Genomic DNA, 115,343 nt, shown 5'->3' with positions numbered 1-115,343 from the left:
ACTCAACAAGTAAGATATTTAGACAAATTGGTTGATGAATTAGCCAAAGGGTGGAGTTTAGAAAAAATATGTAGACATGAATAAATTAAATCCTAAAGTCATCGAATAGATTCTTCTTATTTTGAAAACGATACCTGACATTTTATTACAACTATCTCAATACTCTTTTTAACATATGGAACAGATTATTGTTTTCATTACATAACTCAACAACAAAATAAAATTATCAATGCACTTATTTTAAGCTATTTGACTCAATAAAAACCCATTCCACACAACTCTTTGACAGATTGTAAAACTGTTAATAACAATCAGTATTTTACATACCTTCACTTCTTTTTGTATTGTTTTTATTTTTAAATTGCCAGCAATTAATGCTATGAAATTCGCGAACTACGATACGAAAACAAATGCTTTTACATACCTCTTCCCTATTGCATACAATCGCAAAAAAGAGGTAATAAGTAATCATCGTAATGTGTTTTTCTAAATTCAAATAAGTAGTTGACTTTTACAAAAAAAAAAAAAAAATGAACAAGATTTACCTTTTATTTTTCACTATTGCTTTCATCTTTTCAATTAACGGTAACGCTCAAATATCTTTTGTAGATGGATATTATATTGACAATACGAACACAAAAATCACTGGTTTGATAAAAAATTCAGATTGGAATAATAATCCAACCAAATTTGAATTCAAAGTATCAGAACAAGCCGAAAAGCAAACATTAACCATTGATTCTGTAAAAGAATTTGGAATCAATGATTTTTCAAAACACTTAAGATATGACGTTCTTATTGATAGATCTTACAACACGAATCTCGACTTATTATCTAGTAATAAGAATCCTGTATTCAAGAAAGAAAGGCTATTTTTAAAAGTATTGATTGAAGGTGATGCTACTTTATTGATGTACAAAGACAAAAGTCTTACGAGATACTTTTACGAAACTACCGACAAAAGCATCGAACAACTTATATACGTAGAATACAAAAAAGACAATAATAATATAGCATTCAACAAAGAGTTTAGACGTCAATTGTATAATAATTTGAGTTGTACCGATATTTCTATGGACAACTTAAAACATCTAGAATATAAACAGAATGAACTATTAAAAATATTTGTCAAGTACAACACCTGTAAAAACTCAGAATTTGTAAATTTTGAAGAAAAATCAAAGACAGATCTTTTTAATTTGAACATTAGACCCGGTATAAATAGCTCTTCTTTAGCTATAAGTAATGATTATGCTCGTTCGAAAAACATAGATTTCGGAAATAAAATGACGTTTCGAATGGGACTAGAACTCGAATTCATAATGAAGTTTAACAATAACAAATGGGCCATAATAGTAGAACCTACTTACCAATATTTTACAGGAGAAGGTTCAGGACTCTTGAGTTCTAGTGACACAGAAGTAAATTATAAGTCAATAGAACTACCAATTGGAATTAGACATTATATGTTTTTAAACGAAAAATCGAAATTTTTTGTAAACGGTTCTTTCATTTACGATATTCCCTTTAATTCAAATATTGGAACCCTAGATGTTAGTTCTAAGGTTAATTTAGCTTTGGGTGTAGGTTACAATTACAACAATAAATACAGTCTAGAATTTAGATATCATACGAAAAGAGACATTTTAAAGGATTACGCAACATGGATTTCTGATTATAAAACTATGTCTGTCATATTCGGATATACACTTTTCTAACAGCTTGAATCTTTTAAATAGTTTTATATTCATTACTGGAATTGATTCGTTCCAAGTACAAGGAATAGAATGCCTTTAACTCAATAAGTAAGATATTTAGACAAACTGGTTGATGAATTAGCCAAAGGGTGGAGTTTAGAAAAAATATTTATACTTGATTAAATTACACTATTGCAATTGGTATTTTAAAAACAGAACTTAGCACTATAATATTAGTAGCTCAAGTTTTGAATAATGAACAATACAATCAAGGAATTATATAAATTTTTATTGTATCCTATGACACCCTTTTGAACGTGTATACAAACTTATCTGATCAACAAAGAAAAAGCATTCACCCAAGCAAAATGCTCGCTCAATTTTATACCAATTTAGATTCTTGGTTTTCACATCACCTAATAACACACCGCGCTGTACATAGCGGCAATATTGCTATGTGGAAAAAAATGAACAATATCAAAGTTGAGGGTTTGTAATTAGAATAGCCCCCTCCTAGCCAATTCCTAAAATTTATATTTAAATTGCTGCAAAAAGAGTGCTATGAATTTAGACAAGCAAAAAATTCTGAACCCCAATAGTGATTACGAAAGGCATTCTGAACTGACGCGATTATTCGAAAAACAAATAGAATTAACACAAGAGGATTTAAATCTCTTAAACGCATGTAAAACTGAATCCTATGAAAGCATTGGAATCATTGGCTGTCTGTTAAAAGAGGACAGCAATATTAACAACGCACGCCTTCTAATCGCTAGTTTGCATCAGTACAATGACAATCTGGTAGATCGAGCAATTCAAATCTTAAACAGAACCGATACGGAGATCAAAACATTGATTGAACAATTATCTATACGATTTATTCAAGAAGCAGATGAACTTTCTGAATACGAAAACAAAGTATATTTTATTCTATTTGAATTATTGTCAGATCTTGAAGAAACTGAATAAATTGTGAGGTACGATAAACTAACTAGCATCAAATGATACTCTTTTTTTACAAAAAACTTCTCAGACAAACTCACCAATAAAATCTATCTTAATTTTATAACATTATGGAGGTAAAAACAATAGAATTATTCGGTAAGCCCTTGTTCAATTTGGTGACAATAACAGCACCCATAAAAATGGCTACACCTATGCCAGAAGACGAAGCGGCGTTTGTATATATTTTAAAAGGTGGATGTATTGATTATTCAGAAACCGATGAAATTCATCTTAGTGAGAAGCAAGCGTTACTCGCAAAGTGTGGTAATAGTTCATTTTGTACAACAGCTATTAACGGCATAACAGATTACCAAGCTATCGTAGTTAAATTTCACAAAGAAGTATTTGACAAGCTTTATTTTAATTCACACTCACCTCTTTCTAACAAAAATTCTCATGAATTACTTGTGAATTCTGCGATGATAGACAGCAATATTCTATTAGAACAGTATGCTTCTAGCCTAGTTTCCATATTTGACAACCAAGAATTGGTAAATGAAGAATTACTTGAATTAAAAGTTAAAGAGCTCATCTTATTACTCCTTAATTCAGACAATTCTTCAGAGGTATTGGGAATTATGACCAATCTCTACAAAAGAAAAACGTTTGCTTTTAAAGAGGTGATAAACGCACATATTTGTTCTTCGCTAGGTATTGAAGAATTGGCACAATTGACAAACCAAAGTTTATCGACTTTTAAAAAAACATTTAAAGAAATTTACAACGACACCCCAAACAACTATCTTATTGGGAAACGTATTGAAAAAGTTGCTCAACTGATAACCGTATCCAACGACTCACTAAGTAATATCGCTTATGATTGTGAATTTAAAACCTTAGCTCACATGTCTAGAGTTTTCAAGAACAAATATGGTGTCTCTCCTTCAGAATACAGATCAAACTTCTCAGACAAATAGAAAAACTTTACAGACGAATCCTTGCCACATTCAACACATAAATTTGCTTTAGATATAAAGTAAATTATGAAAATAAAGCGATCTATAATAATAATGCTATTTACATTATTAATTACTGCATTTAATTCAAAAGTTATGGCACAGAATAAAAAAAAATATTCAGAAATTAAAACAATTAGAACAAGCGAAACCATGAACATTTCTGCAGATTCTGTTTGGAACATCATCAAACATCCAGATATATCTATTTGGAGCACTTTACTCGACAGCACAGATTATTTTGGTCCTGAAATTTTTGAAGGTATTACATGGAGTAAAAGAGTGAGTTCTGTGAACTCAAAAGGCCATCATAAATCCCACGAAGATCTAATTGTATATACCCCAGAGAGTCGAATCATCAGATTTGCTTCAACTAAATTTCCTAAATTTATTATTTCAAATGAGACGCAATATGAAGTTATCGATACAGGACACAACAAATCTGTTGTGAAAATCACAACAGTAATGTATATGAAAAAATTTCAAGCTTTCTTTTTAAAGAAGCCTATGTTAAAGGCAATAAACAAAAACGCAAATGGGATTTTTTACGATGTAAAATATTATGCTGAAAAAGGTGAGCTATCTCCATCAAAAAAAAATAGAATACAACAACTCCAAAATGAGCAATTAAAACAAGAATCAAAATTTAAAATTGTAAAAGAAACATTGACAAGTGACATTGTTTATGTTTCTGCAGACTCACTTTGGGCTATTTGTAGAGAATTCGATAAAACAGCCGAATGGACTTCAACATTGAATCACTCCTATGGATCTGGTGAATCTCGTTTTGAAGGCGCAACCTGCTCTACCAGAACCTGTGAAACGAACATCAGTAAAGGGAATAAAGTAACGGAAGAGCTGATATTATTTAGTGATGAAAACAGAGAATTAGCTTATAATTTAACTGAAGGAACTCCTGGATTTATTTCATTAGCAAGCAACCATTGGAAAGTAGTAGAAATTAGTAAAAACCAATCAAGAATAGTAATGGACATAACTATGCACATGAAACCTATATCAGGTTTCTTTTTGAGTGGATTGATTACCCAACAAATGAAAAAACAAGTAAGAATTGTACAAAATGAATTAAAAATTTATGCTGAAACCGGTGAGGTCTCAGAAGCTAAAAAAAGACAATTAGAAAACCACAGACAAAATGAATAAAGCAACAGAAAACAAAAGTAAACTATTATCAATATCAAACAATTTAATGGTACCAGATGTAGATAAAACACTTAATTATTATAACAATCTTGGGTTTGAAACTGTTTATAAATCTACCAACAATGATATAGCCTATTGGGCTTATATTAAAAAAGATAATATCGAACTCTTCTTACAGAGTACGACTTCGCTTACCGAAGAATTTCCTGAATTAGAAAATCAAAAAAATGGAGCAGCCTTAACGCTATGGATAAGAGTTGAAAATATTGTACAATGGTACGAAGCAATAAAAAACAAAGCTGATGTTATTAGACCTCTTGCGGTTACTCCTTACAACGGTGCGAATGAATTTGTAATCCAAGACATTAACGGATTTATTTTACATTTTTCTGATTTCGATTTACAAAAAGAATTAAACACATAGAAAGTCACATAAAAACATACTAATTTCATCATGAAAACACTAAAAACACACCTTATTTTAAATGCAGCTTTTTCAGGGTTCAGTGGATTACTACTAATCTTTTTCTCAAAATACTTTTCTTCATTGTTCCTTATTGAAGATACTTTAGTTTTTACTATAACAGGCTTAGGTTTGGTGTTTTTTTCATTCTATGTATTTTTGATTGCTCTAAAATTTTTGAACAACAAGAAGTTAGTAAACAGCATATCATTATTAGATGTCTCGTGGGTCATTGCAAGTTTCTCTATTATTCTATTCCGTATGTTTCATATCTCTTTCATCGGAAACTTAATAATAGGTATTATTGCAATTTGGATTTCATATCTTGCATTTATGCAAATCAAACATAACAAGAAATGATAAGCATAAAAACCTACAATGATTACTACATTTAAAGAACTAGCGAATATTCCTAATGAAGTCCTATATCATGAACATGAAAACGGAATTAGTTCTCCTCGCTGTGTGTTGGGATATTTTGTTTTCTTTTTAGTAGGTTTGAAGTTCTAATAAAATAGACCTTTGCTAAATTATTCTCAAACAATAAACTTCAATGATGAAATCTCTTTTACAACCCCTTATTCTCTTAGTCTGTTTTCTAAATATTTCTATTTCAAAAGCAGAGGAATTAAAAAAAGAAACAACGCCAACAATTACTGTAGCACTAGATTTAACCAAAGTAAAAAACGATTTGGTTCCGGTTACCTTATACATCCAAAATCTAGATAGCAAATCTATAATATATAGACTTCCAAAAGTGGTTCAAGGCACCTATGCTATCAGTGATTTTGGAAGGTTCGTACATGAATTTAAAGCATACGATAAAAAAGGAAAAGAACTTGATGTTTCTAAAAAAGACATCAATTCATGGCAAATAAACAAAGCGAGTAAACTGTCAAAAATCACTTATTATATTCAAGACACTTTCGATTTAAAAGAAGGTGAGTTTAAAAATATACCTCAGTTCCCTGCAGGAACAAACATTGATCCTGACAATTACGTGTTAAACCTTCATGGTTTTATCGGATATTTCGAAAATTTAGAAAACAACAAATACAACATAAAAATTAGTGCCCCAGATAGTTATAAGTTCTCTACTGGTTTAAAAGTAGCATCTAGTTCTATTGATTACAAAAGTAAAACAACCATTACCAATTTCTCAGCATCAAGGTATTTCGAAGTAGTAGACAACCCAATCATGTATGGCCACATTGATATTGAAAAATTCACTATCCATGATATAGAAATTGTAATCAGCTCTTATTCACCGAACAAAAAATATACCGCTAAAGAAATAAGAAACGTAGTAGAAAACACTATGAAAGCTCAAATCAACTACTTGAAAGACTATGGTAGTACTACTTCGAGATACGACATCCAAATTTACTTTTTTGATGGAAAAGAAATAAATCCAGAGGACTACGGAGCTTTAGAGCACCATACATCAACCGTAATGGTTATGCCTGAAAACACTCCAAAAGACGAATTATTTGACGACTTAAAATACTTTATTTCTCATGAGTTTTTTCATACGATAACTCCACTTAGTATTCACTCAGAAGACATCCATAATTTCAATTACCACAATCCGAGTTTTTCTAAGCATTTGTGGCTGTACGAGGGTGTAACTGAATATTTTGCTAAACTATTTCAAGTAGACCAAGGACTCGTTACTGAAGAAAAATTTTACAGTATTCTATCAAAAAAAATAAAGCGTTCAAAAAAGTACGATGATACGATGAGTACTACTTTGATGAGTGAAAATATTCTTCATGAACCTTACAGTAAAAATTACCCAAACGTATATCAAAAAGGAGCACTTATTGGAATGTGTTTAGATATCTTAATTCGTAAAGAAAGTAAAGGCGAAAAAAGCTTATTAACTTTGATGAAAGCATTATCCGACACATACGGAAAAGAAACTCCTTTTAACGATGACGACCTTTTAGAAGAGATTACAAAATTGACCTATCCATCGATAGGAAATTTCTTTACAAATTATTTAGAAGGAAGCACACCTATCCCCTACCAAAACTATCTAGACATGGTTGGACTCGTTTTATTAGATGATAAGGTCATTGCAAATGAAAACGCCTCTGAACTCCAATTAGAAACTAGAAAACATTGGTTAAACAACAGCAAAAACATCGTAGTATTCGAGCACGTGAATGTTATCCCGATGACTGAAAACAAGGTTTTAAAAGACCAAAATGTAGTAGTTATTGACGGGAAAATTATTAGTATCAGTCCTAGCACCAATGCAATAGCATACAAGGCTACTACTAGTATTGACGGTACAGGAAAATACCTTATTCCTGGTTTATCAGAAATGCACTATCATTGGAGAGACACAAAAAGTCCAATCGAAAATGAATTCAAATTATTACTTGCCAATGGTATCACTACCGCAAGAAATATGGCTGAATACGGTGGTCAAGACCATGTAAGCATAAGAGAAAAAACAAAAAACGGAGGCATTTTAGGTCCAAATTACTTTACAACTGGTCCTTACTTAAGCTATGACGAATTAAAAACATTCGACGCTATAGAGCGTATTGTAAAAGAACATCAACAAAAAGAATATGACTTTTTAAAAATTGGTGACGGTGTCGACATTCCAAAAGAAAATTATTTAAAACTATTGGATGAAGCATTCAAACACAATGTAACTGTGATTGGTCATGGACAGCATAATCTTCCTTTAGAATACTCATTAAGAATGAAATCTATCGAACATGTAGAAGAATTTATTTACATTTTTCAAGAGGGCAATGTTTACGAAAATGTTGATAATTTTGAAAATTCTAAAATACTTATCCACGACAAAAAGTACTTGAACAATGCTGCAAAACAAATCAAAGAAAGCGGAATATACGTTGCCCCCACTTTGGTTATTTTCGAAATGATTCTGCAATACTTTGATGATCAAAAATTCGAAGCTTTACAAAAACATCCAGAATCAAATTATCTAACACGTGGTGAATATCAAAAATACCTTACTGAAAAGAACCATTATCGGGTACAACTAAAAGACATACAAATCGTAGGTATAGACTCAGATATATTTTTTCAGAACTTTTATGATTGGATGAAAAAATTCACAAAAATTTTAAATGAGCATGAGGTTCCTCTTCTAACAGGAAGTGATACTTTTGGAATGGTTGTACCTGGATTCTCTATACACAAAGAATTTGAATATTTACAAGATTCTGGCTTAACTCCTTATGAAATATTAAAAGCAAGTACAGTGAATGCCGCTAGGTATTTAAACACCATATCTATGGAAGGGACTATCACAACTGGTAAAAATGCAAATCTGGTTTTGTTAAATCACAACCCATTAAAAGATATAAAAAACACGAAAAGCATAGAAGGTGTGATGCTAAAAGGAACCTATTTTAACAGATCAGAATTGGATGTATTCTTAAAAGAAGTTGCCAACTTCAATGCTTTAGAAAGATAATTTGTATTCTTTTTTTAAATTCAATAAATCATTCTATTAATCCCCTAACAAAAAACAATCAGTTCAATTTACTTAAAATTCAAAACTGACTTTTCATTTTTCTTTAAAACATCACTAAATAACATATCGTCTTGATAATAAATTAATAACGTATTATTTTGTAAATTACTTTCAAAAATGAATAGGTATTTATTTTTAGATAACAACGACAGAAATAAAGTACCTCACGCTAATTATCAAAAAACATTGAATTATTATGAATCAAGAAAGTAAATGCCCTTTTCATGGAGCGAATTCACAGACAAAAAATGATGTGCTAGACTGGTGGCCAAAAACCTTAAACCTTGACATTTTACATCAACACGACAAAAAGACCTCTCCGTTTGATGAAGACTTTGATTACGCAACAGCATTTAAAAAACTTGATTTAGAGACCGTAAAAACTGATCTTAAAGACTTAATGACAGATAGTCAAGATTGGTGGCCTGCAGACTGGGGACATTACGGTGGTTTAATGATTCGTATGGCCTGGCATGCAGCGGGAACTTATAGAATAGCTGATGGACGAGGTGGTAGCAACACAGGTAATCAACGATTTGCTCCATTAAATAGTTGGCCAGACAATGCAAACCTTGACAAAGCAAGAAGATTGTTATGGCCTATCAAAAAAAAATACGGAAATGCACTTTCTTGGGCTGATTTAATCATATTGGCAGGAAACATGGCATATGAATCTATGGGATTCAAAACTTTCGGATTTGCAGGAGGTCGTGAGGATATTTGGCACCCAGAAAAAGACATTTACTGGGGTGACGAAAAAGAATGGTTAACAAAAGATCGTTATAGTAGTGAAGCTAGTGAATCTTTAGAAAACCCTTTGGCTGCAGTAGAAATGGGATTAATTTATGTAAACCCTGAAGGTGTTGATGGAAAACCCGATCCTTTGAAAACTGCTAAAGATGTGCGCACAACTTTTGCTAGAATGGCAATGAATGATGAAGAAACAGTTGCACTAACAGCAGGTGGACATACAGTCGGTAAAGCTCATGGAAATGGAGACGCCAGTAAACTGGGTTCAGATCCGGAAGGAGCTAACATCGAAGATCAAGGTTTAGGTTGGTTGAACCCTAGTGGAAAAGGAAATGCTGAAGATACTATAACCAGTGGCCTTGAAGGAGCTTGGACCTCTACTCCTTACAAATGGAACCACTCTTATTTTCATTTGTTACTTAAATATGATTGGGAACTAAGTAAAAGTCCAGCTGGAGCTTGGCAATGGGAACCAAAAGACATCGATCAACATGACATGCCGATTGACGCACACGATGCTAGTAAACGTCAAAACCCAATCATGACAGACGCAGATATGGCTATGAAAGTTGACCCAGAATACAGAAAAATCTCAGAAAAATTCCATAAAGATCCAGAATACTTTAAAGATGTATTTGCACGAGCTTGGTTTAAATTAACACATCGTGATTTAGGACCGAAAACTCGATATTTAGGAGCTGATGTTCCGAATGAAAATTTAATTTGGCAAGACCCAATCCCAACGGTAGATTATACATTAAGCGAATCAGAGATTAAAGAATTAAAAGAAAAAATTCTTTCCAGTGGTTTAACATCATCAGAACTAATCAATACGTCTTGGGATAGCGCTAGAACATTTAGAGGTTCTGATTATCGTGGTGGTGCAAATGGTGCAAGAATACGTTTAGCCCCTCAAAAAGATTGGGAAGGAAACGAACCAAAACGATTACAGAAAGTTCTAAACAAACTAGCTGAAATTCAAGCATCATTTAGCAAAAATATAAGTATTGCTGACTTGATAGTCTTAGGTGGTTCTGCAGCCATAGAGAAAACGGCACAAGCGATAGATCCTTCAATTACAGTACCGTTTACACCTGGAAGAGGTGATGCTTCTAAAGAAATGACAGATGCAGCTTCGTTTGATGTGCTTGAGCCTTTACACGATGGTTTTAGAAATTGGACCAAGAAAAAATATGCAGTTTCTGCAGAAGAAATGTTACTTGACAAAGCACAATTACTGAAATTATCTGCCGTAGAAATGACAGCATTAATTGGTGGTATGCGAGTTTTAGGAACAAATCATGGAAGTACATTACACGGAGTTTTCACAGACAATATAGGTACTTTAAGTAATGATTTTTTCGTAAACTTAACGGACATGAAGTACACATGGAAACCAATCGAAGAAAATCTTTACCATATAATTGATAGAGCTTCAGGTACAGTAAAATGGACAGCAACCAGAGCTGATATTATCTTTGGTTCGAATTCAGTACTTCGCGCATACAGTGAATTCTATGCACAGGATGACAACAAAACAAAATTTGCTAACGACTTCGTTAATGCTTGGGTAAAAGTAATGAATGCTGATCGTTTTGATGTCAACTAAAACAATTATAAAATTGAAATCAAAAAGCGTTGCGTGCTTTTTGCTTGGATTACTATTTAAGTAACCAAGCAAAATCACTACAACAAAACAATGATATACCAAAAAGTATACGACTTTTGAAATATTGTATAACAATGTAAGTACCAATGAGGTCTACCTTTGTATTACTAAATAATTCAAACAAATAGACGTCATGAAACACACACAATTTGGTAAAAAGGGATGGACTCCTGACAGAATAAAAAACTTAAAAGGAAAAGTGTTTGTGGTTACAGGTACTACAAGCGGAACCGGATATGAAGCTTCAAGAATACTGTTGTCAAAAGGAGCAAAAGTGGTAATGCTTAATAGAAACCTTAAAAAGGCAGAAAACACAATTGAATCTTTGAAAAACGTACTTGGAAATGCAATAGAGGTAGTCAATATAAAAATGGATTTAGCAGAACAAGAATCCGTAAAAAATGCAGCTAAGGAAATATTAAAAACAATCCCACAAATAGATGCGTTAATTTGCAATGCAGCTATAGCGCAAGTACCTAATCAAGTTTTAACTGTTGATGGTTGGGAAAGTCAAATGGGAACAAATTTCTTCGGTAATTTCACATTACAAGCTTTGTTATTTCCACTTATTGAGAAATCAAATGGAAGAATTGTTACCGTTGGAAGTCTTGGCTATGATATGGGAATTAAAACCATCAAATTTGATGATTTGAATTGGAACGAAGGTTATACTCCAAATAATGCCTATAGTCAAAGTAAGTTAGCACAAATCATGTCAATATACGAACTACAAGACAGACTAAAAGAAGCACACAACTCTAAAGTCAAAGCATATGCTTGTCATCCTGGATCATCACGAACAAATCTTATCAATTCAAGCGGTAGTTTTATGATGAAGTTCATCTTCAATTTAATGAAATTATCACCACTTACACAATCTGCAGAGAGAGGAGCTTACCCACAATTAATGTGTGCAACTGAACCTGAATTAGACGAAAAAGGTTTTTATGGCCCTACAGGTAGAAATAATTGGACAGGCCCTGTTGGTGCACATACATTAAAACCTCACGCAACAGACAAAACCATATCAAAAAAACTTTGGGAGCTATCGGAAAAAGAAACAGGTATTCAATGGAATTTTTAATATAGTAACCATGAAACACTTTAAATCCTTATCTTCTTATCTTGAATATCTCGAGCTTCCTGCTCCTGAGCATCCAATGTTAAGCATTTTTTCCTCGAAAGAAAATGGTTTTCTACCATGCCCTATTAAAAGCTCACCTCCTATTACTAATGACTGTTATTCGATTAGTTTAAAAAAAATAATCAAAGGAAATTTAAATTATGGTCGTACCCAATACGATTTTGCAAATGGTGCATTAATTTTTATTGCTCCAAGACAAACGCTACAATGGGACGAATCTGTTATTTACGATCAAAAAGGGTTTTCAATAAATTTTCATGAAGATTTTTTAAAAGGAACTGCATTAGATACTCAGATTAAAAAATACAGTTTCTTTTCCTATTCAGTAAATGAATCTTTACATTTATCTCCCAAAGAAGAACTACAATTAGAATCAATTGTTAAGAACATAGAAATTGAATACCTAAACAATCAAGATGGTTTTAGTAAAGAGATTATTATCTCTCATCTCGATACCTTATTAAAGTATGCAAATCGTTTCTACGAAAGACAGTTTTTAAATAGGAAAGAAATATCGACTATCCTTTTAGAAAAATTCAACAGAAATCTATCTGCATATTTTGATTCAAATCAATTGCAAGAAAATGGCATTCCTACTATTGAAAAAATTGCAAAAAAAATGGCTGTATCTCAAAGATATTTAAGTGATACGTTAAAAAAAGAAACTGGTAAAACGACTACCGAACATTTGCAACTACACATTATAAATAAAGCAAAAAGTTTTTTATTACATCCCGATAAAAGTATTGCTGATGTAGCCTATGATTTAGGCTTTGAATACCCGCCTTACTTTTCACGATTATTTAAAAAAGTTGAACATATAACTCCAACCGAATACAGAGAAAAATTCAAACAAAATTAAACATATGGAACTATTAAAACTCGCTACAGAATGGGCAAAATCTGAAGTCTTCTCAACACGTTTTTTTATTTTATTTGCCATTCTCTTTTTAATTGCAAGTAGCGGCTTCTGGCAATTAGGAAAAACAGATTTAGCAAAAGCTTATGTCCTACCTACTTTAGTAGCTGGGCTATTACTCATGACAATTGGGTTAGGTTTGTTTTACACTAACAAATCAAGGATTACACAATTTAAAAAAGCACACCAAACAAATGAAAATTCGTTTTATAAATCTGAAATAGAAAGAACAGAAAGTACTTTAAAAGAATATGCTGTTGTTTTCAAAGTAATTCCTATTCTAATTTGTTTAGCAGCCATAACACTGTTATTCACGGGAGCACCGATCTGGAGGGCAATTTGTATTACCACCATTGCCATGTTAACCATTATATTATTAGTTGACGGAACCGCCTACGCTAGAATTGAAACTTACCATAAAGAATTAAAAGTACTAAAATAAACGTACTAAAAACACTTCATATAATAAAGATATACTCCATATTCAGTAAAAAACAATATAACTATTCAATATTGCCTCCTTATTCCATTTATTCACAAAAAGATGGTAATATCGAGTCACATCAGATAATTTCAGTTAATTTTTGTCAGTTCTAAAGTTCTAATTTTAAAAAAAATTAGAGCACTCATGAAAATTACATCTTTAATTATCACTTTAACCTTTGCTGCTGCTTTTTTTTATGGCGAAGGAATACTAGCACAAAACGATAGACCTAACATCATTATTATGATGTCTGACGATCAGGGATATGGTGATATTGGTGCACATGGTAACCCTTATTTAAAAACACCAAACATTGAAAAAATTGGAAAGCTAGGTTTAGAAATGTCACATTTTGTAGCCTCACCCAATTGTTCAGCCTCTCGTGCTAGTTTAATGACAGGTAGGTATCCATATAGAACTGGTGTTACTGCTGTTACACAAGTCGACCATTTTATGAACAGTTCTGAAATTACGTTAGCAGAAATTTTAAGCAGCAACGGATACCAAACCGGGATATTTGGTAAATGGCATTTAGGCGATCATTTCCCTATGCGTCCAACAGATCAAGGTTTTCAAGAAGCGTTGGTTCACAAAGGAGGAGGAATAGGTCAAGCTGCAGGTCCGGCTGGGAATACATATTTTAATCCTGTTTTAGAACATAATAATGTTTCAAAAAAATACCAAGGGTATTGTGATGATATCTTTACAGATGCCACGATCAATTTTATAAACGAAAACAAAACGCAACCATTCTTTGCTTTTCTTTCTACAAATTTGCCTCATTTTCCGTTACAAGTTCCTGAGTTCAGAGCAGAACCTTACCGACAAATTGGCTTGCATGAAGACAATGCGCTTACCTATGGTATGATCGACAATATCGACGAAAATGTAGGAAGAGTCTTAAAAACTTTGAAAAAACTGAAACTTGATAAAAACACCATTGTTATTTTCTTATCAGACAATGGCCCAAGACATCGAAGAACTAAAAACGATGCGTACCCTGGGAGATGGGTTGCGAATTTACGAGGAACCAAAACAAGTGTATATGACTGTGGAATTCGCGTGCCGTTTTATGTAAGCTGGCCCAATAAAATTAAGAAGGGACAAACATCAAAAACTATGGGAGCTATTATTGATGTAATGCCAACACTATTGGATGCATGTCAAATTGAGACTCCAAAAGAAATTCAATTAGACGGTACATCTTTACTCCCTTTATGGGAAAACAAAGTAACTACACTTGATGACAGAATATTTTTTACACAAATGCACTATGGACCAACTCCCTTCAAATACATGCATTTTGCAGCTCGAAGTCAGAAGTACAAGTTAGTTAGTCCTCATAACTTCCCTCATGGTATTGTACATCAACCTACAGATTTTCAACTAAAAAACGTTTTAGAAAATTTAGAGTTATATGACTTAGAAAATGATCCAAGTGAACGAATTAACATCGCTGACAAACATCCGGATATCGTAGAAACGATGCTGGAAGCCTATGAAAATTGGTTCGATACAACCACAGAAGAAAGAGAAGCGAAAGGGATTCAACGCATTTGTATTGGTACAAATGCTCAGCCAAATGTAATTCTTTCTCGTTTTGATTGGGGTGGACCAAGAGTCATCTCACGATTTGACTATGGTGGTGCACATGTAATTGAAGACAACAAACTTGGTCATTGGCGTGTCACAACTGAAAAAGGGAACTACACCATTTCTTATGATTTACCTGAAATTACAAAAGATGGAATGGCTCATTTCAAATACAATGATATCCATTTAAAACAACCAGTAAAAGCAGGACAGAAGAAAATCACTTTTGAAAAAATAGCACTTCCAAAAAGCAGCGGGAACTTGCATGCCTATCTAAAAATAGAGAGATTAGCAGAAGGACCATTATTCGTAAACATTACCAAATTAAATTAATCTAACACCATTACCCATGAAAATTATAAGTTTTGAATTATTCAAAGTTCCACCTAGGTGGCTATTTCTTAAAATTGAAACAGATCAAGGAATTGTAGGTTGGGGAGAACCTATTGTAGAAGGGAAAACGGATACCACAGCAAAGGCTGTTGAAGAACTTATGGAGACGTTAATTGGTAAAGACCCCTTACCTATTGAAGACCATTGGAACACTTTATATCGAGGAGGTTTTTATCGTGGCGGTCCTGTATTTATGAGCGCTTTATCTGGTATTGACCAAGCTTTATGGGACATCAAAGGAAAATACTACAACGCTCCTATCTACGACCTATTGGGTGGTAAAACAAGAGATAAAATAAAAGTATATTCTTGGATCTATGGAGACAATGGAAAAGAGATGGGAGCAGCTGCGTTAAAAGCGAAACAAAGTGGATTTCAAACAGTGAAAATAATTGGAACAGACCAAGCTCAATTTATTGATTCCTACAAAAAAATCGACAAGGTATTAGAACGTGTCGCTGGTTTGCGAGACGCTGTTGGTTATGATTTAGATTTCGGTATTGACTTTCATGGAAGGTTACACAAGCCAATGGCTAAAATAATGGCCAAAGAATTAGAACAATACAAACCAATATTCATAGAAGAGCCTGTGACTCCAGAAAACAATGAAGCCTTGAGAGAAATAGCTAATGTCACTTCTATTCCATTGGCTACAGGAGAAAGAATGTTTAGCAGATGGCAGTTCAAAGAAATTCTTTCTAACGGAACTATCGATATTATTCAACCAGATTTATCACATGCAGGTGGTATTACCGAGTGTAAAAAAATTCTCTCAATGGCAGAAGCCTTTGATGTGGCAGCGGCACCGCATTGTCCCCTAGGACCAATAGCATTGGCATCTTGTTTTCAAATCGATACATCTTGTTACAATGCTTTCATTCAAGAACAAAGTTTAGGCATTCATTATGGTGGTGAAGATGATTTGTTAAAATACATCAAAGATAGATCTGTCTTTGAATACAAAGATGGCTATGCAGATATTCCCAAAGGACCTGGTTTGGGAATCGAAGTTGACGAAGATTATGTTCGTGAAATGGCTAAAACCGGACATAATTGGAGAAATGAAGTGTGGAGACATGAAGACGGAAGTATTGCAGAATGGTAAAATCAAATAAAATGACTGAAAATATCAAACCTACAAAAGCTAGGTATACAATCTTAGCAGCAGTTTTTATCAATGTGGTAATTAATTATATGGACAGAAGTAATATTTCTGTAGGTGCTTCATTTATTAGTGAAGAATTGGGACTTACCACAATTCAAGTGGGTTATCTCTTCTCGGCATTTGGACTTGCTTATGCCCTCTCTCAAATTCCAGGTGGGTATTTAGCTGACAAATTAAATATTCGATATTTCTATAGTTTCTGTCTGATAACTTGGTCCATAGCAACCGTATTACAAGGTTTCATCTATAGTTTCATTATACTCCTTGTACTTCGAATATTCATTGGATTGTTTGAAGCACCATCTTACCCATTAAACAACCGCATCATTACAAAATGGTTTCCAGATAATGAAAGAGCGGGTGCTATTGCCACATATACATCGGGGCAATTTATCGGTTTGGCATTTTTAACTCCTGCATTAATTTCTATTGAGCATTACTTGGGATGGCGCGCTTTATTTTACATTACTGGTGGAATTGGAATGGTTTGGGGAGTCATTTGGATGTTCTTTTATAGAGATCCATCAGATTCTACCAAAATCAATGAAGCAGAACTTTTATACATAAAAAATGGTGGTGCACTTGTTAATGATACAACATCAAATAAACAGAAAGATACAGTCAAATTTGAATGGAAAAATTTAAAAAAAGTGTTGACCAAAAGAAAGTTATGGGGTATCTACCTTGGTCAATTTGGTCTAGGTGCCACGCTCATGTTTTTTTTAACTTGGTTTCCTAAATATTTAATTGATTATAAGGGGATGAATTTTTTACAATCAGGTTTTACCGCTTCTGTACCCTTTATTTTTGCTTTTTTTGGAGTCTTATTTTCTGGATTTATATCAGATTATATGGCAAAAAAAAATGTATCAGTTGATATCGCTCGAAAGACTCCTGTTGTAGTAGGTTTGCTACTTTCAACTTGTATTGTTGGGGCAAATTATACCGACAATCCATTTTGGGTTACTTTCTTTATGTCAGTGGCCTTCTTTGGAAACGGTTTGGCTTCCATAACATGGGTATTTGTTTCATTGATTGCCCCTAAAGAATTAATCGGATTGACTGGAGGTACATTTAATTTCGTTGGAGGATTATCTGCCATGATTGTACCCACTGCAATAGGTTACTTAGTTAGCGACGGTAATTTTGAGCCTGCTTTAATTTTCATTAGTTCGCTCACACTTCTAGCTGCATTATCTTATATATTCTTGGTTGGTAAAGTTGAACGAATCAAATAATTGAATACTTTCGTTGTGATCTCTTTATTTTCTTTCTTGCAAAGAATCTTAAAAAATTGACATAATGAATTATAACAACAAAACATTTAAACTTAAAACGTCAACTACGAATGGTAGTCTTTCCACCAATACTATATTTAATTACAGTCAAAAAGATACCATTATCACATGTACTTATTCAAGCGAGACCATTAAACATGGACAACTACTAGGGCAAGTTGCTGAAGATGGAAGTATTGACATGAGGTATCATCAACTTACACATAATGGATTGTTTCAGGTAGGCAAATGCCGCAGTACGCCAGAAATTATGCCAAATGGAAAAATAAGACTATATGAACACTGGAATTGGATAGATGGTGACCAAAGTAGTGGAAATTCTATTTTAGAAGAAATTTAACTATTTGTAGATTCAGTTGTATATTGCAGATCTAGAACAACACTAAAATTAAAAGAATTTTGACAAAATCAGAAACTACAAACGTCCCTTTAATGAGTTGGGACATCTACAGTCAATTTTATTTTGATACTATTCAAAATTTGAAGATTCATAAAGATATTTCTTTTGTAAAGTCTTTTGCTAAAAAAGAGAAATGGAAAAATGACATAGACTTACTCTTTAAAAACAGCAAATTTGAAGCATTAGTTATTACTGATGTCGCACAAAAAATAGTTTGGGTCAATGATGGTTTCACCAAAATGACTGGTTATTCTAAAAAACATGCATTGGATAAAAAACCAAGTTTCTTGCAAGGTGAAGCTACATCAGATGCATCAAAAAAATCGTTTAGAAATAAGCTAAATAAGCTACAACCTTTCACTCAAATAATCACCAACTACAGAAAGGATAAAACCACATACAAATGCGAAGTGAAAATTATTCCAATGTACGCTGATGATGTGACTCACTTTTTAGCACTTGAACGAGAAATAGTTTAGTATATCTTAGGCGTCAATAAATACCTCCTTAAATTTCTTCTTTATAACCTATTAATTAAAATTCATTTACGTAGTTCTTTACATCAATTGATTGAATAGAAAAGTATTTAACATACTAAAAATAGTTTCTTGACGTTACTAAAACAACTATCACCTATTGAGATAATAGTTGATAAAATTTTTTACGTTGTTTTACCTTTAATAAAAAAAAAACTGCGTAACTTTAATGTTTATTATTTAATTTAAATAACGTATCCTACCCCGGTTATGAAAGAACAAAAACTTATAGATTGTTTTACGTTTTTTAATGAATTAGATTTATTAGAAATACGTTTAAAATATTTAAACCAACATGTTGATTACTTTGTGATTATTGAAGCTGACACAGGCTTCAATGGTGTCAAGAAAGATTTTATTCTACAAAAAGAACTAAATCGATTTAAAGATTTTAAAGATAAAATCATCTACGTTCCTTTACAAATGCCAATGTTCTCTAAAAGTAAAAAAGAAGCATTGAAACGTGAAAAATTTCAGCGAAATGCAATCTCTTTAGGTTTAGATAAAATAGCACTAGACCCAAAAGATATTGTCATGATCAGTGATATCGATGAGATTCCGAATAATTTATACACTGAAGAAATAAAAATAAATGCAGAACACCCTTGCTACAAACTTCCTTTTTTAAAAAAGACAAAAGCAATCTTTGACGTTCTTTTTAAAAATAATTGGAACAAATTTAAGCTACTTCAATATTGCTGTTTAGGCAACTACAAAATGCCCTTGAATTTAACCATGGATAATTTACTGTATTATTTAAATTACAAGGAAATAAATGGTAAATGGAATGGAACCATGGTACTCGAATATCGACTGCTAAAAAAATTCACACCCAATAAAGTTAGAGGGTTCAAAAATTTTGTTCCATATATGGCAGATGCTGGATGGCATTTTTCATACCTAGGAGGTATAAAAAATGCAAAAATAAAACTAAAAAATTATTCGAATCAGAAACACCATAAACCAGAAAAGGTAAATGATGTTATTAGCGGAGATACAGACTCAAAGTATGCAAAAATCAATATCAATTGCTTTCCAATAGATTTAAAAAACTATATATTTAACTATAAAGAACTTATGTTAAATTAATAAAGATTATATGAAAACAAAAAACATTGTCTATATAGCAAAAAGTATAGATGGCTATATCGCTGGACCGAATGGAGAATTAGATTGGTTACAAACTGTGCCAAACCCAACGAATGACGATATGGGATTTTACGAATTCATGGAGCCTATTGATGCTCTAATAATGGGTAGAAATACATATGAAATGGTAGCTAGTTTTGAGGGACCCTGGCCTTATAGCAAGCATGTTTTTGTATTGAGCAATTCACTTAAAAAAATACCTGAAAATTTATCGGATAAAGTTAGCCTTGTTAGTGGCACAATTACTGAAGTTTTGAAAAACATCCATAACAAAGGATTTTATAAACTTTATATTGATGGTGGCAAAACGATTCAAAGTTTTTTGAAACACGACTTAATTGATGAATTGATTATTTCTACCATTCCCATTGTTTTAGGAAAAGGAATTCCTTTGTTTGATATAGTTGAAAGCAAAATTCAATTTTCACATCATACAACGAAAGTCCTACTAGGTGAAATTGTACAAAGTCACTACATTAAAAAATAGATTAAAAACATTTTTCTTTTCATGAAAAAAAAGAAATCAAAGAATTAGTACAAATAAAACTTTTGATATAGAAAAAAAGCTCAAAAACACAAATGTATTATAAGTCAGATATTTACAACTAGTTTTTAAAACATATGTTATAGTTCTAAGAAGCTCATTCTAATAATTTTGGAGATACTAAAACTAACTAAAGTTTAACCAAAACCTTATTATTATGATCAAGATTAAAAAAACAACCATGCATTGGCTGTTTACAATTCTCACAACACTATTTTTAAATAATGGCTATGGCCAAACCATATCGGTGACTGGAGATAACCCCATGAAAAAATGGGACAAAATCACAGTGAACCTTACATTACCTTCCAATGTAAGTGAATCAAATTCAAGCTTTAGAAACAATCGTTTGGATGTTATTTTTACAGCTCCAAGCGGAACTAAAATTCGCGTTCCAGGTTTCTTTGCTGCTGATGGAGATGCGGCAAATTCAAATGCCAAATCTGGTAATCAATACAAAGCCTACCTAAGACCTAATGAAATTGGAAACTGGACGTATCAAGCATTATTTTATTCAGGAACAGATGTAGCATTAAAAGATGTAAACCAATTGCCTGCCCCTACATATGATTTAAGTGGTGCTGTTGGAAATGTAACAACTAGCAACGTAGGTTTACCTGATTTACGCTTTAAAGGTAGATTGATGTATCAAACTACTGGTACCAGCAACCAACGTCGTTATTTAAAGTGGGCAGAAACTGGAGAATATTTCTTAAAATTAGGACCTGACTCACCAGAAAACTTATTAAACTATGATGAGTTTGATCACGATGTAGTTAACAAAAAAACTTGCACATTGTGTACAGAACACTCGTTTAACCCACATGCCGGTAACTGGAGTCAAGGAGACCCAACTTGGGATGGCGGCAAAGGAAAAAATCTAATTGGTGCTGTAAATTACCTAAGAGACCAACAAATGAATTCAATGTCAATGTCTTTATATGGTGGTGATGATAAAAATGTATTTCCTTGGATCAATGATACTAGTAAATATCAATACGACGTTTCTAAATTAGCACAATGGGAAATAGTATTTGACCATGCTGAAAAAAATGGTTTAGCGTTACACTTTAAATTAGCAGAGGCTGAAAACTGGAGCAAACTAGATCTAAATCAAATAAAAATATATTATAGAGAGATGGTCGCTAGATTTGGTCATCACTTAGCAATTGAGTGGAATATTTCTGAAGAATTTGGAAGTAAAGATAACACTGATGCTTCTTTAGCCATTCCAAGAATCAACTGGCTAGCGAGTATCGATCCTTGGCAATCACATCGTGTATTCCATACATATCCAGGAAAACATGAATTATACTACAACTATCTGATTAACAACAATGCAAAAATTACAGGTGCTTCTATTCAAAGTTCAAGAGGTCAAAACTATGATGATGCTTATGACGGAAAATCTGGTTATTTAACTTGGATCAATGCATCAAAAAATGCTGGAAAACCATGGGTTGTAGCTAGTGATGAACAAAACTCTGGTGGTGAAGGTGTTTTTGTTAGTAGAGATTTGAGTAATAAATCTGTTAAAGCTGAAGCCAGAAAGAAAATTTTATGGAAAGGTCTGATAGCTGGAGGTGCTGGAGTTATGTGGTATGGAGGTGCTGAAGGCGATTTCCAAACCGAAAACTTTGATAGGTTCTCCACTTTATTCGACTGGACAAAAATTGCTATCCAACAATTTTTTGAAGGGAATGGAATAGAATACTGGAAAATGCAAAATAACGATGCCTTGGCTAGTGGAAACCTAAATAGATGTTTAGCTGAAAAAGGAAAAGTTTATGTGATCTACTTAGAAAATGGTGGTACTACAAATGTTGATTTAACAGGGCAATCTGGAACATTTGAAGTAAAGTGGTTCAACCCAAGAGCTGGTGGAAGCTTAACAAACGGTTCAGTAACCTCTGTTGCAGGAAACGGAGTACAAAGTATTGGAAATCCACCAAATAACACAACTTCTGATTGGGTAGCTTTAGTAAGACTACCTAGTAATATTCAGATTCCAGTTGCTGCATTTAGCATAACACCAGAAACTGCCGTATTAGACAAAGGAACATCTAAAACAATAGGTAGATTCTTTTCTCCTGCAAATGCAACAAACAAAAACATAACTTGGACTTCAAGTGATCCAACTGTTGCAACAGTTGATACAGAAGGTGTTGTCACAGCAATTAAAGTAGGCACAACAACAATTACAGCAACAACACAAGACGGTAATTTCACTGATACTTCCGAAATTACTGTTGTGTACTATCCTGTTACAGCTTTTAGCATTACAAATGCTACTGCAAAAGTAATTAAAGGAAAAACAACAACATTAGCTAATTCATTTACACCTGCAAACGCATCTAATAAAAAGATTACTTGGGTGTCTAGCGACCCAACTATCGCTACTGTGGATGTAAACGGACTTATTACAGCACTTAAAGAAGGAACAGTTACCATTACAGCGACCTCTCAAGACGGTAATTTTTCTGACACACTAACACTTACTGTAGATCCAGAACCAACTGCTACTATTGGAAACTGTTCATTTGAAGAACAAAATGGATTATTAGTTATTGAAGCAGAAAGTGCTGTAGATTACGACCAAGCTTTGTTTACATTAGAAACAGAAAATGTAAATGGTAAAGACTCAGAAGGTAACCCTGTAATTTCAGTTCCTACAGGCAATGGATATTTAAGATATACAGGACCTAATCATTTAGGTGCTCAAGTAGCAGAACATACTATTGGATATAAAATAAAAATCAACAACCCAGGTACGTATCAATTCTTATGGAGAAATATTAGAGACCCAAAAGCAGCAACCGGAGATGCTAATAATGATGCATGGTTAAATATCACAGGTGGCAATGTTAGGTTTTTTGGTAAAAAAGCGGGTGTAGAATACACTTTAACCAAACACACTAAACTATGGGTACAAAAATCTCAATTTGTATACGAATGCTATGGAGAAACAAACTCTGGAGGAAAGCACATAAACGGAATGAGTATTTGGGCTACTTTCCCTACTGCTGGTGAATACATTATTGAATATGGAGGTAGATCAAACGGACACAGTGTAGATAGGTTGGTACTATTTACTCCTAACCAAGCTGCAACTGCAAAAAACGTAAATACACCAGAATCTAATAAACTAGGAGAAGATTGCGAAACAGTATCACCTCCCCCTACTACTTGTTCTAATGTTACAATGAACGCCGTAGATTTCCCTCTAACTAAAGTAGGTGATTTTGTTCAAGCATATGTACATACACAAAAAAATGCATTAGCAATAAATGCTGCACAACATAAAGATGTATTTGCTGCAGTTAAACAAGCATTTACTGGAGAAGATGGTACATACGACATTACCATTACTACTTTGGCTGAATTAGATGGAGAATCTAGCTATGTATTAAAAGTTGGAGGAACTACTATTGGAACTTACCAAAACCCAGAAACCGATGTAGACTATACTCCTACTACAAAAACATGGGAAGGAATTGAAGTCAAAAAAGGTGATGAAATTCAAGTTGAATTCAATTCACATACAAATGGTAAAATTCCTGAAAATGGAGGTACTGCATTTTCTAGAGGTAGATGGACTAAAATTGAATTTACATGCGAAGAAGAAGATAACCCTCCTCCTCCATTACCAGAAGTAGCAACTTTTCACGAATTCCCTACCCAATTCGGAAATGAAAGTAACACGTATAGCTTTAAAGTAAAATATTCTTCAAATGAAGCTAGAGATTTACTGGTACATGTTAAGAGCCCAGGCAATGTAAATATTTCTAATGCTAAAATTGTAGTATCTCCAGGACAAGATCAAATTGCTACGGTTAATGTTACTGTTCCTGCTCAATTAGATCCTGCGGAGAAATATAAATTTGTTGTCTCTTTAAGGCCTATTGGTGGAGGATTTGCAACCAACTTAAGTATACAAATAAAATTCTCTGATATTATCGCTGGGTCACTTTCAGATGACAGGCCACTTAAAGCTATGGTTAAAACATATCCTAACCCTATTGGTAATGCAAACTTTAATATTGAAGTAGACTATCTGTCTAATAATTTAAGTTTCATAATTACAGATTTAAATGGTAGAATTATTCGTTCAGAGAAAATCACGAATACCTTAACTATTATTCCTTCTTCGATTTTCCCATCAAGAGGCGTATATATTTTAAAAATAAGTGACGGAGATGGTGGTACACTCATTAAAAAATTAATCAAATAACATCTCAAAACTCCTAATTTTTAATTAGGAGTTTTTTTTTGTTCAAAAATGTGATTATATTTTTATCTTTAGTCAAATTCAAAAATAAACTGAAATGCAAAAGAATTATCCAAAGTCATTTTCACATATCGGAATTACAGTGCCAGATATAAAAAAAGCTGTTGATTTTTACAAAGATACTATGGGCTGGTACGTAATTATGGAGCCATCATTAGTAAAAAAAGAGAAAGAGACCGCAATTGGTCAAATGTGTATTGATGTATTCGGTGACAACTGGGAAAGTTTTGAAATTGCACACCTAGCAACCTCTGATGGAATCGGAATAGAATTGTTCTGTTTTCCCCATGGAGTCAAAGAAGCACCTGAATTTAATCCTTTCAACACAGGTCTATTTCACTTTTGTGTACAAGATCCAGAAATTGAAATTTTAACTAAAAAAATAGTAAACGCTGGTGGTAAACAGCGTATGCCTATTAGAGAATACTATCCTGATGAAAAACCATTCAAAATGGTCTATGTTGAAGATCCGTTTGGCATCGTTTTCGAAATATACACACACAGCTACGAACTTACTTACTCTTCTGGAGCGTATCAAAAATAAAACCATACTATGAAAATCATTGTATTTATAATCGGAGTGTTACTGTCGATTTCTACGCAAGCGCAATCAATCCTTGGTCAATGGGAAACCTATGATGATAAAACCAATACCAAAAAAGCTATCATCGAAATATACAAACAAGAAGATGTCTATTTTGCCAAAATCGTCAAAAACTTTGTGAGAGCTGAAGATGCTGTTTGTGAAAAATGTGAAGGAACAAAACATAACCAACCTATAATAGGACTTGTAATCATAGAAAATTTAAAAAAAAATGCTGATGAATTTGACGGTGGTACAATTTTAGACCCAGAATCAGGAGATGTCTATAAATGTTACTTAAAACTTATCGAAGAAAACAAATTAAAAGTAAGAGGTTTTATAGGTTTCTCTTTGATTGGAAGAACACAGTATTGGTTGAGAAAAAAATAATTTTTTTTTAGGGTTTTAAAATAATTCTTCGCTGTTATAAATAGAAGGAATTATAAAAATCATAAATTTATTAGTTATGAATACACTAAAAATCACTATCGTATTACTATTTACTACGCTACTTATAAGTTGTAAATCTCAAACAGAAAGAGCCGATATAATTTTCACAAATGGGAAAGTATATACCGTTAACAATGAGCAACCATGGGCAGAAGCTGTGGCTATCAAAGGAAACAAAATTATCTTTGTTGGATCAGCTAGAGATGTTGAAAAACACATCGGTGAAGAAACAGAAATTAATGATTTAAGAGGTAAAACATTAATGCCTGGTTTTATCAGTGCACATGATCATTTAATTGCATCAGCATGGACTTCATCAGGAGTGCAAATTTACGAAGCAAAAAATCGAGCTGAAGTCTTAAAAATGATCAAAGAATATGCTGAAGCCAATCCTGATAGAAAAGTTATCCAAGGAATTGGTTGGGATAAAAACATGCTTGGAGGTTTACCCACAGCCAAAGAATTAGATGCTGCTGTACCTAATAGACCGGCATTTATCTTAGACAACACAATTCATGATGCCTGGTTAAATACTGCTGCATTGAAAGCTGCAAATATTACCAAAGACACTCCAGATACTGTTCCAGGTGTAACATATTGGGTACGAGATAAAGAAGGAAACCCAACAGGTATTGCCATAGAAATACAATGGTTTGAAGCTTATGGACAAATTGCTTGGGACCCAGAATTAATGATCAAAGAAAGTGCTGAGGAATTAATGAGTCTTGCTGCTAGTAATGGAACAACCTCTTTTTTATGCCCCGGAATTGTTACACCAAATATCAAAGATGTTCATGGAGGTATGGAAAGAGATTTCGAAACAGCAATGAATTTACTTAAAGAATGGGAAAACCAAGGAACCTTAAAACTAAGAACCGTTGCCTTACCTATGTACAAAAGCGCCGTTGGTGAGCCACAAAAATTTGTAGATTTTGGTGCTCGCATGAATAAAAAATTCAACTCTGATAAATTAATGGTGACGAGTTTAAAAATTCACCCAGAAGGAAATACGATTGCAGGTACTGCACCGCATTTCGAAAATTACCTGGGCACAAATGGCAATGGTTCATTTAACGTGCAACCAAATGAAACTATGGCTATTGTTACAAACGCTGCTAAAGTAGGACTAGATGTTATGATTCATACAGACGGAGATCGTTCTTCACACGCAGCCATTGAAGCAATTATAGCTGCAAAAAATATCAACCCTGATAACCGTAGTGCTTTGCATCATGCTATTTATGTGAGTCCAAAAGATCAGCAAAGAATCATTGACCATAAAATCCCTGTAAATTCTACTCCGAATTTCACAAACACTTTTGGAAATGGGAACAAAGACAACATCAGAATTCGTGGAGAAAAACAAGTAAACAGTTCTTTAGGGAGATACCCACATTTTGCCAGAAACGGAGTAAAAGTTAGTATTTCTGCTGATGTGCCTAGTACTCCACCAGCAATGCAAGGTCCTCTTTTTGTTGCTCAGTGTGCTGCTACATTAAAAGATGCATCAAATCCAAACGCAACAGCTTTTCCCGAAAACAGAACTCCTATGACTGTTGACCAAGCCATTAGAGCAATCACTATCGATGCAGCTTGGCAATTACGATTGGAAGATAAAGTAGGATCCATAGAAAAAGGAAAATTAGCCGATTTGGTAATTCTAGAAGAAAATCCGTTTGAGGTTGCTCCAAATCAATTAAAAAACATCAAAGTTTTAGCAACAATGATGGATGGTAATTACACCTATAAATTCAATAAAAAAATGGTGGAATCTATGTTTAAAAAAGTGGTAAACTATGCTGCACTACCCGGGGTATTAAAAGGTTGTAATCATGGAGACAACGATCATCAACACTAAAATTCCGAACAAAAATTAAAGTAAATTACACCCTAAACATTTATTGTTTGGGGTGTTTAATTTTATCATTTGTATAAACATTTTATATTTTTCTTTCTTCTTTACAAAGTGTATTTTTGCACCCATGGAAAACAGCAAACAAACAATTAAAAAACTTCATCGTGCCGTTGGAGAAGCCGTAGAACAATTTTCTATGCTTGAAGAAAATGATCGAGTAATGGTTTGTCTTTCTGGAGGAAAAGACAGTTACACGCTTTTAGACATGTTGATTCATTTTCAAAGAGTTGCCCCTATTTCTTTCGAAATAATTGCGGTAAATCTCGATCAAAAACAACCTGGTTTTCCTGAAGAAGTATTGCCCAATTATTTAGAGAAATTGGGGGTTCTATATAAAATAATTGAAAAGAACACTTACAAGGTTGTCATGGAAAAAACACCAGAAGGTAAAACCACTTGTAGCTTGTGTTCAAGACTTAGAAGAGGTACACTATACGAAGCGGCTAAAGACCTAAAATGCAATAAACTCGCTCTTGGTCATCATAGAAATGATATTTTGGAAACATTTCTACTTAATTTTTTCTTTTCTGGAAAGTTAGAAACCATGCCACCTAAATTCAAAAACGACGCTGGGGATTTAGTTGTTTTAAGACCTCTTGCTTTTTGCAAAGAAGAAGATATTGAAAAGTATTCTGAACATAGAAACTTCCCTATCATTCCTTGCAATTTATGTGGCTCTCAAGAAAACCTGCAAAGAAAAAAAGTAAAACAAATGATCGCTGATTGGGAGAATGATTTTCCCGATCGAAGTTCTATCATGATGAATGCTTTGCAAAATGTTTTTCCATCTCACTTGTTAGATAGAAAATTATATGATTTTGATGCACTAAAAAATTGATTCTGTATTTGATACTTTCAAAAAACAGAACTCAAAATAGTAGTTAAATCCAAAAACTCCTTGTCTCGAAAACGGTCAAGGAGTTTTTTATGAAATAATTTCGTGATTGTTCTGTATCTTTATTTTCAACTGTATAAATAATAGCACAGATGAAAAGTGAAAAAGAAAAAATGCTTCAAGGACTTCCTTACAAAGCGTTCGGTCCAGAATTACTAGAAGAAAGACAACTTGCCAAAGAAAAAGTTTTTGATTTTAATAATACAAGGCCAACAGACATAGAAACTAGAAATAAAATCATAAACTCATTGCTCGGAAAAACCAACGGTTCTTTTTTCATAGAACCACCTTTTCGCTGCGATTATGGTTATAATATAAGTATCGGTCAAAACTTTTATGCAAATTACAACTTGGTCATCTTAGACTGTACAAAAGTGAACATAGGAGATAACGTTTTGATGGGGCCTAATGTTAGCATTTCTACCGCTGGTCATCCGATACATTTTGAAAAAAGAAATGAAGAATGGGAATATGCTTTTCCGATTACAATTGAAAACAATGTTTGGTTAGGATCCAATGTGGTAATAAATCCTGGAGTTACGATTGGAGAAAATAGTGTGATTGGCTCTGGAAGTGTGGTAACAAAAAACATACCTTCAAATGTAATAGCTGTAGGTAATCCTTGTAAGGTAAAACGTGAAATTACAGAAGACGATAGATTGTATTATTACAAAAAAAATAAGTTCTAAACTGTCATTCAAATCAGTATATTCGTAAAAAATTGAAATCAACCATACCAAATGTCGAACAACACACAACCTACAGCTGCTAAAGATAGAATTGTATTTTTAGATGTATTACGAGGTTTTGCTTTAACTGGAATTCTATTTGCCAATATTTTAAGTTGGAGTGGGTACAAATTTATCCCTTTAGAAATTGCAGAAACCTACGGAAACACTGAAACTGAAGCTGCTATTTATTATTTTCTAAAGTTTTTTATTGACACAAAATTTTATACGATTTTTTCTATTTTATTTGGGATAGGTTTTTACATGCAGGTTACTAAAAATAAAAACAACCCGCACTTCCCTCCCATGTATTTTAGACGTATGGTTTTATTATTAGGTATTGGATGTATTCATGCTACTTTCTGGTCGGGTGATATTTTAACACTATATGCCATAGTTGGAGTTATCTTGTTATCAATGCGTAAAGTTTCTTCTAAAAAACTTCTCTCCTACGCTGCACTATTTTATTTTATACCGGTACTATTAGACATCGTTTACATGTATGCTTTTGCAACAGAACTACCAATCCTAACTAAAACAGCATTAAAAACATATCCAGATATGAGTCCGGCTGAAGTAGTAACTGGATTTCAATCTGAAAATATGCTCGTGGCTATAAAAACAAATCTCCATAATTTAGTATGGCGTTGGTACGATTTTATTCCTTCCGGCAGACCTTTCAAAATTTTGGGTTTGTTTTTCCTTGGTGCTCATCTGTATAACATTCAGTTCTTTACCAAGGATGCATTGAAAATAAAAAACACATTAATTTTTGCTGTTCTTGGTATAGCAATCACATATATATCCATGCATATTAAAGGTGGTTCTGCTGATTTTTCAAGAAATTGGAACGAAGTTTTTGGAAGATTTGTACATGAAATAGGTCAAATAAACTTAAGTCTGTTCTACATCAGTGCCTTAGCAATATTCGTTGACAAAGCACCGAATTTTATTCTCTTTACTTGGTTGAAAAACTATGGACGTATGTCATTAACTTCATACATAGGTCAAACGGTATTAGGAATTTTAATATTTTACCCTTTTGCTCATTTATTTCAATTGTTTGGATTGTTATCACTACAAAACATCTATTATATCGGAGCGGGAATTCTTGCTTTACAATTAGTTTATTGTAACTTGTGGTTTCGATATTATAAATTTGGACCTGTTGAATGGTTGTGGCGCTGCGCGACTTTAAAAAAATGGTTTCCTATCAGAAAAAATTAGCATTCATAAATTAATTAGCTCTTATGAAAAAAACATTTATTCTTTGCGTTCGTTTTGCTATCGTTTGCATTATTTTATTACAATCTGTAACTGCAATTTCTCAGTCTAAACCTGCTTCTAGCAGTAAAGACTCAATAACTGTAGTAAAACCTACTTTTATACCAACAATTGAAATTGTTGATAAAATTGAAGGAGAAAAAGAATACATAAAAAATATTTTAAAAGAACTTGACGATAAAGATCAAATTAAAGAAATAGATTCTTTGTTACCGATCTATACAAGTTTTATAAAAGATCAAAAAAAGAGTACTGAGAATTTTATTAAAGCCAATCCTAACAGGTTAAAAATTACAATTCTTAATAAAAAATGGAATGGTTATATTGATTATCTAGCTATTTTTCAAGAAAACGTAAACAAGTTTGCTAAAAAGAATATCGAATTAAAAGACGACATCACATTTAGAAAAGAAACTTGGGATTTAACTTATAAAAATGCAAAAGAACAAAAAATTCCTATTGAGGTATTAACTACAGTTAGGACTACGCTTAATGAAATAAAGAAAATTGAAAAAATTGTTCTTAAAGAGAAAAACAACCTTTTAAGTCTTGAAGCAAAAATCAGTAAACAAATTACAGCTTCAAAAGATGTGATTGTTCAGTTGCAAAATCTTAAAAATTCAGATGTTTATAACGTATTTTATTTAAGGCACCCACCAATGTGGAAGCTCTCTTTGATTCCTAATGAAGATCACCAAATTATCAAAGAAAACTCAGAGTCTATTACTAAGAATTTAAAAGACTTTGTAAACATCATCAATACTAGTGAAGAGCAGATTAACATCTTTAGTTTTCTAGTTTTACTAATTGTTTTACTGGTTATTTATATAAAAAGAGCTCTACAAAAAAGTAATATTTACGAAACTGGTTTTGAAATAACACGTGCCAGAGACAATCTAAAAGACTTTACACTCACCACCATTCTATTTCTAACAATTTCAACTGCTAAATACACTTTCATCAATACACCTAGGCTCTTTGATGACTTGTTAAATTCTATGATTTTGTTGGTAATTATCCCATTGGTTAAAGCGAATTTAAACCCTCATTATTATAAGGCTCTATATTTTATTGTGGTAATTTATATTGCCGATTTAAGTAAAACATACCTATGGTTAACTATTGGTCAGTATAAGTTTTATCTGCTTTTAATGAGCATATTCGTTATCGTTGCCACATTATCAGTAAAACCAGACAAAGAGACCTTACGAAAAATGAAAATAGGTTACTTCAGTAGAAACCTACAAAAAATTGCACCTACCCTATATGTATTAGGTGGAATTGCAATTATTTCGAATGTTTTGGGATACACAAATCTAACAGAAACAACATTAAAAATCTGTGTAGGTTCAGGTGTTATTACGATGCTATTTTACTACATACTTTTAATTATTAATAGCATCTCTGTAGTAATAATTCACAGACATTTTACACGTAAATTGGGCTATGATGTAAAGGTTAAAAAACAAGTACAAAGAAAAGCGACTAGAATCATTCGAGTAATAATGATACTATTTGGTACATCGATATTTTTAAAATTGATTGATGTATTAAGTCCAATCGTTGACTATTTTACAAGTGTATTCTCTGAACCGTATAAAATTGGTGAAATAACATTTACAATAGGCGCTATTTTAAGTTTTATCTTGATATTATCTGGTTCCTATGTAGCGACAAAATTAATTTCATTCACGTTTGGAGAAAGCGACAAACTTTTCAATGTCATCAAACTTCCAAAAGGAGTTCCCGCTGCAATTTCTTTAGTCGTACGTTACTTTATTTTTGGATTCGGTATCATGCTTTCTCTATCTGCACTTGGGGTTGATTTAAGCAAGTTTAACCTGATGGCGGGTGCACTAGGTTTGGGTATTGGTTTTGGTTTACAAACAGTTATTTCAAATTTTGTTTCAGGATTGATCTTAGTTTTCGAACGTCCTATTTTAACAGGGGATACTGTAGAAGTTGATAGTCTACTCGGTACTGTAAATAGAATAGGTGTAAGATCTTCAAGTATCACAACATTTGATGGCGCTGAGGTTATTGTACCAAACAACAACCTTATATCAAATAATTTAATAAACTGGACCCTATCCAACAGTATCAAAAGACTTGAGATCAACATTGGTTCTACCTATGAAGCAGATCCTAATTTAGTTATAAAGCTTTTAGGTGAGGCTGCGAAAGAAAGTGACAAAGTCCTTTTATCTCCTGCTCCTCTTCCATTATTGAATGATTTTGGGGAAAGTTCAATGAATTATAAATTGAGGTTCTGGGTGCATAACGAAAATGGCTTGAGTGCACGAAGTGATGTCTCAATTGCTATCTATAATAAGTTCAAAGAGAATGGTATCGAAATTCCTTATCCACACCAAGATGTGTATGTAAAGGATCTTCCGAAGAACAAAGACAAGGATTCATAACAAATCAAAGTATCAGGGAACTGAAGAATGAAAATCACTATTGTTTATAAAGAATTGATTCCTGCCAAACTTTATGGCGGAACACAGCGAGTTATTTGGGGACTTGGTAAAGAACTAACGAAATTAGGGCACGAAGTTGTATACCTAGTAAAAAAAGGCTCTTATTGTGACTTTGCACAAGTGAAAGCTATTGATGATTCAATTCCTATTGTTGATCAAGTTCCTTCTAATAGTGATGTTGTACATTTTCAATTTGAGCCAGAAGAATTGACTCGTTTGAAGATTCCCTATGTAATCACTATGCATGGCAATGTCAATCATCAAAACCCTTTTGATAAAAACACCATTTTCGTTTCAAAAAATCATGCTGAAAGGCATAATTCTGATTCATTTGTTCACAATGGTTTGGATTGGAATGAGTATAATTCTCCTAATTTTAGTAAAAACAGGAGTTATTTTCATTTCTTAGGAAATGCAGCTTGGAGGGTCAAAAACGTACAAGGTGCCATAGATGTTATAAAAAACTCCAAAACTGAACAACTAAAAGTTCTAGGGGGTGTTCGATTTAATTTTAATATGGGACTTAGACTTACGTTTTCTACAAAAGTTTCGTTTGCCGGAATGGTTGACGAACAAAAAAAAGCAAGTCTAATAAATCAATCCAAAGGTTTGATTTTTCCGATTAAGTGGCACGAACCATTTGGATTGGCCATTACCGAAAGTTTATATTATGGTTGTCCTGTATTTGCAACACCTTATGGTTCATTACCCGAATTGGTCAATGAGCAAGTAGGTTTCTTATCTAACAGTAAAGAAACATTAACCGATGCAGTTAAAAACTCCGATGCATATTCACCAAAAACTTGTCATGAATATGCAAAAGAACAATTCAACAGCAAGTTGATGACGATGCGATACCTAGAAAAATATGAACGGGTGATGTCAAAAGAAAAATTAAATTCAGAAAACCCAAAACTTGTAAAAATCCAAACCGATAAGTATTTAGCTTGGAAATAAAAACTCGACTTTCATTTCTGAAAGCCGAGCAATAACGCAACCCTACCCCTAAGATTACTTTATAAAAGCAATTTCCTTTTCATAGCAATAGAATCGAAACACTTACTAATTCTTTTGTAAAATTAACAAAGGTTATCAAGTAGAAATTACTAAGTCTATAAGTGTAGACTTATCATTCTTGAACGTACCAATTATCAATATAAGTGCATTTTGTGATTTTGGTATATTGACAAAAAAACTCGAGCAATATAATTTTGCTCGAGCTATACTAAAATCCTACCCCTAAGATTTAGTTACATTAATGATTTAATACTACAAATATATTTTACATCCATAAGGCCTAAAAAATTAAGTCGTGAAGCTATCATATTTAAGCATAAGTGTATCATTCCACATCATAAATGAATACGGATAATTTTGACTCCCTAAAACTAACCATGCAACAATATAGTTATTTATAGTTATTGTTTCATCCTTTCAATTGATTTAAACTTGTATAACTATATTTGTGGAGATCGTCTCCACATTGATTTAAAAACCTAAAACCTTAAAAAATGATTTCAGAAAAAGAAGTTGCCACTGGACCAACGAAAATTGGAGATTTAGAATTTTCTTTGCTAAACAAAAAAGTAGGAAACAAAGATTTGAGCCAAGGAGATGGTGTTTCAAAAGAACCGCTTGTTAATATTTATGCCGTTGAAGGTAAAATCAACACTTACATCGTAAATATATTAACTTACATCGGAGCTCAAAGAAATAAATTAACTGCTCAACAACTAGAAAACAGTTTGCCAATCAACAAACAAGTTGCATTGCGTTACAACCCTCCTATTGCAGAAATAAATACAGAAATCAAACAAGGTGTTACTTGTAGGGATTTTCAAATTATTTTTGATGGACCAGAAAATCAAACAGAATTCAACAAAGTACATATCCAATTTGAGTATAGTTTAATAGAAGGTACACAATCTGTTGAAGCTATTATTGTACGTGACAACGACCTTGACCCAAGGGTAAGTAGAGGAACTATTACTACACCCATTGATGGTAGAGGATAATAATTTATAGGAGAGAAATTGAGTAAACTAATTACAATTCTATTTCCTTTTTTACTTTTTACTCAGAACAGAAACTCTGAACAAAAAGTAGATGCTATTAACCAAAGGGCTCTTCATATTTGTGCACAAGCAGATAAAGAGCTCTTTTGTCGTTCGTATCACTTTTTCAAAAACAAACAGTACGACTCTTGTTATGTAAATGCAGGAAAAGCATTGTTAACAACTCAAAACACAAAAGAAAAAGATTTATTATTATATTTTTTAAGTGAATCAGCTCACATAAAAAAACTGCATAAAAAATCTTTACAAAGTATTCAAAATATCTCTGACGACCCCCTCTTTTCTAACATTAAAAACATACTTCTCGGTCACAGTTATTTATACCTAAAAAAATATGACACCGCTATTTACCACTACGAAAAATGGTTGAAAGATTCGAATAATGAAGCGGATACAGAAAAGCGTATTGTATTGCATAATTTAGGTATTATGTACAATGTATTGACACAAAACAAAAAAGCAGAGTATTATTTAAAACAAGAATTTGAACTGATCAAAGATCAAAATGATACTCTAGTTAAATTGAACTCTTTACAAGCGATGGCCAACTTGTATTATGAACTTTATAGAGACACTGAGGCTATCGCAAATTTCAAAGAAGCTTATAAACTTGCAAAGGCTTACTCAAGTTTCAAATGGAAACATGTTACTTCAGAAAACATGGCCATTGTTGAAAAAAACAGAAAAAATTACAAAGCCAGTGTTTCCTATTTCGAAGAAGCAAGAAACTGGAAAGATTCTATCTACAACCAAGACAGGATTTGGGAACTCACAGAAAAAGAAAAACAAATTGCAGTTGCTCAAAAAGAATTAGAAATCGCTGTAGAAAAAGAAAAAGTAAAACGTCAGAAAACCCTAAGAAACGCTTTAATTATTGGCATTTCGTTTTTATTTATTTTTATCATGGTTCTTTGGTTTTTCTACAAACAAAGAACTGCCCAAAACAAATTAATTACAGAACAAAAAGAAGCTTTAACTAGAGCAAATAAGACAAAAGACTATCTGTTTTCTGTTGTTTCTCACGACTTAAGAAGTCCAATTAACACCTTGAACAAGCTACACAAAAAGTTCTTAAAACAAATCAACTCTGAAAATTTCGCACAACTAAAGACTACCGCTAACAAAGCTTTGATGTTAACTGAGAGTACGTCAAAATTACTAAACAACGTTTTGCATTGGTCGTTAGAACAGAACAAGCAAATGGTCTTTACCATCTCTGAATACCCTTTACATAAACTAGTTGAATTGGTCGTATACGATTTCTTAAATATTGCGGAAGCTAAACAGATAAAAATAACAGAATCATTGCAACCTGAAAATGTTTCGGCTGACGTCGAGTCGTTAAAAATTATTATCCGAAACCTTATTGACAATGCGATAAAATATTCAAATGAAGGAACTCAAATTGATATTTCGTGTGGTACAACAAACGACAATCTAAAATACATTAGTATTCAGGATCAAGGAAAAGGAATGTCTCCTGAAGTACTTGCTCAAATCAGGGAATTAAACGATATTTCTATTGATCAAATAGACCGCGCTAATGGTGTTGGATTAGGAATGATTCTATGTCAAACCCTCATCAAAAAGAATAACGGAAAATTACTTATCGAAAGTAGTATTGATAAAGGCTCAAAATTTACTATTTTGCTGCCTTAAACCCCTATGACATGAAAAAGCTTAATTTATTATTATTGGAAGATGATATTGAAGAAGCAAATGATTTAGCTGATTTTCTAGAAGACAACCATTACAACGTAATGATCAGTCATAACTCTAGGCAAACTGAACGTTTATTAAAACGACATTCGTTTGATTTGGTAATCCTAGATATTATGATTGATGGAAAGCCAGAAGGCATTGAAACGGCCAACAGAATGAATGAATTAGGTTTCGACATACCTTTTCTATTTCTGTCTAGTATGCAAACGAAAATTCTATTCGATAAAGCCAAAACTACGAAGCCAATTACTTACTTGATAAAACCATATAACGAATTAGAATTGTTATTTACATTAGAATTGGCTATTGAAAAATATTATGATCAATCAAATTCAATAAGTATCGATGTTGAAAATGCGGTTATTTGTCCCACTTATATTTTCATCAAAAAGAAACGCAGTTTGATGAAAGTTGAAGTTTCTAAGATAAACTATATAGAAGTACAAGATAAATACTGTAACTTTTCTTTGATTGACGAAGACTTTTTGGTAAAAATATCTCTTAAAAAAGTAAAAGAACTTCTTGCAAATCCTGATTTTATTCAAGTACACAGAAACTATTTAGTAAATGCTAAAAAAATTAAAGAAATATTTTTAGAAGACTCCTTAATTATTCTTGAAACAGAAGAGAAAATACCTTTTAGCGAAAGACATAAAGCTACTTTTGTTAAAAACAACTATTTATTAAAGTAAGATATTTAATCAACGAGATGTAGTACATCTTTTAAGATACTCCATCTCGGTTCTTTTACCTGAGCTCCTTTTCCTTCAATCCAATGTTGAAACAACTGCTCAGTTGTTCCGTCTTTGACTTTCAATTCTAACCAAGTGTTGATAAACTGAATCCAAGCGGCATCGTGTTTTGGTAATGGATATGCACATGGTACTTTTATTCTAGTACCATCGGGTATCACAACATTAAATGATGGGTAGACAATAGTCCAAGCAGAACCCGCTTCAGCAGACAGTAAAAAAGCATCTAAATCTTTATAGCTATCCTTCACAAAGCCTCTTGGAGTTTTTCTGTTTTTCACAGTTGCATTGGGTAAATATTTTTTTAATTTTTCAGCAAAGTATGGGTTTGAACAGCCAATTGTCAAACTATCCATCTTTAACAAATTCTCTTTCGATTGAAATTCCGTTCTATTATGATCCTTTACCAAAAATGCAAACGTTACATCTAAATACGAATCACTCAATGCATAGGTTCCTATTTTATCTGTGGTAACCGCTAAACCAGACATTACGATATCTATATTTCCTTCTGAAACTAATGCATCTGCTTGTTTTCTGGTCAGTTTGTAGAATTCAGGTTTCACACCTAATTCTTCTGCCAACAAATGCCCCATTTCAATATCATATCCTAAAGTTTGTCCCTCATCATTTTTAAATGCAAATGGCAAACAGTCCGATAAAAATCCAATCCTCAATTTACCTCTCGACTTGATAGTTTGAATTTGATTTGAGCCATGCGCGTCATTTTCTACTTTTTGCATCAATTCTTCATAACTTCTTGCCCTAGATGTATTAATTGTAGAATCGCTTAACTGCATCTGAACAAAACTCTCATACTGATGACTTTCTCCTAATGAAAAAGACAAGTAAAATCTTGTTGCAACTAGCAATGCAATTGTCAAACCAACTCCAATTACAATACCTCTGGTTAATTTTGCCCAGTATATTTTCTTTTTTCCAACTGTCAATTGAATCGTAATTACTGTAATCGCAATCAAGTGAATTGCCCCCAAAACCACGCGAATTCTATCGGTATACACACTAGAAATAACAAATAATTGAAACATTTCTTGTGGTAATTTCAACAAATCAAGTAAAAATGGAATTCCTGTTACAGGTGCCACAAAACTACTCAACAAGGTAGCTCCTATAAAAGTAAGATTTTCAAAAACACCAAAAGGACTCCCTAAAAACCATGCGATAAATGGCACAAAAACAAAGATCACAAAGGTTCCTAAATTCGGAAACGGATATGCTAGAGGCATCATAATATCTGTCATTGCCCTTCTTTCTTCTGCCGTAGCTTCATCATCGTCCACCATTTCTTCTTTCATCAACCCTTTGATGTCATCGATTAATTGAGGTAATACCACGATAATTTTCCCCGTAGCAAAGATTGTTAACAAAGTACTTTTAGTAGCCGCAAAAAGCTTTTTTGGAGCAATATTTGTAAAACTTGATATCAACAAAGGAAGCCAATAAAAGCCTAACAAAAGTACCGCCACACTGTAAATAATTATATAGGCATGTAAACGTTGAATTTCTTCGAAAGTCATGGTACCTGCATTATATGCAGCAATGGCAAAAACTCCATAAGGAGTCATTTTAACTACCATTTTATTGATATGATTCAATCCTTCTCCCATTACATCTAAACCAGATAAGACACCTTCTTTATTCGGTATCTTGCTAATCCCTATTCCTAAAAATATGCTAAACAAAACCACTGCGGGTACAATGTTTTTAGACATCGACGAAAAAGGGTTTGAAGGAATGTATAAATCTAAAAAATCTAAAGGGGGGACTACTTCAACAATTGAAGGATTGAAATAGGAAGCAGCTGACCAACTAGGCAACGCCAAAGGCAAAGCGATTAAAAAAACAACACCTAAAGATAATAGCAAAAACAATACTTTTACCCCTTTAAACACCATCGTTTTTCCTTCATCTAAAGACATTCTACCAAGGTTTGCTATTATAGAAACCATGATGTATGGCAATACTGTCATCTGCAACAACCCTATAAAACCATCTCCGATGTACGAAAAAAACGAACAATACTCCCCAAAAAACAAACCAATTAAAACCCCAAAAAGTAATCCAATTATAATTTTTTTTGACAAGCTCATTCTCTACTCTTTTAATTAATACAATTTTAAGCAATATACGATTTCATACAACTATGTAAAACTGAAATTTAACTTTAAAACTATAAATCGCTTCAAGTATTTTTATAAATTAGGATAAAAATTAAAAAGAGCTATTTTATGAAAGCAACTATCAAAAATATTTCTGCATTAGAAATTTTAGATTCAAGAGGAAATCCAACAATAAGAGTTTATGTCGAACTAAGTGATGGTACCAAATCTGTGGCATCAGTTCCTTCGGGTGCTTCTACAGGTCAAAATGAAGCTGTAGAATTACGAGATGGCGAAGAACGTTATGGTGGTACTGGTGTTCAAAAAGCCGTTGACAATGTGAATACCGTTATTGCAAATACTTTAATTGGAAAAATTGCTTCTGAGCAAAAAAACATTGATTATACCATGATTGAATTAGATGGTACTGAAAACAAATCAAAACTTGGTGCCAATGCAATTTTAGGTGTATCAATGGCAGTAGCAAAAGCTGCTGCTAAATCTGCAAAACTACCTCTATATGAATATTTAGGAGGAACTAATGCCGTGAGAATCCCCGTACCATGTATGAATATTTTAAATGGTGGTGAACATGCTGACAACAGTGTCGATTTTCAAGAGTTTATGCTTGTACCCCATGGTGCTCCTAGTTTTAAAGAAGGTTTACGTTATGTTGCTGAAACTTTTCATACACTAAAAAAGATTTTAAAATCAAGAGGACTTGCAACTAGTGTTGGTGATGAAGGTGGATTTGCTCCAAACTGTAAAAGTAATGAAGCAGCAATTGAATTGATTGTCGAAGCAATAAAAACGGCCAACTTTACTCCTGGAAAAGATTTATCCATAGCCATCGATAGTGCTGCTAACTCAATTTCTAAAAATCTAGATAACAATTATGATTTGAGTTGGTCTGGAAAAGGCAAAATGACTTCTGATGAATTGATTGATCTTACAGAAACTTGGCTCGAAAAATACCCTATTATTTTATGGGAAGACCCATTGTCAGAAGGAGATTGGGAGGGCTTTGCTAAATTTACCAAACGATATGGTGATAAAATTGAAGTGGTTGGTGATGATATTTTTGTAACCAACACGAAATATCTTAAAAAAGGAATTGAGCAAAAAACTGCCAATTCAGCTTTGATAAAATTAAATCAAATAGGCACAGTAACCGAAACTATCGAAGCCGTAAGAATGTGTAGAGAGGCTGGATGGCGCTACTTTTTATCTCATAGATCAGGCGAAACTACAGATACCTTCTTAGCAGATTTTGCTGTTGCAATGGATGGTGGACATCTTAAAACAGGATCCGCATGTCGTGGAGAACGCATTGCAAAATACAATCGTTTACTTGAAATCGAACACGAATTGAAAGGAAAATCTGAGTACCGTTGGAAATAAGAATGTAACAATTTAAAAGACTTCTTATAGTCATTTCCGTATACTTGTTGGTTATTTCATGTAACGGCATCATTCATTTGAATAAGCAAAGCAAACCTAAGATTTACAATTATGAAGGTGCTCGAATTAATATATCAATAGCATTTTGTATTATTGAAACAGGGTACTCGAATAGTCCGGGGAAGCTTTTGTCTACAAAGAAGGAAAACTTTTCAAAAAAGAAAAATAACCTTTGGCTCAGTTTTGATTCAACATCCTAAGGGCAACTTTCTATTTGACACAGGTTTCGATGTTCATCTACAAAAACAATTCAAAGAAAATACCTCATTTTTAAACAGACAAACATTTAAATTTAAACAACTCGGTACTACAAAAAACATTTTAGAAGCCAACAATTATCCTATAGACTCAATAAAATTTATTATTCCATCTCATTTTCATTACGATCATGTTAGTGGTATTGAAGATTTCCCAAATGCCGACACCCTATTCCAAGAAACAAAGTAGATACTGATAGAAACAAAAACCAAAATAATATTGTAAAAATTTATTATCTCAAAAAACAAAAGCCAGAAATTAGTATCATTCCAGCCTACGATGCCAATATCCAAATGAACATGGCCCATTTTCCAAAACTTGAAAAATAGTAGCAATTTCAAATTCAAAAAAATTTAGATTTAATTTTGTTTGTGTATCTTTGACCAATCTTAGAAAACAATGCACCAAAAGTACCTAATATCCCTACTTTTATCAAAGCTAAACTCATTAGCAAGTAACATTGTTTCTTTAATTTCTATTAATTTTACGATTTTACGCCAACTTGTTTTTGTTGACACTATGCGTGTCAGAAAACGCGAATTCGCCTTCAAATAAAATAATATACTCGATGAATATCTTATTAAAATCTGCAAAAATATTTGACAAAAAAAGCACCTTCCACAAACAAATTAAGGACATCTTAATAGAAGAAGGAATTATCATTAAAATAGCAGATAATATTGAGTGCCCAAAAAACTGTAAGGTAATCAACATTGAAAACTTGCAAGTGTCAAATGGTTGGTTTGATTCTAGTGTTTCTTTTGGAGAACCAGGTTATGAAGAAAGAGAGAATCTTTCGAACGGACTAGATACAGCAGCTAAATCTGGATTTACTGCAGTAGCGGTAAACTCCAACACAAATCCTTATTTAGACACTAAATCGTCAATTGCTTATCTGAAAACATTGGCATCAAACAAAGCAACTTCTCTTTACCCTATTGCCAGTTTAACACAAAAATCTGCAGGGAAAGAAATTGCAGAATTATACGATATGAAGTCTGCGGGTGCAGTTGCCTTTGGTGACTACAACAAGCCTATTGACAACGATAACTTGATGAAAATTGCCTTGTTATATGCGCAAAATTTTGATGGACTTGTCTTGAGTTTTCCTTTGAATACAGAAATTGGTGGAGAAGGAATTGCTCATGAAGGGATCAACAGTACCTTATTGGGACTAAAAGGAATTCCTAGCCTTGCTGAGGAAATGCAAATAGCAAGAGATTTGTTTTTGCTTGAGTATACTGGTGGAAAATTACACATTCCAACAATCAGTACTGCAAACTCTGTTGAATTGATACGAGAAGCGAAAAAGAAAAATCTGGCTGTAACTTGTAGTGTTACAACCCATCATTTAACGCTCACAGATCAAGAATTGAAGAAATTTGACGGAAACACAAAAGTATTACCCCCGTTGAGAACAGATGATGATCGTCTTGCTCTGATAGAAGGAGTGAAAGATGGAACGATAGATTGTATCACTTCTGACCACAACCCAATTGATATTGAAAATAAGAAGGTTGAATTTAGCAATGCTGAATATGGAACGATTGGATTAGAAAATATGTTTGGTAGCTTAAAAACAATTTTAGATACCGAGACTATTATTGAGGCCTTGACAGAAAAACCAAAAGCGATATTTGGAATTGAAAATTCGAATATTACTGAAGGTGCAACCGCCAATCTAAGTTTTTTTACTGAAAAAGGAAAAACAATATTCTCTGAAGAAAACATTTTATCGACTTCTAAAAACTCTATATTCCTACAGAAAGAAGTCGCAGGTAAGTCTATTGGTGTTTATGCCAACAAACAACTTATTTTAAACAACTAAAGACACGCATTTCATCCATATGAGTACTTCATTACACTACGTAGAACGCCTTCCAAAAACTAGAAATGCGACACCACCATTACTTATCTTGATTCACGGATATGGAAGTAATGAAATGGATTTATTTTCATTTGCAGAAGAATTACCAGAAGACTTACATATCGTTAGTCTAAGAGCTCCATTAGAATTAGGTTATAACAGTTTTGCATGGTATAGCATCAATTTCGATGCAGACCAGAATAAATTTTCTGATTTGGAAGAAGCGAAAGAATCTTTAGGTAGTATCAGTGAGTTTATCGAAGATTTTACAAAAAACAATGCTGTAAACAACGAAAAAATTTTTGTGGTAGGTTTTAGTCAAGGGGCAATCTTAAGTTATGCCTTGTCTCAAAATTTAGAAAAAATCAATCATGTAGTTGCACTTAGTGGTTATTTAAATGAAGAACTTTTAAATAATAACACAAATACAAAAACCGATTATTTTGCATCTCATGGAACAGTAGATCAAGTAATCCCTGTAGAATGGGCTAGAAAAGCTCCTATTTATTTAAAAGAAAAAGGTATTGATATTATTTTTAAAGAATACCCTGTTGGACATGGGGTGCATCCTCAAAATTTTTATGATTTCAAAGCTTGGATCGAAGCTCGAATCCATTAATCAACTACCAAACCATCGAAAGCTAAATACACATTGTTAGGTAAATCTTTAGAAACTTCTTCGTGAAAACCTAAACGATGACTGATATGTGTCAAATAAGCTTTTTTAGGTTGTAGTTCTTCTATCAAGGCTAAGGACTCTTCTAAATTAAGGTGTGTTGGATGTGGATCTATACGCAAAGCACTAAGCACCAAAACATCCAAGTCACGTAACTTATCCAACTCCGAATCAGGTAACGTTTTTACATCGGTTAAATAGGCAACACCTCCTACTCTATAGCCAAAAATAGCCAAGCGCCCATGCATAACGTTGATAGGAATTATTTCTATATCATCAATTGTAAAAGGGCGATCATCAATTCTATTTTCTACAACTTTTGCTGCACCAGGATATCTATTTTCTTTAGCGAATATATAATCATATCTTTTTTCTAAAGCTGTCATCACTCGATCTTGTGCATAAATATGTACCGCACCTTGTTTGTAACAATAAGGGCGAATTTCATCTAAGCCCGCAATATGATCAGAATGTTCATGAGTAAAAAGTATTCCTTCAATTGCTTTTACTTCTGCACGCAGCATCTGGTATCTAAAATCCGGTCCGCAATCAATCAAGATATTTTTACCATCACAAGTAAGCAAAACCGATGAACGTAACCGTTTGTCTTTAGTGTCTTTAGACAAATTTACAGCTTCATCAGATAGCAACATAGGTACTCCTTGTGAAGTTCCTGTTCCTAAAAAAGTAATTTTTATTGGGTTGTTTGTCATAAAAACGGATAATTATCTGCTAAAATACAGCTACAAAAATAAGCATCTATTTCAGATTCCTAAGGCATATTTGTTATATTTGTTTTGTACTTATAAACCTAACATTTTACAATGGCTGTAACACTAAAAGGAGACAAAGAAATGAGCAACATCCCTACGATTAAAGGGAAAGCTTTACGAATCAATTTAAATCATAATATCTACGGTACTTTTTCTGAAATTGGTGCAGGACAAGAAACGGTAAGAAATTTCTTTAGAGCTGGTGGGTCTTCTGGAACTATTGCAAAGGCGATGAGTGCATATGACAAAGATTTTTCTGATGCTATTTATGGAATGGAAGACGACAGAAGATATGTCACTGAAACACGACTAAAGAAAATGTTGAATCACGAAATTCGTTTGATCGAAAATCGTTTGAGTAGAGAAAAACATCCTGATAAATTTTTCTTTAGTTATGCAAACACGGTTACAACCATTGATTTTGCGAAGCAATTTAAAGGACATGGTTGGGTTGGAATTCGTTTTCAACTTGATCCATTAGAAGATTACAACGAAATAATATTGCATCTAAGGTTTAAAGAAACCGATGCTACTTTACAGCAAGAAACACTTGGGAAACTTGGAGTAAACTTAATTTACGGAGCGTTCTATATGAATGATAACCCAAAAGATTTACTAGTTTCTTTGTACGACAACCTTCACAAAGACCAATTAGAGATTGACATGATCAATTTTTCTGGTCCAAGATTTATGTACGTCGACAATCGTTTGATGAGTTTGCAATTAGTAAAGAACGACATGACGAATGCCGTAATGTTTGATTCTAGCGGTGTCAATTTACTACCAGCAAGTGTATTATACAAAAAGAATATTTTAGCTTTGCGTGGTAGCTTTAGACCTGTAACCAAGGTAAACATGGACATCTACGAAAATTCTAAAAAACTATTTTTTAAAGAAAATAAAGTAGAAGAAGAAAACACTCAGATCATTTTTGAAATTACCTTAGCCAATTTACGATCTGAAGGAAAAATCAATGAAAGAGATTTCTTAGATCGTGCAGAATTACTCTGCTCATTAGGTCAAAATGTGATGATTTCTAATTTCCAAGAATACTATAAATTGGTTGAGTATTTTAGCGAGTTTACCAAATCTAGAATGGGATTGGCTTTGGGTGTAGAAAGTCTGATCAATATTTTTGATGAAAAATACTACCGTTCTCTGAGTGGTGGAATTCTTGAAGCTATTGGAAAAATGTACTTCAAAGATCTTAAAATTTATGCATATCCATTAAAGGATAGAAATACAGATAAAATCATTACGAGTGACAATTTAGTTGTACACCCTCGAATGACAGAATTATACAAGTTCTTTAAAAACAATGGTAAATTGATTGACATCAAAGATTACGATCCTGAAATATTATCTGTTTTTTCAAAAACAATTTTAGATATGATTGCCAAATCTAAAAAAGGATGGGAAGAAATGTTACCCGAGGGTATTTCTGAACTGATCAAACAAAATCGCCTTTTCGGATACTCTAGATCTCGTGCTGCTTTAAAAAAATAATTTCGTAAACTTACGCTCAATAACTTGAAAACTACTGAGTGCAAAACGAGATTGAATTTTTAAAGCAATTAAAGAATCCTGCTACAAAAGACATAGCGTTTAAAAAGCTTGTCAATCTGTATCAAGAAAGACTGTATTGGCACATTAGAAAAATTGCAACCTCACATGAAGACAGTAATGATATTTTACAGAACACTTTTATAAAAGTATACAAAGCTATTGGTAATTTTAAAGGAGAATCAAAACTCTTTTCCTGGATGTATCGCATTGCAACAAACGAGTCGCTTACATTTTTATCGAAACGATCCAAAGAAAAAAATGTTTCCATTGAAGAGTTCCAAATAGACAAACTACATACATTACAAGAAGATGTATTGTTTGATGGCGATCAAATTCAGTACTTATTACAAAAAGCACTCTTAACATTACCAGACAAACAACGTCTTGTTTTTAATATGAAGTATTTTGACAATTTGAAATACGACGAAATATCTGAAATATTAGACACTTCAGTAGGAGCACTAAAAGCTTCGTATTTTCATGCAGTTAAGAAAATAAAGGAATACTTAGAAAACAATTAAACCTTTTAATCATTAGAGGGTCTAACTATTATGGAAGAAAAAATAAAAATAGAAGAAAAAGAACTTAGAAAACTAGGGATATCGAATCCTGGTTACAAAGTTCCTGATAACTATTTCGACACGTTTTCAGATCAGTTATTTTCGAAAGTAGCTGAGACTGCTATTCCTTCAAACACTGGTTTTACGACTCCAGATAATTATTTCGAAAATTTAGAGAAACAAATTTTTGCGAGTACCATAAATAAAAAACGCAAACAAAAAATTAGAATTTTATATACGCTTTCAACCGTAGCAGCATCACTCCTATTGATTTTCAGTATATTTAACCATACTGATAAAGAGAATGTAACGTTTGATTCTATTACCATTAGCGATGTGCAGGTTTGGATGGAAAACGGCAACTTGTCGCTAGACAGCTACACAATTGCATCCATTGCAACTGATGAAGATTTAGAAGAACTCGAACATTTTAATGTTTCAAATGAAGAAATGGAAGATTACCTTGAAAGTTCTGGAAGCGATTTTCTATATCTTGAAAACTAAAACACATGAAAAAAACAAAACTATTATTTACTTTCATAGTACTGATCGGAACAGTATTTTGTTTCGCACAGAAAAAAGATGGACACCATTACGAAAAAATTAAAACATTAAAGATCAATTACATCTCAGACAAATTAAATTTAACTCCTGAGGAAGCTGAGAAATTTTGGCCAATTTTTAATGAATACGAAAAATTCAACCGAAATTTAAGGTCTTCTGGTATTAGAAGCGTAAAAGCAGAAATAGACAAATATGGTTCTATTGATGCATTACCAGAGGAAATAGCCCTTGAATTATCTCGAATATTTATTAAAATAAATGATAAATTAGCTACAAACAAGAGAAACACCTTTGAAAAACTAGAATCTATATTGAGTCCTAGACAGTTACTAGCACTGAATTTTGCGGAAATAGAATTCAATAAAGAAGTTTTAAGGACGCTCAAAAAAAAACATGGTAAATAGAGCTAAACAATTCATGGAATCAATTACACTACTTATTACAGGCGGAACGTTAGACAAAAAATACAACGAACGAAACGGTCAATTAGAATTTTCAAAATCCCACTGCAAAGAAATCATTGAAAATAACAGAGCTAGCTTAAAGATAAATTATAAAGAATTGATGCTGGTTGATAGTTTAGACATGACACCGGAACAAAGAACGGAAATTGTGGCATCTTGCATCAATGCTACCGATGATAAAATAGTAATCACTCACGGAACAGATACTATGGTAATAACAGCTTCCGAAATCGCGAAACAAAACCTTAGCAAAACAATAGTTCTCACAGGTGCTATGATACCCTTTTCGTTAAAAAAATCTGAAGCTGAATTCAATATTGGAACGGCACTGGCATTTGCTCAAACACTTTCAGTTGGAGTATATATTGCAATGAACGGACAATTTTTTAAATGGGATAATGTTCGAAAAAACCTCGAGCTAGGAAAATTCGAAACATTAGCAAACGCATAAATAGCAAAATACTTTACAGCAATTTTAACAAGCAAAACCTTATGCTTGTCGCTTTTTGCTTATTTTTGTCTAAAATATTTTTGAATTGAAACACCTAATTTCTCTCTACTGCTTACTGTTTGCTTTTTCTATGATGCATGCGCAAGAAAAGAAAATTCAGATTCTAAACGCTGAGCAGACCTATAAAAATCAAGTTAAATATCCTGGCGCAATCGTTTTAAACGGAAATGTAAAAGTTAGTCACAACGGAGCAACATTAGACTGTAGCAAAGCCTTATTTTATCAGAATAAAAATATTCTTCATGCTTATGGTGATGTTTTTGTAAATCAAGGCGATACAATTACCCAAAAAAGTGAATACACCAACTACAACGGTAACACACAGAAAATAATTTCTTGGGGAGATGTCGTGTTAAAAGACCCGAGCATGCGTCTAGAAACTGACACATTACACTTCGATAGGGTCACACAGCAACTCACCTACGATTGTCATGCTAAAATTACTGATGACAACAATGAATTGAATAGTAAAAACGGGATTTATTCTACAACTGAAAAAAAATTTACAGCCACAACAAATGTTGTTGTACACAACCCAGAAAACAAACTAGAATCAAATCATTTAGATTATTACACAGAAACTGGCCATACTTACTTCTACGGACCTTCTACCATCACTACCGAACAAAGCGTCGCAAAAGCGAAAAAAGGGTTTTATGACACAAACCTAGGAATTTCTAGACTCACCGAAGATGCCCAAATATTTTACGGAAACAGAATTATTGAAGGTGATAGTATTTATAGCGATAAAGAAAAAGGATTCGCATCAAGTACCGGAAATATTGTAATGACCGACACCATCAATGAAACCATAATTAAAGGGGGCTATGCTGAATTTTTTAGATTCAAAGACTCTGTTTTCGTTGTAAAAAAAGCCTTAGCAATATCAACTGCAGAAGTAGACTCTCTATTTATCCATGGTGACACGCTCTTGATCACTGGTAAATCTGAAGAAAGAATTATTCGTGCTTACCATCGCGTAAAATTCTTCAAGACAGATCTTAGAGGTAAATGCGATTCATTACATACCAACCAAAAAACTGGAATTACGAAGATGTTTAAGCACCCGGTAATTTGGTCAGGAGAAAATCAGATAACGGGCGATAGCATACATTTAAGTTCGAATCTTGAAACCAACAAACTAGATTCTTTATTTATCAAAAGAAATGCTTTTATCATCCAAAAAGACTCTGCTGGATTTAGTCAAATCAAGGGCAAAAACATGTATGGGAAATTCGTTGACAATCAACTCAGTTCATTACTCACAAAAGGGAACGGTGAAGTGATCAACTATGCACGTGACGAAGACGGTATTTTGATTGCCATTCTAAAGATGATTTGTAGCAATATTTTATTCAACCTAGAAGACAATAGTATTCAAACCATACAGTTTTTAATGAAACCTGAAGGAAAAACCTATCCTCCGCTGGATTTTCCTACAGAATTAAAATTCTTAAAAGGGTTTGTTTGGAGAGAACCTGAAAAGCCATTGACCAAAGAAGATATATTTATTGATGAACCTGTGATTTTAGAAAACAATTACAAGTAAATAGCATGAAAAAGGAGTTTTTAAAATATCAAGCACAAACGACCCCACATCCTCTAGCAATAGAAATAGAAAAAGCGGATGGTTGTTATGTGTATGATACCTCTGGAAAAAAATATTTAGATTTTATTGCAGGAGTCTCAGCGAACACCCTAGGTCACAATCATCCAAAAGTATCGAATGCAATAAAAAAACAAGTAGATGCCTACACACATGTAATGGTCTATGGAGAGTTCATACAAAAACCTTCTTTAGAATTATGCAAACTACTTGCCCAGCAGCTACCTGATTCATTAAGCACTGTGTATTTGACAAATTCAGGGACAGAAGCTACTGAAGGAGCCATGAAATTGGCAAAAAAAGTAACCGGAAGAAGCGAGTTTGTCGCTTGTAATAATGCTTATCACGGAAATACTCAAGGAGCCATGAGTTTATGTGGTGCTGAAGAACAAAACAGCGCATTTAGACCACTGCTACCTGGGGTAAAATTCATTGAATATAGTCACTTACCTGACTTACATAAAATAACGGAGAAAACAGCTGCTGTCGTTATGGAAACGATTCAAGGTGGTGCAGGTTGTATTGTTCCTGAAAACAACTATCTTTTCAAAGTTAAAGAACGATGTCAAAAAGTTGGAGCATTACTAATTCTCGATGAAATTCAATCTGGTATTGGTCGTACAGGAAACTTATTTGGCTTTCAAACGTATAATGTTATCCCTGATATCTTCATCACAGGGAAGGGATTAGGTGGAGGAATGCCGATAGGTGCTTTTGTCTCATCTCAAGAAAATATGACACAATTAAAAGACAATCCAAAACTAGGTCATATCACAACATTTGGAGGTCATCCTGTAGTAGCAGCTGCCGCTCTTTCAACACTTACCGAAGTGATTGACAGCAATTTAATGGCAGAAGTAAAAAGAAAAGAAAACATCCTAAAAGAAAAACTACAACATTCTGAAATAAAAGAAGTTAGAGGTACTGGATTAATGCTTTCCTTGATGCTGGAAAATCCAGAAAAAGCAAGTAAAGTAATCCTAGATTGTATGTCAAATGGATTGCTTTTATTTTGGTTACTTTATGAAGGTTGTGCGGTACGAATTACTCCCCCACTAACCATATCTGACGAGGAGATTATGGCAGGTTGTGACATCATTTTGAATAGCTTAAACAAACTTTAATTAAATGTTAAATACTAAAAATTAATATTCTTATTTGAATATTAATCGTAATATTGCAATGAATAAATACATTAATTATGGGATTGACGAAATCAGAAATTTTTACAGAAGAACAAAATAACATTGCTGCATTGGCAAAAGTTTTAGGTCACCCTGCAAGAATTGCAATACTGCAACATATTATAAAATCAAACAGTTGTATTTGCGGCGATCTAGTACAGGAAATAGGCTTAGCACAACCTACCATTTCTCAACATTTGAAAGAACTAAAAAATTCTGGAATTATTAAGGGAAATATAGAAGGTACAAGTGTTTGTTACTGTATTGATCAAGAAAACTGGTCTCACATCAGCGCTACGTTTGCATCATTCTTCGAATTTTCGTCAAGCGAATCAAACTGTTGTTAAATAATTAAAACATAAAAGTCATGAAATTATCAGAAATCAAAACGCACTTAGGCACCTTAGAACAAATTGCCTTTCAATTACCAAATGGTGAACTCGTACCAGAACACTTCCATGTTACAGAAGTAGGGAAAATATCAAAACACTTTATCGATTGTGGAGGAACGGTAAGAAAAGAAGAAGTTGTAAATTTTCAACTATGGGAAGCCGACGATTATAACCATAGACTACATCCTGAAAAACTTGTGTCTATCATAGAATTATCAGAAAGGCTTTTAGAAATTGGAGATTTAAATATTGAGGTAGAATATCAAGGAACTACTATTGGAAAATATGGACTTAATTTTGATGGAAAAAACTTCCTACTAACAAGTACCTTAACGGATTGCTTGGCAAAAGATAAATGTGGTATTCCTGAAGAGAAACCTAGAGTAAAATTATCAGAATTAATTCAAAACAATGCTAACAGCTGCGCACCAGGTTCTGGTTGCTGCTAAATAGAACTATCATGTTGAACAACTCACAATTCACAAAAATAACAGAGATTGTAGAAGGCTTAGATCCTTCTACAATTTCTTCTGAAAGAAAAGAAGTACTGCTACCTTTAATTGAATACATACAAGAGAAAGTAGCAAATAATCAAATCATTCGCTTGAACTTTATTTGTACTCATAATTCTAGAAGAAGTCATCTTTCACAAGTTTGGGCCCAAGCAATGGCTACTTATTTTAATATTGATCGTGTTTATTCGTATTCTGGTGGTACAGAAGCTACTGCTATGTTTCCTATGGCTGCAAAAACGTTGAGCAATCAAGGATTTCAGATTCAGAAACTATCCGATTCTAACAACCCTGTTTATGCAATTAAGCACGCAGAAAACGAAGCTCCGATTATTGGATTTTCTAAAACCTTTGATTCAGAATTCAATCCTCAATCAAATTTTGCCGCAATTCTCACTTGCTCAAGTGCAGATGAAGGATGCCCATTTATAGCTGGCGCAGAAAAAAGAATACCAATTACATTTGAAGACCCCAAAGCTTTTGACAACACACCACAACAAGCCGAAAAATATTTAGAAAGAAGCATACAAATTGCTACTGAATTGTTTTATGTTTTCAACGAAATAAAAAAATAACCATGTCACAGAAAAAAAAATTAAGTTTCCTAGACAGTAATCTTACCCTGTGGATATTTGCTGCTATGATACTAGGTGTTGGATTAGGCTATTTTATGCCATTTATTCCAGAATCCATCAATTCAATGAGTTCAGGAACAACAAATATCCCAATTGCTATTGGATTAATTTTAATGATGTACCCTCCTTTGGCGAAGGTAAATTACGCCTTATTACCGAAAGTGTTTAAAAACGTAAAAATTCTTTCAGTATCTATAGCATTGAACTGGATTATAGGTCCTGTTTTAATGTTTGTACTTGCAGTTGTATTCTTACATGATTATCCAGAATACATGGTAGGTCTTATTTTGATAGGATTGGCTAGATGTATTGCAATGGTATTGGTTTGGAACGACCTAGCTGAAGGTAGCTCTGAATACGGAGCTGGATTGGTCGCAATAAATAGTATATTTCAGGTATTCGCCTATAGCTTTTATGCATGGTTATTTATTACTGTACTACCACCCTACTTTGGTTTCGAAGGGGCAATCGTAGATATTTCAATAGCTACAATTGCAGAAAGCGTAGCGATTTATTTAGGGATTCCGTTTGTTTTAGGAATTTTGAGTAGAGTGATTCTTGTTCCTTTAAAAGGAGAAACTTGGTATACACAAAAATTCATTCCAACAATCTCACCTCTTACATTGATTTCTTTACTATTTACAATAATCGTAATGTTTAGTTTGAAAGGTGAAATGATTGTGACCATACCAATGGATGTTGTAATCATCGCAGTTCCTTTATTGATCTACTTTGTTTCGATGTTCCTAATAGGATTTTTTGCAACAAAGGCTATGGGAGCAGCATACGATAAAACTACATCTGTCGCCTTTACAGCTTCTGGAAACAATTTTGAATTGGCTATAGCCGTTGCAATTGCAGTTTTTGGCTTAAACTCAGGGCAAGCATTTGCTGGTGTCATTGGTCCTTTGGTAGAAGTACCAGCACTAATTTTATTGGTAAAAGTCTCTTTTTGGTTGAAGAAAAAGTATTTCGTAACCCCTCAAATTGAATAATTATTTATTTTTTCAAAAAAAAATAATAAAAACCCATTAATGCAACAATAAACACTACCTTTGCTACTTTAAAATATATTATAATGAAAAACGGTACAGTAAAGTTTTTTAATGAATCTAAAGGATTTGGATTCATTACAGACACAGATTCAAACGAAGAATTCTTCGTACACATCTCAGGATTAGTTGATGAGATTAGAGAAGGAGACTCAGTTGAGTTTGATTTAAAAGAAGGAAGAAAAGGTATGAATGCAGTAGACGTTAAAGTAATTTAATTAGCTACTCTATATTTTTAATGATTTCAAAAAGCTTGTCTAAACAGACAAGCTTTTTTTATGTCCATATCTAAAGTAATCAAAAAGAATTCAAAATAAATTTTACCTATATTCGTTATGAATAAATCTTACAAAATTCATTATGAAAAGAATTGGCCTATTTATTTTTCTTCTTTTTGTTTGCAGTACAAACGCATTCTCACAAGATTGGCAGCACAATTTTGAAAAAACCAAAACAATAGCAGCTGCTGAAAACAAATCTATAGTACTCGTCTTTAAAGGCTCTGATTGGTGTGCACCTTGCATGAAATTAGATCAAAAAATATTTTCTTCTGACGCATTTAAAAACGGCTATGCTAAACACTTTATCTTGTTGGAAGCCGATTTTCCAAGAAAGAAAAAAAACGCATTAGCTAAAGAACTCAAAGAACAAAACAACCTATTGGCAAGCACTTACAACCAAAATGGTCATTTTCCTTTAGTTGTAGTGCTCGACTCAAAAGGAAATGTTCTAGGAAAAACAGGTTACAATAAATTGAGTCCTCAAGCGTATCTCGATAGTTTAATTGCTTTTACAAAATAAAATGAAACAGTTTTTTTTATTTTGTATCATGGTTTCCTTTATTGGAAGTGCACAAAAAAACCATAAAAAGTCAATGACTTTGATGGGTTGTAGTTTTGATATAACTGTAGTGGCAAATTCAACAACAGACGCCGATTTAGCTATTGATTTAGCAGTTGAAGAAATTAAAAGAATAGAAAAAATGATTTCCTCATGGGATGCTTCATCTGAAACATCAAAAATCAATAAAAATGCGGGAATTCAGCCCGTTGTGGTATCCATAGAGCTGTACAATTTAATCAAAAGATCTCTTTCTCTATCAAAATTGACAGATGGTGCTTTTGATATTAGTTATGCTTCCATGGATAAAATTTGGAAATTTGATGGTTCAATGAAAAAAATGCCGACGAGCGAAGCTATCCTCAAATCGGTTGAAAAAGTAGGCTATAAAAATATTATTTTAAACCCGGCAATTCATAGTGTATTTTTAAAAAACAAAGGAATGAAGATTGGTTTTGGAGCTATCGGAAAAGGCTATGCGGCAGACAAAGCAAAAGATTTATTGCGTTCTAAAGGGATTTCTGGCGGAATTATCAATGCTTCTGGTGATTTAAACGCTTGGGGTACTCAAGCCAATGGAAAAGAGTGGTTAGTCGCCATTACAAACCCTTTGAATAAGAAAAAAGTGTTTTCATGGATGCCTGTAAAAAATGCTGCAGTTGTAACTTCAGGAAACTATGAAAACTATGTCGAATTTGACAACAAAAAATACACACATATTATTGATCCACGCTCTGGGTATCCTTGTTTTGGTATACAAAGCGTTACCATTTTCACTTCAAATGCCGAAATAGCAGATGCTTTATCTACCTCGGTATTTGTCATGGGAATTGATGTTGGTTTGCATTTTATCAACCAATTAAAAAAAGTTGAATGTGTTATCATAGATAGCGAAAACCAAATTCATAAATCTAATAACATTTCTTTTGATCAAGTAAAATAACCGTTATGAAACCTATAATTCTACTCACCTTTACCTTATTTGTTTTCAGTTCTTGTACTGTCGTGAAAGAATATGAAAAGATCAACCTAAATGACCCAGACATGGAGTTATCTTCAAAATCTATTGATAGATACGAAACCAATTTTCAAGTATATAGAGAAGGTGCATCAGGTGCAAATGGCGGTAAATCAGGAGGTGGTTGTGGATGTAATTAAGATGCTATGAGAAAAAACAAATTCACATACCTTTTCTGTTTTTTGATTTTTGGATTGGCAAATGCACAAACTGAAAATGCAGAAGATATACAATACAAAAAAAGAGTACTAGAAGCTACAGAAGTTTCATTTCTAGCAAGTTATTACTCACAAGACGGAGATAACGCTTCTGTAACCGGTGGTATCGGTACAGAAGAGCTCACCGACTTTGCACCTAGCATTGTAATTTCTATGCCTTTAAACGAAGACGATGTACTTACGGTAGATGTAGGTATCTCAACTTATACAAGTGCTTCTTCAAGTAACTTAGATCCGTTTGATGCATCAGGAGCCTCGGGAGGAGATGACGATGATGATGACGACGATGATGACACTATACTAGATCCAACAAGCGTAAGAGGTAGTCCTTGGGTCGCTTCCTCTGGACCATCAAGACAAGACACTTGGGTATCAGTATCGAGTGCATATAGTCATAGTTCGGATGACAGAAATACAATTACTGGCTTTCATGCCAGCTTTGCCACTGAATGGGATTATATCTCGTTTGGGTTTGGTGGCCAATTGACCAAATTATACAACAACAAAAATACAGAAGTCGGAATCAGTGCTCAGGTATATCTAGATACATGGCTGCCGGAATACCCAACCGAACTAGATAGTTACTTGGAAGCCGGTAAAGATTTAAATGGAGGCTTTTTCGCAGGACTTCCAATATACAACCAATCTGGCGTTGAAATAGCTAAAGATGGAGATCCAAATACAAATTGGGATACAAACTTTACTCGAATACAAAACAAAGCAAGAAATAGCTACTCTGCTTCTTTAAATTTTTCTCAAATCATCAGCAGAAATGCACAGTTTTCTATTACGATGGATATCGTACAGCAACAAGGATGGTTATCAAATCCAATGCAACGTGTATATTTTAAAGACAAAGCAAACTATTACGTCGGAAACAAAGACAATATTCTAAATTATACATCTAAGACAAATACTGATGTTTTTCAGTTGGCCGATGATATTGAAAAGTTACCTAGCACACGTTTCAAAATACCAATCGGTGCACGATTCAATTATTATATCAACGAAACATTTGTATTACGAACCTATTACCGATTTTACACAGACGACTGGGGTGTAAGTTCAAACACAGCACATATTGAAATTCCAATAAAAATATTCAGTAAGTTCACCCTATACCCTACGTATCGATATTACACACAAACTGCTGCTGACTATTTTGCTCCCTATGAAACACACCAATCCACGCAACTATATTACACTTCAGATTTTGATTTATCTCAATTCGTCGCAACGCAATACGGCCTTGGATTCAACTATACTGATGTATTCACAGAAGCAAAGATTTGGAGATTCGGTTTGAAAAGTCTCGATTTTAAATACAATTATTACGAAAGAAACACTGGACTACATGCAAACTTATTTTCTTTTGGATGCAAGTTTGTAATGGACTAAATCTATAAATTTATGCAAAAAATCAATTACCTATTATTCTTGTTATGCATGCCCTTATTGGGCTACTCTCAAACAGAATTAGCTTCGTTTTTTAGTGATCATATGGTCTTGCAACAGAATGAAAATGTTTCAATTTGGGGGACTGAAAATCCAAAGAAAAAAATCACTATCACTTCTAGTTGGGGAGAAACAGTATCAACCAAAACCGACAAAAATGGAGAATGGAACGTCAAATTAAAAACTCCTGCTGCTGGAGGACCGTATTCGATTGAAATTAACGGATCAGAGACCCTGCTTTTAAATGATGTGATGATTGGTGAAGTTTGGCTCTGCTCTGGACAATCAAACATGGAGATGCCTGTGAAGGGATTTAAAAACCAACCTGTTAATGGTAGTCAAGATGCCATACTTAATGGTAATAACAAGAACATTCGTGTTTTTAGCGTTGCGAGAAATCAAAGTTTAAAACCTATCAAAAACGTAGAAGGTAATTGGAAAGTAGCTAGCTCTAAAACCGTTGGTGATTTTAGTGCTACAGCCTATTTTTTCGGAAATCAAATTCAACAAACAATCAATGTACCCGTGGGATTAATTGTTACGTCATGGGGAGGCTCAAGAGCCGAAGCCTGGACAGATGAAGCTACATTAAAAGCATTCAAGTCAGCAAAAATCCCAACCGAAATTCCAGAAAAATCCATACAGCACACTCCTACACTACTCTACAATGCAATGCTGCACCCCATTGTCGGATACACCCTAAAAGGGGCTATATGGTACCAAGGAGAATCAAATAAAAACCAGGCATCAGAATACCAAGATTTAATTACTTCCATGGTTACCTCATGGAGAAAGCAATGGAATCAAGGAGATTTTCCTTTTTACTTTGTGCAAATCGCGCCTTATATCTATAATAAAAATGTGAATTCTGCTTTCTTGCGAGAAGCACAATTACACACCTTGAATAGCTTAAAAAATTCAGGAATGGCAGTTACATTAGACATTGGAAACAAAACCTACATACACCCTGCTGAAAAGAAAAAAGTCGGAGAAAGACTTGCGTATTGGGCCTTAGCCAAAGACTATAATGTACCTGGTATAGAATATTCAGGTCCTGTTTTTGACACCATGAACATCGATGGAGCAATTGCAACAATTACTTTTAAAAACACTCCAAACGGAATATCTTCTTTTGGAAAAGAAGTGACTGGATTTGAAGTCGCTGGAGATGATAAAATATTTCATCCTGCTAAAGCAACAATCATTCGTAAAGGATACACAAATGGAGCTGTAACAATAGAATCTGAAAAAGTCAAAAACCCTGTTGCTGTTCGTTATAATTTCAAGAATTTTGTTGAAGCTAGTATTTTTAGTACTGCAGAACTACCAGCTTCTTCGTTTAGAACTGATAACTGGAGTGAATAATAATTACAAGCAGTAAAATAAAAGCGTTTTTAGAGATCTTTTTCTAAAACGCTTTTTTTATTTTTGGTCTATGAAAAATTTTATCAACAACATACCAAAGGCAGAACTACACCTGCATATTGAAGGTACTTTTGAACCTGAATTAATGTTCGAAATTGCTAAAAGAAATCAAATTGAAATTCCTTTTTCTTCAATAGAAGAAATAAAAGCGGCTTATGAATTCGATTGCTTGCAAGATTTTTTAGATATTTATTATCAAGGTGCCAATGTATTGATAAAAGAAAAAGACTTTTACGACCTAACGTATAGTTATTTAGAAAAATGTGCTGTTCAAAATGTGCGTCATACAGAAATCATGTTTGACCCTCAGACGCATACCGATAGAGGTATTTCTTTTGAAACGGTGATCCTTGGAATTTCAAATGCCATGAAAGATGCCAAAGAAAACCTAAATGTATCGTCTTTACTTATTATGAGTTATCTCAGACATTTAAGTGAAGCGGCAGCATTTAAAACATTGGAAGCTTCTCTCCCATTCAAGCATTTGATCACGGCTGTTGGTTTGGATTCCTCTGAAAAAGGAAATCCGCCTTCAAAATTTAAAAATGTATTTAAAGCTTCTATTCAAGAAGGTTATATACCCTTAGCGCATGCAGGAGAAGAAGGAAATGCTGATTATGTATGGGAAGCAATCGATATACTTGGTATCAAAAGAATAGACCACGGAAACAACTCTTTGCAAGACCCAAAATTAGTGGAAGCAATCGTTTCACGTGATCTAGCTCTTACAGTATGTCCTTTGTCTAATACAGCCTTACAAGTAGTAGATGATTTAAAAAACCATCCTTTGAAAGAAATGATGGAATTAGGGTTAAAGGTAACCGTTAACTCAGATGACCCTGCGTATTTTGGAGGGCAAATCAATAAGAATTTCAGTGCTATTCAAAATGCATTAACACTCTCGAAAGAAGAAATCTACCAGCTTTGTAAAAACTCTTTTGAATATTCTTTACTTGACAAAGACTCAAAAGAAAAACATTTGACAGAATTGACCTCTTTTTACAATACTAATAGATAGTAAATATGATCCTAGACAAAATTTCTAACGCGACATTATACAACGGCTTACACCCAGATTTCGAAAAAGTGTTTCGTTTTATCAAAGAAAATGACTTAGCTACAATCGAACTCGGAAAGCATAGTATTGACGATGACCAAGTATTTGTTGTTGTGATGGAATACGACACTCAAACAACTGAAGAGTGCAAGGCTGAGACACATAAAAAATATATCGATATTCAATACATGATTGAGGGAGCAGAACATATTGGAGTAAAATTACTTCACGATGAAATTCCAACCACACCTTATAACCAAGAAGGTGACTTTATGTTTTATACCTTAGAAAATCTGCCTACTATACAGCTACACAAAGAGCATTTTGCAATATTTTATCCAGACGATATACACAAAACAATGATTCAAATAGAATCACCTAAAAGGTTAAGAAAAGCAGTTTTTAAAATCCGAAAATAGCAGTTCTTATCTTTGTTTTTTAAGAAAGGCAACTGTCTCATCAACTAGTTTTTCTCGCACATCTTGCAGTGATTTGCTGTATGAAAAAAACATAATCTGATCTTCACTAAAAACATCAAACTCTAAAACGGGTTCATGTGTGGCAACATCGAATATCTTTATTTTGGCTTCGAGCCGAATAAACTCTGATGAAGTTGAATTGTTATTTACAGACATATTATTTACAGACATATTATTTGGATCTCCTAAATTATTGTTAGTAACTGTCAGTCGTTGTTTCAATTGAAAATCATCTATACAAATCAAATAATCAGTTTTACATTCATCAAATAATGACTGGATCTTTAAATAACTTTTTTTAGAAGTCATGGTATTGATATGATTCCAGTCTGAAGAGAAATCTACAATCGCTTCAGAAAAAACTCCCGTTGCTCCAAGTTGATGTGCCATATCATCTGCCAAACGATGAGAAAACTCTAATTTATTTTGGAAATTTTTATGAAATGTCTTTTCATAACTTTGAATAAAAACCCTATCCAAACCTACAACAGTAGTTGATTTTTTTTGAATCTGTTTTAAACTTTGATGACTTGTTATATTATTAACATATTGCGGAGTAACACAAGACGTGATTACAAATAGGCATAACACCCAACTTAAAATGTATATTTTTTTCATAGCAACTAATAAATATTTAAGACCCTGAATACGTTACATAGTTTCTAGGCGTCTCATACAAGGTTACACGAACCTCTAAATCACTCTTTATGTGAGCTCTTAATATGTTCCAAATAACAATCGCAATATTTTCAGCTGTTGGATTCAAACTTTTGAACTCTTCAACTTCAATATTTAAATTTTTATGATCTAATTTTTCTTCGATTTCTGATGAAATCAATCTTCTTAGAATTTTCATATCCATTACAAACCCTGTTTCTGGATCTACTTCTCCCTTTACTGCAACAACAAGTTCGTAATTATGTCCGTGATAGTTAGGGTTGCTACATTTACCAAAAACACTTTTGTTCTTCTCATCATCCCACTTAGGATTGAACAACCTATGTGCGGCATTAAAGTGAGCCTTTCTGTGTACCGTTACTTTCATAAAACTTGAAAACTATTTATTCTTTTGGGCACGTGACAAAACAATGTTTCCTAAAAGTACATATCCTATGGAAAACAGAATTAAATAGCTAATCCAAAATTTTTTTCCAACTATCATTTCGGCAACAGGTATACCTTCTTTATTGAACAATACGTTTGCCAGCATACTAAATGTACTAAAGACAATCGCTATGAATAACTTGTATTTTATTTTTTTCATTTTATAAACTCGTAGAATTTCTCAAAAATTATTTTAAACCAAGCGGTATAAATTTCAGGCTTTGCTGCAATATCAGCTTTGATAGCTTCTGGCGTCATCCATTTATAAGATTCCACTTCTTCTTTGTTGATATAAGGCTCTCCATTGTAATGCCCTAACAAAACATGATCCAATTCATGTTCGGTTAAACCATTGTCAAAAGGAGCTTTGTAGATAAAAGAAAACGCTTCTTTCAACTCTGTTACAAAACCCATTTCTTCTTGCAAACGCCTCTTCCCTGCTTCTAAATTAGTCTCTCCATCACGTTGATGACTGCAACAAGTATTTGCCCATAACAACGGTGAATGGTATTTGTCTGCTGCACGTTGCTGCAACATAATCTCACCTTTATCATTTTGTACAAACACTGAAAACGCACGGTGCAACAATGCCTTTTCATGTGCTTCCATTTTCCCCATCAATCCTACTTTTTGGTCATTAGTATCGACCAATATCACTTGTTCTTCTATCATGTATTCTTTATCTCGTCAATCTAATCTTTTGATTGATTTTTATTTATTGTCAGTTACCAAACGAAAACCTTCGCCGTGAATATTAATAATCTCTACAGCAGCGTCTTCCTTCAAATATTTTCTAAGTTTTGCGATGTACACATCCATACTTCGAGAAGTAAAGTAATTGTCATCTCTCCATATTTTTGTCAATGCCAATTCACGAGGCATCAAATCATTTTTATACAATGCCAACATTTTTAGTAGTTTGTTTTCTTTAGGAGAAAGCTTAATAGGATCATTTCCATCAAAAGAAAGCTGTCTTAACTTCGAGTTAAAGAAGAATTTCCCTATCTCAAACTCAAACATCTCATCTTCAGCACTTTTATCAGTATCCTTACGCTGCAAAATTGCGTTGATCTTGTACAATAAAACTTCAGAATCGAACGGTTTATTTAAATAATCGTCTGCTCCTACTTGATATCCTTTTAAGATATCTTCTTTCATCGTTTTTGCAGTTAAGAAGATAATCGGAATTTCTTTATTCGTTTTTCGGATATCTTCTGCTAATGAAAAACCATCCTTCCTCGGCATCATTACATCCAAAATACACAAATCGTATTCGTTGTTTTTAAACTCAATAAGACCTTCTAAACCATCCTTTGCATGGGTTACATCGTAATTACTGATCGATAAATAATCTTTTAAAACAATCCCAAAATTAGGATCATCTTCTACTAATAAAATTTTCTTATTGCTCATAATTTTATTTTTTTAAGATACCAAAGGCAAAACTACTGTAAATGTACTTCCTTTTCCTTTTTCACTGGTTACATAAACTTTACCTTGGTGGTTTTCTACAATTTCTTTTACATAAGCCAAACCTAAACCATGTCCTTTTACATCGTGCACGTTTCCAACGTGTTCTCTATAAAACTTCTCAAAAGCTTGCTTCTGAGCAGATTTACTCATACCAATACCGTTGTCTTTAATTTCTATGGTTAAATACTTGACTGTGTTCTTTATAAAAATATCTATTTTAGGTGAATTTTCAGAATATTTGATCGCATTTTCTATAATATTCACAAAAACATTTGTAAGATGAGATTCATTACCCAACCCTTCTGATTTGGTATGGGAATCATGCAGTATAAGGTCACCATTCTTATCTTTTAGCAACAATCCTGTATGAGAAATAGCATCTTCTAAAATTTCAAAGTAATCTACAGCTATTTTTTCAATTTGAATCTGTTTTTTCTCTAATTTAGAGATACGCAAAACATTTTCTACTTGAGCATGCATTCTTTTGTTTTCTTCTTTGATCATTGAAACATATTTCATCACTTTATCATTGTCATTGATAATCACAGGGTTTTTGATCGCATCTAACGCCAAATTAATGGTAGCGATAGGCGTTTTAAACTCATGTGTCATATTGTTGATGAAATCGGTTTTAATCATCGATATTTTCTTTTGTTTTGCCATCTGATACAACGAACTGGCAAATGCCAACATAATAATTATCGTAAAGAAGATTGACAATAAAAGCATACCTCCAATATCAGAAAACAAATAATGTTCTTTTTTAGGAAAAGTTACAAGCAATGTATAATTATTACCATCTCTATCTTTTGTAAAAAGAGGTGCTGAATATGTATTATCACCAGCTATTTTAAATCTTTTCGTTTTGATTGATGTTATTTGCTCGTCATCAAATACTGCAAAATCATATCCTAAATCAATTCCAAGATCGCTCAGTTCTTTCGAAAAAGTTTCTTTTATTGAGGCTTCAGATACTCGCGTGGCAATGGGTTTGACTTTATTGTGATAGGTATCTTCTAAGGTCATTTTTTCAATCTCAGATAGACTGTTGAAAAAAGTAAAACGTTCTACTGCATTCACCTTAGACAACTCTGTGTTATCGGTTAGATTTTTTACTTTATACACATCGTTTTTACTTGAAACCGACGAAATTAATATTGAGTCATTCTTAAAAAAGTTGTTCAAACCTTTGTAGGTAGTATTCTCGTAAATTCCGCTCGATGAAAAACGAAATGTTTCATTCGTCGAAGTGTTGATTTGTTCGTATACGAATTTTGTAAAATCAGCTTGTTTTGCAAATTCTCTGTTTTGAAAAAAATCCATGAACTGTACCGTAAAATCAACAAAATCCTTTTTGTACAATCTTTCGTTCGTTTTCGCTAAGGCATAATTGACATCATGAGAAAATTGTTTTTTTCGAATATCGATAGCATTACCAATCCAAAACACTTGAACTGTAATAATTCCGACCAACGAAATACTCATTAGAATGATAATAAGTACAAACATTTTTTTTCTCATAATTCAAAAATAGTTTTTTCTTGATATTGACTAGTTATTCGAAGCTGTTTTTCAGTGATAAGTATAGATATTAACGAATAATTAAGATATTCTTGCTCGTTGCCATAAAACGGCAACAATTATCTTGAGAAAATTTTATGCAATTCTAATACTGCTTGTTCTGTTTTTTCTAACTCTAAATTGTAAAGCACATAATCTGCTTTGTTTTTTTTAACATCATCTGGCAATTGATTGTTTATTCTGGCTTCGATTTGGACTTTAGAAATCCCATCTCTTTTTTGTACTCTTTCAATTCTAGTCGCTATGGGTGCTGTAACCAATATTACTTTATCAAACGAGCCTTCTGTTTTATTCTCATACAACAAAGCACTTTCGTAAATCACATATTCCGACTGTTGTTTACTTACAAATTCTTGAAAATCTTCATGTACTGCTGGATGTACAATTTCATTCAGCGCTAGTAGTTTTTCTTTTTGATTGAATACTATTTCTGCAATATATTCCCTGTTTAACTTTGCATCTACATAGGCTTCTTCTCCAAATAACTCGGTGATTGCATTCATTACTTTGGGTGATGAATGCATTATTTTTTTTGCTTCTATATCTGCAATATATACAGGTACTCCTTGTTGCTGAAATAAATTTAGCACCGTGGTTTTACCACTGCCTATCCCTCCTGTTAACCCAATTATTTTCATTTTCTTATAAGATATTCAATGTGATCAGGAATCAGTTTTATAGAAGTAACCAGCGAAGATTTTTTTACTAATTCTGGAACTAGGTATTTTGTATTGTTATTTTTCGACTTTTGAAAATTACACACCACACTAAAATCACTAGATGATATTTTTTTATAATTACTCAACCCCACTTGAAATACAACTTTCACCTTCGAAGGATATGTAGTAATATTCGTGTTTTCTGGCAATCCAAGTATGGTAAATGGTAACTCAAAACTATCTTCGGTAAACTTTTCTACATCAGCAATAATCTGCACATGATCAGTACTATATTGAACCTTACTCGCCTTAACCGGTTTTACAATAGGTATTTCGCTAAAAATATTCTCAAATATACCTTCTTCTTTATACAAGGTGGTTTTGATAGAATGGATCTTTTCAATCTGTATTTCAGGCCCACTTATGGTAATAGAATCTGGATGTATAAATATTTTATCGGAAACATTGTAACCAGAATTAAACTGTAAATCTAAATCAGCTACAACTGGCACTTTTTTATGTTTGTTAAAGCCCAATTCAAAAAACAGTGTATCCTTAACAAAACCAATCAATCGCACATCATTTCCAAGTTGATTACTCACTTGGTTTTCTTTTGTATTCGTAGCTAAAAAATAAGAATATCCATTTTTAAGCCCTACATTTTTGAGACCAATTTTAAGCGTTTTACCTCCTATCTTCTCTTTCAACAACTTGAATCCAGTGGCCTTTATATACAATGCTACTTGGGTTTCTGGATCATTTTGAAATAATTTCGAGCTTGGTAAATTTTCAAAAGAAACATCGTACAACACAATCGTTTCATACTCTTTAGATAGCTTCGTTAAAAACCAAAACAATGTAGAAATCAATAAAAACAACAATAATGCATGTTGCTTATTTGAACTTCTAAGTTTTAAATAACGTTTGTTTTTTACGCTTTTCATCGCTTTTTAATTATCAAAAATAAAGATACAAAAGTGAAATTGATTGAGGTTTAATTTTACAAGACTAGATGCATTTATTCAAAAAAAAAGTGAGCCTTAGCTCACTTTAATTCTATTTTTGTTTTCTTAACTAGCAGCAGTATTGTATTGTTTACTTAACTCCATAGATAATGAGCTTTTCTCAAACTTAATTTTTCCTGCACCCGTTTCAATTACAACAGTTTTATCGCTAATTTCAACAATCTTTCCGTGAATTCCGCTAGTCGTAACTACTTTAGATCCTTTTCCTATTTCACTTTGAAATTTTCTTTCATTTTTTTGTTTTTTCACTTGTGGACGAATCATAAACAAGTATAAAACAATAAACATCAATGCAAAAGGCAATAAACTTTTGATATCAAATCCTCCAGCGGCTTGTAATGGTAACATATTTTAGTATTTAAATTTAATTTATTTATTTTCTTTAGGAGTTACAAAACCAGTGATTTTGACATATTCTCTCCCTTTTTCTGTATTCGTTGTTAGTGTAATTGTCTTAGAGATTTTATTTCTCTTACCTCTTGAGTTGAATTTTACTTTCATCGGTGCAGACTCACCACTTTTAATAGCTTCTTTTGGCCAATCAGGAATTGTACATCCACAGGTCGCTTTGGCATTTTTTATAATCAAGTCAGATTTCCCAACATTTTTTATCATAAATGTGCTTTCAACAACATCTCCCTCGTCTATAGTTCCAAAATCATACGATGCTTTATCAAACGAAATAACCGGTAAATTCTCGTACTTAACGTCTCTTTCTTTTGCAAGTTCAACATTTTTATCGTCCACCTTTGCTACTGCACTTTTTTTACAAGATACAGTTGCCAACACTAAAAATAATAGAAATATGTTTTTCATCATTATAAAATTTTGAAGTAAAAATAACAATTAACTAGCGTTTGAGAAATAATCCCTTCGATTAATTATTTGTTAAAGTCGTCCTCTACCTATTTTCTTCAAACGATCTGATTTCTCAAAATCTTTACAAACTTTATCAAGTACACCATTGATAAAGAAACTACTTTTCGCAGTAGAATAATCTTTCGCAATTTCGATATACTCGTTTATTGTAGCTTTGGTAGGTATTGATGGAAAATTCAAAAACTCACAAATACCCATTTTTATAATAATCATATCCAAATCTGCAATCCTATCGGTTTCCCAGTTCGGAGTTTTATCTTTAATTTCTTCTTCAAACTTTGTATGATTCAATACCGTTTTTCTGAACAAATCACTCACGAATTGTTTGTCATCAGCATCTTTATACATAGCACCCAAAACCAATGATTTATTCGCTTTTAAGTTTTGCAAGGTCTTTACAACCCATGTATTTACGAAAGGTATATCATCAACCCAACTGATATTGATGTCTTCATAATAATCAGCCAACTTCTCGTTAGGAGCTATAAATTCTGAATAAAACTGGATGATAAACTTTACATCACCTTTGAATGAAGTATCTTCATTCTCCATGTACTTTTTATACAAAGTGCTCTTTTGCAAGTTTTCAAAGATAGTTCTTATGTATTTTTCTTCTATATGCCAATTGTTCAATCCATGCTCTTCTTTATACGTTTGAAAAGAAATACTATCCTCAATCAAAGAAATAACTTTATTATCGACAAACTTGGTATTCGGATTTAAATCTTCTTCTGTAGCAAAATGTTTCTTTTTAGAAATTTCTATTTGCTCAGCAGCAAGATTTTTAACATTTGGTAAAATATCCAACATCAAAACATACAGGTCGTACATTTTATCAATACTATGTATTAAAAAATTTTCTTCTTTAACAATATTGTCGCTGTTAGCCGTTGTTAATGCATATACAGACTGCATCACTTTAACACGAATATGTCTTCTATTTATCATTTGAAAGAACTTAAAAGATTTGTTTTTAATTCAGCACAAAAGTACTACTTATTTTTATTGTGCCTTCGATAATTTTATGCTTTTTTTAATGGATAAATCACATTTATATATCTTCTTGTTTTCAATTAATCATGTATCTTGCATGCTTTAAATTTATACACAAGTCGCCCCTCTAAATGAAAGCGTTACAACATATAAATAAATACTTTTACAAATACCGATACAGACTCATAGCCGGAATAATAATTTCAATCCTTTCGAAATATTTTGCTGTAAAAGTCCCAGAGGTCGTAAAAAACTCTATCAACATTGCAGATGATTACCGCACTGGAGTTGTATCAAACATCGAAATTGTAGAAGATGAATTACTCTATAATATTTCAATAATTATTGGATTAGCCTTTTTATCTGGGTTTTTCACCTTTCTAATGAGACAAACCATCATTGTTACTTCTAGGCTGATAGAATTTGATTTGAAGAACGAAATATTTCAACAATATGAGCGTTTGTCTGTAAATTTTTACAAAAAAAATAGAACGGGTGACTTGATGAACCGCATTAGTGAAGATGTCGGTAAAGTTAGAATGTACGTGGGTCCTGCTGTTATGTACACCATAAATATGTTGGTGCTATTTAGCGTTGCTATTTACAAAATGATCCATATAGACATCACGCTTACTTTGTATACTTTGATCCCTTTTCCTCTTTTATCGATTTCAGTCTTTTACTTGAGTAAAATCATTCATAAACGAAGTACTATCGTTCAAGAATATTTATCGCATTTGACCACCTTTGGACAAGAAATTTTTTCTGGTATCAATGTTATTAAATCATACAATACAGAACAAAATATGATTGATAGCTTCACCAACCTTTCTAACACCAGTAAAGACAAGAATATTCATTTGTACAAAGCGCAGGCACTCTTCTTTCCATCTATGATTTTGCTAATTGGTATTAGCAACTTAATTGTATTGTATGTTGGAGGTTTGCAATACATCAATGGTGTCATTTCAATTGGTACAATCGCAGAATTCATCATGTACGTAAATATGTTGACATGGCCCGTTGCTATTGTTGGCTGGGTAACTTCTACAACACAACAAGCTGAAGCTTCTCAAAAAAGAATTAATGAATTTTTAAAACACGAACCAGAAATAAAAAGTGGTGACAAACAACCAGAAAAACTTGAAGGAAAAATAGTATTTGACAATGTTAGCTTGGTCTATGACGACACAAATATTACAGCTTTGAATAAAATAAGTTTTACAATAAACTCAGGTGAAACTGTTGCAATTCTAGGAAAAACAGGTAGTGGAAAATCGAGTATCATTAATTTAGTTGCGCGTATGTACGACCCTAGTAAGGGTTCTGTAATTGTTGATGGAATTGATTTGAAAGAGCAAAATCTTTATGAATTCAGAAAACATATAGGTATAGTTCCTCAAGACCCATTCTTATTTTCAGATTCTATAGCCAACAATATACGTTTCGGAATTGAAAAAGCAGATCAAAAAATGATTGAAAACGCAGCGAAAGATGCAGTAATACATGACAATATTAGCGGTTTTAAGGAAGGTTATGAAACCGTGCTAGGCGAACGTGGAATCACCATTTCTGGCGGTCAAAAACAACGAATTTCAATTGCACGTGCTCTGATCAAAAATCCAGAAATTTTATTATTTGACGATTGCTTATCTGCAGTAGACACAGAAACTGAAGAGCTGATTCTCAAAAACCTACAAAGAATTTTAGACAAAAAAACAGCTTTAATAGTAAGTCATAGAATATCATCTGCCAAATATGCAGATCGAATAATTGTAATTGAAAACGGAAAAATTATTCAAGAAGGAAATCACAATAACCTTATAGAAACAGAGGGTTATTACAAAGATTTGTACGAACAACAACTTTTAGAAAAAGAATAAAAAAAAATATTGTCAAGTAAATTATTTTTTTAGATTTGTGATGTAATCTAAAATTTTTTAATTTTTTTAAACCACAAAAAAAGCATGAAAGATAACATTGAACAAGAAGAGATATTTTCACAAATATTAAGAGCCGGAAGAAGAACTTATTTTTTTGATGTAAGAGCTACAAAAGCAGGAGATTACTACCTAACTGTTACCGAAAGTAAAAAATTCACACATGATGATGGTTCTTTTCATTATCAAAAACATAAAATCTACATCTACAAAGAAGATTTTAATGAATTCAACGAAATGTTAAAAGCCGCTACTGACTTCATTTTAAACGAAAAAGGTTCAGAAGTGATTAGCGAACGTCACCAAAAAGATTTCAATAGAGAAGAGCATAAAGAAGCTCATGCTGTTGCAGAAGGTGCTTCAAACAGTTTTACTGATGTAAAATTCGAAGACATCTAAACATAACATATTGTAAAAAAAACTCTATCAATTTCTTGATAGAGTTTTTTTTTTACACGATATCATATTTTCAATAAGTCCAGAAAATCTTTTTGCATAAATATTCATATAGTTTTGAAAAACTGTAACCAATTGTTGCTCCTATGGAAGCTCCGGTAATGATATCTATAGGAAAATGCACTCCTAAATACAACCTACTGTAAGCAAAAAATAACGGAAAGAGGACAAACAAATAAATTAACTTTGTGTATCGACGCAAAATTCGAATTGCAAAAACAGTTACCGTAGTCGAAGTAGTGGCGTGCCCCGAAGTAAAACTAAAGTTTTGAGGATTGATTAATATTCTCAATTGATCTTGTATTTCAGGATCATTATTGGGACGTAGCCTTGAAAACACTACACGAATGAAATTTGTGAATTGATCTGAAAAAGTAACCATTATTGCCAAAACAACTAAAAACAACAAACCTTTTTTCCAACCTAGATATCTAAAAAACAAAAAAATTACAACCAAAAATACAGGTATCCAATTGAATTGATTTGTAATAAACAACCAAAATTCATCCCATTCAGGATTTCCTAAATTGTTTAAATATATCAGTAACTCTTTATCTTGACCAATTATTTTTTCAAACATTATTTTACTATATCTATAATTTCAACTTCAAATATTAGTTTTGATTTAGCAGGTATAGGTCCATAACCACGCTCACCATATCCTAATTCATACGGGATAAACAACCTAGCTTTCGATCCAACTTTCATATACTTCATACCTTCTGTCCAGCCTTCAATAACTCTATCAACTCCTAACGTAAATTCAAAAGGTCGATTCCTCTTTTTAGAACTATCAAAAATACTTCCATCCGAAAAATACCCTGTATAATGTACTTTAATGCGGTCTCCATCTTTTAGATTTCTACCATTACCTGAATTCAAATAAAGAACTTTTAAACCAGAAGGAAACTGTTTCGCTTCAACTTCATTAATCTTTTGAGAAAATCGAATGCTATCCTTTACTCTTTTTTCAGCGGCTATTTTTATATTTTCTTCAAGTAATTTTCGTGCTTCTTCAATTGCTTTTTCTGGATTGAATTTTTTAGCGTCACTACCTTTTTTTATGATTTTAACAGACAATATTTGATCACCTTGTTGTATAGAATCTACAATTTCTAACCCATCGATGACTTTCCCAAAAACAGTATGTTTTCCATCTAACCACGGTGTTTCTTGATGCGTGATAAAAAACTGACTTCCATTTGTGTTCGGTCCTGAGTTTGCCATAGAAACAATTCCTTTTCCATCATGACGAAACAACAAATTCCCTAAACTATCTTTCGGAAATTCATCTTCAAAAGTATATCCTGGCGATCCTTTTCCATTTCCTAAAATATCACCTCCTTGGATCATAAAATTAGGCACTACCCGATGAAATGTCAATCCATCATAAAACCTTTTACCTTTTAAACTATCTACCACTTGATGGCTCTTTCCTTCTGAAAGTGCAACGAAATTAGCAACTGTAATAGGAGTTTCTTTGTAATGCAAATCAATAATCATCGTTCCTTTATCGGTAATGATATCTGCAAAAACACCATCACTTGGATGCTTGGAATCACATGAGAACAAATAAATCGAAAATGTAGCAATCGCAATAATTAACTGAATCCTTTTCATAGATGTATTTTTTATAAAAACAAAAGTAGCAATTCCTATACACTTTGTATAAAAATTGCTACCTAATAATTTTATCTTAGCAAAAGTTTTATTCGATATATTCAATATCAAAAATCAACGTCGCATACGGGGGAATATCTACACCTCCTGAAGTTGTGCGTCCTTCGACACCATATCCAAGTTGATATGGCAAGTAAAAAACATACCTTGCTCCTGGTTTCATCAATTGCAGCCCTTCAGTAATTCCAGCAATCGTAGTACTTAAAGATAAGTTTATCAATGGAGCGTTTGCACCATTTTCACCTGTTCCCCATGTGTTTACAAATTCTGAATCGTCAATCAAGGTACCCTTTAAATTAACATCTACCAGGCTATCTACCGTTGGAAAATCACCTTCACCTTCAGAAACTATTTTATATTGCAAACCACTTTCTGTCGTTATCACATCTTCTTTTTCAGCATTTTCAACTAAAAAATCTGTATCATCATTTCCAACCCTCACAACTTCAACTTCAGCAACAATCACTGAGAAGGGATCAATATTGTTAAATATAAATTCACCATAAGCCAATTCATGAGGAATATATAAAGTATGTTTTCCTCCTTGCTTCATCAATTGCAATCCTTCAACAATTCCAGATATAAATCTATTTACTTCAGCAAATTCTAGATCTTCAACATCTGTACTTTCTGTACTGTACAAAACAGTTCCGTCAATTTTCGAAGTTGTGATATGAACTTGAACCAAATCAGACTCTAAAATAAAATCTCCGATTCCTTCGGTTTCAACTTTATACTGAAGACCAGAATCGGTAACAATAACACCTTCATTCGATTTATTTGCCTCTAAAAAAGCAATTCCATCATCTCTATTCTCGTAATATTGCTCAATACCAGGTTCAGGATCTGAAAGACAAGAAGTCAACGTTACAATTAATAAGAATGATAAAAATGCTTTTAAAGACTTCATATGCTTACTTATTTACTTTGATTAATTCTACTTCGAAAACTAATGGCATAAAAGGTTTGATTGGTCCACCTCCTCTTGGGTTTGCACCATAAGCTAATTCTTGAGGAATATAAAATGTGTACTTAGCACCTTCTCCCATCAATTGTAATCCTTCAGTCCATCCTTTAATTACTTGATTCAAACCAAAACTAGCAGGCTCTCCTCTATCTACAGAACTATCAAACACTGTTCCATCAGGAGTAGTTCCGTGGTAGTGTACAGTAACATTATCAGTAGCAGATGGTTTTGTGTCATTTCCTTCTTTTACAACTTTATATTGCAATCCGCTTTCCAAAACAACAACACCTTCTTTTGACTTGTTTTCTTCTAAGAATTTGATTCCTTCTTCTTTAACAGCTCCAAACTCCTTCATTGCTTGCTCTTCAGCTTTCTTTTGTTGTCTTTCCATGAAAAACGTTCTCAAAATATTGTCCAAGTCTTTGATTTCTAACAATACATTTTCTTGATCAAAGTCTCTATACCCTTGCACGAATAACGGATCATTAATTTCTTCAAAATTTGGCTTCATTTTTAAAGCCATATCTAATCCAAGTGCGTAACTTACTGTATCGTACTCACTCAACAACTCAGAACTAGTATTATTATTTACTTTTTCTGTTTCTTGAGAAGCTGTAGAATCTGCAGCTTTTGCCATAGCTTCTTGCTGTTTTTTCATGAAAAACGCTCTCAAAATACCATCGATACTACTCGATTTTACTTTTACACTACTTGTATCAGCTGCGTCTTCGTACCCATCAATAAAAGCAGTTCCATTCGCATTAGGGAAGTTTAATTTTATTTTATTTGCCATATCTAACCCAAGTGCATAACTCACAGAATCTAATTCTGATGCTAAACTATCTTGACGACTTTGTTTATTACATGAAGTGAATGCTACTGTAGCTACCAATCCAAGAATTGCGATACTTTTAATTTTCATTTTTATTGTTTTAATTTAATTGTTATTTATTTCTATTAGTTTTAATTTACATATTACCGGTTCGTTTTCACGAATAATACCTTCGTTGTCTCCATTCATTCGAAAAGCAACAAAAGAAGAAAAGATAAACTTCATCTCCTCTCCCACCTTCATTAACTTGATTCCTTCTTTTAAGCCTTTCGTGATATGCTCTTTATCAACAACATATTTTCTTTGACCTATTCTGTCTTTATCATACAAAACAGTTCCATCCAACGCTAGAATCTCTTGCTCAAAGGTAACTGTATTTCCTTTAACCGGTGTTACTCCTTTCTCTTTTTTATGAATATACGAATACCAAAATCCTTTGTGAGAATTCGTATAACTATACAACGTATCTAATTTTATATATTGCTCAATCAATTCTTGTTCATACCCAAACAATTGTTTATTCAATTCAATTGATTGTTGCAATTCACTTTTTTTAGGCAAATTAACTGGCTTTCTTGGCTCTAAATCCTTACAAGAATACAAGAAAACAAAACACAAGAAAAAGATACTAACTCTCATATGACGTTTCTAATTCTTCTTTATACCGAGGTAATAAACCAACAAATTTTTGCACCGTTTCTTCTAAAGTTACATTCGATCTACCTCCGGCAGCATTGTCATGCCCACCTCCATTGAAATGATTTCTAGAAAATTGATTCACTGAAAAATTACCTTTAGACCTCAAAGAAATTTTGATAATATCTTGCTCCTCATCCTCAATAAAAATTGCTGCTAGATAAATTCCTTTAATTGATAGTCCATAGTTTACCAAACCTTCTGTATCACCTTTCTGATAGTGAAACGAATTCAATTCTTCTTGAGACAAAGTAATATAGGCAGCATGGAATTCTGGCAATACTTTTAGATTACTCAAAGCAGCCCCCATCAATTGCAACCTACTATAAGAACTTGTATTGAAAACCTTGTCATGAATTTTTGCATTATCAGCTCCTTTATCAATCAAATCGCCAATAATCTTATGGGTGGTACTAGTCGTTGATGGAAAACGGAAAGACCCTGTATCGGTCATAATTCCAGTATATAAACACGTCGCAATGTTTTCATCTATCAATTCAATATCACCAAGCATATCAATAAACTGATAAACCATTTGACAAGTCGAACAGATCGATGTGTCTGAATAAATAAAATCAGAAATTACATCAGGCTGTTGATGATGATCAATCATGATATACGTACCTTGATAACTCTCAAGCGCCTTTTGCATGTCTTCACCAACGCGATGAAAAGCATTGAAATCCAACACAAAAATAATTTCAGAATTATCGAGTGCTCTTTTCGATTGTTTGTTTTGCTTGTCGTATTTATAAACCGTTTCAACCCCAGGCAACCACTGTAAAAACTCAGGTACATCGTTCGGTAAAACGGTTGTAGCTGTATGTCCTTTTTGGGTTAAGTAATGTTGCATTGCCAAAGTAGAACCTATGGCGTCTCCATCCGGATTTTTGTGTGCTACTAGCACTATATTTCTCGGAACTGATAACAATTCCTTTATAGCAGAGATTTGCTTTTCATTCATAATTCGCGAATATACAATTTAATTATCCTACAAGTTTCAACACATTCCAAAAAAAAAGTTAAAAAATAGGGGTGTTTTTTTTAGATCAACCTGTTTACTTTCGGTTAATATTTCCCTTATATCTTTGGCATTCACATTAAAAAAGTATATTTGTCGCATTAACTTAAGAGAAATCTAAAATGATTACAAATAGAACTTTTACGATGTTGAAACCCGACACTGTAAAGAATGGAAATATTGGAGCGGTTTTAGAAAAAATTTGTGCTTCAGGATTCAAAATTATCGGCATGAAACTTACGCAACTAACAGTGGAAAGAGCTGAAGCGTTTTATGCCATTCATAAAGAACAACCTTTTTTCGAAGGATTGGTAGCTTTCATGACAAGTGGACCAATCGTAGCAGCTGTTCTAGAAAAAGAAAATGCAGTAGAAGATTTTCGTTTACTTATAGGATCTACGAACCCTGACGAAGCCGTAGAAGGAACTATTAGAAAACTGTATGCATCATCTACAACAAACAATGCCATTCACGGTTCTGACAGTGATGAAAATGCAGCAATAGAAAGTGCTTTTTACTTTTCAAATGAAGAGCTTTTTTCTTCATAAAAATTAAATAAACATACTATTTATAAAGGCCGCTTGTGTTAACAGCGGTCTTTTTTTATATTTACCCTAACCAACATCACTTTTTATGAAAAAGATTGCTATTCTTATTGTTTTTTTAAATAGTATCACCTTCCATAGTCAAAAACTCAATTTCACTCAGCAAGACAGTCTTCGAGGAAGCATCACAGAAAACAGAATTTGGTGGGACTTACAAAAATACTCACTTTCTATTGATGTTTTAATTGAAAATAAATTCATTTCAGGTACAAACAAAATCACCTATAAAGTATTAGAAACCTCTTCTAACCTCCTTCAGATCGAATTGCAATCACCAATGAAACTAATGAAAGCAACCCAAGACCAAAAAGATCTTTCTTTCAAGAAAAATGGAAATATTTACTTAATAGAATTGCAAAAAGAACAAGTCATTGACGCTACAGAAGAACTAATTATTGATTTTGAAGGCCGTCCAAAAACAACTGATAAAGCGCCATGGGAAGGTGGATTTACTTGGACAAAAGACAGCAACGAAATTGATTTTGTCGCTACGAGTTGTCAGGGTGACGGCGCAAGCTTATGGTGGCCGTGCAAAGACCATCCATATGACGAACCCGATAACGGAGTAGAACTTTTTTATACGGTTCCAAAAGATTTAGTTGCTGTTGGTAATGGTAAATTGATTGACATCGCATTAGACACCATAAAAAAAACGAAAACATACCATTGGAAAGTAATCAACCCAATCAACAATTATGCTGTTTCTTTATCCATAGGTAATTATGTAAGTTATCAAAAAAATTATAAAGGAAAAGCTGGAGTCTTAGATTGTGATTATTATTGTTTGAAACAAAATTTTCCTAAAGCAAAGAAACAGTTTTTACAAGTTGAAAAAATGTTAGATGCCTTTGAGTTTTGGTTCGGACCGTATCCATTTTACGAAGACAGTTATAAAATCGTAGAAGTTCCTTTTTTAGGTATGGAACATCAATCTGCAGTGGCATATGGTAACCAATACAAAAATGGTTATCTCGGAACTGATTTAAGTGGAACTGGCTGGGGTTTAAAATTTGATTTTATCATCATACACGAGTCGGGTCACGAATGGTTTGGGAATAACATTACTCATAAAGATATTGCCGACATGTGGATACACGAAAGTTTCACTAATTACTCTGAAGCTCTTTATTTAGAGCAAGAATTTGGAGCTATAGCTGGGAAAGAATACATTATCGGACTGAGAAAAAACATCAAAAATGACAAACCAATTATCGGACAATACAATGTAAACAACCGTGGTTCTGATGACATGTATTACAAAGGTGCGAACATGCTGCACACCATGAGACATGTAATCGGTAATGATGGTACTTGGCGATTAATGTTAATAGGAATAAACCAATCTTTTTACCACAAAACTGTTAGCTCAAAAGAACTTGAAAAGTATATTTGTGATTATTCAGGAATTGACTTTTCGAAAGTTTTTGACCAATATTTAAGAACTACTCAAATCCCTGTATTTGAATATGAAATAAAAAGAAAAACACTGAAATATCGTTGGACAAACTGTATAGAAAACTTTGACATGCCCATGTTTGCATATCTCAACAAAAGACAAATTAGGCTGACTCCTTCTACTTCATGGAAAAAGTTGAAATTACCACATAAAATCACAGATTTTGTCGTAGATGATAATTTATATATCGAATCGAAAGAAGTAGACTAATTACTTATATTTCTCTGCTAACTTTTTCGCTTCTGGAATAAATGACTGTAAATCTTTAATTCTAGAATCATTTGAAGGGTGCGTACTCATAAATTCTGGAGTAGCACTAGAGCCTACTTGCTTCATTCTTTTCCAAACATTCACTGCTTCTTCTGGGTTATAACCCGCAATAATCATAAAAACCATTCCCAATCGATCTGCTTCAGTTTCATGTTGTCTACTAAACTTTAGCATTCCTAATTGAGAGCCAACGCCATAAGCCATATTCCAAATTAATTGCTCTTCAGTAGACTCTTGAGAACTTCCAGCTGCAACAGCAACAGCACCCATTTGCTGTAATTGTGCAGAAGACATTCTTTCTTGTCCGTGTTTTGCAAATGCATGGGCTATCTCATGCCCCATAATTGCCGCAATCCCATCGGTATTCTTTGCTATAGGTAAAATCCCCGTATAAAAAACCACTTTACCTCCTGGCATACACCATGCATTCATTGTACTGTCTTGCACCAAATTAAACTCCCATTCGTATGTTTCAGCCTCTTTAGACATGTTATTGTTCTTCATTACCTTAGTAACAGCCTTTGAAATTCTTTCTCCTATCTCTTGAATTTCCGCAGTTTTCTGTTTATCCTTTGAAAGGGTATTTTCACTTAAAAATGTTTTATACTGAGCAAAACTTGTTGGTAACACATCAGCATCAGAAACATAATTCAAGCGTTTTCTTCCTGTGATTGGCACAGTTGAACAACTTACAACAAACATAAATACAGCAAAAACTAGTATCGAATTTCTCATCTTATCTTTTTATTTTTATGCAAATATAAAATTAAACCGAATGATTTGTTCAATATTTGAAGTATATCAGGTAAGTTTTTTCACATTACATCGTCAAAATCTCAAAATATAAATCACATACAATGCATTTAAATAAAATTATAGCACTATTCGTTTTGATTGTATCGACTTCATTTGGCTATTCACAAGAGAAAGTTGTAAAAACCGAATCAGAATGGAAACAAATTTTAAGCGATTCTGAATATTACGTCTTAAGAGAAAAAGGTACAGAGCAAGCGGGGTCGGGAGTATACAACAAACATTATGAAAAGGGAGTTTACAATTGTGCTGGTTGCAATACACCTCTATTCCGTTCTGAAAACAAATACAATTCATATAGTGGATGGCCTTCCTTTGATCGATTTATAAAAAGTAACGTTGAAGAAATTGAAGACACCAGTTACGGAATGAAAAGAACTGAAGTAGTTTGTGCCATCTGTGATGGCCATTTAGGACATGTCTTTAACGATGGTCCAAAAGAAACTACTGGCTTGCGCTATTGCATCAATTCAGTATCTTTAAAATTCAAACCAACAAAGTAATTTTTATGAGCACGAAAAAATCTGAAAAAGAATGGAAACAAATCTTAAGCGAAGAAGAGTTTTACATCTTGAGAGAAAAAGGAACCGAAAGACCACACACAGGTAAATTCAACTTACATTTTGAAGAAGGTACCTACACTTGTAAGGGATGCGGAACCGCCTTATTTGAATCCGATTCAAAATTTGATGCACATTGTGGTTGGCCTTCTTTTGACCAAGCCATACCTGATAAAATCGAATATATAAAAGACACAAGTCACGGTAGAATTCGTACCGAAATTGTTTGTAAAACTTGTGACGGACATTTAGGCCATGTCTTTAATGACGGTCCTACAGACACAGGATTGAGGTATTGTGTGAATTCAGTTTCAATTGATTTTAACAAAGAATAAAACAGCTATTTTCATTAAAAAACAAGCTCTAAAACTGTCTGGTTTCTATAACAAATAAAAATGAATTCATCCTTTGAAAAACTTTGACTTTCTACTATCTTTGTCGCTTTAAAAAACTTAGTTAAAAAGTATGTTTCAGAATTTAAGTGATAAACTAGATAAGGCCTTACATGTATTAAAAGGACATGGAAAAATAACAGAAGTAAATGTTGCTGAAACATTGAAAGAAGTTAGAAAAGCCTTAATTAATGCAGATGTCAACTATAAAATTGCCAAAGATTTTACCAGTAGAGTAAAAGACAAAGCAATGGGGCAAGATGTATTGACTACATTGAACCCAAGTCAACTGCTTGTAAAAATCGTAAAAGATGAATTGACAGAGTTGATGGGTGGCGAAACTGTTGGTGTAAATTTAGCTGGTAGTCCTTCTGTGATATTAATGTCAGGTTTGCAAGGTTCTGGTAAAACTACGTTTTCTGGTAAACTTGCGAATTACTTAAAAAATAAAAAAACAAAACAAGTATTGTTGGTTGGATGTGATGTATATCGTCCTGCTGCCATCAATCAATTACAGGTTGTTGGAGAACAAATTGGTGTTGAAGTGTACGCTGAGCCTGAAAATAAAAATCCTGTTGAAATTTCTTTAAATGCCATAAAGCATGCAAAGGCAAACGGAAAAAACACGGTGATCATTGATACCGCGGGTCGTTTGGCTGTTGACGAAGAAATGATGACAGAGATTTCTAACATCCACAAAGCAGTTTCTCCTCAAGAGACTTTGTTTGTTGTTGACTCAATGACGGGGCAAGATGCTGTAAACACGGCAAAAGCATTCAACGACTTACTAAACTTTGATGGTGTTGTTTTAACAAAATTAGATGGTGATACTCGTGGTGGTGCTGCCTTATCTATTAAATCAGTTGTAAACAAACCAATCAAATTTATTGGTACAGGTGAAAAAATGGAAGCGCTTGATGTTTTCCATCCAGACCGTATGGCCGATAGAATTTTGGGAATGGGAGATGTTGTTTCTTTGGTGGAAAGAGCTCAAGAACAATATGATGAGGAAGAAGCTAGAAAAATCCAGAAGAAAATTGCCAAAAATCAATTTGGTTTTGATGATTTCTTGAATCAAATTCAACAAATCAAAAAAATGGGTAACATGAAAGATTTGATGGGAATGATTCCAGGTGTTGGAAAAGCCATGAAAGATGTAGACATCGATGATGATGCCTTTAAAGGGATTGAAGCAATTATCCATTCTATGACACCTAGCGAGAGATCTGACCCTAAAACAATCAACGCTAGCCGTAAAAAAAGAATTGCAAAAGGATCTGGAACAAGTATTCAAGAAGTGAACCAATTAATGAAGCAGTTCAACCAAATGAGCAAAATGATGAAAATGATGCAAGGTGGTGGCGGAAGACAAATGATGCAAATGATGAAAGGGATGCGTTAATCTCACCATAAATATACTCTACAATGACAATATTAGACGGAAAACAAACATCTGCAGATATCAAAGCAGAAATTGCTGAAGCTGTAACAGAAATTAAAAATAAAGGAGATAAAACTCCTCATCTTGCAGCAGTATTAGTAGGTACAGATGGTGCAAGTATGACCTATGTAGGTGCAAAAGTAAAAGCTTGCAATTTGGTAGGTTTTGAATCTACTTTGATAGAGCTTCCAGAAGAAACTACCGAAGAAAAAGTACTGCAAGTAATCGAAGATTTGAACAACAATCCTGAAATTGATGGATTTATCGTTCAATTACCCTTACCAAAGCATATCGATGAGCACAAAGTTTTGATGGCGATTGACCCAGATAAAGATGTAGACGGTTTTCACCCTACGAACGTAGGTAGAATGGCTTTAGAATTGCCAACATTCTTACCTGCTACTCCATATGGTATTATGGAATTATTAGAACGTTACGAGGTAGAAACTTCAGGTAAAAATGTAGTTGTTATTGGTCGTAGTCATATTGTAGGTAGACCAATGAGTATTTTATTGAGTCAGAAAAGAGCTGCTGGTGATGCAACTGTAACATTAACACACAGTAGAACAAAAAACCTAAAAGAAATCACCAAAGAGGCTGATATCATTGTTGCTGCTTTGGGTATCGCTGAATTCTTAACAGGTGATATGGTAAAAGAAGGCGTAACAATTATCGATGTTGGAATTACACGTGTAGACGATGCATCTAAGAAAAGTGGGTTTAGACTCGCTGGTGATGTACATTTCGAAAGTGTAAGTAAAAAGGCAGAGTTTATAACACCTGTTCCAGGAGGAGTTGGACCTATGACCATTGCAATGTTATTAAAGAACACTTTATTGGCTTGTAGTAGAAAATAAAGGGTGGCTTCGACAAGCTCAGCTACCAACACAAGCACAAGCATAATTTTAAAGAAAAAGAAAAGCGGAAACTAAATAGTTTCCGCTTTTCTTTTTCGTTCGTAGTAATCTATGCTCAATACAATCGCTATACCTAACAAAACGAATCCGATAAGAATCCAATTTTCTAACAGATTCATATCTGGTAAATATCTTATATAATTTTCCACTATTTTCTCGCCGTTGTTATTCAACAGAAATACTTCATCTTCAATGGCAAAAACTTTCTCTTTCCATGGCCATACCATTCCTAACGAGCCTGTGATAAATCCGATTATCAAAGCAATCACTATATGATTCCATCGCTTTAACACATAACCTAACACATGTGAAAACGTAACCAATCCAAAAAAAGATCCAAAGAAAAATGTTGTTGCAATTTTTAAGTATTTGATATTTCTATCGATTGAAAGCACCTCAAAATCTCCCATCAAGACCGATGTAGAAACATCAAAAACAACATTCACACTATCGACAAGTAACAACACATAATTACCCAATAGCATTAAAAGAAACGACCCTGAAAGTCCGGGAATAGTCATACCACTCACACCAATAACTCCGCATGCAAATACAAACCATAAGTTACTATTTTCAGTAGCTGGAGGTAGGTAACTCAATGCCGCTCCTAACACAATACCCAATACCACAAATAATGAATTCTTTAAACTCCAATACTTATAATTGACCGCGATATAATAAATGGAACCTAAAATCATTCCAAAAAAAGTACTCCAAACCCGTGTTTCGTAATGCTGCAGTAAATAATCTAAAAGAATAGAGACGCTGAAATAACTAAACAAACTCCCTCCCATTACTAGAAGTAAAAATGAAATGTTTAAGTATTCAAACAAACTTTTGTAACGTCTGCCAAGTAAAAGTTTCAGAGCTTTAAGATTTATCTTTTGAAAAGTATAAATCATTTCTTCATAAAAGCCTAAAACAAAAGCTACTGCACCACCAGAAACCCCAGGTACTTTATTTGCAGAACCCATAGCCAATCCTTTGATAAACAAAAGGATATTGTCTTTCAAGTTTCTTTGGCTTGCCATATATTAATTTGTTTGTTTATCGCTTTGAACTTTCTCTAAAATAAGAATTATAGCATAACCTAATATGGCAAACACAACAGCCATGAACAATTGATTGTCTTCGATTGAAAAAGGACTGATACTTTTTTGTAAAAGAGGAACTTCTTCGCCATGTGAATTGATACGTGTACTAAGTGTTTCTTTCCATGGCCATATCTTATTCAAAGAGCCAATAATAAAACCTGTCAATCCTGCGAGTGTTACATTTTTAAATTTAGCAAACAACCATTTTAATACCTTCGCAAAACTCAACAAACCAACAACCACTCCTGCTCCAACCGTAGCAATCAATTGTAAATCTCTTGAATGAATTGCTTCCAAAATCATCTTGTACGATCCTAATAATACCAATATAAAGGAACCTGAAATACCCGGTAAAATCATGGCACAAATTGCCAATGCTCCTGAAATAAAATAAAAAAACAATGAAGCTTCATCTGACACCAATGGCTCTACTATAGTTATATAATATGCCACAACCGTACCTATAACAAGAGATGCAACTGCTGCAATATTCCATTTTTTTATTTCTTTACCAATGAAAACTACACTGGCCAAAACCAAACCAAAGAAAAACGACCACAATAATATCGGTTCTGTATCTAATAAATAAGATATTCCTTTTGCTAATGAAACTACACTCACTGCTATTCCAAACAACAATGTAGCTAAAAAATTTCCATTGATTGCTTTCCAAGAAGCTGCAACTCCTTCTTTCTTTAGTGTTTTTAATGTTCCGAATCCGATACTGCTAATACTGCCTAACAACTCTTCATATATACCAGATATAAAAGCAATGGTACCTCCTGAAACACCAGGCACAACATCTGCAGCTCCCATAGCCACACCTTTGAAAAACAAGGTTACATACCCTTTGATTGATCTACTCATAGTTTATTTGATTTTGAACAAATGTAGTATTATTCATAATAAAAATACAGCAATGGTATAAAAAAACAAAAACTCAATTTTCATTGAGTTTTATTATCTTTTTAATTCTTAATTATTTTGCTTTGTTAAAGGTGGAAATAATGTCTTTTACTTCGACCAGTTTAAAAAAACCTGGGTATAATTCTTTCATTACTTCAGAAAACTCAAAATCTATGGCTAATCCATTTTTCAAGTGTATAAAGGCAGCATCTTTATCATCTAATTGCAAAAACACACCAAACATTCTGTATTCAATTTCCGCTGCATTTTTATGGTAATTTTTTGCTTGAATCAATTGATTCAACGCTTGGGTGTAATCACCGATATAATACAAAACATCCACCAAAGCCAACCATATTTCCAAGGCTTTATCGTCTAAACTCAAACAACGTTTAAATGCCTGAATAGATTCTTCAAAAAAAGAAAGTTTGATATTTATTTCGCCATACTTTCTCCAATATACTGCATTGAATTCATCAATAGATAGTACCTTTTTAATATAATACAATGATTTAGAAAAATCTTCTAGCTCGAAATACACATCTGTCAAACTCATCCAAGCTTTGTCTAACAAAGGATCTTCATTTACAGCATTCTTATAAAATTCTGCAGCTTTTTTTAGTTCGCCCAACTCTCGAAAACAGTCTCCTATACGCAGATAAACAAAAGCCGTTGGATCGTCTAATTCTAAAGAAATAGAATAGTTTTCGATCGCCTCTTCATACCTTTTTAATATTTCTAAGGTTTTTGCTTTCTCTAGATAACCACCGATAAAGGAATCATCAATAACCACGGCATAATCAAATGCACGCAATGCTTCTTCATACCTCTCGAGAACAATGTATTGTCTTCCGAGTTGATGCCAAGCAACCTCACAATATGGATTTGTTTCTATATAAGAATTCAGATAAACTACCGCTTCTTCATGTTTCTCATCCATATCAAAACAATATATAATATTGTACAATGATGAATAATCTTCATAATCTACTTCTAGACATTTTGCAAAATTCAGTCGCGCTTGATCAAAATCATCTAGATACAAATATTCCATAGCTAACAAAGATGAAACGTCGGCAACGTCATCTGTATATTCTAAAGCAACCTTTAGAGTGTCAATCGCTTCTTTATGTTTGTCTACTTTAGAAAAAATAGCAGCTCTTTGAATATAAATTTCTTGGTTATTCGGTTCGATAGCTTCTAAATCGTTCAATAACCTTTCTGCTTTTTCAAATTTTTCTTCAAATATATAGAGTTCTACTTTTAGAAGTTTTAACAAAACAGAAGTTGGATGTTGTTCTAAGCCTAACTTAACAGCTTTTTTTGCCAAGGCATGGCGACCATTATCTAAATAATGATGTATGATCTCTTCAAATTCTGAAGAATCAAAAAAATACACTTTGTTGGTTTTCAACATAGATTCAAATTTTGACAATGACATATCTAATAAATTTAAGTTGAACTTGAACTGTATGTTTAAAATTACTGTTTCTCTATTCTTAATATACGAAAAATTAAAATTGTTTTTAACAATTTAATCAACAAAACCAATCTATTAGCACATTGTTAATCAATCAAATGAATAAAATATCGAAACTCAAAAAAGTCCATATTTCGATTTTCATCAAAAAACGCCTGAAAATATTTCCTTTTTATACTCAGCATATTCGTTGAAAATATTTTGACATATCTAAAAAAAACATATTACTTTGAGTATATTTGTTTTCATAAAAACGTAGCTTTTTTCAAACACATATGAGTGATAAAATTTTACTAAATGCTAAAGAAATAGAAATCATCTTACACAGATTGGCTTGTCAGTTGATCGAAAACCATGATGATTTTTCCAATACTGTTCTTTTAGGATTACAACCCAGAGGAACCTTTTTAGCTGATCGGTTAGCCCAATTACTTAAAGAAGAGTATCAAATAAAAGACATCTTACTAGGGAAACTAGACATCACTTTTTTCAGAGATGATTTTAGACGACGTGAAGCTCCATTGGAAGCGAACTCAACTCAAATTGATTTTTTGGTAGAAGGTAAAAAGGTTGTTATTATTGATGATGTCTTATACTCAGGTAGAAGCATCAATGCTTCTTTGGCAGCTTTACAGTCTTACGGTAGACCAGAACAAATAGAACTTTTGGTGTTGATTGATAGAAGATTTAGTAGACATTTACCTATTCAGCCAGATTATAGAGGAAGACAAGTTGATGTTATTAATAAAGAAAAAGTATCTGTTCATTGGAAAGAAAATGATTCGGAGGATGCAGTATATTTAACAACGAACAATTAAGAATGAAATCATTAAGTGTAAACAATTTACTTGGAATTAAACATCTAAATCGTGAAGATCTAGATTTAATTTTTGAAACTGCTGATCATTTTAAAGAAGTAATCAATAGACCTATAAAAAAGGTTCCTTCTCTTAGAGATATTACCATTGCGAATTTGTTTTTTGAGAACAGTACCAGAACGAAGCTTTCTTTTGAATTGGCAGAGAAAAGATTATCTGCAGATGTTATAAATTTTTCAGCTGCGCAATCGTCGGTAAAAAAAGGTGAGACATTGATCGATACGGTAAATAATATTTTATCGATGAAAGTTGATATCGTGGTAATGCGTCACCCGAATGTAGGTGCAGGTGTTTTTCTTTCTGAACATGTTGATGCAAAAATTATCAATGCTGGTGACGGAACACATGAACATCCTACACAAGCCTTGCTCGACTCTTATTCGATACGCGAAAAGTTAGGAGATGTCGCAGGAAAAAAAGTTGTTATTATTGGTGATATTTTGCATTCACGTGTCGCCCTTTCAAACATTTTTGCGCTAAAACTTCAAGGAGCAGAAGTAAAAGTTTGTGGTCCGACGACATTGATTCCGAAGCATATCGAAAGTTTGGGAGTAAAAGTAGAAACGAACCTTAGAAAAGCACTAGAATGGTGCGACGTTGCGAATGTATTAAGAGTACAACACGAGCGTATGGATATCAAATATTTTCCATCAACACGAGAGTATACTCAGTTATTCGGAATCAATAAAGAGTTGTTAAACTCCTTGGATAAAGAAATTGTGATCATGCATCCAGGTCCTATAAACAGAGGGGTTGAAATTACAAGTGACGTAGCCGATTCAGATCAATCGATTATATTAGATCAAGTAGAAAATGGTGTTGCAGTTCGTATGGCTTGTATATATTTATTAGCCGAACAAATCAAACGTTAATTAGCTTTCAATCATTGTAAATTTTTTGTGAAATGAATATTGAAAAAAAAGAAACATATACTTTAATAAGTCCATCTGAAAATTCATTAGAAAGTTTTCTAGCTGCTATTGATTTTTCTAGTTATGAATCAGAAAATTTAATTATTAATTTTTTAGACGCTTTCAATCTTAGCGCTTCTGATGTAGATGCATTTTCTGATATTTCTATGAAAAAGAAAGAAAATGGTACCTCGTTTATTTTGATTACAGATACTGTAGAGATTGACGATTTAGAAGACGAAACATTAAGCGTTGTGCCTACATTGATAGAAGCAGAAGACACTTTAGAAATGGATGCAATTGAAAGAGATTTAGGCTTATAATCAAACAAAAAACATGAGCATAAAACTCACAATTTTAGGATGTCATTCTGCTACTCCAAGACTCAATGCACACCCAACTGCTCAGTTTTTAGAAATCAAAGAACGTCACTTCTTAATTGATTGCGGAGAAGGAACACAAACCTTGCTTCGAAAACACAAGGTACAATTTGCCAAAATTAAACATATATTTATTTCTCATCTGCACGGAGATCACTTCTATGGATTGATTGGATTGATATCGACATTTGGATTACACAATCGTGAAAATGATCTGCATATCTACGGTCCAAAAGGAATCAAGGAAGTCATTACACTACAATTGAAACTGGCAAAATCTTGGACAAAATATCATTTGTATTTTCACGAATTAGAAAACAAAGAAAGTGAACTAATTTTTGAAGATAAAAAGGTGCAAGTTTTTACCATTCCTTTAGATCATAGAGTATATACAAATGGATTTTTGTTCAAAGAAAAATTAGGCGAACGAAAATTGAATATGGATGCTATCCAACTGAATCCAGAAGTAGAAATCTGTGACTACCATAACTTAAAAAAAGGAAAAGATTTTGTTTATGAAAACGGTATCGACACGATTGCAAACGAAAAACTCACCTTCCCCCCTAAAAAACCATTGAGCTATGCTTTTTGTAGTGACACCGCGTACAAACCAGACATAGTTCCCTTCATAAAATCTGTCGATCTATTGTATCATGAGTCTACATTTTTAGAAGACAAAAAAGAATTAACCACAAGAACCAAACACTCGACTGCAAAAGAAGCCGCATCTATTGCAAAACAGGCAGAAGTGAAACAACTGATCTTAGGGCATTACTCTTCACGATACGATGATTTAGAAAAATTTAGAGAAGAAGCACAGTCAATATTTTCAAACGTTTCATTGGCAGAAAGTGGTAAGATTTTCGAGATTTTCTAACTCTGATATTTGTTAAAAGTTTCTGCTTTCAGAGATACTCTTCCTTTTATTTATTGTTTAAATTTGTGCATATAGCACCTTTTAAAAATCATTCAATGCAAAACCCACTCCTAATTATCGCCAATTTTATTATAGCCAGTGTAATAGGATATCTTATCGGTAAAAAAATTGCAAAACTAAATGCTGAAAAAAATGAAATTGCTTTATCTGAAAAAAACAATTTATTACAGCAACAACTGCAGCAATTAAATGAAACTTTTCTAACAGAAAAATCGACTTTGCAACAAACCATTGCAAAGTCCGAACAAACCATAGAATCTCTTAAAATAGAGCACTCTAAAAGCATGGAAGCTCTAAGAAGTCAGAAAGAAGAAGAATTAGAAAAACTTCGACAAACCAACAATCAACTATCTATAGCATTCACGAAACAAGAAGCTGAATTAAAAAATACAGAAGAGAAACTGACAGAGAACAAAAATGAAGTAGAAAAACTTCAAGAAAAATTCACCAAAGAATTTGAAAATCTAGCGAATAAAATTTTAGACGAGAAGTCAACCAAATTCAAAGAACAGAATAAAGAAAGTATCAGTGAGATTTTAAACCCTTTAAAAGAAAAAATTCAAACATTTGAAAAAAAGGTAGAAGACACAAACAAAGAAAGTATTGTTCGAAACTCAGCGTTAAAACAACAAATTGAAGGTTTAGAAAAGCTCAATTTAAAAATGAGCCAAGAAGCCATAAATCTGACAAAAGCATTGAAAGGTGACAGTAAGACTCAAGGAAACTGGGGAGAATTAATCTTAGAGAGGGTCTTAGAAAAATCTGGATTAGAAAAAGGTCGCGAGTATGATTTAGAAAAAAGCTTTGCTACAGAAGAAGAAGGAAAAACAAGATTACGACCAGATGTCATCATCAACCTACCGGACAACAGAAAAATGGTGGTGGACTCTAAAGTTTCATTAACTGCCTACGAACAATATGTCAATGCCGAAAATGAAGATGAAAAGCTAGTTTATATAAAGGAACATGTGAATTCTTTAAAACGTCATGTAGATCAATTGAGTGCCAAAAAATATGAAGATTTACATCAAATAGAATCTCCAGATTTTGTGTTGTTATTTATCCCTATTGAACCTGCATTTGCCGTTGCCTTAGAAGCAGATAGCGAACTTTACAACAAAGCTTTTGTAAAAAATATAGTGATTGTTACCCCTTCTACGCTACTTGCTACACTGCGAACGATTGATAGTATGTGGCAAAATGAAAAACAACAAAAAAATGCCATTGAAATAGCGAGACAAGCCGGTGCTTTGTATGATAAGTTCGAAGGTTTGTTACAAGATTTGATAAAGGTTGGTAGAAAAATGGACGACACAAAAAAAGATTACAGTGCAGCTATGAACAAACTTTATGAAGGTAAAGGGAACTTAATTAATAGCGTTAACAAAATTAAACTACTCGGAGCCAAAGCCAAAAAATCTTTACCGACTTCTATACTAGAACGTGCTCAAGAAAACGATTTATAAAAATACTATGAAAAAAATTATCTTATTATTTACGCTGCTGATCGCAAACAACAGCTTTGCTCAAGACTACATGGACAAGATTATCGACGACACTTGTAATTGTCTAGATAAAGTAGCCGATACCATTGTTGGTGAAGATTTTAATATGCAATTGGGTTTGTGTATGATAGATGCCGCAAGGCCGTATAAGAAAAAAATTAAAAAAGACCATAAAATAGACCTTAATAATATTGATGAGGAAGGAGAAGCTCTTGGTGAACTTATCGGTTTAAAAATGGTTGGTGTATGTCCAAATATACTGATCGAAATCTCTAAAAGAAGTAAAGAAACTGTTCAAAAGGAAGTGGTCGCACAAAACACGATTACTGGGAAAATTACAAAAATTGAAGAAGATCAATTCGTGAGTTTTTCTTTAAAAGACGGGGAAGGAAAAACCAAAAAGTTTTATTGGTTGAACCATATAGAGAGTGATATAGACCTCTATACTGAGTACAAAAACCTAAAACATAAAGCCGTTAAAATCACATACAGAAGTGAAGAATTCTTCGATCCAAGAATCGGCGAATACCACACGTTCAACATCATCTCTAAAATTGAAAAAATAAGAACCAGCTCAGGTAGTTTGGTTAGCAGTATATAAAAAAAGCCGTTTCGAAATCGAAACGGCTTTTTTATCAGATATCTTTTAAATTACGCTTTAAAAGTAATTTTACGCATTCTTAAATTTTCAGGAGTGATTTCTAAGTATTCATCTTCACGAATGTACTCCATACACTCTTCCAATGAAAAATCAATTTTCGGAGCAATTTTTACAGCATCGTCATTACCAGAAGAACGAACGTTTGATAATTTTTTTCCTTTGATAAGGTTTACAGCCATATCATCCACTTTACTGTTTTCTCCAACAACCTGACCTTTGTAAATCTCTTGATTTGGATCGATAAAGAAACGTCCTCTATCTTGTAATCTATCAATAGCATAAGCTGTTGCCTTACCAGTTTCAGAAGAAACGATAGCTCCTTTTAAATCATCGTTAAATTCACCTTTGTAAGGTAAATACTCACTAAATCTGTGGTTTATAATTGCTTGACCTGCTGTAGCTGTCAAAATCTTATTTCTTAAACCAATCAATCCTCTTGATGGGATGCTAAATTCTAAGTGTTGTAAATCTCCTTTAGGCTCCATAATCAATAAGTCTCCTTTACGCAAAGAAACAAGGTTTACAGCCTTAGAAGAAACTTGTTCTGGTACATCAATAGATAAAGTTTCAAATGGCTCACATTTTTTACCATCGATTTCTTTAAAAATTACTTGTGGGCGCCCCACCTGTAATTCATACCCTTCACGACGCATTGTTTCAATCAAAACTGATAAGTGCAATACACCACGTCCAAATACGTTAAATTTGTCCTCAGAATCAGTTGTTTCAACTTTCAATGCTAGATTCTTCTCTAGTTCTTTGAACAATCTATCACGCAAGTGACGAGAAGTTACAAACTTACCTTCTTTTCCAAAGAAAGGAGAGTTATTAATCGTAAACAACATACTCATTGTTGGCTGATCAATCTCTGTTCTTGGCAACGCTTCAGGGTTTTCTAAATCTGCTATCGTATCTCCAATTTCAAAATCTTCAATTCCTGTAATAGCACAGATGTCTCCACAAGCAACTTTATCTACTTGCGCTTTACCCATACCTTCAAATACGTGTAATTCTTTGATTCTTACTTTTTTAGTAGTACCATCAGATTTGCAAATAGTGTAGTCTTTATTTACTTCTAAATCTCCACGGAACACACGTCCGATAGCAATTCTTCCTGTAAATGAAGAGAAATCTAATGATGTGATTTGCATCTGAGGAGTTCCTTCGTTGTAAGGAGTTTCTGGAATAGACTCTAATACAGCATCCAATAATGGAACGATATCTTCAGTTTGATTTTTCCAGTCAGTACTCATCCAGTTGTTCTTAGCAGAACCGTAGATTGTTGTAAAATCCAATTGCTCTTCAGTTGCTTCTAATGCAAACATCAAGTCAAATACTTTCTCATGAACGATATCAGGAGTACAGTTTTCTTTATCCACTTTATTCACAACAACAATTGGCGTCAATCCTAATTCTAAGGCTTTACCTAATACGAAACGTGTCTGTGGCATAGGTCCTTCAAAAGCATCAACCAATAATAAAACTCCGTCTGCCATTTTCAATACACGCTCAACCTCACCACCAAAATCGGCATGGCCAGGAGTATCAATAACGTTAATCTTAGTCCCTTTATAGTTTACAGATACGTTTTTAGAAAGGATTGTAATCCCTCTTTCACGCTCTAAATCGTTGTTATCCAATAAAAGATCGGTTCTTTCTTTTCTTTCGTCCAATACTTTTGCTTGGTCGATTATTTTATCAACCAACGTAGTTTTTCCGTGATCGACATGGGCTATAATAGCGATATTTCTAATTTGCATACGTGAATTTTAAGGTTGCAAAAATACTATTATTAATTGAAAAAAATAGCTTAGAAACTTTTATTTAATATAGAACTCTAATTAAAACCAAAATATTTTAATGGATCAATGGTTTCAATAGGGAGTTTTCTACCAAACTCTACTCCAATTTCATCGGAATGTTCTTCAACCCAAATACCTGAAATGACAGAGTTTGTTAAAAATTCGTAACTCACAACACCGAAGTACTCTTTGTTTTCTTGTTCGTACACAAATTGAATGCTTAAGATATTGTTCAATAAAATTCCGTAGCCTGATTGGGTGTCTTCACCTTCAATCAACCAAGTTGCATGAATTTTGTTTTCTGAAAATTTTAGTGATAGTGTACCAAAATATCCTTGTTCTGCACTATCAGAATTTGCACCAATTATTTGATAGACGCCTTCAATCGATGTATTAGTTACCGATGGAAATAGCACTTCTGAAGTGTCAATACAAGTTCTTCTTAATTCTAGCTCATCTTCAAACTGTCTATCACTTTTAGCATTTTTGGTGATTCTGGCACGTAATAGTTTCGAAGATTGCTCGAGCCATTTACTTACTTTAGGATGCATCAAGCCTCTTGTTTTAATTCTATTACTGTGATTTCTGGCCACATACCTACTCTACCTGGAAAACCTAAAAAACCAAAACCTTTGTTCACATAAAGATATTGTTTGGCTTCTTGATACAAACCTGCCCATCGAGCATATCTAAATTTTGCAGGACTCCATTTGATAAACCCAGGAATTTCAACTCCAAACTGCATACCATGGGTATGACCAGCTAAGGTTAAATCTACTTGTGTTTTATGAGGTACCGTTTTTAAATCCCAATGTGTTGGATCATGAGATAATAAAATTTTAAACGCATTTTCATCAACTCCTACCAATGCTTTGTCCAAATCTCCTTTTTGTTTGAAACCTTTTCCCCAATTTTCCACACCGACAACCGTTATTTCTTCACCATCTTTATGCAATGTAACATGCTCATTCTTCAACAAATGAAACCCCATTTGTTTATGATACACATCCATCAAATCAGCGTTTTCTTTTTTGGCATCACTAGATGGCCATTTGTTGTAATCGCTGTAATCATGATTCCCCAAAACCGAATAAACTTGAGGTTTTATTTGTTTAAAGGTATCAATAAACGGGAGCACTTCTCGAGAATCACCATTTACTAAATCACCAGTGAACATTACAACATCTGCATTTTGTTCATTGATTAAATCTACTCCATGCTGTACGTCAGAAATACTATCAAAACTACCCGAATGAATGTCCGAAATTTGAACGAGTTTGAATCCATCAAAAGCTTTGGGCAAGTTCGGAAAATTCAACGTTAAGTTCTTTACTTTGTAATTGTATTTTCCTTTGGTAATTCCATAGAGCATTCCTGCAAACGGAATTGAAGCAATACCTAACCCAAGTTTAACGATAAACTTTCGTCGTTCTTCGAAATCTGCTTCTGGAGTATACCCTAGAAATTTAGCAAACAATTGAAAACAATAATTCATAACTCTTACGACATCATCAAACACTAAGAATACAAAAAACAACAATTTGAAAATGATAAAGGAAAAACTAAGTCCTATCAATAAATTTCTACTAAGGGTGGCATTGAGCGTTCTTTCTTGAAAATACTGAATCATTACATACACCCCGATATAAGAAACAATTGCTAAAACGCAATAAATTAGTAAAATATAAAGTTGGAATTTACTTTTGGAAAAAACACTTCTCAATCCAAAAAAAAGATAGGCATCTAAGCTTAATAGAACACCCATAAAAATCAATAATCTTGTCATCATATTTGTACAGTAAACACTACAAAGTAAGTGTAATTAAAAAAGTATTCATACAAATGCTTCATAAAAAAATATTAATTTTATTTTATTCAATAATTAGTATAAAAAAAGGCTAGAAAATTTCTAGCCTTTTTAATATAATTATATTTCTATTACTGTTTGATCGTGTAATAAATGCCTACGTTAAACAAGGGTTGTTTAGACATGTCAAAATCGATAGTAAACTCTTCTTGTAACAAACCGATAGATGCTACTCTTCCAACGACTCCCCATCTATCTGCTAAGGAATAAGCAAAACCTAAGTCGACAAAGGCATCAAAATAAGAAGATGAAACTCCTGCTACATCGGTACTTACATACCTAGCATTTGCGCCAGCATACAAAGAAAACTTATCACTCATAGCATAAAACTTTCTGAAGTACACATGAGGTTTGAAGGTTTTGGTATCTACATTGGCTGTCGTAGATTTTTCATACGATAGAACCGCACCAAGTTGTAAGGTTTCAGCCATCCAATAACCAGCTTCAGGAGCGATTTTATAATTGTCAGAAGTATAGCCAAGAGCTCCTCCGATATAAACACTTCCTTTTTGTGCCAAAGCACCTGTACTTACTACTAATAACAAAATTAAAATAATTTTTTTCATCCTTTTAGTTTTAAAGTTAGTTCAATAAATATAACGATAATAATTATTGATAACTTTTAAAGCACAAAAAAAAACAACAAATGGTATCTCTTTATTAATATATAAAATTAATTACCTTGAGATTAACACCTTCTTTGAAAACACGCCTTTACTCGTTTGAATTTTAGCAATATACACTCCCGAAGTTAAATCATTTACTTCTATCGTTTTTTCTATTGTTTCATTATTAAAGTTTTCCTGAATCAAGGTTAATCCAGTTAATGAATATAACGAAAAGTTACTTATTACGATATCCGTTCCTTTTATAATTAGCCCCTCTTTCTCTTTATTGTAATAAACAGATAAATTATTAGAAATGGCAGCATCTATAGAGAGGCTATTTGCAACTTTAAGAACGATAGCAAACCTGTCTTTATGTGTACCTTGTTGTAATGGAATGGTAGTACTAGACATTTCTAAATCTGTAAGATCTCCATTCTCTTTATCTAACAAATATACATGATGCGGATAATTTTTAGTCGCATCTAATTTTATAGTAACTTCTGTATCATCTCCTAAAACGATTGCCAACGGAACCTCTAATTCTTCTTCAAGATATGGGATTCCACTTATCACATAGCGAAGATCATTGGCTAAATCCCAATACATATCAGATGCGTAATGATCAAACATTGGCGCATCATACCCTCGATCAACTTCCATACTCAAACCTCTTGGAGAAGTTACCAATTGTCTGTGAAAAACACCTTTGGGAGTGTCATATTCAAACCCAATTCGTACAATTTGCAAATCATCGGTTGCTGTTTTCTTCTTTTTGCCATTCGATTTGAAAAAAACGGCCGAACCTATATCTCGAAAAGAATTTTTAAATCTTATTTCGCTATTGTCTGAGGTGCCTGCTACCATAAACCCTTGTCCAACCGCAATAAATTCATTCGGTTCTTTTGTGAAATCAATTTCCTCACCGTTAACAACAATAGAAGCAGCAGGACTAGAAAGGCCTCCAGCTCTTGTGGCATACCCTCCTTCATAGTCTGCTTTATAATGGCTATCTCCCGAAGGCTGATCCCATAAATAAATATAACCATCTGTGATATCGTTATCGAAATGATAAGAATTAAAATCATCGGCATTGATTACAGAAGGATATGGATTTCCTAACAGATAATAATTGTTTTGATCTAAATCTAATTTTATAGTTCCATTATTTGGTTTCCCTACAAATACATAATTGGTAGAACTTCCTGTACCTTTCATTGTAAATCCACTTCCTTTTAATTTCTGAGTGAACTCATCCATGTAACTCCAAGCTTGTGCATTATTGAAATGATACAACCAATAACTGCTAATCGTATTTAAAGAACCATCTATTCCGGTTGTAAAATTTGGTATTGTTAAAGAAGTAAAATCATTTGCATCATTAGCGATAAACAAATTCGTAGCCAAATTATAAGTATTGGTATCTCTTACCGGTGACCCCCAATAATTAAAACGGTGAATCGAACTCGTACCCTCAGAAACCATTTTATAGATGGCACCTCCTCCTTTGTTAAAATCATCATCATCTAAGGTTTGAATCAACTGTGCATCCCCATACAGATATATTTCTCCTTCCAATTCTAACACATCACTTACCGTTAAATCTTTTCCATTTTCAACCGTAACAACTGCACCAGATACTACTTCCATACATTTACAGTTTGCCTCAGTTGGCAATACCACACTCTGCTTAATTTGTACAGATTTCAGCAAGTCTGTTGCTGAATTATCTAAAACACCTGCCGAATTTCCACCCGACCAAGAATCGCTTTCATATACTATCTGTGCATCGGGATTCTTTCGAATTAAAGTAAACACTTCTCCATCTGCAATGTCTATATTTGAAAAAACAAGATTAGAACCTGTTAAAACTCCTGTTTCTAGCAATCGATGTGCACCATCGGAATAATTGGCATTGCCATCTTCATCGATTAGTAAATCAAATTCTCCTGGATTCGAGAAACCTGTAAGATCAAACTGAAGCGTAACTCCAGTTACATTTCCTGTGTTTTTAACTTTCCAATCTCTATCAAATCCAATATAATCATACTCACAATTGCTAATACCTGTAATCAAGGTAGGAAACACCAATTCACTAATTACAGCATCTGTGTCGTTATTTCCCCAAGCGAAAAAATCTAAATCATCATCAAAAGAATTTGTGTTTGCAATATTTGAAGTTTTGATTTCGTTACCTAAAGCAACTGTCAAAATCGCATCGGCATTTGTAGATCTCGATTGTTTTTGGTTCAAACTTGAGTTTTCATCAAGACCAATCACTCCAATATCATTCCAATACGTCATATCATCCCAAATCGTAACTCCAGCATCTGAAGCGCTATATTTCAATGAAGACGTATTTAAAGTAATTCCATATTTAACAGCCAAATAAGATTCAATTTTGTTAATATCCTCTGGTGATATGGTTTGATTTTCGTAATAAATAACTTCTGAAATAGAACCATCGTAATATGCATTATTTGCCGCACTATTAAAAGTACTTGCTTCGGAACCATCCCCTACATAGCCATATCTAGTAAGCGAACTATTGATAGGTGCACTCGTTACATCTGCAGAATAATCTTCGTTCCCATTCACACGAATTTTCGTCTCTTCAGTTACATTCGTGTCAAAAATAAAACCACCTAAATTCGCTGTACCATCATTGGCTGTCTCCACACCAAAATTATCTTTTATACCACCAGAATTATAAGCAAACTGCAATGTACCATCACCATGAATTGAAGTGTTAAACCATTCACTTCTATCAAAATCTAAAAATGCCCAATTGGCAGTATTCACACTTCCTGATGTTCCTGTATTAGAAAAATCGGTGTTGAAAACAGTCCAAACATACACTTGATTCAAATTATCAGAACTTGTAAAATTCTTGTCTTTGATTGGCATTCGATCATTACTACCATCAAAGGTAATATTCGAATTAAAATTTGTCATTGAAGAATTTGTCGGTTGATTCGTTGAGGCACTTTGAGATAAATCATACCCATTGAATGTTTGATCTGTTACATTACTCACACTACTACCTGAACTAGTAACACCTACGTCAGATTTAAACCAAATTTCTAAACCACCTACAACGCCACCTGGAGCTTTGGTAGTCTGAGTCATAACAAATGAGACATAAGAGTTATTCGCAATATTTACTTCAACATAATAATGACTTGGCCCCTCTGTCATAGCATATCTTGTATCGCTGCCATCGAAAGAATCATTTGCACTCACTATTAGATCGACAGATTCTCCCGTAAAAATAGATTTGTCAATTGCAATAAATACATCCCCTACATCTCCATTTTTTTCTTTAAACAACCATGTTTTATTAAATAAATATTCTGACCCACTACCCCCAAATGCAGAAAATCCGTCTGGTTGATTGTTATGACCAAAAAACAACGATTTTCCTTCACCGACATCCGATCTACTTTCATCAATATTAGCAGAAACATAATCATTATCAGTTGAAACAATAAGTGCCTCATAATCATTGGACTTTGAAATTTTTTGATGCAAAGCTCCTGTATCATCTTGAATGATACCTGCCACTCCATTCCAATACCCTACAATACTATTATCCCAAACAGAAGTGTTGGATGAATTGACATAATTTGTAGTACCAACATCTAAAGTAATTCCATACTTCATAGCCAAATACGATTCAATTTTTTTGATATCCGTGGCATCTAAATCGCCTTTGTCATAAAAAATTATTTCAGCAATATCTCCATCGTAATAAATATTGTTTTTAGAACCATTAAACGAACTTGCTTCCGAACCATCCCCGATAAAACCATATCGATTTGCCGAAACAGTAATATTTGAAGAAGTGTTGTTATTTACATAATCTTCAAATCCATCTAAACGCATTACAGATTCATTAGATTCATCTCCATCAAACAAATAACTAGCAATATGGGGCAAACCATTATTCGTAACAGTGGTGGCCACCAAATCTTGAGTTCCTTCAGATTGAAAAGACATGGCCAATCTTCCGTTACCATGTATATAGAAATTAAAAGATTCACTTCTGTCAAAATCTAAAAAAGACCAGTTACTTGAGTACGAATTATTTGAAAAATCTGTCGCATACACAACAAAAGCTGAAAGTTCGGACAAGATTTGGCCATTAGCATAATTCAAACCTGAAATAGCAAACCTATCAGATGTACCATCAAAAGTAAAGGTACTATTGAAGTTGAAATAATTTGATTGTATCGCTTTTTCCGAAGCAGTTGGCTGTTGGGCATTGTTGGTATCATCACTTCTATCTTCCCACTCTAGTGTTCCAGTGTCAGAAACTCCAAAGTCACCACTGTACCACAAAGACATTTTCGTCTTACCGATACCACCTGGTGACTGCCCCTGCAAATTAATACAGAGAGCAAAAAAGCTCACAAAAACCAATAACTTTCTCATCTTGACAAAATTACAGCTAATGAAAAGGAAAACTATTAAAGAATGTTTATAATTATTTCATTAATTCTCTAGTGTTTCCCAGGTTTTAAACGAATTAAAATGCTATGTTTGATTACAACTATAAATAATGAAATGAATTATAGATTTTGAAAAAAATCATCCCATTAAACAAGTATTATTGAAGAATATTCGTATAGAATACACGACAAAATTGCGAAGAAATATGTAATATTGCATTTCTAAAATAAGCACATGAAATCAATACAATCGACAAGCTGTCAAGTTCATTTTCAAGAAAACGCATACCTTCAATTAAACGAGTATTTAGCAAATAATAAACACTCTTTAATTTTTATTTTGGTTGATGAAAATACGAATCGTGATTGTTTGCCTAAGTTGATGGCTGAAATGGCTACAGATCTTACCATAGAAATTATTGAAATTGAATCTGGTGAAATCAATAAAAACTTAGATACTTGTACTGGTTTATGGAATGTATTGACCGAATTGGGTGCAGATAGAAAAAGTTTGATGATCAACCTTGGTGGTGGGGTTATTACTGATATGGGAGGTTTTGTGGCTTCTTGTTTCAAACGAGGAATTGCATTTATCAACATTCCTACAACGTTGCTTAGTATGGTAGACGCCTCAGTTGGTGGTAAAACGGGAGTTGATTTGGGTGTGTTAAAAAATCAAATTGGTATATTTTCTGATCCAGAAATGGTATTGATTGATATTGATTTTTTAAAAACCGTATCTGAACAAGAAATAATTTCTGGAACTGCAGAGATTATAAAACACGGATTGATCTATGACAACGACTTGTACAATGATGTGCGTAACAACAATCTAAAAAATGTTGGGTACCTGATTCATCGCTCTGTCGAAATTAAAAATGAAGTTGTGCTAGCTGATCAAAAAGAATCTAGCTTGAGAAAAATATTAAATTACGGACATACTATAGGACATGCTGTAGAATCTTATTTTTTAGAATCAGAACACAAAACTACTTTAACACATGGTCAAGCCATTTCTTTAGGTATGGTAACTGAAGCCTATATTTCAAACAAACTTTATGGTTTTTCTGAAGCTGTTTTGTCTGATTTAAAAGCATATGTAATCGATTTGTTTGGGAAGGTGCCAATCGTAAAAGAAGATTATGCTGCGGTCTTTGATTATTTAAAACACGACAAAAAAAATGTGGGTGGTCAAGTAAATTTTGTCTTGTTAGAAGCCATTGAAAAATATAAAATTGATTGCAAGGTACCTATCGAACTAGTTGAAGAATCTATCGACTATTACCTTGCTTAAATAGAATCTATACGATTCTGTTTTTTTCAAAAAGACATTTTTTCATATCTTAGAATCATAAAAAAATTCACAGATATATGAATATCAGAACTTGGATACTTGTTATCATAAATACTTTGATATTCACTGTTGTGATAACCATTTCTTTTTCCTTCTATTCATTATTCGAAAGTACTTTAGACGATAAAGTATTGTCACAATTGAGCTCGATTGAACGTTTGAAAAGAATTCAAGTCGAAGATTATATTCAAAGAGAATGGGAAAATTTTAAAAAAGTTCCTGTTTCTTCCGCCAGCGATTCTATCTTTTTATCAAAACTTCCAACCCCTATTAAAAATAACGGTGTCTATGACTTCACCGAGTTTTCTCATGATGGAAAATTATTAATTGGTTTGGTCTTCGTTCAAGACGACTCCACATATATAAAACTCTTAAATGATACTTTCATCCAAAATGTATTGTTAGAACGAACAGGAATGGGGTCTAGTGGTGAAACCTACCTCGTTGGTTCAGATTTTCGTTTGAGATCTGCTTCTCGGTTTTTCCCGGAAGAAGCACCATATAGTATCATTTCTGAAACAGAAAGTGTAAAAAATGCATTTGAAAATAAAATTGAAAAAGGTATTTACAAAGATTATAGAAATATAGAAGTTTATAGTGCCTATCATTTGATAGAATTCCCAAATTTTAAATTTGTGATTCTTTCTGAAATTGATGCCAAAGAAGTTGCGATACCTTTAAAATCTATGCAAAAAAAATTAATCATTATCGCAATAAGTATTTTAATAATTGCCCTGTTTTTGGGTAATTACTTGGCGCAATTCATTTCTACTCCACTCAACAAAATGAAAAAGGAAATCTTAGAAATGACTGATGGAAATTATAAACCTGTACGATACAAAAAATCATCATTTAAAGAGATTGATGAAGTTCTAAAAGCTTTAACCGAGTTAAAAGTTTCTTTGTCAAGTGCTATTTCATTTTCGAAAGATGTTGGAAATATGAATCTAGATTCTAATTACAAACCAAAATCTAACAACGATATTTTAGGGCATTCCCTTATAAAAATGCAAGAAAAATTAATTGAGTATCAAAACAAAATTAATTTTGCAAATACGCAAAGAAAACGAAACCTCATCGAAGGTCAAGAAACCGAAAGAAAACGTTTGTCACAAGAACTTCACGATGGTATCGGCCCCCTTTTAACTAGTTTACGATTTTATGTAGAATCTCTAAACATAGATGCAAAACAAAAGAATGACGCTAAAGAAATCATTGATCAAACCATTGCTGAGATACGGAGAATGGTCTACGATTTGATGCCTCCTACTTTAATAGATTTTGGTGTAGCCGCGACGTTACAAACTTTTGTAAACTTGATAAAAAAATCTACGCATATCGACATTGAATTTGATAATGGAATTAAAGAAAACAACTCAAAGATTGATGATACAATTTCCATCTCTGTATTTAGAATCTGTCAAGAACTAATTAACAATACAATCAAACATTCTAAAGCAACAAAAATTAGAATTTCTATTACAGAATTTGACGAATTGCTTTCAGTATTCTATTTTGACAATGGATTGGGATACAATCTTGAAAAAGTAGAAACAGGTTCTGGTCTTATTAACATAAAAGAAAGAGTAGAAATTCTAAATGGAGCCATCCATTTTACTCCAGAAAAAAAACATGCCACAGTTGAATTTGAAATTCCATTGACCTATGCCTAGTATAAAAATAATCGTGGTAGACGACCACAAATTGTTTCGAGACGGTCTAACTGCTCTTATAGACAAACACGAAGATCTTGATGTAATCGCAAGTCTTGAAGACGGTGTAAAACTATTTGAGGCACTTATTGATAACAATCCAGATATCGTATTATTGGATTTATCAATGCCGAATATGAATGGGTTTGATGTATTAAAAAAGCTAAAAAAAGAGTTTAAGACTATCAAAGCAATTGCTATCTCAATGCACGATGATGGAAATTATATTGCACGTTGCGCAAAATTAGGCGCCCAAGGTTATTTGTTAAAAAACACAGATGAACAAGAGTTAACAACTGCTATACGTGAGGTGTATGAAGGAAACAAATATTTCAGTCAAGAAATCTCTACCAAAATGATAGACAGTCTTTCTGAAACCAATAGCATCAAAAAATTCACAAAAAAAGAGACCGAAATTATCAAATTGTTGGCCAAGGGTTTCACTACCAAAGAAATTGCAACCAAACTATATGTAAGTACAAGAACTGTAGAAACACATCGTTCGAATATGCTCAAAAAACTCAAGGTAAAGAACACCGTTGAGCTGATCAATAAAGCCAAAAGTTTAGACCTGATTTAATATCCGTATTTATACGGATAAAAAAATACCATTTTTCTCATATTTCACAAACCTATACTCATTTGTAAATTTGTATATGTTTAATCATTAAAGCGATAGGTTATGAGAAATTTAGTTTGGATAGTAGCAATTTTAGTAGGTGTTGGTATGAATGCACAAAGCAGAAACGACTTAAAAGGTCCAGCTGCGAAGAATTATAAACCATGGCAACATAAAACAAAAACAGTAGAAATTACTTCTTCAAGTACGCATCAACAAAGCTTGAGAAGTCATGAGCATAAAAATTACAAACCATGGAAAGACAACTCAGAAAGAACAAAAATCGAGGTTGTTTCTTCAAACAAACATAAACTTAGAAGCCCAGAGGCAAAAAACTACAAACCTTGGAACAACAATCAGTTTGTGAGTGAGCCTAATGAGGCACTAACAATAAATGACTAATTTAAAAGGCTGTATTTTATACAGCCTTTATTGTTTTAGATAATTTCGAATTCCATAACTCGCTAAAACACCTTCTCCTGTAGCAGCTGCTACTTGCGCGATAGCTCCTTCTCTACAATCTCCTGCGGCAAAAATTCCTTGAACCGATGTTTCTGCTAGTCCGTGTGAATTTATAAACCCTTGAGCATTCATTTCTACCAAATTTTCAAACGACTTGGTATTCGGTATCAAGCCAATAAAAACAAAAGCACCATCTGCAGTAACTATTTCTTCTTTTCCAGACGTATTATCTTTTACTTTAATTCCTTCAAACAATTCATTATTATTAGAAATAAACTCTACAGGTTTTTTATCTAAATAAACTTCTATATTACCAATCGTATTTAACTTTTCGATGTAGGTTTCTGAAGCTTTAAATTTTTCAGAACGGTGAACTATTTTCACAGTTTTACAAAAACCTGCCAAAAATATTCCTTCTTCTAAGGCTGAATTTCCTCCTCCAATTACAATTACCTCTTTATCTCTATAAAAAGCACCATCACACGTTGCACAAAAATGAATTCCAGATCCTATCAGTTCTTCTTCATTCTTAATTCCTAATTTACGATAAGTAGAACCGGTTGCTAATACAACAGATTTTCCAAAAAACATTCCCCCTTTTGTGGTAACATTGAATATCTCGTTCTTTTTTTCAATAGAAGTTACCTCTTCACCTGTTTTGATTGTTGCACCATAAGTCAAGGCCTGTTCTTCCATTCTAGCCATTAATTTTGGTCCTGAAATTTCAGTAAAACCAGGATAATTTTCAATTTTTTCGGTTAAATATGCATTACCACCAATATTTTTTCTTTCTAGAATTAATGAATCAAAACGATCTCTCTGTGCATAAATAGAAGTCGTTAAACCTGCTGCACCTCCTCCAATAATAATCGTATCAAAAACCTTGTGTTCTTTTTCTATATCAATTTTTAAAACCTCACGTAAAACGGTGTTATCAGGATTGGTAAATGGTTTATTGTCGATAAGAATTGTTGGAATTATTCTTTTTCCTTTATTTATTATTTCAACAGCATCAGTTGCCCATTGGTAAGTATCTACATCGATAAATTGATAGTGAACATTATTATCATCCAAAAAATTTTTGGCTCTTTTACAATCAGGACACCAATCAGCTCCGAACAACTGTACTGTTCCCTCTTCGTTTATTCCGAGTGCAGAAGCTAATGTTGGATTATCCGGATTTGTATAAGATTTATCGTTAATTAAGATTGTCGGAATAATACGTTTCCCATTGTTTATTGCCTCAACTTTTGCTGTTGCTTCTTTATCTAGGTCTACATCAATAAATTCGTATGTAATATTATTCTCTTGAAGGTATGATTTTGCTCTTTGACAGTCTATACACCAATCGGAACCGTATAACTTAATTGTATTCATTAAAAATAGTTTTTCTATTTTGTAGGAAACACTCTACATAACTTACAACAAAGAAACAATAAACCATTTGTTCTCTAAATAATAAAAAAACATCTCCCTCAATAAATGACAAAACTCTATAATTGTCATTCAATTAAAAATTACTTTAAGAAATGAAAAAAAAATATTTCGCATTTGTTTTCCTTTTATCTTTTATTTATGCTAATTCACAAAGCAAATTTGAAAAAGGTTATATCATCGATAATAAAAATAAAAAAACCGAATGTTTGATTCTCAATCAAGGTTGGTCTGACACCCCTTATGAAATAATATACAAATCTTCTGAAGGAGCAACAGAGAAAACCTTATCAATCGATGACATGAAGGAATTCTCATTAATCGGTCAATCTAAATTCATTCGTTATACTGGAAAAATTGAACGTTCTAAAAAGGAAATTGATGATTTAACAACTGAAAACAAACCTAAATTCAACGTTGAAACAATATTTTTAGAAGAAGTCATTTCAGGAACAGCAAGTTTGTATGTATACCGATTTGAAGAGATCAACAAATTCTTTTTCTCAGCCTTCGAAACTCCCATAGAACCTTTGGTTAAAATAACATACCTAAACACTTCTAGAACCACTTACAAAGAAAACAACATGTATAGGCAACAACTTTTCAATTCGTTGAAATGTGATGATTTAAAAACCAATCGTTTAGAATGGTTGAAATATGAATCAAAAGATTTGGCAAAATATTTTGAAAAATACAATGTTTGTATCAACCCAGATTATGTCAACGAAAATGAAAACCATATGAAAACAAAATTTATGGATTACATTCACTTAAACATTCTACCTGGAGTAACTTACAATCAACTCAGATTACAAAACTTAAGGTACAATTTTAATGATGCTGGCACAGCAAATGAATTTGGTTATAGAATTGGTGCAGAAATTGAAGCTGTAATCCCATATTTTAATTATTCTTATAGCGTAATACTTGAACCTAAATACTCAAGTTTTAGTTACAAAGGCTATTTTGATGAAGCTTCATATTTTTCAGGGACATATTCCATATTTGAAGTAAGTATAGGATTAAGATATAAATATAGAGCAAACGAAAAATCAGCCTTTTTTATCAACGGTAATTATGGGTTTGGTTTTCCATCAACTCAAAATTCTGATGGTGTATCAACAAAACTATATAGAGATAGTTTTTTTAATGGAGTTCGTACTGAAAACCTACAATATACAGATAATGAACACAAAACAGCATTAGGTAGCTTTGAAATTGGTTTGGGTTATAAATTTAAAGAAAAGTACTCAATTGAATTACGGTTTACAGCCGTTGAAACAGATGTTTTAAACAGAAATCTATGGACAGGTAGCTTGGCTAGACAAAATCTTATATTTGGTTACACCCTATTCTAATGCAATAGAGACATCACTCAATTAGATGTTAGGCAACTTCTAGTATTTCCATTTTTTACTCTAAGAAAATTCTTCAACATCAAAAAGACATATTTTTTTCTATCGTAAAACATACCATGAGTCAACTCAACAACGATCAATGTTTTTCTATTTTATTATTTTTTAATCTTGATTTTATTGATTCTTGGAATCATATACATAAGAGATTCTTTTATCTTTGCCTAAAACAAATACTATGGCACTTACAGCATCAAATCCGTTTGCATCAAATAAAAAAGCTCCAGATTTTAAGTTATTGAATACACTAACGGAGACTTATGTTTCTTTACAAGAATCAAAAGGAAGCAAAGGAACTTTAATTTTGTTTATTTGCAACCATTGCCCTTATGTAATTCACATCAACGAATTTTTGGTAAAACTTGCGAATGAGTACCAAGCAAAAGGAATCAATTTTATTGCAATAAGCAGTAATGACATAGTAAACTACCCACAAGACAGTCCCGATAAAATGAAAGAACTTGCCCTAGAGGTTGGTTATCCATTTCCATATTTATATGACGAAACTCAAGAAGTTGCCAAAGCTTACGATGCTGCATGCACACCGGATATCTTTTTGTTTGACAAAAATTTAAATATCCATTATCATGGGCAATTAGACGATTCAAGACCAGGGAATTCTATTCCCGTGAGCGGCAAAGATCTAAAAAACGCCATGAATTTACTTCTTGAAGAACAAGCATATACAGGTAAAGAATTGCCAAGCATGGGCTGTGGTATCAAATGGAAATAAAACTCCTATTACTTCAATTAACAATAAAGGATATCACATTTTTTTTGCATTTACAAAACCATATGTTGTTACGATTAACACTATATGTACTATATAAATAGTGTCAAAAAATAATATTTGCTGATGAAATTTAGCAAAACCATGACAAAGCAAATCCTTTCCTTTTTTATTCTCTTTTCTGCAAATTCATTCTCACAATCTTTATTTGAAAAAGGTTATATTATTAATAATAAAGATGAAAAAATTGAATGTTATATTAAAATTGAATCAAACCTAGATACTCCGAAAAAAGTGGTTTATAAAATAGCTTTGGATACTGAAGAAATTGAAGCCAGTATTTTAGAAATAAAGAAGTTCTCTTATTTAGATGATCAAAAATACATTCGATTTACTGGTAAAATTGAAAGGTCTGGTTATGATGAATTCTATTTAGACCTTGATAAAAACCCTATTTTTCATGAGGAGACAATATTTTTAAAGGTTTTAATGACTGGTCAAGCTTCACTTTATCTTTATCGATTTGATGATATTGATAAATTCTTTTACAAAACAAAAGAACAATCTATAGAACAGTTAGTTAGAAAATTTTACTTAAAACCTAATCGTATTGTTGTACGTGAAAACAATATGTTTCGTCAACAACTTTTTAATAGTTTGAAATGTGAAAACATCAAATACAAACATTTAGAATGGTTGAAATACGAAAAAAAATCATTAGAAAAATTATTTAAGAAATACAATACTTGTATCGCTCCTAACGAAGAAGTTTTCGTTGTGTCTAAATACAAAAAGAAAAATGAACTGCATCTAAATATAAATTCTGGAATAGATTTAAATGCATTAGAACTAAGATATTCGGGTGTTCCAAATGAAATAATTGGTTCTACTATTCAAATTGGTTATCGCTTAGGGGCTGAACTGGAATATGGAAGATCCGTAAGCAAGTATAGATTCGTTCTTGGTTATAACTATAACTCATTTTCGATTGAAGATCAGTTTAGTACTGGTGATTACTTAGAAGGTACAACATATTCTGGTATTTATAAAGAAAATGAAATAAACTTGGCCTTAAGATATAATTATCCATATAATAAAAAATCGATGGTCTTTTTTAATTTGGGTTTAACACTTAATTTGAGAAACTATAAGGATAATGAATTTATTAAAACTGAATCATTCCAACACACCTATTATTACGAATACTTTGATCAAGTTTTCGAAAGAACAATTTATCATAATGGAGAAATATACTACGACATTTCAGGTGCAGTTTTCTTCGGTGTTGGCTATAAATACAATAAAAAACTATCCATAGAACTCAGGTTACATACATCAAGAAAATTAAATGGAAACTCCGATTGGAAAATGAACCTTAACAAACAATCCCTAATTCTAGGATACACATTATTTTAAAGTTTAAGATAAAACATCTAAACAACTATTTGAATCAAAATTCTTGAGATAACTCCACATCTATAAAACGGAACATTCCAGCTGAAACATTAATTTGTGCTTGACCATTTTTTAGTTTAAATGTCTCTTTAGTAATTAAGTCTATTATCGTTTTTACTTTCAATCCATTGAATTGTATTTCTGCTACTCGATCTTTTGGATTGATATACCCATTATCTATAATTGTAAGTCTCAAATGTTTTGCATCAGACTGTGACACTACCCAAGCAACATTCCCTTTAACAGTAATCGGTAATAACTTAGATGCTTCTTCAATATCATTTTTTACTTTAACATAGTATTCAGCTGCATTATACCTTTCTTTACCATCTGCAGAATAATAATACCTACCGTCTGTAAAGTATTCTTTTAATTTACCTTTGTAAAAAGGATGTAAGTAATCTTCCATTCTACCTCTAGTAGCATTTTGTTGTACAAAAGATCCTGTTTGTGGAGGTGTAATTAAGACCATTCCATTTGGATACGACGGTAAAAAGTTCAATCTTCTATCTTTAACACCCGAAGCGAATTTAGAAAAATCATATTCAGGAACTTCAGCACCAGACCAATCAGAGCTTAGCCTATTAAACACAAAAGGATTCTGTGGATGAAAATTTTTGTCATATCGAATAGTTGCATTCATACTATTCCCTTCTCTTACATATCTTTCATCTGGCTCTAACATACTCAAGTGCACAGGAGAAAAACTTAAAATCTCATTTCTTTTGGGGATATAAATCACTCCTTTTCCTGCCAAATCCCAAACCAAAGACATATAATCGGTATAAGCAGATTGTACCGTAAAATTATTGATATATTTTGCACCATATGACATATGGTAAATTGAATTTCTTAAAAAGTGATTCGGTAAGTTTTGATGCGAAAACTGTCTGTTTCTCATAAAAGAAGCATTGTCTCTAACTGCTCTACTCCCCCAATCATTGGCTACACCTGATGTCCAAAGTCCCAAACGACCTGCAACACTTAAATCTTGTGTTTGATCCAATGTTTCTTCTAATGCGGGTACGAATGTATCTGCGAATTCACCTGATAAAAATCGTGACCATTCTTTTTTGTAGATATAAGATTGCCAAAATACATGTTTACTTCTTAAAAACAACTTCGCATTGTGGGTAGCACCATATTCAGCTAGCGGATAAAACAATTTATCCAGTGCCTCATCAAATGTCTTTTTATGTAAAATTGTTAGTTCAGGCCAAATCCAAACCGACATTTTTCCATCACCTTTATCTATTACTTTTTTTATGGTTTCAGTGCCATACATAAAAGGATCTACTCCATGACCACCCCAAGCCACCAATCCATTCTGATTGTAACCTTTACTCAATTTATTTACCACAGTTGTTTCTGATGCTGAATAGGATTTTCTATTATCTCGTTGAGTTCTTAATGTATTACTCTCAATTCCAGACCTATCCCATTCATGTGATTCTTTCATAAATTGATACCCCATAAATTTTAAGTTATCATAGGCACTCATTTTTGCAATTGAAGCCTGTGATAGAAACTTATCTTTGGGTGGAGACATCATGATAAGTGTTTCCTGTTCTTTTTCCCAATTTGGTTTTTTATAGATTGATACTAATTTTTGTATTCTCTCTGATTTTTTAAGAATCGAACTAATATTGCCTTCCGGAACGAAGTTTTTAAATTCTTTTTTCCATTTCTTATGATTCAAGTCGATGATATGAATCTGACTACCTCCACTTTGTACACTTGCTAAAATTATCTTTTGTTCCTTTGTGTCATAGCACATATCATTGTAAGAAAACTTCCCTTCTATTAACTCTGACTTGCTCACATTTAATGACTTCGGCACCAAATAAACACGCTCTCCTAACAACACGAAAAACAATTCTTGTCCATCTATAGTGACCAATTCTGTTTGTGTTACTCGATACCCAAATTGAATTTTCGGTTTGATTGCATTAAGGCTAATCGATTTATTTTTTTTGGTTTGTGGATTGTAAACTCCAAGATGGTAATTTGGCTTGATACCTGAAAAACCAAACAACATATAATTTTCTTCAGAATCATCTATTTTTCTCACCCTTGAATCACCAATAGGTCCCCAATCTAAAAGTGAAGATGTAAAGGGTTTTAAAGCATTTGGCTTGAATTGAAATAATTCTCTTTTTTTGTCTGTATTGGATACAATTCCATCCAAAAGCAATATATCCGAACCATCTTTTTGAGGAAGTGCCCGTAAAAAATTGACACTATGCACGTTATAGGTCAAAGTACCATCATCCATCCATTTTTTATTAGGTCGTAATTTAGTTTTATAACTGCTAGAAGGAATTTCATGTAACAACTTACCTTCAGTGGACACATAGTAAATATTCAAATCATTTCCTCCTACAACAATATAGGGGTTTTTCCATCCTTTTTCGTGAATCACACACAATGAAATGAATGGCACATCGTTTTGTTTAAATTTCCAAACAAGATTTCCTTGAATATCTAAACAAATCAATTCACCTCTTCCATTAACAATTAGAATCTCATCTACTTTGTCACCCGTAATGTCTTCTGCAAGGATTTCGTGATTGATAATTCCATCAGACAGTTCTTTTTTCCAATAAATTTCACCTTTATAATCCGTTGCCAAAATCGCTCCATCATACGAACTTGCAATAATGAATTTGTCTTTCTTTTGTTTTGCTAGAACTACTTTTGTAATTGTTTTCCCAGTCTCTATACTCGATATATATTTGTTTTTTTGAGCAACTATTGATGTACTCGACAATATGCAAATGAGGATACTAATATTTAATAATCTATTCATGAATGATGATTTTTTGAGGTGTATTATCTATAAAAAAGAAATAAAGGCCTGGATTCAAGAATTCTGTATTCAAACTAAGGTCTTCAAACGCGGTTTTCTGAACTTTTATGGATTTTAAAATTTGACCATTTGCATTGATTATTTTAACAATGCCATTGAACCTTTGTTCTCCTTTTAATACTATATTGTTCTTAGTTGGATTCGGATAAAAATATAGTTTTGGTTCAATTTCTACTTGCTTATTAACCGAAAGAGGCGGATTCCAGTTACTAAATTCAACATCAATAAATCTGAACATTCCAGCCTCAACACCAATAAAAGTTTTATTGGCTCCAATAGTCAAGATTTTTTTAGTTACTAAATCCGTAATTTTTACTGGAGTAACATTGTTAAACTCAATTTTAGCTGTTTTGGTTTTTGGATTCAAATATCCATTATCAATCAATGTTAATCGAAAATGATGTACATCAGTTTGAGCCACTACCCAAGCAACATCTCCTGTAACTTTAATTGGTAAATCTTCAGAGGCTTCTTCTATAGCTTCTTTTACTACAGTCGCGTATTGATCAGCACTATATGTTTCTACACCATCGGCAGAATAATAGTGTCTCCCGTCTGTGTAAAATTCTTTTAACTTCCCCCTATAAAATGGATGCAACCGTTCTTCTAAGCTTCCTCTTACTTTATTTTCTTGGACATAAATACCATTTTGTGGAGGCGTTATCAAAACCATTCCGTTTGGAAAAGGTGCTAAAAAGTTAGACCTTCTATCGTTTACATCTGATGCATATTTTGAAAAATCATAATCCGGAACTTGAGCCCCCGACCATTCTGCACTCAACCTATTAAACACAAATGGATTCACTGGGTGAAAATCTTTATCATATCGCACAGTAGCATTCATGCTATTTCCTTCTCTCAGATAACGCTCATCTGGAGAAATCATACTTAAATGAACAGGAGAAAAACTCAATATTTCATCTACTTTTGGAATGTAAAGTGCTCCTGTACCCAAAACTTCCCATAAAAGTGTCATATATTCAGAATAATCAGAAGTGAGCGAAAAATTATTTACATACCTTGCGCCATAGGCACAATGGAATATAGAGTTTCTTAAAAAGTGATTTGGTAAATTTTGATGTGAAAACTGTCTATTTCTCATAAAACTTGCATTATCTCTTACCGCTCTAGTTCCCCATTCATTTGAGACTCCACTCGTCCAAAGCCCTAACCTCCCTGCCAAACTTAAATCTTGTGATTGATCTAAAGTTTCTTCTAAAGACGGAATCAATACATCTGCAAATTCACCTGATAAAAATCGAGACCAATCACTTTTGTATATATACGATTGCCAAAAAACATGTTTATTTCTTAAAAATAGTTTCAAATTACTTCCGTATTCTGCCAGCGGATAAAACAATTTTTCTAAAGCTTCGTCAAAAGTTTCTTTGTGTAAAATGGTCAATTCAGGCCAAATCCAAATATTCCTTTTTCCATTTCCATTATCTGCTACTTTTTTGATAGTTTCTAACCCAAACATAAAAGGATCGACACCATGACCTCCCCAAGTAACCAAACCATTCGTATTGTATCCTGAGCTGAGCTGATCCACCGTTTCAACTTCTGTCAATGAATACTCTTTCCTGCTGTCTCTTTGTTCTCTAAGAGTTTCACTTTCAATTGATGAACGGTCCCATTCATGTGTTTTAGACATCCATTTATAGCCTAAATGTATTACATTGTCATATTTATATTTTAAGGCTAGTGCTTCTGAGCTTAACTTGTTGTCTGAAGGTTCCGACATCATATAAACAGATAAAGGTTCTCTTTCCCAATTCGGTTTATCATATGTTTTTAATTTACTAGAAAAAGTATTTGATTTACTAATAATGGATGCAATATTACCACCTGGAGTGAATGACTCAAAATCTGTCTTCCAATCAGCATGGTTCAAATCTAATACATGAATTTGGTTACCACCACTCTGAATACTTCCCAGTACAATTTTATTATTAGTTAAATCATAAGACATATCGTTAAAAGAGAAAGAATTAGACAGTTCTTCAGCTTCTGAGATTTCTAAAGAAGTTGGAAGTAAATAAATACGTTCACCGATTAAAGAAAAAATAAACGAAGTACCGTTTATTTCTACCAATTCATTTTGCGTAACACGATAACCCGATGTTAATTTGGTTTTAACAACATCTAGATTTACTGAAGAAATATCGCGGGTTTCTAAATTCATAACCCCTAGATGTTTAATTTTTTTGATTCCTGAAAACCCCATTAACAAGACATCGACATTGTTCATTTTTCGAACTTTTAAATCACCTATTGGTCCCCAGTTTATAATCTCTGCATTGTCTAAAGGAGTAGTTGCTTCTGGTTCAAATTCAAAAAACTCTCTTTTTGCATCGGTATTTGAAACAATTGCATCTACCAATAAATTATCAGAACCATCTGATTGAGGTAATGGTCTTAAAAAATTTATTGTATGTACATTATATGGTAACGTACCATCATCTACCCATTTTGCATTGGGTCTTAATGTTGTTGTATAAGAGGATGATGGTATTTCAGCAATCAATTCTCCATTAGAAGAAACATAGTACATGTTTAAATCATTACCACCACAAACGACATAAGGATCAGTTCCTCCTATTTTATGTATTACACAAACAGATATCAATGGAACATCATTTTTCTTGAACTCCCACAAAATACTACCATTATTATTCAAACAATACAATGTTCCGTTGGCGTTAGCAGCAAAAATCTCATCATATCCATCTTCATTGATATCATCAATCCAAACTTCATGATTCATAATTCCGTTAGACAAAACAGTCTCCCATAGCTTTATTCCAGTTCCATCAAATGCAATTATATTTCCCTCGTAATTACTAGCAATGATAACTTTAGATGTACTAAAGTTTGCAAAATTGACTTTGGTCACTGTACTACCAGCATCAAAAGAAATCATTCCTTGTGCATAGATATTCATACACGTAAAAAGATTCAACAAAGTCGAAATAATAATTTTTCTCATCACTGAAATTTATTTATTATTCCCAAATTAAAGGTAAGAATACTGTCATTTCACCTTCCCCACGATTGCTCCAAGTATAGTAGGGAATAAATTTTGCTTTTATATTTTCCCATGTTGTTTTTTCAATCGAAGGATACATAGCACCTTCATCCGTACTTTTCTTTAATCGAACCTGACCAGTCAAGGTTGTTACTCCACCTAAAAATTCTTTTTCGTAGGATGGTGTCAAAACAGTTTTTGAAGGCAAATACACATCTAAAACATCAATATCCATTGGTAAATCTGCAGATTCTAAACAATACACAACAGGCCCTCTTTTTATGGCTACTTGATTTCTTGTCTCTTCAATT

At 33.0% G+C, this 115,343-nt stretch carries 106 protein-coding genes and 1 pseudogene (2 of these 107 only partly in view); 76 read left to right on the top strand and 31 right to left on the bottom strand.

Translation table 11 applies throughout. The features are described 5' to 3' along the window. The 32 genes and pseudogenes from F6P99_RS06345 to F6P99_RS06195 form a co-directional block, all read left to right on the top strand. Positions 1-84, top strand: partial view of a DUF2200 domain-containing protein gene (locus tag F6P99_RS06345; RefSeq protein WP_152286621.1) — the end only. Its footprint begins 273 nt before the window's first position; the window shows 84 of its 357 coding nt (coding positions 274-357); its start codon lies off the left edge, out of view; the stop codon is at positions 82-84. A gap of 446 nt (positions 85-530) precedes the next feature. Further along, positions 531-1,718, top strand: coding sequence for a tRNA modification GTPase (locus F6P99_RS06340; protein ID WP_226913030.1), 1,188 nt, complete (start codon positions 531-533; stop codon positions 1,716-1,718). A 90-nt stretch (positions 1,719-1,808) separates the two neighbouring features. Then, positions 1,809-1,880: pseudogene (locus F6P99_RS13540) on the top strand (DUF2200 family protein); the annotation flags it as partial. A 378-nt stretch (positions 1,881-2,258) separates the two neighbouring features. After that, positions 2,259-2,666: a hypothetical protein gene (locus tag F6P99_RS06330; protein WP_152286620.1), complete on the top strand. Its 408-nt coding sequence runs from the start codon at positions 2,259-2,261 to the stop codon at positions 2,664-2,666. Between the two features lie 104 nt (positions 2,667-2,770). After that, the gene (locus F6P99_RS06325) at positions 2,771-3,619 is read left to right on the top strand and encodes a helix-turn-helix domain-containing protein (protein ID WP_152286619.1); all 849 of its coding nucleotides are present in this window, start codon (positions 2,771-2,773) and stop codon (positions 3,617-3,619) included. Between the two features lie 135 nt (positions 3,620-3,754). Then, entirely contained in the window at positions 3,755-4,822 is a 1,068-nt protein-coding gene (locus F6P99_RS06320) for an SRPBCC family protein (protein WP_193316012.1), read from the top strand. Continuing rightward, positions 4,815-5,246, top strand: a complete 432-nt coding sequence (locus tag F6P99_RS06315; protein ID WP_152286617.1) for a VOC family protein — start codon at positions 4,815-4,817, stop codon at positions 5,244-5,246. The genes F6P99_RS06320 and F6P99_RS06315 overlap by 8 nt, the downstream gene beginning before the upstream one ends. Positions 5,247-5,663: 417 nt before the next feature. Beyond that, entirely contained in the window at positions 5,664-5,795 is a 132-nt protein-coding gene (locus F6P99_RS13495) for a hypothetical protein (protein ID WP_262884978.1), read from the top strand. Positions 5,796-5,838: 43 nt separating this feature from the next. Beyond that, a complete protein-coding gene (locus F6P99_RS06310; protein ID WP_152286616.1) occupies positions 5,839-8,748 on the top strand; it encodes a M61 family metallopeptidase in 2,910 nt (969 codons plus the stop codon). Positions 8,749-9,004: 256 nt separating this feature from the next. Beyond that, entirely contained in the window at positions 9,005-11,167 is a 2,163-nt protein-coding gene (gene katG / locus F6P99_RS06305; RefSeq protein WP_152286615.1) for a catalase/peroxidase HPI, read from the top strand. 193 nt (positions 11,168-11,360) lie between these two features. Further along, entirely contained in the window at positions 11,361-12,311 is a 951-nt protein-coding gene (locus F6P99_RS06300) for an SDR family oxidoreductase (protein ID WP_152286614.1), read from the top strand. Positions 12,312-12,321: 10 nt separating this feature from the next. Beyond that, positions 12,322-13,233 (top strand): helix-turn-helix domain-containing protein, encoded by a 912-nt coding sequence (locus F6P99_RS06295; protein ID WP_152286613.1) that lies wholly within the window; start codon positions 12,322-12,324, stop codon positions 13,231-13,233. Between the two features lie 4 nt (positions 13,234-13,237). Continuing rightward, the gene (locus F6P99_RS06290; protein WP_152286612.1) at positions 13,238-13,732 is read left to right on the top strand and encodes a hypothetical protein; all 495 of its coding nucleotides are present in this window, start codon (positions 13,238-13,240) and stop codon (positions 13,730-13,732) included. 186 nt (positions 13,733-13,918) lie between these two features. Next, positions 13,919-15,700 carry an arylsulfatase gene (locus tag F6P99_RS06285; RefSeq protein ID WP_152286611.1) on the top strand — a complete coding sequence of 594 codons (1,782 nt, stop codon included), beginning with the start codon at positions 13,919-13,921 and terminating at the stop codon, positions 15,698-15,700. 16 nt (positions 15,701-15,716) lie between these two features. After that, on the top strand, positions 15,717-16,865 hold the full coding sequence (gene dgoD, locus F6P99_RS06280; RefSeq protein WP_152286610.1) for a galactonate dehydratase: 1,149 nt from the start codon (positions 15,717-15,719) through the stop codon (positions 16,863-16,865). An 11-nt stretch (positions 16,866-16,876) separates the two neighbouring features. Further along, the gene (locus F6P99_RS06275; protein WP_152286609.1) at positions 16,877-18,163 is read left to right on the top strand and encodes an MFS transporter; all 1,287 of its coding nucleotides are present in this window, start codon (positions 16,877-16,879) and stop codon (positions 18,161-18,163) included. Between the two features lie 64 nt (positions 18,164-18,227). Continuing rightward, positions 18,228-18,563 (top strand): n-acetylglutamate synthase, encoded by a 336-nt coding sequence (locus F6P99_RS06270; RefSeq protein WP_226913029.1) that lies wholly within the window; start codon positions 18,228-18,230, stop codon positions 18,561-18,563. A gap of 92 nt (positions 18,564-18,655) precedes the next feature. After that, positions 18,656-19,102, top strand: coding sequence for a PAS domain-containing protein (locus F6P99_RS06265; protein WP_152286607.1), 447 nt, complete (start codon positions 18,656-18,658; stop codon positions 19,100-19,102). A gap of 267 nt (positions 19,103-19,369) precedes the next feature. Continuing rightward, positions 19,370-20,248, top strand: coding sequence for a glycosyltransferase family 17 protein (locus tag F6P99_RS06260; protein ID WP_152286606.1), 879 nt, complete (start codon positions 19,370-19,372; stop codon positions 20,246-20,248). Positions 20,249-20,258: 10 nt separating this feature from the next. After that, a complete protein-coding gene (locus F6P99_RS06255) occupies positions 20,259-20,795 on the top strand; it encodes a dihydrofolate reductase family protein (RefSeq protein ID WP_152286605.1) in 537 nt (178 codons plus the stop codon). A gap of 214 nt (positions 20,796-21,009) precedes the next feature. After that, positions 21,010-25,083, top strand: a complete 4,074-nt coding sequence (locus F6P99_RS06250) for an Ig-like domain-containing protein (protein WP_152286604.1) — start codon at positions 21,010-21,012, stop codon at positions 25,081-25,083. 94 nt (positions 25,084-25,177) lie between these two features. Further along, a complete protein-coding gene (locus tag F6P99_RS06245; protein ID WP_152286603.1) occupies positions 25,178-25,684 on the top strand; it encodes a VOC family protein in 507 nt (168 codons plus the stop codon). 9 nt (positions 25,685-25,693) lie between these two features. Continuing rightward, a complete protein-coding gene (locus F6P99_RS06240; RefSeq protein WP_152286602.1) occupies positions 25,694-26,113 on the top strand; it encodes a DUF2147 domain-containing protein in 420 nt (139 codons plus the stop codon). A 76-nt stretch (positions 26,114-26,189) separates the two neighbouring features. Next, complete coding sequence (locus tag F6P99_RS06235; protein ID WP_152286601.1) at positions 26,190-28,031, top strand: amidohydrolase; 1,842 nt, start codon at positions 26,190-26,192, stop codon at positions 28,029-28,031. 124 nt (positions 28,032-28,155) lie between these two features. Beyond that, entirely contained in the window at positions 28,156-28,926 is a 771-nt protein-coding gene (gene ttcA, locus F6P99_RS06230) for a tRNA 2-thiocytidine(32) synthetase TtcA (protein ID WP_152286600.1), read from the top strand. A 149-nt stretch (positions 28,927-29,075) separates the two neighbouring features. Further along, complete coding sequence (locus F6P99_RS06225; protein WP_152286599.1) at positions 29,076-29,672, top strand: sugar O-acetyltransferase; 597 nt, start codon at positions 29,076-29,078, stop codon at positions 29,670-29,672. Between the two features lie 51 nt (positions 29,673-29,723). After that, entirely contained in the window at positions 29,724-30,938 is a 1,215-nt protein-coding gene (locus tag F6P99_RS06220) for a DUF418 domain-containing protein (protein ID WP_152286598.1), read from the top strand. 23 nt (positions 30,939-30,961) lie between these two features. Continuing rightward, positions 30,962-33,415 carry a mechanosensitive ion channel family protein gene (locus tag F6P99_RS06215; protein ID WP_152286597.1) on the top strand — a complete coding sequence of 818 codons (2,454 nt, stop codon included), beginning with the start codon at positions 30,962-30,964 and terminating at the stop codon, positions 33,413-33,415. Between the two features lie 27 nt (positions 33,416-33,442). Further along, positions 33,443-34,432 (top strand): glycosyltransferase, encoded by a 990-nt coding sequence (locus F6P99_RS06210; RefSeq protein ID WP_152286596.1) that lies wholly within the window; start codon positions 33,443-33,445, stop codon positions 34,430-34,432. A gap of 554 nt (positions 34,433-34,986) precedes the next feature. Continuing rightward, complete coding sequence (locus F6P99_RS06205) at positions 34,987-35,490, top strand: hypothetical protein (protein WP_152286595.1); 504 nt, start codon at positions 34,987-34,989, stop codon at positions 35,488-35,490. Positions 35,491-35,508: 18 nt separating this feature from the next. Continuing rightward, positions 35,509-37,209: a tetratricopeptide repeat-containing sensor histidine kinase gene (locus F6P99_RS06200; RefSeq protein ID WP_152286594.1), complete on the top strand. Its 1,701-nt coding sequence runs from the start codon at positions 35,509-35,511 to the stop codon at positions 37,207-37,209. An 11-nt stretch (positions 37,210-37,220) separates the two neighbouring features. Next, the gene (locus F6P99_RS06195; RefSeq protein WP_152286593.1) at positions 37,221-37,964 is read left to right on the top strand and encodes a LytR/AlgR family response regulator transcription factor; all 744 of its coding nucleotides are present in this window, start codon (positions 37,221-37,223) and stop codon (positions 37,962-37,964) included. Between the two features lie 5 nt (positions 37,965-37,969). On the opposite strand, the gene F6P99_RS06190 is transcribed toward F6P99_RS06195, so the two are convergent. Then, positions 37,970-40,135 (bottom strand): cation:dicarboxylate symporter family transporter, encoded by a 2,166-nt coding sequence (locus F6P99_RS06190; RefSeq protein ID WP_152286592.1) that lies wholly within the window; start codon positions 40,133-40,135, stop codon positions 37,970-37,972. Positions 40,136-40,273: 138 nt separating this feature from the next. On the opposite strand from F6P99_RS06190, the gene eno reads away from it, so the two are divergent. The 4 genes from eno (at position 40,274) to F6P99_RS06170 (ending at position 44,349) form a co-directional block, all read left to right on the top strand. After that, a complete protein-coding gene (gene eno, locus F6P99_RS06185; protein ID WP_152286591.1) occupies positions 40,274-41,545 on the top strand; it encodes a phosphopyruvate hydratase in 1,272 nt (423 codons plus the stop codon). Positions 41,546-41,788: 243 nt separating this feature from the next. Next, complete coding sequence (locus F6P99_RS06180) at positions 41,789-42,052, top strand: MBL fold metallo-hydrolase (RefSeq protein WP_193316011.1); 264 nt, start codon at positions 41,789-41,791, stop codon at positions 42,050-42,052. A gap of 379 nt (positions 42,053-42,431) precedes the next feature. After that, positions 42,432-43,691, top strand: a complete 1,260-nt coding sequence (locus F6P99_RS06175) for a dihydroorotase (RefSeq protein WP_152286589.1) — start codon at positions 42,432-42,434, stop codon at positions 43,689-43,691. Between the two features lie 19 nt (positions 43,692-43,710). Next, positions 43,711-44,349 carry an alpha/beta hydrolase gene (locus F6P99_RS06170; protein WP_152286588.1) on the top strand — a complete coding sequence of 213 codons (639 nt, stop codon included), beginning with the start codon at positions 43,711-43,713 and terminating at the stop codon, positions 44,347-44,349. Here F6P99_RS06170 and F6P99_RS06165 read toward each other — a convergent pair. Continuing rightward, positions 44,346-45,119 (bottom strand): MBL fold metallo-hydrolase, encoded by a 774-nt coding sequence (locus F6P99_RS06165; protein WP_152286587.1) that lies wholly within the window; start codon positions 45,117-45,119, stop codon positions 44,346-44,348. The two genes, F6P99_RS06170 and F6P99_RS06165, sit on opposite strands and share 4 nt — an antisense overlap. Positions 45,120-45,230: 111 nt before the next feature. Here F6P99_RS06165 and F6P99_RS06160 point away from each other — a divergent pair, with 111 nt between their 5' ends. The 19 genes from F6P99_RS06160 to F6P99_RS06070 all read left to right on the top strand — a co-directional run bounded on the left by F6P99_RS06160 (position 45,231) and on the right by F6P99_RS06070 (position 60,657). Then, positions 45,231-46,685: a TonB-dependent receptor gene (locus tag F6P99_RS06160; protein WP_152286586.1), complete on the top strand. Its 1,455-nt coding sequence runs from the start codon at positions 45,231-45,233 to the stop codon at positions 46,683-46,685. A 38-nt stretch (positions 46,686-46,723) separates the two neighbouring features. Next, positions 46,724-47,266 (top strand): RNA polymerase sigma factor, encoded by a 543-nt coding sequence (locus F6P99_RS06155; protein ID WP_152286585.1) that lies wholly within the window; start codon positions 46,724-46,726, stop codon positions 47,264-47,266. 30 nt (positions 47,267-47,296) lie between these two features. Next, entirely contained in the window at positions 47,297-47,809 is a 513-nt protein-coding gene (locus F6P99_RS06150) for a hypothetical protein (protein WP_152286584.1), read from the top strand. Between the two features lie 5 nt (positions 47,810-47,814). Further along, positions 47,815-48,273 (top strand): hypothetical protein, encoded by a 459-nt coding sequence (locus F6P99_RS06145; protein WP_152286583.1) that lies wholly within the window; start codon positions 47,815-47,817, stop codon positions 48,271-48,273. A gap of 13 nt (positions 48,274-48,286) precedes the next feature. Further along, positions 48,287-48,784 carry an asparaginase domain-containing protein gene (locus F6P99_RS06140; RefSeq protein ID WP_152286582.1) on the top strand — a complete coding sequence of 166 codons (498 nt, stop codon included), beginning with the start codon at positions 48,287-48,289 and terminating at the stop codon, positions 48,782-48,784. Between the two features lie 85 nt (positions 48,785-48,869). After that, positions 48,870-50,393 (top strand): OstA-like protein, encoded by a 1,524-nt coding sequence (locus tag F6P99_RS06135; RefSeq protein WP_152286581.1) that lies wholly within the window; start codon positions 48,870-48,872, stop codon positions 50,391-50,393. Positions 50,394-50,398: 5 nt separating this feature from the next. Beyond that, positions 50,399-51,574 carry an aspartate aminotransferase family protein gene (locus F6P99_RS06130; protein ID WP_152286580.1) on the top strand — a complete coding sequence of 392 codons (1,176 nt, stop codon included), beginning with the start codon at positions 50,399-50,401 and terminating at the stop codon, positions 51,572-51,574. Between the two features lie 77 nt (positions 51,575-51,651). After that, positions 51,652-51,981: an ArsR/SmtB family transcription factor gene (locus F6P99_RS06125; RefSeq protein ID WP_152286579.1), complete on the top strand. Its 330-nt coding sequence runs from the start codon at positions 51,652-51,654 to the stop codon at positions 51,979-51,981. Between the two features lie 20 nt (positions 51,982-52,001). After that, a complete protein-coding gene (locus tag F6P99_RS06120; protein WP_152286578.1) occupies positions 52,002-52,475 on the top strand; it encodes a DUF6428 family protein in 474 nt (157 codons plus the stop codon). A gap of 11 nt (positions 52,476-52,486) precedes the next feature. Then, positions 52,487-53,113 carry an arsenate-mycothiol transferase ArsC gene (locus tag F6P99_RS06115; RefSeq protein WP_152286577.1) on the top strand — a complete coding sequence of 209 codons (627 nt, stop codon included), beginning with the start codon at positions 52,487-52,489 and terminating at the stop codon, positions 53,111-53,113. 2 nt (positions 53,114-53,115) lie between these two features. Next, a complete protein-coding gene (gene arsB / locus F6P99_RS06110; protein ID WP_152286576.1) occupies positions 53,116-54,168 on the top strand; it encodes an ACR3 family arsenite efflux transporter in 1,053 nt (350 codons plus the stop codon). A gap of 83 nt (positions 54,169-54,251) precedes the next feature. Beyond that, positions 54,252-54,443, top strand: coding sequence for a cold-shock protein (locus tag F6P99_RS06105; RefSeq protein WP_152286575.1), 192 nt, complete (start codon positions 54,252-54,254; stop codon positions 54,441-54,443). 142 nt (positions 54,444-54,585) lie between these two features. Continuing rightward, the gene (locus F6P99_RS06100; protein ID WP_152286574.1) at positions 54,586-55,026 is read left to right on the top strand and encodes a thioredoxin family protein; all 441 of its coding nucleotides are present in this window, start codon (positions 54,586-54,588) and stop codon (positions 55,024-55,026) included. Between the two features lies 1 nt (position 55,027). After that, on the top strand, positions 55,028-56,008 hold the full coding sequence (locus F6P99_RS06095; protein ID WP_152286573.1) for an FAD:protein FMN transferase: 981 nt from the start codon (positions 55,028-55,030) through the stop codon (positions 56,006-56,008). Positions 56,009-56,013: 5 nt separating this feature from the next. Further along, a complete protein-coding gene (locus tag F6P99_RS06090; RefSeq protein ID WP_152286572.1) occupies positions 56,014-56,223 on the top strand; it encodes a DUF4266 domain-containing protein in 210 nt (69 codons plus the stop codon). Between the two features lie 6 nt (positions 56,224-56,229). After that, positions 56,230-57,699 carry a DUF3570 domain-containing protein gene (locus F6P99_RS06085; protein ID WP_152286571.1) on the top strand — a complete coding sequence of 490 codons (1,470 nt, stop codon included), beginning with the start codon at positions 56,230-56,232 and terminating at the stop codon, positions 57,697-57,699. Positions 57,700-57,711: 12 nt separating this feature from the next. Beyond that, positions 57,712-59,121, top strand: a complete 1,410-nt coding sequence (locus F6P99_RS06080; protein WP_152286570.1) for a sialate O-acetylesterase — start codon at positions 57,712-57,714, stop codon at positions 59,119-59,121. Between the two features lie 70 nt (positions 59,122-59,191). Next, a complete protein-coding gene (locus F6P99_RS06075) occupies positions 59,192-60,199 on the top strand; it encodes an adenosine deaminase (protein WP_152286569.1) in 1,008 nt (335 codons plus the stop codon). A 5-nt stretch (positions 60,200-60,204) separates the two neighbouring features. Further along, entirely contained in the window at positions 60,205-60,657 is a 453-nt protein-coding gene (locus F6P99_RS06070) for a YhcH/YjgK/YiaL family protein (RefSeq protein WP_152286568.1), read from the top strand. A 6-nt stretch (positions 60,658-60,663) separates the two neighbouring features. On the opposite strand, the gene F6P99_RS06065 is transcribed toward F6P99_RS06070, so the two are convergent. The 10 genes from F6P99_RS06065 to nusB all read right to left on the bottom strand — a co-directional run bounded on the left by F6P99_RS06065 (position 60,664) and on the right by nusB (position 68,386). Beyond that, positions 60,664-61,335, bottom strand: coding sequence for a hypothetical protein (locus F6P99_RS06065; RefSeq protein ID WP_152286567.1), 672 nt, complete (start codon positions 61,333-61,335; stop codon positions 60,664-60,666). 16 nt (positions 61,336-61,351) lie between these two features. Beyond that, positions 61,352-61,762 (bottom strand): 6-pyruvoyl trahydropterin synthase family protein, encoded by a 411-nt coding sequence (locus tag F6P99_RS06060; protein ID WP_152286566.1) that lies wholly within the window; start codon positions 61,760-61,762, stop codon positions 61,352-61,354. Between the two features lie 215 nt (positions 61,763-61,977). Next, on the bottom strand, positions 61,978-62,493 hold the full coding sequence (idi, locus tag F6P99_RS06055; protein WP_152286565.1) for an isopentenyl-diphosphate Delta-isomerase: 516 nt from the start codon (positions 62,491-62,493) through the stop codon (positions 61,978-61,980). A gap of 39 nt (positions 62,494-62,532) precedes the next feature. Then, on the bottom strand, positions 62,533-63,234 hold the full coding sequence (locus F6P99_RS06050; protein ID WP_152286564.1) for a response regulator transcription factor: 702 nt from the start codon (positions 63,232-63,234) through the stop codon (positions 62,533-62,535). A 12-nt stretch (positions 63,235-63,246) separates the two neighbouring features. Then, the gene (locus F6P99_RS06045; protein ID WP_152286563.1) at positions 63,247-64,815 is read right to left on the bottom strand and encodes a sensor histidine kinase; all 1,569 of its coding nucleotides are present in this window, start codon (positions 64,813-64,815) and stop codon (positions 63,247-63,249) included. A 119-nt stretch (positions 64,816-64,934) separates the two neighbouring features. Then, positions 64,935-65,513, bottom strand: coding sequence for a dephospho-CoA kinase (gene coaE, locus F6P99_RS06040; RefSeq protein WP_152286562.1), 579 nt, complete (start codon positions 65,511-65,513; stop codon positions 64,935-64,937). Next, positions 65,510-66,478: a YbbR-like domain-containing protein gene (locus F6P99_RS06035; protein ID WP_152286561.1), complete on the bottom strand. Its 969-nt coding sequence runs from the start codon at positions 66,476-66,478 to the stop codon at positions 65,510-65,512. Before F6P99_RS06035 ends, coaE begins: the two co-directional genes overlap by 4 nt. Positions 66,479-66,604: 126 nt before the next feature. Beyond that, positions 66,605-66,907 (bottom strand): preprotein translocase subunit YajC, encoded by a 303-nt coding sequence (yajC, locus tag F6P99_RS06030; protein WP_152286560.1) that lies wholly within the window; start codon positions 66,905-66,907, stop codon positions 66,605-66,607. 21 nt (positions 66,908-66,928) lie between these two features. Continuing rightward, a complete protein-coding gene (locus tag F6P99_RS06025; RefSeq protein ID WP_226913028.1) occupies positions 66,929-67,378 on the bottom strand; it encodes a DUF1573 domain-containing protein in 450 nt (149 codons plus the stop codon). 69 nt (positions 67,379-67,447) lie between these two features. Further along, the gene (nusB, locus tag F6P99_RS06020; RefSeq protein WP_152286559.1) at positions 67,448-68,386 is read right to left on the bottom strand and encodes a transcription antitermination factor NusB; all 939 of its coding nucleotides are present in this window, start codon (positions 68,384-68,386) and stop codon (positions 67,448-67,450) included. A gap of 176 nt (positions 68,387-68,562) precedes the next feature. On the opposite strand from nusB, the gene F6P99_RS06015 reads away from it, so the two are divergent. Both F6P99_RS06015 and F6P99_RS06010 read left to right on the top strand, forming a co-directional pair. Next, complete coding sequence (locus F6P99_RS06015; protein WP_152286558.1) at positions 68,563-70,314, top strand: ABC transporter ATP-binding protein; 1,752 nt, start codon at positions 68,563-68,565, stop codon at positions 70,312-70,314. Between the two features lie 84 nt (positions 70,315-70,398). Continuing rightward, positions 70,399-70,770: a PUR family DNA/RNA-binding protein gene (locus tag F6P99_RS06010; protein WP_152286557.1), complete on the top strand. Its 372-nt coding sequence runs from the start codon at positions 70,399-70,401 to the stop codon at positions 70,768-70,770. A gap of 70 nt (positions 70,771-70,840) precedes the next feature. Here the strand turns inward: F6P99_RS06010 and F6P99_RS06005 are convergent, their stop codons facing one another. The 6 genes from F6P99_RS06005 to F6P99_RS05980 form a co-directional block, all read right to left on the bottom strand. After that, a complete protein-coding gene (locus tag F6P99_RS06005) occupies positions 70,841-71,407 on the bottom strand; it encodes a phosphatase PAP2 family protein (RefSeq protein WP_152286556.1) in 567 nt (188 codons plus the stop codon). Continuing rightward, positions 71,407-72,447, bottom strand: coding sequence for a peptidylprolyl isomerase (locus F6P99_RS06000; RefSeq protein ID WP_152286555.1), 1,041 nt, complete (start codon positions 72,445-72,447; stop codon positions 71,407-71,409). The genes F6P99_RS06005 and F6P99_RS06000 overlap by 1 nt, the downstream gene beginning before the upstream one ends. An 88-nt stretch (positions 72,448-72,535) precedes the next feature. Further along, positions 72,536-73,417: an FKBP-type peptidyl-prolyl cis-trans isomerase gene (locus F6P99_RS05995; protein ID WP_152286554.1), complete on the bottom strand. Its 882-nt coding sequence runs from the start codon at positions 73,415-73,417 to the stop codon at positions 72,536-72,538. 4 nt (positions 73,418-73,421) lie between these two features. Beyond that, positions 73,422-74,396, bottom strand: a complete 975-nt coding sequence (locus F6P99_RS05990; protein ID WP_152286553.1) for an FKBP-type peptidyl-prolyl cis-trans isomerase — start codon at positions 74,394-74,396, stop codon at positions 73,422-73,424. A gap of 15 nt (positions 74,397-74,411) precedes the next feature. Beyond that, complete coding sequence (locus F6P99_RS05985) at positions 74,412-74,945, bottom strand: FKBP-type peptidyl-prolyl cis-trans isomerase (RefSeq protein ID WP_152286552.1); 534 nt, start codon at positions 74,943-74,945, stop codon at positions 74,412-74,414. Next, complete coding sequence (locus F6P99_RS05980; protein ID WP_152286551.1) at positions 74,935-75,966, bottom strand: DHH family phosphoesterase; 1,032 nt, start codon at positions 75,964-75,966, stop codon at positions 74,935-74,937. Before F6P99_RS05980 ends, F6P99_RS05985 begins: the two co-directional genes overlap by 11 nt. Before the next feature lie 179 nt (positions 75,967-76,145). Between F6P99_RS05980 and F6P99_RS05975 the strand changes: the two genes are divergently transcribed. Beyond that, on the top strand, positions 76,146-76,571 hold the full coding sequence (locus F6P99_RS05975) for a nucleoside-diphosphate kinase (RefSeq protein WP_152286550.1): 426 nt from the start codon (positions 76,146-76,148) through the stop codon (positions 76,569-76,571). An 85-nt stretch (positions 76,572-76,656) separates the two neighbouring features. Then, a complete protein-coding gene (locus F6P99_RS05970) occupies positions 76,657-78,294 on the top strand; it encodes a M1 family metallopeptidase (RefSeq protein WP_152286549.1) in 1,638 nt (545 codons plus the stop codon). Here F6P99_RS05970 and F6P99_RS05965 read toward each other — a convergent pair whose 3' ends face one another. Then, entirely contained in the window at positions 78,295-79,089 is a 795-nt protein-coding gene (locus F6P99_RS05965) for a M48 family metallopeptidase (RefSeq protein WP_152286548.1), read from the bottom strand. Positions 79,090-79,211: 122 nt separating this feature from the next. Here F6P99_RS05965 and msrB (F6P99_RS05960) point away from each other — a divergent pair, with 122 nt between their 5' ends. The 4 genes from msrB (F6P99_RS05960) (at position 79,212) to folD (ending at position 82,417) form a co-directional block, all read left to right on the top strand. Further along, a complete protein-coding gene (gene msrB / locus F6P99_RS05960) occupies positions 79,212-79,670 on the top strand; it encodes a peptide-methionine (R)-S-oxide reductase MsrB (RefSeq protein WP_152286547.1) in 459 nt (152 codons plus the stop codon). Positions 79,671-79,675: 5 nt separating this feature from the next. Continuing rightward, positions 79,676-80,062 carry a peptide-methionine (R)-S-oxide reductase MsrB gene (gene msrB, locus F6P99_RS05955; RefSeq protein ID WP_152286546.1) on the top strand — a complete coding sequence of 129 codons (387 nt, stop codon included), beginning with the start codon at positions 79,676-79,678 and terminating at the stop codon, positions 80,060-80,062. Positions 80,063-80,192: 130 nt separating this feature from the next. Continuing rightward, the gene (gene ffh, locus F6P99_RS05950; protein ID WP_152286545.1) at positions 80,193-81,521 is read left to right on the top strand and encodes a signal recognition particle protein; all 1,329 of its coding nucleotides are present in this window, start codon (positions 80,193-80,195) and stop codon (positions 81,519-81,521) included. Between the two features lie 23 nt (positions 81,522-81,544). Next, complete coding sequence (gene folD / locus F6P99_RS05945) at positions 81,545-82,417, top strand: bifunctional methylenetetrahydrofolate dehydrogenase/methenyltetrahydrofolate cyclohydrolase FolD (RefSeq protein ID WP_152286544.1); 873 nt, start codon at positions 81,545-81,547, stop codon at positions 82,415-82,417. Positions 82,418-82,488: 71 nt separating this feature from the next. On the opposite strand, the gene F6P99_RS05940 is transcribed toward folD, so the two are convergent. From F6P99_RS05940 to F6P99_RS05930, 3 genes are all read right to left on the bottom strand, one after another. Continuing rightward, the gene (locus tag F6P99_RS05940; protein WP_152286543.1) at positions 82,489-83,508 is read right to left on the bottom strand and encodes a DUF368 domain-containing protein; all 1,020 of its coding nucleotides are present in this window, start codon (positions 83,506-83,508) and stop codon (positions 82,489-82,491) included. A 3-nt stretch (positions 83,509-83,511) separates the two neighbouring features. After that, positions 83,512-84,438, bottom strand: a complete 927-nt coding sequence (locus F6P99_RS05935; protein WP_152286542.1) for a DUF368 domain-containing protein — start codon at positions 84,436-84,438, stop codon at positions 83,512-83,514. 112 nt (positions 84,439-84,550) lie between these two features. Continuing rightward, a complete protein-coding gene (locus F6P99_RS05930) occupies positions 84,551-85,918 on the bottom strand; it encodes a tetratricopeptide repeat protein (protein ID WP_152286541.1) in 1,368 nt (455 codons plus the stop codon). A 314-nt stretch (positions 85,919-86,232) separates the two neighbouring features. Between F6P99_RS05930 and pyrR the strand changes: the two genes are divergently transcribed. The 6 genes from pyrR to F6P99_RS05900 all read left to right on the top strand — a co-directional run bounded on the left by pyrR (position 86,233) and on the right by F6P99_RS05900 (position 91,169). Continuing rightward, complete coding sequence (gene pyrR / locus F6P99_RS05925) at positions 86,233-86,775, top strand: bifunctional pyr operon transcriptional regulator/uracil phosphoribosyltransferase PyrR (RefSeq protein WP_152286540.1); 543 nt, start codon at positions 86,233-86,235, stop codon at positions 86,773-86,775. 2 nt (positions 86,776-86,777) lie between these two features. Continuing rightward, the gene (locus F6P99_RS05920; protein WP_152286539.1) at positions 86,778-87,707 is read left to right on the top strand and encodes an aspartate carbamoyltransferase catalytic subunit; all 930 of its coding nucleotides are present in this window, start codon (positions 86,778-86,780) and stop codon (positions 87,705-87,707) included. Between the two features lie 32 nt (positions 87,708-87,739). After that, positions 87,740-88,069 (top strand): ribonuclease Z, encoded by a 330-nt coding sequence (locus F6P99_RS05915; protein WP_152286538.1) that lies wholly within the window; start codon positions 87,740-87,742, stop codon positions 88,067-88,069. Between the two features lie 13 nt (positions 88,070-88,082). Further along, positions 88,083-89,003: a ribonuclease Z gene (locus tag F6P99_RS05910; protein ID WP_193316010.1), complete on the top strand. Its 921-nt coding sequence runs from the start codon at positions 88,083-88,085 to the stop codon at positions 89,001-89,003. 95 nt (positions 89,004-89,098) lie between these two features. Next, entirely contained in the window at positions 89,099-90,529 is a 1,431-nt protein-coding gene (gene rmuC, locus F6P99_RS05905) for a DNA recombination protein RmuC (protein ID WP_152286537.1), read from the top strand. 7 nt (positions 90,530-90,536) lie between these two features. Further along, entirely contained in the window at positions 90,537-91,169 is a 633-nt protein-coding gene (locus F6P99_RS05900; RefSeq protein WP_152286536.1) for a hypothetical protein, read from the top strand. Positions 91,170-91,219: 50 nt separating this feature from the next. Here F6P99_RS05900 and typA read toward each other — a convergent pair whose 3' ends face one another. From typA to F6P99_RS05875, 5 genes are all read right to left on the bottom strand, one after another. Continuing rightward, positions 91,220-92,989, bottom strand: coding sequence for a translational GTPase TypA (gene typA / locus F6P99_RS05895; protein WP_152286535.1), 1,770 nt, complete (start codon positions 92,987-92,989; stop codon positions 91,220-91,222). A 77-nt stretch (positions 92,990-93,066) separates the two neighbouring features. Next, complete coding sequence (locus F6P99_RS05890; RefSeq protein ID WP_152286534.1) at positions 93,067-93,582, bottom strand: hypothetical protein; 516 nt, start codon at positions 93,580-93,582, stop codon at positions 93,067-93,069. Further along, complete coding sequence (locus F6P99_RS05885) at positions 93,582-94,820, bottom strand: metallophosphoesterase (protein ID WP_152286533.1); 1,239 nt, start codon at positions 94,818-94,820, stop codon at positions 93,582-93,584. Before F6P99_RS05885 ends, F6P99_RS05890 begins: the two co-directional genes overlap by 1 nt. Positions 94,821-94,969: 149 nt before the next feature. Beyond that, entirely contained in the window at positions 94,970-95,464 is a 495-nt protein-coding gene (locus F6P99_RS05880) for an outer membrane beta-barrel protein (protein WP_152286532.1), read from the bottom strand. Between the two features lie 111 nt (positions 95,465-95,575). Further along, positions 95,576-99,937, bottom strand: a complete 4,362-nt coding sequence (locus tag F6P99_RS05875) for a T9SS type A sorting domain-containing protein (RefSeq protein ID WP_152286531.1) — start codon at positions 99,935-99,937, stop codon at positions 95,576-95,578. 252 nt (positions 99,938-100,189) lie between these two features. On the opposite strand from F6P99_RS05875, the gene aroB reads away from it, so the two are divergent. The 4 genes from aroB to F6P99_RS05855 all read left to right on the top strand — a co-directional run bounded on the left by aroB (position 100,190) and on the right by F6P99_RS05855 (position 104,041). Then, positions 100,190-101,248 carry a 3-dehydroquinate synthase gene (aroB, locus tag F6P99_RS05870; protein ID WP_152286530.1) on the top strand — a complete coding sequence of 353 codons (1,059 nt, stop codon included), beginning with the start codon at positions 100,190-100,192 and terminating at the stop codon, positions 101,246-101,248. Between the two features lie 77 nt (positions 101,249-101,325). Then, on the top strand, positions 101,326-102,981 hold the full coding sequence (locus tag F6P99_RS05865) for a sensor histidine kinase (protein ID WP_152286529.1): 1,656 nt from the start codon (positions 101,326-101,328) through the stop codon (positions 102,979-102,981). Beyond that, positions 102,974-103,600, top strand: a complete 627-nt coding sequence (locus F6P99_RS05860; RefSeq protein ID WP_152286528.1) for a response regulator — start codon at positions 102,974-102,976, stop codon at positions 103,598-103,600. The genes F6P99_RS05865 and F6P99_RS05860 overlap by 8 nt, the downstream gene beginning before the upstream one ends. Positions 103,601-103,702: 102 nt before the next feature. After that, on the top strand, positions 103,703-104,041 hold the full coding sequence (locus F6P99_RS05855; protein WP_152286527.1) for a hypothetical protein: 339 nt from the start codon (positions 103,703-103,705) through the stop codon (positions 104,039-104,041). Positions 104,042-104,068: 27 nt separating this feature from the next. Here the strand turns inward: F6P99_RS05855 and F6P99_RS05850 are convergent, their stop codons facing one another. Further along, positions 104,069-105,478 (bottom strand): FAD-dependent oxidoreductase, encoded by a 1,410-nt coding sequence (locus tag F6P99_RS05850; RefSeq protein ID WP_152286526.1) that lies wholly within the window; start codon positions 105,476-105,478, stop codon positions 104,069-104,071. Between the two features lie 152 nt (positions 105,479-105,630). Here F6P99_RS05850 and F6P99_RS05845 point away from each other — a divergent pair, with 152 nt between their 5' ends. The 3 genes from F6P99_RS05845 to F6P99_RS05835 all read left to right on the top strand — a co-directional run bounded on the left by F6P99_RS05845 (position 105,631) and on the right by F6P99_RS05835 (position 109,096). Next, positions 105,631-106,893, top strand: a complete 1,263-nt coding sequence (locus F6P99_RS05845) for a hypothetical protein (RefSeq protein ID WP_152286525.1) — start codon at positions 105,631-105,633, stop codon at positions 106,891-106,893. 235 nt (positions 106,894-107,128) lie between these two features. Then, entirely contained in the window at positions 107,129-107,683 is a 555-nt protein-coding gene (locus tag F6P99_RS05840) for a thioredoxin family protein (RefSeq protein WP_152286524.1), read from the top strand. 123 nt (positions 107,684-107,806) lie between these two features. Then, complete coding sequence (locus tag F6P99_RS05835) at positions 107,807-109,096, top strand: hypothetical protein (RefSeq protein ID WP_193316009.1); 1,290 nt, start codon at positions 107,807-107,809, stop codon at positions 109,094-109,096. Between the two features lie 34 nt (positions 109,097-109,130). On the opposite strand, the gene F6P99_RS05830 is transcribed toward F6P99_RS05835, so the two are convergent. The 3 genes in view from F6P99_RS05830 to F6P99_RS05820 are tightly spaced (at most 16 nt apart) and all read right to left on the bottom strand, a layout consistent with a single transcriptional unit that may run on beyond the window. After that, positions 109,131-111,944, bottom strand: a complete 2,814-nt coding sequence (locus F6P99_RS05830) for a PQQ-binding-like beta-propeller repeat protein (protein WP_152286522.1) — start codon at positions 111,942-111,944, stop codon at positions 109,131-109,133. Next, a complete protein-coding gene (locus F6P99_RS05825) occupies positions 111,937-114,993 on the bottom strand; it encodes a T9SS type A sorting domain-containing protein (protein ID WP_152286521.1) in 3,057 nt (1,018 codons plus the stop codon). Before F6P99_RS05825 ends, F6P99_RS05830 begins: the two co-directional genes overlap by 8 nt. Positions 114,994-115,009: 16 nt before the next feature. Further along, a protein-coding gene (locus tag F6P99_RS05820; protein ID WP_152286520.1) for a glycoside hydrolase family 127 protein crosses the window boundary here: on the bottom strand, positions 115,010-115,343 show its 3' end. The gene runs 1,700 nt beyond the window's last position; 334 of the gene's 2,034 nt are visible here — the last part of the coding sequence; its start codon lies off the right edge, out of view; its stop codon occupies positions 115,010-115,012.

This window comes from Flavicella marina (genome assembly GCF_009193215.1).
GTDB lineage: Bacteria > Bacteroidota > Bacteroidia > Flavobacteriales > Flavobacteriaceae > Flavicella > Flavicella marina.
This window is presented reverse-complemented; position numbering and strand designations above follow the sequence as displayed.

Coding starts and splice junctions, on each gene's coding strand:
- F6P99_RS06320 (WP_193316012.1), top strand. CDS start 3,755: ATGGCACAGAATAAAAAAAAATATTCAGAAATTAAAACAATTAGAACA.
- F6P99_RS06290 (WP_152286612.1), top strand. CDS start 13,238: ATGGAACTATTAAAACTCGCTACAGAATGGGCAAAATCTGAAGTCTTC.
- rmuC (WP_152286537.1), top strand. CDS start 89,099: ATGCAAAACCCACTCCTAATTATCGCCAATTTTATTATAGCCAGTGTA.
- F6P99_RS06050 (WP_152286564.1), bottom strand. CDS start 63,234: ATGAGCAATAAGAAAATTTTATTAGTAGAAGATGATCCTAATTTTGGG.
- F6P99_RS05920 (WP_152286539.1), top strand. CDS start 86,778: ATGAAATCATTAAGTGTAAACAATTTACTTGGAATTAAACATCTAAAT.
- F6P99_RS06035 (WP_152286561.1), bottom strand. CDS start 66,478: ATGAAAAGCGTAAAAAACAAACGTTATTTAAAACTTAGAAGTTCAAAT.
- F6P99_RS05835 (WP_193316009.1), top strand. CDS start 107,807: ATGAAATTTAGCAAAACCATGACAAAGCAAATCCTTTCCTTTTTTATT.
- F6P99_RS05985 (WP_152286552.1), bottom strand. CDS start 74,945: ATGAGAGTTAGTATCTTTTTCTTGTGTTTTGTTTTCTTGTATTCTTGT.
- F6P99_RS06105 (WP_152286575.1), top strand. CDS start 54,252: ATGAAAAACGGTACAGTAAAGTTTTTTAATGAATCTAAAGGATTTGGA.
- F6P99_RS05930 (WP_152286541.1), bottom strand. CDS start 85,918: ATGTCATTGTCAAAATTTGAATCTATGTTGAAAACCAACAAAGTGTAT.
- F6P99_RS05970 (WP_152286549.1), top strand. CDS start 76,657: ATGAAAAAGATTGCTATTCTTATTGTTTTTTTAAATAGTATCACCTTC.
- F6P99_RS06225 (WP_152286599.1), top strand. CDS start 29,076: ATGAAAAGTGAAAAAGAAAAAATGCTTCAAGGACTTCCTTACAAAGCG.
- ffh (WP_152286545.1), top strand. CDS start 80,193: ATGTTTCAGAATTTAAGTGATAAACTAGATAAGGCCTTACATGTATTA.
- F6P99_RS06150 (WP_152286584.1), top strand. CDS start 47,297: ATGGAAGAAAAAATAAAAATAGAAGAAAAAGAACTTAGAAAACTAGGG.
- F6P99_RS06005 (WP_152286556.1), bottom strand. CDS start 71,407: ATGTTTGAAAAAATAATTGGTCAAGATAAAGAGTTACTGATATATTTA.
- F6P99_RS05975 (WP_152286550.1), top strand. CDS start 76,146: ATGATTACAAATAGAACTTTTACGATGTTGAAACCCGACACTGTAAAG.
- pyrR (WP_152286540.1), top strand. CDS start 86,233: ATGAGTGATAAAATTTTACTAAATGCTAAAGAAATAGAAATCATCTTA.
- folD (WP_152286544.1), top strand. CDS start 81,545: ATGACAATATTAGACGGAAAACAAACATCTGCAGATATCAAAGCAGAA.
- F6P99_RS06075 (WP_152286569.1), top strand. CDS start 59,192: ATGAAAAATTTTATCAACAACATACCAAAGGCAGAACTACACCTGCAT.
- F6P99_RS06115 (WP_152286577.1), top strand. CDS start 52,487: ATGTTGAACAACTCACAATTCACAAAAATAACAGAGATTGTAGAAGGC.
- coaE (WP_152286562.1), bottom strand. CDS start 65,513: ATGAAAATAATTGGGTTAACAGGAGGGATAGGCAGTGGTAAAACCACG.
- F6P99_RS06100 (WP_152286574.1), top strand. CDS start 54,586: ATGAAAAGAATTGGCCTATTTATTTTTCTTCTTTTTGTTTGCAGTACA.
- F6P99_RS06145 (WP_152286583.1), top strand. CDS start 47,815: ATGAAAAAAACAAAACTATTATTTACTTTCATAGTACTGATCGGAACA.
- F6P99_RS05850 (WP_152286526.1), bottom strand. CDS start 105,478: ATGAATACAATTAAGTTATACGGTTCCGATTGGTGTATAGACTGTCAA.
- F6P99_RS06015 (WP_152286558.1), top strand. CDS start 68,563: ATGAAAGCGTTACAACATATAAATAAATACTTTTACAAATACCGATAC.
- F6P99_RS06080 (WP_152286570.1), top strand. CDS start 57,712: ATGCAAAAAATCAATTACCTATTATTCTTGTTATGCATGCCCTTATTG.
- F6P99_RS06245 (WP_152286603.1), top strand. CDS start 25,178: ATGCAAAAGAATTATCCAAAGTCATTTTCACATATCGGAATTACAGTG.
- F6P99_RS06240 (WP_152286602.1), top strand. CDS start 25,694: ATGAAAATCATTGTATTTATAATCGGAGTGTTACTGTCGATTTCTACG.
- msrB (WP_152286546.1), top strand. CDS start 79,676: ATGAGCACGAAAAAATCTGAAAAAGAATGGAAACAAATCTTAAGCGAA.
- aroB (WP_152286530.1), top strand. CDS start 100,190: ATGAAATCAATACAATCGACAAGCTGTCAAGTTCATTTTCAAGAAAAC.
- yajC (WP_152286560.1), bottom strand. CDS start 66,907: ATGTTACCATTACAAGCCGCTGGAGGATTTGATATCAAAAGTTTATTG.
- F6P99_RS06140 (WP_152286582.1), top strand. CDS start 48,287: ATGGAATCAATTACACTACTTATTACAGGCGGAACGTTAGACAAAAAA.
- nusB (WP_152286559.1), bottom strand. CDS start 68,386: ATGATAAATAGAAGACATATTCGTGTTAAAGTGATGCAGTCTGTATAT.
- idi (WP_152286565.1), bottom strand. CDS start 62,493: ATGATAGAAGAACAAGTGATATTGGTCGATACTAATGACCAAAAAGTA.
- F6P99_RS06215 (WP_152286597.1), top strand. CDS start 30,962: ATGAAAAAAACATTTATTCTTTGCGTTCGTTTTGCTATCGTTTGCATT.
- F6P99_RS06325 (WP_152286619.1), top strand. CDS start 2,771: ATGGAGGTAAAAACAATAGAATTATTCGGTAAGCCCTTGTTCAATTTG.
- F6P99_RS06120 (WP_152286578.1), top strand. CDS start 52,002: ATGAAATTATCAGAAATCAAAACGCACTTAGGCACCTTAGAACAAATT.
- F6P99_RS06285 (WP_152286611.1), top strand. CDS start 13,919: ATGAAAATTACATCTTTAATTATCACTTTAACCTTTGCTGCTGCTTTT.
- F6P99_RS05965 (WP_152286548.1), bottom strand. CDS start 79,089: ATGAGAAATTCGATACTAGTTTTTGCTGTATTTATGTTTGTTGTAAGT.
- F6P99_RS05890 (WP_152286534.1), bottom strand. CDS start 93,582: ATGCATCCTAAAGTAAGTAAATGGCTCGAGCAATCTTCGAAACTATTA.
- F6P99_RS06065 (WP_152286567.1), bottom strand. CDS start 61,335: ATGAAAAAAATATACATTTTAAGTTGGGTGTTATGCCTATTTGTAATC.
- F6P99_RS06275 (WP_152286609.1), top strand. CDS start 16,877: ATGACTGAAAATATCAAACCTACAAAAGCTAGGTATACAATCTTAGCA.
- F6P99_RS06160 (WP_152286586.1), top strand. CDS start 45,231: ATGGCTGTAACACTAAAAGGAGACAAAGAAATGAGCAACATCCCTACG.
- F6P99_RS05865 (WP_152286529.1), top strand. CDS start 101,326: ATGAATATCAGAACTTGGATACTTGTTATCATAAATACTTTGATATTC.
- F6P99_RS06300 (WP_152286614.1), top strand. CDS start 11,361: ATGAAACACACACAATTTGGTAAAAAGGGATGGACTCCTGACAGAATA.
- ttcA (WP_152286600.1), top strand. CDS start 28,156: ATGGAAAACAGCAAACAAACAATTAAAAAACTTCATCGTGCCGTTGGA.
- F6P99_RS06000 (WP_152286555.1), bottom strand. CDS start 72,447: ATGAAAAGGATTCAGTTAATTATTGCGATTGCTACATTTTCGATTTAT.
- msrB (WP_152286547.1), top strand. CDS start 79,212: ATGCATTTAAATAAAATTATAGCACTATTCGTTTTGATTGTATCGACT.
- F6P99_RS06220 (WP_152286598.1), top strand. CDS start 29,724: ATGTCGAACAACACACAACCTACAGCTGCTAAAGATAGAATTGTATTT.
- F6P99_RS05830 (WP_152286522.1), bottom strand. CDS start 111,944: ATGAATAGATTATTAAATATTAGTATCCTCATTTGCATATTGTCGAGT.
- F6P99_RS06205 (WP_152286595.1), top strand. CDS start 34,987: ATGATTTCAGAAAAAGAAGTTGCCACTGGACCAACGAAAATTGGAGAT.
- F6P99_RS05860 (WP_152286528.1), top strand. CDS start 102,974: ATGCCTAGTATAAAAATAATCGTGGTAGACGACCACAAATTGTTTCGA.
- katG (WP_152286615.1), top strand. CDS start 9,005: ATGAATCAAGAAAGTAAATGCCCTTTTCATGGAGCGAATTCACAGACA.
- F6P99_RS05980 (WP_152286551.1), bottom strand. CDS start 75,966: ATGAATGAAAAGCAAATCTCTGCTATAAAGGAATTGTTATCAGTTCCG.
- F6P99_RS06045 (WP_152286563.1), bottom strand. CDS start 64,815: ATGAGAAAAAAAATGTTTGTACTTATTATCATTCTAATGAGTATTTCG.
- F6P99_RS05825 (WP_152286521.1), bottom strand. CDS start 114,993: ATGAGAAAAATTATTATTTCGACTTTGTTGAATCTTTTTACGTGTATG.
- F6P99_RS06010 (WP_152286557.1), top strand. CDS start 70,399: ATGAAAGATAACATTGAACAAGAAGAGATATTTTCACAAATATTAAGA.
- F6P99_RS06235 (WP_152286601.1), top strand. CDS start 26,190: ATGAATACACTAAAAATCACTATCGTATTACTATTTACTACGCTACTT.
- F6P99_RS06070 (WP_152286568.1), top strand. CDS start 60,205: ATGATCCTAGACAAAATTTCTAACGCGACATTATACAACGGCTTACAC.
- eno (WP_152286591.1), top strand. CDS start 40,274: ATGAAAGCAACTATCAAAAATATTTCTGCATTAGAAATTTTAGATTCA.
- F6P99_RS06060 (WP_152286566.1), bottom strand. CDS start 61,762: ATGAAAGTAACGGTACACAGAAAGGCTCACTTTAATGCCGCACATAGG.
- F6P99_RS13495 (WP_262884978.1), top strand. CDS start 5,664: ATGATTACTACATTTAAAGAACTAGCGAATATTCCTAATGAAGTCCTA.
- F6P99_RS06210 (WP_152286596.1), top strand. CDS start 33,443: ATGAAAATCACTATTGTTTATAAAGAATTGATTCCTGCCAAACTTTAT.
- F6P99_RS06175 (WP_152286589.1), top strand. CDS start 42,432: ATGAATATCTTATTAAAATCTGCAAAAATATTTGACAAAAAAAGCACC.
- F6P99_RS05880 (WP_152286532.1), bottom strand. CDS start 95,464: ATGAAAAAAATTATTTTAATTTTGTTATTAGTAGTAAGTACAGGTGCT.
- F6P99_RS05935 (WP_152286542.1), bottom strand. CDS start 84,438: ATGAGTAGATCAATCAAAGGGTATGTAACCTTGTTTTTCAAAGGTGTG.
- F6P99_RS05915 (WP_152286538.1), top strand. CDS start 87,740: ATGAATATTGAAAAAAAAGAAACATATACTTTAATAAGTCCATCTGAA.
- F6P99_RS06270 (WP_226913029.1), top strand. CDS start 18,228: ATGAATTATAACAACAAAACATTTAAACTTAAAACGTCAACTACGAAT.
- F6P99_RS05840 (WP_152286524.1), top strand. CDS start 107,129: ATGGCACTTACAGCATCAAATCCGTTTGCATCAAATAAAAAAGCTCCA.
- F6P99_RS06310 (WP_152286616.1), top strand. CDS start 5,839: ATGATGAAATCTCTTTTACAACCCCTTATTCTCTTAGTCTGTTTTCTA.
- typA (WP_152286535.1), bottom strand. CDS start 92,989: ATGCAAATTAGAAATATCGCTATTATAGCCCATGTCGATCACGGAAAA.
- F6P99_RS06265 (WP_152286607.1), top strand. CDS start 18,656: ATGAGTTGGGACATCTACAGTCAATTTTATTTTGATACTATTCAAAAT.
- F6P99_RS06255 (WP_152286605.1), top strand. CDS start 20,259: ATGAAAACAAAAAACATTGTCTATATAGCAAAAAGTATAGATGGCTAT.
- F6P99_RS06330 (WP_152286620.1), top strand. CDS start 2,259: ATGAATTTAGACAAGCAAAAAATTCTGAACCCCAATAGTGATTACGAA.
- F6P99_RS05900 (WP_152286536.1), top strand. CDS start 90,537: ATGAAAAAAATTATCTTATTATTTACGCTGCTGATCGCAAACAACAGC.
- F6P99_RS05885 (WP_152286533.1), bottom strand. CDS start 94,820: ATGATGACAAGATTATTGATTTTTATGGGTGTTCTATTAAGCTTAGAT.
- F6P99_RS06190 (WP_152286592.1), bottom strand. CDS start 40,135: ATGAGCTTGTCAAAAAAAATTATAATTGGATTACTTTTTGGGGTTTTA.
- F6P99_RS06250 (WP_152286604.1), top strand. CDS start 21,010: ATGATCAAGATTAAAAAAACAACCATGCATTGGCTGTTTACAATTCTC.
- F6P99_RS05855 (WP_152286527.1), top strand. CDS start 103,703: ATGAGAAATTTAGTTTGGATAGTAGCAATTTTAGTAGGTGTTGGTATG.
- F6P99_RS06090 (WP_152286572.1), top strand. CDS start 56,014: ATGAAACCTATAATTCTACTCACCTTTACCTTATTTGTTTTCAGTTCT.
- F6P99_RS05990 (WP_152286553.1), bottom strand. CDS start 74,396: ATGAAAATTAAAAGTATCGCAATTCTTGGATTGGTAGCTACAGTAGCA.
- F6P99_RS05940 (WP_152286543.1), bottom strand. CDS start 83,508: ATGGCAAGCCAAAGAAACTTGAAAGACAATATCCTTTTGTTTATCAAA.
- F6P99_RS05845 (WP_152286525.1), top strand. CDS start 105,631: ATGAAAAAAAAATATTTCGCATTTGTTTTCCTTTTATCTTTTATTTAT.
- F6P99_RS06195 (WP_152286593.1), top strand. CDS start 37,221: ATGAAAAAGCTTAATTTATTATTATTGGAAGATGATATTGAAGAAGCA.
- F6P99_RS06260 (WP_152286606.1), top strand. CDS start 19,370: ATGAAAGAACAAAAACTTATAGATTGTTTTACGTTTTTTAATGAATTA.
- arsB (WP_152286576.1), top strand. CDS start 53,116: ATGTCACAGAAAAAAAAATTAAGTTTCCTAGACAGTAATCTTACCCTG.
- F6P99_RS06130 (WP_152286580.1), top strand. CDS start 50,399: ATGAAAAAGGAGTTTTTAAAATATCAAGCACAAACGACCCCACATCCT.
- F6P99_RS06125 (WP_152286579.1), top strand. CDS start 51,652: ATGGGATTGACGAAATCAGAAATTTTTACAGAAGAACAAAATAACATT.
- F6P99_RS06170 (WP_152286588.1), top strand. CDS start 43,711: ATGAGTACTTCATTACACTACGTAGAACGCCTTCCAAAAACTAGAAAT.
- F6P99_RS05875 (WP_152286531.1), bottom strand. CDS start 99,937: ATGAGAAAGTTATTGGTTTTTGTGAGCTTTTTTGCTCTCTGTATTAAT.
- F6P99_RS05995 (WP_152286554.1), bottom strand. CDS start 73,417: ATGAAGTCTTTAAAAGCATTTTTATCATTCTTATTAATTGTAACGTTG.
- F6P99_RS06165 (WP_152286587.1), bottom strand. CDS start 45,119: ATGACAAACAACCCAATAAAAATTACTTTTTTAGGAACAGGAACTTCA.
- dgoD (WP_152286610.1), top strand. CDS start 15,717: ATGAAAATTATAAGTTTTGAATTATTCAAAGTTCCACCTAGGTGGCTA.
- F6P99_RS06025 (WP_226913028.1), bottom strand. CDS start 67,378: ATGATGAAAAACATATTTCTATTATTTTTAGTGTTGGCAACTGTATCT.
- F6P99_RS06340 (WP_226913030.1), top strand. CDS start 531: ATGAACAAGATTTACCTTTTATTTTTCACTATTGCTTTCATCTTTTCA.
- F6P99_RS06295 (WP_152286613.1), top strand. CDS start 12,322: ATGAAACACTTTAAATCCTTATCTTCTTATCTTGAATATCTCGAGCTT.
- F6P99_RS06095 (WP_152286573.1), top strand. CDS start 55,028: ATGAAACAGTTTTTTTTATTTTGTATCATGGTTTCCTTTATTGGAAGT.
- F6P99_RS06315 (WP_152286617.1), top strand. CDS start 4,815: ATGAATAAAGCAACAGAAAACAAAAGTAAACTATTATCAATATCAAAC.
- F6P99_RS06085 (WP_152286571.1), top strand. CDS start 56,230: ATGAGAAAAAACAAATTCACATACCTTTTCTGTTTTTTGATTTTTGGA.
- F6P99_RS05910 (WP_193316010.1), top strand. CDS start 88,083: ATGAGCATAAAACTCACAATTTTAGGATGTCATTCTGCTACTCCAAGA.